Origin of the sequence: Streptomyces meridianus (assembly GCF_023703325.1) — a bacterium.
Classification (GTDB): domain Bacteria; phylum Actinomycetota; class Actinomycetes; order Streptomycetales; family Streptomycetaceae; genus Streptomyces; species Streptomyces meridianus.
The window spans coordinates 1-88,207 of sequence record NZ_JAMQGM010000024.1; the positions used below are offsets into that span (position 1 = coordinate 1).

Below are 88,207 nucleotides of genomic sequence, written 5' to 3' on the forward strand. Positions count from 1 at the left end.
GCCGCCCGCCGACCCCGGCACCGCCGACGAGGCGCAGGCGCCCGAGCCGGTCGCCCCGGCCGCCGAGATCCCGGCCCCGGCGACCGAGCCCGAGCCGGTCGCTGCTGCGGAGCCGGCCGCGACCGCTGAGCCCGAGCCCGTCGCCGCGGTCGGCACGTCCACCTCCGGCAGCACGGGCGTGCTCGCTCGGGTGGAGGCGCAGGCGCCCGCACTGCTGGACCTGGCCCGCACTGCCGAGGCCGGCCTGGCGAAGCAGGGCCTGACCGGCCGGCGTGCCACCGTCTACCTGGTGCTGGACCGCTCCGGCTCCATGCGCCGCTACTACAAGGACGGCACCGTCCAGCACTTCGCCGACCGGGTGCACGCGCTGGCGGCGAACCTCGACGACTCCGGCGTCCTGCCCGTGGTGTTCTTCTCCACGGACGTCGACGGCGTCGCCGACATCGCCCTCGACGACCACGCCGGGCGCGTGGAGGCGCTGCACAACGACCTCGGCCACATGGGCCGCACCAACTACCACCTGGCCGTCCAGGCGGTGGTGGAGCACTACGAGAAGTCGGGGTCGAAGGACCCGGCGATCGTCGTCTTCCAGGTCGACGGTGCGCCCACCAGCAAGCCGGCCGCCGAGAAGGCGCTGTGCCAGGCCGCGTCGCTGCCGATCTTCTGGCAGTTCACGGGCTTCGGCGACCCGGAGGCCAAGGGCTTGGACTTCCTGCGCAAACTGGACAACCTGACCGTCCCGGAGAAGCGGCCCGTCGACAACACGGGCTTCTTCCACGCCGGCCTCGAGCCGCGGGAACTCGCCGACGACGAGCTGTTCCAGCAGCTGCTGGTGGAGTTCCCCGAGTGGCTCGCCGAGGTGAAGGACGCGGACATCCTGCGCTGACCGCTGGATGGCGACAGAGCCCACGTCGCCCCCTTTTCCCCGGGATCTCGCCTGGTGGAAAAGGGGGCGCGGCCGCCTCCCGGGGGTCCAGTACGATGTTGACCGTCCGTAGCGTCGCCCCGATGCACTGCGACCTCACTCCGCGTAACGACCTGGGAGCAGCCGGCAATGGCTCGACATCTCATCACCAGCGCCCTTCCGTACATCAACGGGATCAAGCACCTGGGCAACATGGTGGGGTCCATGCTCCCGGCTGACGTGTACGCGCGCTATCTGCGCCAGCGCGGCAACGACGTCCTCTACATCTGCGCCACCGACGAGCACGGCACGCCGGCCGAACTGGCCGCCAAGGAGGCCGGCCTCCCGGTTGCCGAATTCTGCGCTCAGCAGCACGACGCCCAGAAGGCCATCTACGACGGCTTCGCCCTCGACTTCGACCACTTCGGCCGCAGTTCCTCGCCGCAGAACGTCGAGATCACCCAGACGATCGCCCGTGAGCTGAAGGCCAACGGGTTCATCGAGGAGCGGGCGATCCGCCAGGTCTTCTCGATCACCGACGACCGCTTTCTGCCGGACCGATACATCGTCGGCACCTGTCCGCACTGCGGATACGACAAGGCCCGCGGCGACCAGTGCGAGAACTGCACCCGCGTGCTGGACCCGACGGACCTCATCGACGCTCGCTCCGCGATCAGCGGCAGCAGCGATCTGGAGATCCGGGACACGAAGCACCTCTTCCTCCTCCAGTCCAAGCTGGCGGACGAAGTCGACGCCTGGGTGGCCGAGCACGGCAAGGACTGGCCGACGCTCGCCTCCTCCATCGCCCGCAAGTGGCTGACCGAGGGGCTCCAGGACCGGTCCATCACCCGGGACCTGGACTGGGGCGTTCCGGTTCCCGCCGACACGTGGCCGGACCTGGCGGCGGAGGGCAAGGTCTTCTACGTCTGGTTCGACGCGCCGATCGAGTACATCGCGGCGACGAAGGAGTGGGCGGACGCAGCCCCCGACGGCGAGACCCGGGACTGGAAGTCCTGGTGGTACGACGCCGACACCACTGTCCGCTACACGGAGTTCATGGCGAAGGACAACGTCCCGTTCCACACGGTGATGTTCCCGGCGACACTCCTGGGCACCCGCGACCGGTGGAAGAAGGTCGACTACGTCAAGGCCTTCAACTGGCTGAACTACTACGGCGGTAAGTTCTCGACGTCGCAGAAGCGCGGCATCTTCACGGACGCGGCCCTGGAGCTGCTGCCGTCCGACTACTGGCGCTATTTCCTGATGGCGAACGCGCCGGAGTCGGACGACACGTCCTTCTCCTGGGAACTGTTCTCCTCGGTGGTCAACAAGGACCTCGCGGACACCCTCGGCAACTTCGTCAACCGCGTCCTGTCCTTCTCCCGCAAGCGCTTCGGTGACGAGGTGCCGGCCGGTGCCGATGCAGGAGAGGCCGAGCACCGCCTGGGCGAGCAGATCGCGGAACTGCTCACCGAGTACGAGAGCCACATGGAAGCCCTGCAGTTCCGCAAGGCGGCGCACGCTCTGCGCACCCTGTGGAGCGCGGGTAACTCCTACCTGGAGGAGAAGGCCCCCTGGTTGGAGATCAAGACCGACCAGGACGCCGCTGCCTTGACCCTGCGGACCGCGATGAACCTCATCCACCTCTACTCGGTGGTCTCGGAGCCCTTCATCCCCTCGTCCGCGAAGGCGATGCGGTCCGCTTTCCAGCTCGAGTCGGACAACGCCCGCTGGGTCACCGCCGAGGAGGCGCGGGCACTCCGCTCCGTTCCTGCGGGCACCCCCTTCGCTGTCCCGCCGGTGCTCTTCGCCAAGATCACCGAGGAGGAGCTGGCGTCCTACCGCGAGCGCTTCGGCGGCGAAGAAGCGGCCGACACCGCCTGATCCGTCCCGTGCGGAGGCCCGGAACCGTTCGGTTCCGGGCCTCCGCACGTTTCCGGGAGCACTCCTCGCCCGGCCTCAGCGGATCAGCTCGATCGGGCACCGAGCGCCGTTGGCTCGGTGCAGCCGGGCGTCACCCGTGACCAGGGACGTGTGCAGATGCTCGGCGAGAGCCACGTAGGCGGCGTCGTACGGCGTGTAGTTGTGGCGCAGTTGCCAGACTCCGGGCAGCAGAGCGCCGTGCGGCACTCGCTCGATGGGAAGAACCGCCAGCGTTTCGATCGCTCGGCTCGCCTCCCTTCCCGTGATCTTCCGGCCGAGCAGCAGTCCGCGCAGAGCGTTGGCGGCTTCGAGATCGATCACGTCGGGTGCGACGAGCCGTTCTCCGGACAGCCGGGCAGCACAAGCCTTTCCGGTGGGCCCGCCGTCCACCAGGGCAGAGACGAGGACCGAGTTGTCGACAACGATCATTCGCCACGGTCCTCATGCTGCACGGCCACGATGGCGTCCATCGACACCTCGCCGCTCAGCTCCGAGCGAGCGGCCGCCAGCGCCTCGTCGAGCGTGGGCCGCGCCGCTTCTTCCTCCAGCCGGGTGCGCAGGTACTCCTGAAGAGAGCGCCCCGAGTCGGCCGCACGCCGGCGCAGTATGTCGTAGGCGCGGTCGTCCAGGTTTCTGATCTGCACAGTGGCCATGCATGCAAAATAGCGCATATTCAGCGCTGCCACTCAGCCACGTGGCCTCGCCTCCCGGAAACGGGCGCCGTCAGAACCGCCCGGCCGCGACGAACAGGCACGGGGCGAGGATCAGCAGGTTCACGGCGACGTTCCGCGCCTCCGCCGAGCCGCGCCCGGCGGCCCGGTCGGCACGCAGCAGCGAGGTGTGACTGGTGACGGCGCCCAGCATCACGAACGCCAGACCACACGCCGCGAGGGGGGTCAGCGCCGCCGCGATGCCGATGGCCCAGGGCAGGATCAGCCCCGCCACCGCGAACAGTTCACAGGTCGCGGTCGCCTTGATCACCGCGGGCGGGAATGGCGCCACTCCTGTCTGGCCGGACTCGATCAGGCGGTCCTTCGGCATGCTCACCTTGAGCACGCCGGACACCAGGAAAACGGCGGCCAGCAGGACCTACGCGATCCACAACGCGACGTTCACGACGAAGCTCCTTGCAGGGACGGGAATCTCTGCCGGCATAGGCGGCCCGCTACAACGTCCCCCCGCCCGAACGCGACAGCGGCCGTCCCGCAGAGCGGTACGTCGCACCCAAGGAGCACTGCATGTACTCTTGCATGCATGGTGGCTCTCCAGATCCGCGATGTTCCCGAAGACATCCGTGACCGCCTGGCGGCCATAGCGGCCGAGCGCGGGCAGTCACTCCAGACCTACCTCTTCGACCTGATCAATGACGAGGTGCGAAGGCGCGACAACCTCGCGGTCCTGGAGCAGTTCTCTGCCAAGCGGCACGGCACCCGGCTGACGACGGGCGACGTCGTGGGTGCCCTCGAGCACAGCAGAAGCGAGCGGGACAGGACTCTCGACTCACCCATCGGAGAAGCCGAGTGATCGTCGTCGACGCCTCCGTCTACGCCTTCTCGCTGCTAGACGAGGGCACGACCGGTGACCGTTGCCGGGCGGCGTTGGCAGCGGACAGCCGATGGGTCTCTCCCGAACACTGGACCGTCGAGGTGGCCTCGGTGATCCGCGGCAATCTGCTGGGCGGCAAGATCACCCCCGGCCAGGCCCAGGACGCGATGCTCGCCCTCGCCCGCCTCGACCCGGTGGTCCCGCTGACCCGGGTTCTCCTGCCGCGCATGTGGGAGCTCGCCGGCAACCTCACCACCTACGACGCGGCCTACGTGGCCGCAGCGGAGGCGTACGACTGCACTCTCGTCACTGCCGACGGGCGGATGGCACGCGCCTCAGGAGTTCGCTGTCCCGTCGAGATCATCAGCTGAGGTTTCCGCAGAACAACGTCCTCAAGGACGGCACCCCCTGCACCCGAAGGCTCCCGGCGCCCCTCTTCGAGGGGCCTCCGGGAGCCTTCGCTGTCGCGCGCCGGTCCGGGCGCTACTTCGCCGGCTTCGCCGCAGGCTTGCGGATGCTGAGGTGCAGCTCCTTGAGCCGGGCCTCGTCGACCTCGCTCGGCGCGCCCATCAGCAGGTCCTGCGCGTTGCCGTTGAGCGGGAACGCGATCGTCTCGCGGATGTTCGGCTCGTCGGCCAGCAGCATCACGATGCGGTCCACGCCCGGGGCGATGCCGCCGTGCGGCGGGGCACCGAACTTGAACGCGCGCAGCATCCCGCCGAACTCGTTCTCCACGTCCTCGTTGGAGTACCCGGCGATCTCGAACGCCTTGTACATCACGGCAGGCTCGTGGTTACGGATCGCGCCGGAGGACAGCTCGACGCCGTTGCAGACGATGTCATACTGCCAGGCGAGGATGTCCAGCGGGTCCTTGGTCTCCAGCGCCTCGAGGCCGCCCTGCGGCATCGAGAACGGGTTGTGGGAGAACTCGATCTGCCCGGTGTCCTCGTTCTTCTCGAACATCGGGAAGTCGACGATCCAGCAGAACCGGAAGACGTTCTCCTCGAAGTGGCCGGCGCGCCTGGCGGCCTCGACCCGCACCGCGCCCATGATCTTCGAGACCTCGTCGAACTCGCCGGCGCCGAAGAAGACGGAGGTGCCGGGCTTGCCGCCCAGCTCGGCGATGAGCTTCTCGACGTCCTGCTCGGTGAGGAACTTGGCGATCGGGCCGGTCAGCTCGTTGTTGTCGCCGATGCGCACCCAGGCCAGGCCCTTGGCGCCCTGCTCGACGGCGAACTCGCCCATGCCGTCGAAGAACTTCCGCGACTGGCCCGCGGTGTCCGGCACCGGCAGCGCCCGCACGTGCTTGCCGGCGAACGCCTTGAAGCCGGAGTCGGCGAAGATGTGCGAGACGTCGACCAGCTCGAGCTGCGCCCGCAGGTCCGGCTTGTCCGAGCCGTAGCGCAGCATCGCCTCGCGGTAGGGGATGCGCGGGAACGGCGAGGTGCACTCGCGGCCGTTGCCGAACTTGTTGAACAGGTCGGTCATCACCTTCTCGATGACCTGGAAGACATCCTCCTGCTCGACGAAGCTCATCTCGACGTCGAGCTGGTAGAACTCGCCCGGCGAGCGGTCGGCGCGGGCGTCCTCGTCTCGGAAGCACGGCGCGATCTGGAAGTAGCGGTCGAAGCCGGCGATCATCAGCAGCTGCTTGAACTGCTGCGGGGCCTGCGGCAGCGCGTAGAACCGTCCGGCGTGCAGGCGCGAGGGCACCAGGAAGTCGCGGGCGCCCTCGGGACTGGTCGCGGAGAGGATCGGCGTCGTCATCTCGTTGAAGCCGAGCGCGGTCATCTCCTCACGCAGCGTCGCGACGACGGCGGACCGCAGCATGATGTTGCGGTGCATGCGCTCGCGGCGCAGGTCGAGGAAGCGGTACTCGAGGCGCCGCTCCTCGTTCACGCCGTCCTCGGGGAAGACGGTGAAGGGCAGGTGCTCGGCCGCCCCCAGCACCTCGACGTCGGTGACCTCGACCTCGATCTCACCGGTGGGAAGCTCGGGGTTGACGTTGTCCGCGCCGCGCGCCAGCACCTTGCCGTCGACACGGACGACGGTCTCCTTGGTGAGGTGGCTCAGCTTCTCGTTGACGTCGGTGTCGGGCCGGACGACCAGCTGCACGAGACCGTGGTGGTCGCGCAGATCGATGAAGAGGATGCCGCCCAGATTGCGCCGGTTGTGAAGCCAGCCGCTCAGGCGTACGTCGGTGTCGACGTCAGCGGCACGGAGCTCGCCGCAGGTGTGGGACCGGTACCGATGCATCGTTCATCCAAGTCGTCGGATCGAGGTGGGGCGCCCTTGCCGGGCCTGGTGCGGGCCGCTCACGGGGCCGTGTGCAAGCGTACCGGTACCGGCCTCACCGGCGGCCGCTCGTCAAAAGGAGTTAAATCGCCATAAAGTGACAGCATGCGCATGGAGAACGTTCTGAGCGCGGTGGCCACCGGCGTCTGGAGCTGGGACAGCGCCTCCGGCACGACGACGTTCGATGCGGAGTCCGCCCGGTTGCTGGAGCTTCCGCCGATTCCCACGGTGATGGACGAGGCCAGCGTGCGTGCCCATTTCCATCCCGTCGACTGGGCCGAGATCAAGAACGTCGTCGATCTCGCCCTCGCCGAGGGCACCCTCGCCGAGGGCACGCTGCGCATCGTGAACCCGGAGAACGAGGTCGTGCGGGTGGTGCGCTCCCGCTCCCTGCCGCGCCTGCAGGGGGAGTCGCTGCTGCTGGTCGGCACGATGCAGGAGGTGCCCGATCCGCAGCCCGGAACGACCACGGGCCAGGTCCGGGGCGACTGGCGGCGCTCGCGGGAGGCGTTCCTGCTCGACGCCGGACGCGCCCTGGCCGAGGCCCGCTCCACCACCGAGATCCTCCGGGTGACGGCCGGCCTCTCGATGCCCGGCTTCACTCCCGACGGGCAGGCCGTCTTCGGGGTCGAGGGCGACCACCTGCGGATCATCGGCTACCACGGCTACGACGGCTACGACGAGCGCCCGTTCGCCGACATGCCGCTGGACGCCGACTACCCGGCCTGTGAGGTGGTGCGGACCGGCCGGGTCGTCTACCTCCCCTCCTCCGACGACTACCGGGCCCGCTTCCCCGCCGTGTGGCCGCTCGTCGAGAGCTACGGCCGGCTCTCGTGGGCGTATGTGCCGCTGGTCGCGGGCGGGAGGACCATCGGCGCGTGGATGGCCGCCTTCAGCGATCCGGTGCGGTTCACCCCCGACGAACGATCGATCCTGACCACGGTCGCCCGCATGCTCGCCCACGCCCTGTCGCGGACCGCGGCCCGCGAGTCCGAGCAGGAGCTCTCCCTCGGCCTGCAGCGCAGCATGATGCCCACCGTCGAGCCGGACATCGAGGGGATGCAGGTGGCTGCCCGGTACGTCCCCACCGGCGGCGGGCTGGAGATCGGGGGCGACTGGTACGACATGATCCCCCTGCCGTCGGGCCGGATCGCCCTGGTGATCGGCGACGTGCAGGGCCACGACGTACGGGCCGCCGGACTCATGGGACAGTTGCGGATCGCCCTGCGCGCCTACGCCTCCGAGGGCCACCACCCGGATGCGGTGCTCGCCAGGGCGTCCCGTTTTCTCGCCGGTCTCCTCCACCAGCAGGAGGATGCGGATCCGGCAGCCGACGTCGACCCGCGGTTCGCCACCTGCCTCTACATCGAGGTCGACCCGGCCACCGGGACCCTCGACATCGCGCGGGCCGGTCACCCGGATCCGGCGACCCGGCTGACCGACGGCACCCTGCTGGTGCGGCCCACCGCGGGCGGCCTGCCGCTGGGGATCGAGCCGGACACCGACTACCCGACGACCCGGCTGGTGCTGGAGCCCGGCGAGCTGATGCTGGTCTGCACGGACGGGCTGATCGAGACGGGCGGTCACGACCTGGACACCGGGTGGGCACGGCTGCACGCGACCATCGACGCACACTGCGGGGAGCAACTGGAGCAGCTGGCCGACGCGCTCGTCTCGGACGTCCACGGCCCGTCGTCGCACCACACGACGGGTCCGCTCTCCGATCGGCGCGAGGACGACATCGCTCTCCTGCTGCTCGGCCGGGACGCGGTCCCGGCCGGGTCGGAGCCGGAGCCCGTCAGGCAGCTGCACCCGGCCCGCCGCACGGTTCTGACGGTCCCGCAGGCCGAGCACACGCGCGTGTCGGTCGTCCGCGGGCAGCTGAGGCAGCTGATGCACGACTGGAGCGACGTCGAGCAGGTCGACGCGGCCGTGCTGTTGCTGTCCGAGATGGTCACGAACGTTCTGCTGCACACCGACGGGGACGCGATGCTCGTCGCGGAGATGATCGGAAGCCGGGGCGACCGCCGGCTTCGGGTGGACGTGGCGGATCCGAGCGACGAGCTGCCGCGCCGCCGTCAGCCGGGCGAGATGGCCTCGTCGGGGCGCGGGCTGATGATGCTGGAGTTGCTGGCGCACGCGTGGGGCGTGGATCCGCGGGGCGAGGGGAAGTGCATCTGGTTCGAGATCTACGAGGGCGTGTCGGAGCCCGGTTCCGCGGGGCCGGAGCCGGTCGTTCCGGCCATTGCCATGCCGTGATGGTGCAGTTCCCGGACGATCCCCAGAACCGCCGCGGTGAGCGGCACGGCGAGCAGCATGCCGAGGATTCCGGCGAGGCTCGCGCCCGCGGTGATGGCCACCAGGACCGTGGCCGGGTGCATGCGGACGGTCCGGCTCTGGATGACGGGCTGGAGCACGTGCCCCTCCAGCAGTTGCACGGCGAGCACGATGCCGACGGCCCACAGCGCGATGGCGAATCCCCGTTCGGCCAGCGCCACGAGCACCGAGAGCGCCCCTGAGATGAACGCGCCGAGGTAGGGGATGTAGGCGCCGACGAAGACGAGGGCGCCGAGCCCGACGGCCCCGGGGACCCGGAGGATCAGCAGCCCCGCGGCGATGAGGACGGCGTCGATGAGCGCGATGAGGGTGGTGCCGCGCATGAAGCCCTCGACGGCCTCGAACGACTGCCGGGCCATGGCTTCCAGCCTCCGCCCCGTGGCGCCGGGGGCGATCGAATGGAGCAGTCCGGGGAGCCGGTGGCCGTCGCGCAGGAAGAAGAAGGTGAGCAGCAGCGCCAGCACGGCGACGGCGATCAGCTGGCCGACCAGGCCGATGCCGGAGATGAGCCCGGAGGCCGCGGCCCCGCCGAACTTGCTGAAGAGGTCCTTGGCGTTGGACGCGATGTCCTCGAGTGAGGAGCCGGCGGGCCGGAAGCTGTCCTCGAGCTGGCGGGCGACGTGTTCGAGGGAGTCGAGGATCTGGTCGCCGGTATCGAGCAGGGCGTTGACGACGATGAACCCGGCTCCGCCGACGACGGCGACCAGGACGGTGCAGGTCAGGGCTGCGGCCAGGGACCGTTTCATCCTCAGGTGGATCAGTCGGCGGTTGAGCGGCCCGAGCAGGGCGGTCCCGAGGAGGGCGAGGAGCACCGGGGTGACGGCTGCGCGCAGTGTGACGCACAGCCAGACGACCAGGCCGGCCACCGCGGCGACCAGCAGCACCACGGCGCACCATGCCGCCGTGCGGCGTACTGTTCGGGGCAGCAGCGGCTGCGGTGGCCCGGGGTCGCTCGGCACCGTTTCAGCTCATCAGAGACCCGGCCGGTCCGCGCGGGTACGCGGTCCGGCCGGGTGACGGCTGCCGGTGACGGGCTCCCGGCCCGTGGCTACTGGCCGGCGGGGACGGAGCCGAGGCGTCCGGCCTTGAAGTCGTCGAAGGCCTGGGCGAGTTCGGCGCGGGTGTTCATGACGAACGGCCCGTACTGCATCATCGGTTCGCGGATCGGCTGCCCGCCGAGCAGCACCACCTCGAAGTTGGGGCTGCGGGACTCCTGGCTCTCGTCGGCCCGGACGGTGATCGAGTCGCCCTTGCCGAACACGACCGACTGCCCGGTGCGGAAGGCGCGGTCCCCGGCGGTGCCGCCTCCGGCCAGGCCGTAGGCGAGGGCGTTGAAGTCGGACCGCCAGGGCAGGGTGAGTTCGGCGCCGGGGTTCAGCGTCGCGTGGATCATCACGATCGGCGTGTGGGTGCGACCCGGCCCCTGGTGGCCGTCGACGTCGCCGGCGATCACGCGGAGCAGCGCGCCGCCGTCGTGCGAGGTCAGCAGGGTGACGTTGCCGCCGCCGATGTCCTGGTACTTCGGCGGCATCAACTTGTCCTTGCGCGGCAGGTTCACCCACAGTTGGAGGCCGTGGAACAGGCCGCCGCTCACGACGAGCGACTCCGGCGGCGCCTCGATGTGGAGCAGGCCGCTGCCGGCCGTCATCCACTGGGTGTCGCCGCCGTTGATGGTTCCGCCGCCACCGTGCGAGTCCTGGTGCACGAAGGTGCCGTCGATCAGGTAGGTGACGGTCTCGAAGCCGCGGTGCGGGTGCCAGGGCGTGCCCTTGGGCTCGCCGGGGGCGTACTCCACCTCACCCATCTGGTCCATCATGATGAACGGGTCGAGGTGCTGGTAGTCGATACCGGCGAACGCCCGGCGGACCGGGAAGCCCTCCCCCTCGAAGCCGCTGGGAGCGGTCGAGACGGCGAGTACGGGTCGCGGGGCGGCACCGTCGCCGGGCCGGGCGACGCGCGGCAGGGTCAACGGGTTCTCAACGGTCACTGCGGGCATGCGGGCCTCCTCGGCGTCGCCTCGAATTTAGTTGAATGGTGAACATCATGCAAGGGGCCGTTCATTCCCGGACCACCCGAGCCACCCCGGCGCGACCGGCCGGCGCCCCGGGAACGCGAACGGGCCCCACCCGCGTGGGTGAGGCCCGGAGGCACGACCGGTCGACCGCCCCGGCGACGAAACGGCTCAGCCGTACATGTGCCGCATGGCGAAGTCGACCATCTCCTCCACGGACCGGGCGTCGAAGACCATCCGGTGCTCGCCCTCCATGTCGAGGACGAAGCCGTAGCCCGTCGGCAGCAGGTCGAGGACCTCGGCGCCGGTGATGACGAAGTACTTGGACTCCTTGCCCGCGTACCGGCGCAGCTCCTTGAGCGAGGTGAACATCGGGATCACCGGCTGCTGGGTGTTGTGCAGGGCGAGGAAACCGGGCCCCTCCCCGCGGGGGCAGTAGACCTTCGACGTGGAGAAGACCTGCTGGAACTCCTCCGCCGAGGTCGAGCCGGTGGTGAAGGCCCGCACCGCGTCGGCGAGCGAGGGCGGCGACGGCTCCGGGTAGTGCGGCTGGCCCCCGTAACCTCCGGGCCCGGGCGGGGGCTGCGTGGCGCCGTAGTGCTGGTGGCCGGCGCTCGCGTTCTGGTCGTAGCCGTACATGCGCCAAAGAGTACTGAGTCACATCCGGGCGCGGAGGGGGGCCGCCGGTGCGGGTGCCGTTTCCCGCCACGGCCCACGCACCACGGATACCGGACGGGCCCGGCTAGAGCTCCGTCACAGTGACCGGGAAGGGGGTTGCTTCTTATTACCGACGGGTAGCATCATGGAGATTACCGATTGGTACGCACTACCGGACCCTGTCTTCCGAGTCTTACGGAGCCGTCGCCATGGGGCACTACAAGTCGAATCTCCGCGACATCGAGTTCAACCTCTTCGAGGTCCTCGGGCGCGACAAGCTGTACGGCACCGGCCCGTTCGCGGAGATGGACGTCGACACCGCGAAGAGCGTGCTCGAGGAGCTCGCCCGTCTCGCCGAGAACGACCTGGCCGCGTCCTACGCGGACGCCGACCGCAACCCGCCGGTCTTCGACCCCGAGACGAACACCGCGCCGATCCCGGCGAGCTTCAAGAAGAGCTTCCAGGCCTTCATGGACTCCGAGTACTGGCGTCTGGGCCTGCCGGAGGAGATCGGCGGCACCCCCGCGCCGTCCACCCTGATCTGGTCCTACGCGGAGCTGATCCTCGGCGCCAACCCGGCGATCTGGATGTACGCCTCCGGCCCGGCGTTCGCCGGCATCCTGCACACCGAGGGCAACGAGACGCAGAAGCACATCGCGCAGCTCGCGGTCGACAAGCAGTGGGGCTCGACCATGGTCCTCACCGAGCCGGACGCCGGTTCGGACGTCGGCGCCGGCCGCACCAAGGCCGTGCAGCAGGAGGACGGCTCCTGGCACATCGAGGGCGTGAAGCGCTTCATCACCTCGGGTGAGCACGACATGGCCGAGAACATCATCCACTACGTGCTGGCCCGCCCCGAGGGCGCCGGACCGGGCACCAAGGGCCTGTCGCTGTTCATGGTCCCGAAGTACGAGTTCGACTTCGAGACCGGCGAACTGGGCGAGCGCAACGGCGTGTACGCCACCAACGTCGAGCACAAGATGGGCCTCAAGGCGTCCAACACGTGCGAGATGACGTTCGGCGACCGCCACCCCGCCAAGGGCTGGCTGATCGGTGACAAGCACGACGGCATCCGCCAGATGTTCATGATCATCGAGTTCGCCCGGATGATGGTCGGCACGAAGGCCATCGCCACCCTCTCCACCGGCTATCTCAACGCCCTCGAGTACGCCACCGAGCGCGTGCAGGGCCCGGACCTGGCGCAGTTCATGGACAAGACCGCGCCGAAGGTCACCATCACGCACCACCCGGACGTGCGCCGCTCGCTGATGACGCAGAAGGCGTACGCCGAGGGCATGCGCTCCCTGGTCCTCTACACCGCCTCGATCCAGGACGCGATCGCGTTCAAGGAGGCCGGCGGCGAGGACACCAAGGAGCTGCACGCCCTCAACGACCTGCTCCTGCCGATCGTCAAGGGCTACGGCTCCGAGCGGTCCTACGAGCAGCTCGCCCAGTCCCTGCAGACCTTCGGCGGCTCCGGCTACCTGCAGGAGTACCCGATCGAGCAGTACATCCGGGACGCCAAGATCGACACCCTCTACGAGGGCACCACGGCGATCCAGGGCCAGGACTACTTCTTCCGCAAGATCGTCCGGAACCAGGGCCAGGCGCTGACCGGCCTGTCCGACGAGATCAAGAAGTTCCTGGCGGAGGCCCCGGGCGGCGAGGACCTCGCCCCGGCCCGCGACCAGCTGGCCAAGGCCGCGGTGGACCTCGAGGCGATCGTCGGCGCCATGCTGACCGACCTGGCCGGCACCGAGCAGGACGTGAAGTCGATCTACAAGGTCGGCCTCAACACCACGCGCCTGCTGATGTCCTCCGGTGACGTCGTCGTCGGCTACCTGCTGCTCAAGGGCGCCGCCGTGGCGGCCGAGAAGCTGCCGAGCGCGTCCGCCAAGGACAAGGCGTTCTACCAGGGCAAGATCGCTGCCGCGAAGTTCTTCGCGCAGAACATCCTGCCGGACGTCTCCGTGCAGCGCGGGATCGCCGAGACCGTCGACCAGTCCCTGATGGAGCTGGACGAGGCCGCGTTCTGATCCGCGACCGGTGAACCGGTGGGCGGCCCCGGCCGCCCACCGCCTCCCGACCGCCAGACCCCCGGACCGGGCTGCACCCCGGATCGGGGGTCTCGGCTTGTCCGGGGGTTCTGCGGCGCCGGTCAGCGGGGCGCGCGGGCGAGGTCCGCCGGGTCGAGGTCGAACGGGAACGGCCGCCCGATGCGGGTGGTGGCCCCCGCGAGGGCGGTGAGGCGGTCGGCGTACGTCCCCTGGTGCAGTTCGCTGACGATCAGCCGCGGCATGGGTACCAGGTCCAGACGCCAGTACGCGGCGATACCGGCCGCGGCGTAGAGCGCGGGCTTCGTCTTGAGATCCGTGATCCGGGTCGACGGCGACAGGATCTCGATGACCACGAGCACCTCGTGCGGATCGACGGTCACCTCGGCGTCCGCCGCGAAGTCGGCGTTCACGACGACGATGTCCGGGATCAGGAGCCCGTCCGGAACCGGCAGGTTGACCGCTTCCAGCACCTCCACGCCGGCGTCGCAGGCATCCGCCGCTCGTTGAAGAAGATCCCGCAACCGGTAGCTCACCCGCTGGTGGGGCACCCCGGGGTTGGGCGTCATGAGCAGCGCACCGCCCACCAACTCGATCCGGTGCCGGGGATCCTCGGGCAGGGCGAGGACGTCATCGACCGTCCAGGGTCCGCTGTGCGACTCGTACGCGACACTCATGTCCTCCGCCTCCTCCCGGTGGCCTCCAGTGTGACCCGGCCGGGGGACCGATGTCCTGCTGCGCCACCGGAATCACGCTCCGGGATGGTCAGGCATCGGCCCTGCGGGCCTCACGCCGGTCGGGGACGGGGCCACGCACCGCCGTCCGGCCGCTCCGCAGCCCGGCGCGGACCGTGGCTGCGTGGCGTCTGACGCGTTCGACCTCGGGGGCGTCGACCGGTGCCGGTGATCTTCCGGCGGCCTGCTCGCGGCAGTCGCGGCAGAGTCCGCCGGGGAGCGCCGACGGTGATCCCGGCGCGCGGCACACCGTGCACTCCATCGACAGCAGCGCGGCGCGGGCCGGCGCCTCGCCCGCTGCTGGGGCCGGCGACGGGAGCAGCGGTGGCATCTTCGCGGTCAGCCGGTTCTCGGCGAGCGCCCGCGGGCTGTGGACCCGCTCCGGCAGGCCCGCGGTCAGGGCCACGGTCATCTGTGCGCCGCTCGTCCCCCTGCGCAGCCACTCACGGGCCAGGGGGTCGAGGGCTGCGCAGTCGGCGGCGGAGAGCGTCATCCGGGGATCGGTCTCACCGAGGCGGGCCAGGACGGTGTACGCCCGGCCTGGATCGGCGCCCCGCACGAGCCCGGGGGTGGCGGTGTCGGTCGTTCCCGGCGGCTCGGTGGGGCGTTCGGGGGTCGGCCCGGCGTCGCCGGTCTGCGCGACGGGTGCGGGGGCGGTCGTCGGGACGGAGCTCCCGGCGGGCGTCACGGCGGTCTCCTGCCACCGCGTCATGTCGCAGCCCCGGTGGTAGGCCGCCCACCAGGCGTCGTCGTGCGGCTCGCGGGAGAAGTGGGTCCGGGTCACCCAGTGGCCGCCCGGCACCAGCTCCTTGAAGCGGCGCAAGTGCCCGGCCTCGGCCAGTCGCCTCAGGGCGGTTCCCAACGCGCAGGGGCCGTAATCGAGTTCGGTCGCGAGCGCCTTGATGCCGATCGCAGCGCCCTCGGGGAGCCGGTCGATCCAGGCGGCGATCGCCGCCTCACGCCTGGGCAGATGTGCGAAGTCATCCGCCCGACAAGGGCGTTCGGCGGGAACGGTCCGCTTTCCGAAGCCGGGCTTGGCCATCGCCGGGGCGGAGGAGGACGGGGAAACGCTAAAATCGGCAGAAGCCATCGGATCGCGCTTTCGATCTCGTTGGTCAGACCCCCGCAGGTGTTGTCAGCACCTGGCGGGGGTCGTTGCTTGTGGCGGCACGCTACAACGAAACTCCGATGTGTCGTCAAATCATCACTATTAGTCATACGAACTGGTCACGCCGCCCCACCGGGCACGCGCGGACGCCGCGCGAGGCACAAGGGGTGGGTGGGCGGGAACAAACCCCACCTCCCGTTCCTCACAGAAGAGTCCCGGATCCCGAGTCCGGTGCCCCGCGCCCCGGAACCCGGGGCGTTCCGGCCACGATCCGGCCGAACCGACCGGATCGCCCCCGGACCTGACCGGTTCACGTTCGCGGCAAGACCGCCGATCCGGCCAACTCGCCCTCCATAGACACTTTTTGGCCGATCGCTGATCGCCGAGCTGAGACACTGGCGTCCGTGCGTGTGTCGATGCTGGGGTCCTTCGAGATCCGGGACGGGAGCGGCCGGCCCGTCGCCCTCGGCGGCCGACGGGTCGCCATGCTGCTCGCACGGCTGGCCCTCTCGCCCGGGACGCTCGTCCCCACCGGAACGCTCATCGACGACCTGTGGGAGGACGACCCGCCCGGCGACGGCTCCGGCGCCCTCCACCGCCTGGTCTCCCGCGCCCGGCAGTCGCTGCGGCGGCACGGCGTCGAGGACCTGACCGTCGTCTCCCGATCCGGCGGCTACGAACTGACGGCCGATCCGGACCAGGTCGACACCCACCGCTTCGAGCACCTCGCCGCGCTGGGCCGGAGGCAGTTGCGCGCCGGGTCACCCACCGAGGCCGGCGGCACCCTGGCCGAGTGCCTGGACCTGTGGCGCGGCGCACCCCTCATGGACTTCGCCGCCAACGACTTCGCCTCCCGCGCCGCCCGCCGGCTCGAGGAACTCCACATCAACGCGGCCGAGGACAACGCCGAGGCCGAGCTCGCGCTCGGGCACGCGGCGCGGACGATCCTGGAACTGCGGACCCTGTGCGACGCGCACCCCTTGCGCGAGCGGCCCGTCGGCCTGCTGATCCGCGCCCTGTGCGCGACGGACCGGCAGGCCGAGGCCCTGCTCGCGTACGAACGCCTCCGGACCGCGCTGGACGAGACCCTCGGCGTGGTGCCCTCGGCATCACTGCGCGAACTGCACACCGACGTCCTGCGCGGCCGGGTCGGCCCCGCAGGCCGGGACACGGGCGTGCCCGCGGAACGCGGCACCGCACCCGGCGCCGCGACCGCCACCGGGCCCGCGTCCCCACCCCAGCCACAGCCGCGGCCGCAGCCCGGACTCCCGTCCCGGCTCACCCGGTTCGTCGGCCGGGAAGCCGAATCGGAGCGCCTCACCGCCGCCTTCGGCACCTCACGGCTGGCCACCCTCTACGGCCCCGGTGGCGCCGGGAAGACCCGGCTCGCCACCGAGTTCGCCGCCCGGAGCCAGGAGACGTCCCTCGGTTTCCACGGCTTCGTCGAGCTGGCGCCGGTCGGCAACGGGCAGGACCTCGCCGAGTACGTCACCGCGGCCCTCGGGCTGAACGGGCCGCGCCGCCCCGACCACTCCCCGGCGGGGCACAGCGCCTTCCACCAGCTGGCGGACGCGCTGTCGTCCCGGCCCGGCCTGCTCGTCCTCGACAACTGCGAGCACCTCATCGCCCAGACCGCCCGGTTCGCCGGGCAGCTCCTGGCCCGGTGCCGGGAGTTACGGATCCTCGCCACCAGCCGCGAACCACTGGTCATCACCGGCGAGGTGCTGTGCCGGGTGGGCCCGCTGGAGCTGCCCGGCTCCCCGGAGGAGGCGGAGCGGTCCACCGCCGTCCAGCTCTTCTGCGACCGGGCCCGCCTGGTCCGCCCGGACTTCGCCCTGCACGCGGACAACACCGCCCAGGTCGTCGAGATATGCCGCCAGTTGGACGGACTCCCGCTCGCCATCGAACTGGCCGCCGCCCGGCTGCGCTCGATGTCCGTCGAGCAGGTCGCCGGCCGCCTGGACGACCGCTTCCGCCTGCTCGCCGACGGCAGCCGGTCGTCCAGCGCACGCCATCGCACCCTGCGGGCCATGATGGACTGGAGCTGGGACCTGCTCAGCGGGCCCGAAAGGACCCTGGCACGGCGGATGTCGGCGGTCCCGGGCACCATGTCCGCGGAGACCGCGGTGGCAGTCTGCGCCGACCCGGATGTCCCCGAGGACGAGATCCTCTACCTGCTGTCCGCGCTCACCGACAAGTCCCTGGTGCAGGTGCGGGAGAGCCCCCGCGGCGCCATCCGCTACGGGATGCCGGAGACGGCCCGCGCGTACTGCCGGGAGCGGCTCCTGGAGGCCGGGGAGGCGGACCGGACCGAGGCCGCCTGCGCCCGGCACTTCCTGGACCTGGTGGAGCGCGCCGCCGCCGGCCTGCGCGGGACGGACCAGCCGGAGTGCATCGCCCGGCTGGACGCCGAGCACGACAACGCGCTGTCCGCCCTGCGCCGCGCGGTCGAGCGCGACGACGTGGAGGCGTCCGTCCGTTTCGGGCTGGCCCTGTGCTGGTACTGGGTGATGCGCGGCCGGTACACCGAGGCCGCAGGCTGGCTCGCGGAGCTGCTGCGTTTCGGCGACCGGATCCCGGAGCAGGCGGCGGCGTTGTTCTCCGCCGTGCGGCTGGTGCTCCCCGCCCCGGTCGGCGAGGACCGGCAGGCGGCGCTGCGCGAGGCCGCCGAGCGGGCCCGGGCCTGCCACGCCATGGAGGTCTATCCACTGCTGGCCCTCATCGAGCCCAAGTGCCGCCAGATGACGGGGGGTTACGAAGGGCTCGTCGAGGCTGCCGAGCGGGCCGTCCGGCACGACGACCCCTGGGCACGTGCCACCGGCGTCGCGGCGCTCGGCTTCGCCGCCGAGGCCGCCGGGGACGCAGCCGTCGCCGAGGAACACCTGGGCGCGGCGCTGGACCTGTTCCGGGAGCTCGGGGACCGGTGGTCCACCGGACAGCTCACCATGATGCTGTCGAAGTTCCGCTCGCTGCGCGGTGACAACGATGCCGCGCTCGCCTGCCTGCGGGAGGCACGGGACGCGGTGCAGCAGGTCGGCTCCGCGGAGGACCTGGTGCAGATACTGCTCCGGCTGGGCACCGAGCAGATCCGCGCCGGCGACCTCGACGCGGCCGGGGCAGCTTTCCGCGAGGCGCTGCACATGGTGCGCTACCCGATGCCCGAGTACGAGGTACTGGTGACCACCGGCCTCGGCGAGCTGGCCGTCGCCCGGGGCCGGCCGGACGCTGCGCGGGAGCACTTCGCGCAGGCCGTGGCGAAGCTCGGCGACGCCGTGTTCGACCAGGAGTTCCTGCGGATCGAGATCCTGCGGGGCCTGGGCGCGCTGGCGCTCGCCGAGGGCGACGTCGAGCAGGCGCGGGCGGCGGTCCGGGACGTGCTGCGGACGGCTGCTCCCTTCAACGACCTGAGTGTGCCGGCCCCGGCCGCCGAGCTGTGCGCGGCCACGGAGCTGCGCGAGGGGGACGCCGAGGCATCGGCCCGGCTGCTGGGCGCCGCCACCAGTCTGCGCGGGCGGCGGGACGACGGCAGCCCGCTGGTGCGCGAGCTGCTGCGCGAACTGACCGGCCTGCTCGGGCAGGAGGAGTTCGAGCGCCACTACGGGACCGGAACCTCGCTGACGCAGAAGGACGCCCTCGCGCTACTGCACGGGATGCTGGGCGAGGACATGTCCGGCCGATCACATGGCGACGTCGGCGACGGCGACGTCCGGGCCGAGTAGTGCAGTGGGAGGGCCCGGATACCTGTGCCCCGCCCACGACCGGCTCCAGGGCTGCGGCTGCTCCGAGGCGTGCCGGGACGCTGCTGATGGGCCGGACCGACCGGCCGTGCCCGGCCCGTACGGCGAGGGCCTCCGGGTCGAGCGACCCCTGGGGCCGGGTGTCGCCGCGGCGATATGCGCTGAGGCCGGCGGGTCGGTTCCTCACGGCGCTCTCGCACACGACGGTCAGGCGACGAGCAGGCGGAGGCCGAGCTCTGCCGCGTCGAGGGCGACGAGGTCGCGGTTGCGCTCGGCCCACCGGCCCGAGGAAAGGTCCTCGCGGAGTCCGTTCACGGCCCGCTGCTCGGCCTCGGGCCCGACCCTGGTCCATACCGACACCGCGCGGCGCACGTGTTCGTCCAGGTATGCCTCGGGCCGGCGCCAGTGGGCCTCGAAGAAACCGTCGGCGCAGTCCCACGGGATGAGCACCGGCTCCGCGCGGCCCCCGATCGCGCTGGTCAGGTCGGCCAGCGCAGGCCAGTCGACGAGGAGATCGGCGAATTCGGGCAGGTAGTCGCGGGTGAGCCAGAACCGCTGACGCCAGCCGGTGCCACTGGCGTCGTAGGTGAACACCACCACACGGCGGGCGACGCGCCGCATCTCACGCAGCCCGGCGATCGGGTCCTGCCAGTGGTGAACGGTGCTGAAGGCCATCGCGGCGTCGAAGGACCGGTCCTCGAACGGGAGGTTCTCCGCAGCGGCCGCCACGCACGGCGCCGCGCCCGCGGGGCGCTGCGCCCTCATGACCGCCGACGGTTCCACCGCGGTGACGTCGCGGTCGGGGGGCTCGTAGGAGCCGGTTCCGGCCCCGACGTTCAGTACCGTCCGTGCGTCCCCGAGCGCCTCCCAGATCCGGGCGGCGATCCGCGGCTCGGTGCGTCGCGTCGCCGGGTAGGCAGACCCGATGGCGTCGTACAACTGTGCGCCGAACACTTGCAGTTGCTCCTCCGGTGTCGTCCTGATCCCCATGGACCGTGCCTCCAGTTCCCTGTCGATGGCGGTCACCATGGCAGCGGCACGGTCGCGCTGTTCCAGCAGCAGGCCGCGCAGCCGGCGCAGGTGTGCGACCGCGTCGGTGGCCGGGTCGTCGACCAGCTCCGCGATCTCACGCAGCCCGAAGCCCAGCCGCCGGTAGGCAAGTACCTCCCGCAGTCGCTCCACGTCGCCCGCCGCGTAGGCCCGGTACCCGGCCGCGGTCCGCGCCGACGGGTGGACGAGGCCGATCTCGTCGTAGTGATGCAGCGTGCGGACGGTCACACCGGCCAGCTCCGCCACACGTCCCACGCTCAGGTGCTCCTCCACGCCGGCGACTATCCGGCATGACGCCGCGTGAGGGTCAACGCTTCGCTCCGATCCGAAGGCCGAACGGAAGCGGCTGCGGCCGCTTCTGCCGGCCGGCCGCGGGCATCCCGGCTGTTCGGCCTGCCGGTGGACACTCGGTGCCGGACCGGCCGCTCCGGGGATCGGGCGAGCACCACGACGTGGGGCGGCCGCTCACCCGTGCTGCCCTGCGGAGTCCGCGGCCCCGGACGCCCGGTCGCGACGCGAAGGCCGCTCAGCGATTGAGGAAGGCCAGCACCGCCAGCACCCGCCGGTGGCCCGAACCCGAGGGCGGCAGGCCGAACTTGGTGAAGATGTTGCCGATGTGCTTGCTCACCGTGGGCACCGACAGTTCGAGCCGGTCGCAGATCTCGGCGTTGTCCAGGCCCTCGGCCATCAGCCCGAGCACCGCCCGTTCCCGCTCGGTGAGCGCTTCCAGCGGGTCGAACACGGACTGCCGGCTCATCAGCTGGGTGATGACCTCCGGGTCGAGTGCGGTTCCGCCGGCGGCCACCCGGCGCAGCGCGGCGGTGAACTCGGAGACGTCCCCCACCCGGTCCTTGAGCAGGTAGCCGACGCCCCCGGCGCCCTGGCCGAGCAGTTCGGTGGCGTATCGGCTCTCCACGTGGGCGGACAGCACCAGGACCGGGAAACCGGGGCGTTTCCGGCGCAGTTCGACGGCGGCGCGCAACCCCTCGTCCCGGTGGGTGGGCGGCAGCCGCACGTCGACGACCGCGGCGTCCGGGGCGTGCTCCGTCACCAGGTCGGCCAGCCCCTCGGCGTGGTCGACGGCCGCGACGACCTCGATGCCCTCGGTGCGCAGCAGCAGGACGAGCCCCTCCCGGAGCAGAGCGTCGTCTTCGACTATCAGGACTCGCATGGCAGTTCCACCCGTATCGTCGTGGGACCGCCCGGCGGGCTGGTCACCTGGGTCGTTCCGTCGAAGGCCGCCACCCGGCGGCGGATGCCGGCCAGGCCGGTGCCGCCCCCGTGCTCGGTGGCGCCGCCGCGGCCGTCGTCGGCGACCTCCACCCGCAGCACCGCCCCCACGCGGCCGAGGTGGACGCTCACCAGCTTCGCCCCGCTGTGTTTGGCGGCATTGCTGAGGGATTCCGCGACGACGTGATAGGCGGCGACCTCCACCGCGGCCGGTGCGCGGGCCAGGTCGCCCAGGTGCAGGGTGCAGGGCACCGGGGAACGGGCGGCCAGTGAGGACACCGCGCCGGCCAGGCCCCGGTCGGCGAGGATTGGCGGGTAGATGCTGCGGACCACGTGGCGCAGTTCGGCCAGCGCCTCCTCGGCCGCGGTCTGGGCGACGGCGATCAGCTCCCGCGCCTTGGCCGGATCCGTGTCCATCAGCCGCTCGACGATGCCCAGATGCATGCGCACCGCCACCAGACGGTTCTGGGTGCTGTCGTGCAAATCCCGCTCGATGCGGCGCAGTTCCGCTGAGTGCGCCTCGAGGGCGCCGGTCCGAGAGGTGGTGACCTCCTCGAGCCGGGCGGCGAGCCGGGCCTTTCCGCCGGCCGTCAGCAGGTGCTGCGCGCAGCGGGCGTGCAGCAGCGCGGCCCGTGGGACGAGGAAGAGCAGCAGGGCCAGATAGACGGCGCCGAACGGGACGGCCGCGAGGGCTGCGGGCCAGGAATCGACGGGATAGCCGGCGGGGGTCACGGCCAGGCCGTCGGGCAGTGCCCACCACCACAGCGGGACCGTGGCGCAGACCAGGACGCCCGTGGACGGGATGAGGGTGACCATGCCGAGGAGCAGCCCGGCCGGCGCCTGGACGACGGCCCAGCCCGCCTGGCGGCGGATCATCGCGAGGTCCCGGCGGCCGTGCTGCGGGCCCGGGCCTCCGGTCGAGCCTCGCTTCCCGGCGAGAAGTGCGGCGCTCGCGGCGAGTTCCCGCTCCGAAATGCAGTGGAGCTTTTTCACGAGAAACGAGACCAGCGGCATTCCGGCGCCGGTGACGAACAGCGCGGATCCCAGCGCGAGGCCGATCACGAGAAACCAGGACACGAATGCCGAGGAAAGAGCGCGCAGCACATACCGGATATCGGCCCGCAGGGACCACAGCCTGCCCAGCAGCCTGTCCCGCTTTCTTTTCCCCGGAATGCTCCGCGCGCTTTTCCGCCCGGCATCGGGCCGTTCGCCCGCGCGGGCCCCCCGGGCCTCTGTCGCCATGCCCCGGACACTACCGCCGAACGGCGGTCGAACACCTGATCCGGGGGCATTTCCGGCCACTCTGAACTGCCTCCCGAGGGCGTCCGGAGCCGCGGTCGAACGCCTGGTGGAGAGCCTGCTCCACCGTTCCGGTGGAGCCAGGTATGCGTTGTGTCGTTCCCGAATCCGGTGATAACGTCCCGTCGACATCGGGCAAGAAATGCTTTTCCTCGGGGGCCGATCCGTGAAGAACCGTCTGACCTTTCCTTCCCGGACACCTGGGGGAACGGAATCACCGGCCGGCGGCAGCGGTGCTCTGGCACTGCACGAAGTGACCAAGCACTATGGGTCGGGCGAGAACAGGACTCAAGCGCTCAAGGGTATTTCCGTAGAACTGGCCAGGGGTTCGTTCACTGCGGTAATGGGGCCCTCGGGCTCGGGCAAGAGCACCTTCCTGCACTGCGCCGCCGGGCTCGACCGGCCCAGCAGCGGCGAGGTGTGGCTGGGCGGGACACCCCTGTCGGGGATGCGGGAGAGCCGGCTCACCCGGCTGCGCCGGGACCGGATCGGTTTCGTCTTCCAGGCCTACAACCTGCTCCAGGCCCTCGACGTGCGCGACAACATCACCATGCCGCTGCGGCTGACGGGCGAACGCGTCGATCCCGCCTGGTTCGACGAGGTGGTGGAGCGCGTCGGTCTCACGGGCCGGCTGCACCACCGTCCCGCTCAACTGTCCGGCGGCCAGCAGCAGCGGGTCGCGGTGGCCCGCGCCCTCATCACCCGTCCCGACGTGATCATGGCGGACGAGCCGACCGGGGCGCTCGACTCCCGCACCGGTGCGCAGGTGCTGACGCTGCTGCGCGACCTCGTGGAGGAGCTCGGCCAGACCGTGCTGATGGTCACCCACGACCCGCTCGCCGCCGCCCACGCCCAGGAGGTGCTGTTCCTCGCCGACGGCCTCGTCGTCGACCGGCTGATGGCGCCGACCGCGCACGCCGTGGCCGGGATCATGACCGAACTCGGGGACCGGTGACCCGTGTTCGCTCTCGCCTGGAAGACCCTGCGGGCCCGCAAGGCCTCCTTCGCCGGCGTGTTCGTCGCGCTGCTGTGCGGCTCCGCCGTCATGACCGCCTCCGGCGTGCTCGCCGAATCGGGGCTGCGCGTGTCCGTCCCCGCCGAGCGCTACGCCGGCGCCCGGCTGGTCGTGGGCGCGGACCGGACCCTGCGGATCCCCGGTGGTGACTTCACCGTCGCCGAACCGCTGCCCGAGCACCGCCCGTTGGCGGCCCGGACCGTTCACGACGTCGCCGCCGTCCCCGGGGTCCGCACCGCCGTCGGCGACTACGACGTCGAGGTCGCGGTCACGCCCGTCACGGACCGGTCGGGCGCCGCCCGCACCACCCCCTCGTCGGGCCACGCCTGGGACTCCGCGGCCCTCGCCCCGCTCCGCCTGACGGACGGCCACCCTCCCCGGTCACGGGACGAGATCGTCGTCGAGTCCGCTCTGGCCCGCGCCGCGGGACTGCGGACCGGGGACGAGGTGCGCGTCACGCGGGCGTCCGTGCCCGCCGTGTACCGGGTGAGCGGCATCGCCGCGTCGCCGGCCGGCGACGCGTGGAAGCGCACCCTGGCCGTCTACTTCACGCCCGCCGAGGCGGCACGGCTGTCCGGCCATCCCGGACGCCCCGACGCCGTCGGGGTCGTCTCCGACCGCGGCACCGACACCGCCGCGCTGGCCGCGGCCGTGCAACGCGCCGCGGGGAGCGGCACCGTCACCCACGGCGGGGACGACGCCGCCCGGATCGAGTTCCCCGACGTCGGCGCCTCCCGCGACCTGCTGTTCCTCGTCGCCGCCTCCTTCGGCGGTACGGCCGTCCTCATCGCGGTCTTCGTGGTGGCCGGCACCCTGGCCCTCTCCGTCGGCCGGCGCCGGCGGGAGTTCGCCGTGCTCCGCGCCATCGGCTCCACCCCGTCCCAGATCTACCGGATGGTCGTCGCGGAGTCGGTGCTGGTCGCGCTGATCGGCGGCGTGCTGGGCTGCCTGCCGGGCGTGCGGCTCGCCGAAGCGATGCGGGGGCTGTTCGCCCGCTTCGGTGCGGTGCCCGAGGACCTGCCGATCGTGATCGGCCCCGCCCCGTTGGCCGGCGCCGTCCTGCTGACCGTGCTGACCGCGGTGGTCGCCGCGCTCGCCGCCGCCCGCCGCCCGGCCCGGCTCAACCCGGTGGACGCCCTCGGCGAGGCCGCCGTCGAGCCCGCCACGCTGCCCGGCTGGCGGCGGACGCTGGGCCTGCTCTGCCTGGTGTGCGGCGCGGGCGCGGCGATGTCGCCGCTGTACGTGCGCAGCGAGGTGGGCGCCGCGGGCACCGGCAGCGCCGCGCTGCTGTGCGTCGTCGGCCTGGCCCTGCTGGGCCCTGCCGTGGTCCGGGTGTGGGTCGCCGTGACCGCGCCGCTGCTGCGCCGGCTGCCGGTCAGCGGGTTCCTGGTGGTGGCCAACACCAACGCCGGGCTGCGCCGGGCCGGTTCGGCAGCGATGCCGCTGGTCCTGGCCATCGGGTTCACGCTCACCATGGTCTACACGCAGACGACCCTGGCCGCGGCCTCCGAGCGGCAGGTCGACCAGGGCCTGACCGCGGACCTACTGCTCGCCGACAACGGCTCCGGCGGGATCGCCCCCGCGGTGGCGGACGAGGTCCGGCGCACGCCCGGAGTGGCCGCCGCGGTGACCGTCACCGACACCAAGGTGTTCGTGCCCTTCACCGTCTTCGAGGACAAGGACCTGGCGGGCTTCAGCGCCCGCGCCGTCGGCACGGACGGCCTGACGCGGACCATGGACCCGGGCGTCGTCGACGGCAGCCTGAAGGACCTGCGCGGCCCCGGCACGGTGGCCGTCGAGCACTCGCAGGCCGAACTCCTCGGCACCGGCGTGGGCGACCGGCTGGACGTCCGCCTCGGCGACGGCGCCCCGGCCCGGCTGCGGATCGTCGCCACCTACGAACGCGGCCTGGGATTCGGGGACATGACGCTGCCGCAGGAGGCCGTCGCCGGGCACACGACGGAGGCGCCCGGCCGGCTGCTGGTGCGCGCCGAGGAGGGCCGGGACCCGGCGGACGTCGCCGCGGCGCTGCGCTCGCTGGCCGCGGAGCATCCGAGCCTGTCGCTGCTCGACCGGAAACAGTTCGCGGACGGCGCCCGCGCGGAGTCCGTCCTCAACGCGTGGATCAACTTCACGGGCCTCGCCGTGATCCTCGGCTACCTCGCCGTCTCCGTGGTCAACACGCTGGTCGTCGCCACCTCCGCCCGCTCCCGGGAGTTCGCCCTGATGCGGCTGGTGGGGGCCACCCGGCGGCAGGTCATGCGCACGCTGCGGCTGGAGGCGGGCCTGGTCTGCGCCCTGGCCGTGGCGCTCGGCTCGCTGGTGGCCGCGGTACCGCTGGGCGCGCTCGGGACCGGGTTCCTCGGCAGCCCGGTGCCCGCCGGAACCCCGGCGGTGTACCTGGCCGTGGTAGCGGTCGCGGTCCTGCTGGGCCTGGGATCGGTCGCGGTGCCGGTCCGCCTCGCCCTGCGCATCGCCCCGGTGGAGGCCATCGGCGTCCGCGAATGAGCCGGCGCCGGCCGGACACCCCCGGCCGGCCGGCGCCACCTACCCCGGTTCTCCTCAAGCGGGTGCTGCAAGTTCGCATCCTGCCGGGACGCCGGCGCAAACGCCATTGGTCCGGGGCGGTTGGCATCAGGTTCTGACATCGACGGCAACGGTCAGCCCGGGCGGAGACGCCTCTTGAGCAGCTGACCCATGTGGCTGATCGCCCACGCTGTGTGTTCCACATGACGTGCGCATGAACGTCCTTCGCGGTGCTGGTCTCGGGGCGGATCTCGAGCACAGCGTCAGCCGGGGAGTTCGGCGCAGCGTAGCGAGCGGGCGCACAGCCCGGCGACAGCCCCGAGTGCAACGACCAGGGCGCTGGCGATGAAGATTGGGCGTGTTCCCCAGGCGGCGATGGCCGCACCGGTGAGGGGGTAGGTCAGGGGGGTGACGCCAAGTGAGAACAGGCTGGCGACGGCGGTGACTCGGCCGAGGTATGCCGAGTTGGCGGCGGTTTGCAGCAGCGCCGCGTACAGTGCCCCGCTGAGTCCGACGGTCAGCCCGATCGTGACGCCAACCCCAACAGCAGCGGACAGCGATGGTGCGAGGGCAAGCGCACTGATTCCCACCGCGCCGAGGCCAAGGCATCCCTGCTGAGTAAGCCCTGCGCGCGGGAGCCGACCGCGAGTGGCCAATAGGAGGGATGCGGCGGCGGCTCCGGCTCCGAAGCCGCCGACGATCCAGCCGAGCCCGGTGGCACCCCAGCCGCGTTCGTCAGCGAGCAGGGTCACTCCAATGTTCAACGGGCCCATGAAGCCCAGTTCGCTGATCGCCAGGACGACCATCAGCGACGTCAGAAGCTTGTCATGGCGGATGTGCCGCAGGCCGTCGGCCAAATCACACCAGACAGCGGCGCCACCGGTCCGGGTTGGCCGATCTTCGTCATCTGGGAGAGGTGCGACCCGTACGGCGATCAGCAGCGGCAGCGATACCGCAAACAGCATCCCGGCGACGACGAATGCGATCGAGGGGCCGCCCAGCGCCATGGCCAGGCCGCCGAGCGGCGAACCGCCGATGGTGGCCGCCCGGGTGGCCAACCCGCGCAGACCCTGTACCCGGGCCAATTGATCCGGCCTGGTGATACGTGGCGGCAGTGCGCCGACCGCCGGCAGGAACAGGGCGTCCACCGTGCCGAAGACCAGCCCGACCACCACCAACAGCCACAAACCGGGGGTTGTCACTGCCAGAACGCCGGCCGCAACAAGGACCACCACGCACCGCGTCAGATCGCTGCCGATCACCACCCTGCGCGGCCCGAACCGGTCGGCCACCACCCCGCCACCGAGCATCAGCACAGCCCTCGGAACCGATGCGGTGGCCAGCACCAACCCCGCCTGCGCCGGGCTGCCAACCCGGGTTGCCGCCCAGGACAGGGCGAGAAAATACACGTTGTCACCCAGCAACGAGAAGACGAGAGCGCCCAGCCAGCGCAGCACATTCGCATCCCGATGAGCGGGCGGCAAATCCGGCGGTGCGGATATCGCAGTCACGTGACGTCTCCTCACGGCCGGTACGGGAATCCGTAAAGATGCAGTGCGACATGCTCGCGGCCCTCGGTGTCGCCAGCCGCCTCGGCCGTTTGGCCGCGTTCCACCCAGCGTCGGACGAGCACGTGAATCTCCTCCCCCAGCTCGGCGAGTTCTGCCGCCGTCAGCCGTGGCAGGTACTCGGAGCTGAACGAGGCGTCCGACCACTCCTTCGGCCACGCCGCCTGCTGGTCGAGGTAGGTCCCGTACCCTTCGGCGCGCGTCGCGAGCAATTGCCTGGTCACCTGCCCGACCACCGCAGCGCCCTCGGGATCGCCCACGAAGTCCGAGTTGCGGAAGGTCCACCCCTTCTCCGAAGTCGGCTTCCACCACCGTTCGCGGCCGTCTGTGCTCAACTCCGGCGCCTCGACGATGAAGCCATGCGCCGCCATCTTGCGGAGGTGATAGCTGACGAGAGACACCGCCTCGTCCACCCGCTCCGCAAGCTTCGACGCGGTCGCGGAGCGAGCCATGTACAGCTCGCGGTACAGCGCGATCCGGAGGGGATGGGTGAACACCTTCAGCGCATCGAGATCAGTGATCGTCGGCGTCGGTTCCTTGGCCATGCGCCAAAGTTAGATAGAAAACAAAAGTTGCGCAATAAGATTTGTGCAACTGCTCGATCCACCGACTGGAACCCGCGGACACGGGACTGCTGCAGAATCGGGCGATCAGCCGTAGCGGACTGTGGTGAGGTCTGGCAGGCGAACAGCATCGCCTCGGGCTTCTCGTTCGCGGTTATTTGCGAGCGGACGGAGAGTCGATCTCCCGCATATCGCCCACGGATCAACACCGTCCGACACCAACTCGGAGCCTGACTTCGCCGCGCCGTCGGGCCCTGACTCCGCAGTGAAGGCAGCGCTCGCGCACCCCCGAGCTGCTGGGGACAGATTCTCCGGCCAGAGCGAGCCCCGCCACATCAACGTGGCATACTCAAAGTATGGCAACCCGGAAGATCACCATCACAGTGCCGGACGAACTGGTGGAATCGATCAAAGAGCGAGTCGACGCGCGCGGGGTGTCCGGCTATATCGCGGCCGCCGCCGCTCATCAGGACTCCATGGACCGACTGCGCGAGTTGGCCGAACGTCTCGAAGAAGAGCACGGCGCCGTGACGGACGACGAGCAGCAAGCGGCGCTGGACCGCATCGCCGCCATCGACGACTGGCATGACGAGCACCGATCTCGTTCGGACGAGGTCGCGTGAGCCGCACCGCTCGAGCGAAGCCGCACCGGCCGCGACAGCGCGTCCTCGTGTTCGATTCCGAGGCTCTCTCCAAGGCGGTCCAGGGCGATCGGGAGATGGCGGCGCTGATCAAGACGGCCCCGCGGCTCGACATCCCCATCGTGACCTCGTCGCTCACGACCTTGGAAGCGTGGGACCCCCGCGAAACATCGAGACAGGCACTGTGGAACTGGACACTGTCCCGGATCCGCGTCATGCACACGGACGACCAGGTGATCACCATGGCGCGCGACATGCTGAAGGCAGCAGGTCTGCACGGTCACAAGTACGCCATCGACGCCGTCCTGGCGGCTGTGGCTGGGCGGGAGGCCGCGCAAGGAGCTCAGGCAACCGTCTTCACGTCGGACGTCGACGACATGAATCAACTCCTCACGGGATACTCCGTGCGAGTCGAGAAGGTCTGACGGAACGCTGCCCCACCTCACGGGCGGCGGGCCACAACAGTCCGGCCCCCACCGTGCGGTGGGGGCCGGACTTCGTGTGCGGGGGGAACCCGACCGGTTACTCGCCCATGGCCTCGACGAGGCTCTTCGGGCGCATGTCGGTCCAGTGGGTGTTGACGTACTCCAAGGCGTCGGCGCGCGACGACTCCGTCAGCGCCACGTCCCAGCCGTCCGGCACCTCGGCGAACGCCGGCCACACCGAGTACTGGCCCTCGGCGTTGACCAGGACCAGGAAGGTGCCGTTCTCGTCCTCGAAGGGGTTGCTGCTCATGGGAGTTGTCCTTTCGTCTGCTGTTGCTTCAGCGGTTGCGGTTGCGGTTGCGATGTCGGTGCCCCGGTGGCCCGGGGTGGTGGTGCGGTGATGCGGAACGGAACGGCGGTCACTTCCGGGCGCTCGCGGACGCCTCCGCGATCTCCCGGAGGTTCGCCGCGAACAGCCCGGCGACCTCCTCGACCGTCTCCGGCCGGTGCAGGTTCGCCGAGTACGTCCAGGTGAACTCCATGCGGTCGCCGGCGACGCTGCCGGTGACGTCCAGCACGTTGGTGCGCAGTTCGCCGGCCGCGTGGTCGCCGCCGGGGCTCGGCAGGAAGGCGTGGTAGAAGCCGTCGCCCTCCTCGGCGCCGCCGAACTGGCCCAGGTAGTTGAAGCTGACCGGCGCCGGCGGCAGGGCGCGCAGCGGGCCCGCCTGCCGCTCGTCGCCGAGGTGGCGCAGCGCGCCGAAGCCGATGCCCCGGTTGGGGATCCGCCGCAGCTGCCGCTTGACCGCGCCGACGGCCCGCTTGCACGGGTCGCCCGCGCTCACGTCCAGCACCACGGGGTGGACCGTGGTGAACCAGCCGGCCGTCCGGGACAGGTCGATGTCGTCGAACAGCTCCTCCCGGCCGTGCCCCTCCAGCTCGACCAGCACCCGGGAGGAGCCGGCCCAGCTGTCGAACGCTCGGCCCAGGGCGGCCAGCAGGACGTCGTCGATCCGGCTGCGGAAGGCGGCGGGCGCCTCCTGGACGAGCAGCCGGGTGTGCTCCGGCGACAGCGCGACGGTGACGGCGGCCTGTGAGGCGACCGTGTTGGCCCCGCCGGGGTGGTCCACCGGCACCTCGGCCAGAGCCCCCTCCGCAACCGCGGCCCAGTGGGCGGCCTCGGCGTCGAACCCGCCGTCCGCCACGTGCCCGGCGAGCCGGGCGGCCCACTGCTGGAACGACGACGACTTGGCGCCGAGGTCCACCGGCTTGCCGGCCTCGAGCTGCGCGTGCGCGACCGCGAGGTCCTCCAACAGCAGCCGCCAGGTCACGCCGTCCACCACCATGTGGTGCGCGGTGAGCAGCAGCCGGGAGCGGCGGGTGCCGTCCCCGTCGAAGAGCACGGCCTCGAACAGCGGCCCGGTGGCGAGCCGTTCGGCATCCCGGGACCGGCCTGCCTCACGGGCGACGAGCTGTTCCATCTGTGCGTCCGTGGTGCCGGCCGCGTCGACGCGACGCAGGAGCGGTCCGGTCTCCGCCACCGGGACGATCCGCTGGGACCAGTGGCCGTCCTCGCGCTCCACGCGCAGCCGCAGCATGTCGTGGTGCTCGGCGAGGGCGGTGAGTGCCTGTTCCAGCAGGTCGGGGCCGACGCCGTCGGCCGTCTCGACGAGCAGCGACATGTCGAAGTGCTCGGGCGCCTGCGGGTGGCTCTCGAGGAACCAGCGCTGCACGGGGGTGAGTTCGACCTCGCCGGTGACGGCGCTCTGCTGCGCCGCGGGCACAAGACCGGCACCCCCCCCGGCCCCGGACCCGGCCTCGTCGATCGCGGCGGCGAGCGCGGTGACGGTCTGCCGCATGAACACGTCCTTCGACGTGAACACCAGTCCGACCTTGCGGGCCCGGGAGACCAGCTGGATGCTGAGGATGGAGTCGCCGCCCAGCTCGAAGAAGTTGTCCTCCGCGCCGACCCGTTCCAGCCCGAGGAGCGCGGCCCAGACCTCGGCGAGCTTCCGCTCGGTCGGGGTCCTGGGGGCGACGTGCTCGCCGGTCGTGAACGCCTCCAGGGACGGGGCGGGCAGCGCCTTGCGGTCCAGCTTGCCGTTGGCGGTCAGCGGCAGGGCGTCGAGAAGGACGATCGCGGACGGGACCATGTAGTCGGGCAGGACGGCTGCCAGCCCGGCCCGCAGGGCGTCGGCGCTCAGGTGCTCCCCGGCCGCGTAGCCGACCAGCCGCTTCGGGCCGGCGTTCTCCTCCCGGACGACGACGGCCGCCTGGGCGACCCCCGGCAGGGCGGCCAGCGCCGCCTCGATCTCGCCGAGTTCGATGCGGAAACCGCGCACCTTCACCTGGGAGTCGGCGCGGCCGATGAACTCGAGCTCGTGGTCGGGGGTCCAGCGGACGATGTCGCCGGTGCGGTAGAGCCGTTCGCCGGAGCCCCCGGGGTCGGCGACGAAGCGTTCCGCCGTCAGGTCGGGGCGTCCGGAGTAGCCCTGCGCGACGCTGCCACCGCCCAGGTACAGCTCACCGTGCACCCCCACCGGGACCGGCCGCAGCCACGCGTCGAGCACCAGGGCGCGCACTCCCGGCATGGGGCGGCCGATCAGTGGCCGCTCGGCGGGGCGGACCGGCCACTGGACGCTGTTCACCGTGTTCTCGGTGGGCCCGTAGAAGTTGTGGCAGACCTCCACACCCGAGTCGAACAGCCGGGCCGCGAGCGCCGCGTCGAGCGCCTCGGCGCCGACCGTGACGGCCGTCCTGCGGTACCGGCCCGCGTCGAGCAGGCCGGCGTCGACGAGCTGGGTGAGATACGACGGGGTGGTGTCGAAGTAGTCGATCCGGTGGGTGTCCAGGTAGGCGCACAACCCCTGGGCGTCCAGCCGGGTCTCCTCGTCGATCACGTGCAGGTGGTGGCCCTCCAGCAGCCACACCAGCGGGTCCCAGGAGGCGTCGAAGGTCCAGGCCGCCAGGTGCGCGGCGGTCAACTGCCCCTTACCGGACAGTTTTCCGAGGACGGTGGCACGGTAGCCGCCGACCGCGTTGGCCAGGTTGCCGTGCGAGACGACGACGCCCTTGGGAGTGCCGGTGGACCCGGAGGTGTACAGGGCGTACGCGGGGTGGTCCGGCGCCAGCGGCGCGGTGCGGTCCCGGTCGGCGACGGGTGAGGCGTCCAGGGCGTCGAGCACGGCCGCGGTCCGCTCGTCGTCCACGACGGTCATCGGCAGACCGGGGTCGACGGAGCGCAGCACCGGCACGGTGGCCGCGGTCGCCAGCAGGTGGGCGGGAGCGGCCTGGCCGAGGATCGTGCGGATGCGCTCGGCCGGGTAGCCCGGGTCCACGGGGACGTATGCGCCGCCCGCCCGCAGCACGGCGAAGATCGCCACGACGGCGTCGGGGGTGCGCGGCAGGCACACCGCGACCGTCCGGCCCGGACCGATGCCGGCGCCGATGAGGTGCCGGGCCAGCCGGTTGACCCGCTCCTCCAACTCGCCGAACGACAGCGTGGTGGTGCCACCGGTGAGCGCCGGCCGGCCGGGGTGGGTTGTCGCGGCGGCGGTGAGCCCGTCCAGTGCGTGGCCCTCGCCCGCGGCGAGGTCCGGGCCGTCGGCGGCGGCCGTCAGCGCGGCGTGCTCCGCCCCGGGGAGCGAGGCGATCCGGTGCAGCGGGCCGTCGGGCTGTCCGGCGAGCTGCGCCAGGAGGGTGCCCAGCTGCTCGGCGAAGCGGGCGACGGTGGCCGCCTCGAACAGGTCGGTGCTGTACTCGACGGAGCCGAGCAGCCGCCCGTCCGCCTCGCCGAAGTCCACGCTGAGTTCGAACAGCGAGTGGACGCGGGTCAGCGGGTACTCGCCGATCTCCACACCGTCCAGAGCGGCGGCCCCGCCCGGGGCGTTCTGGAGGGCCACCACGGCTTGGACGAGTGTCGGCCGGGAGGGGTCGCGCTCCGGGGCCACCGCCTCGACGACCCGGTCGAACGGCACCTCACCGTGCTCGAAGGCCTCCAGCACGGTCTCGCGCACCGCGGCGAGCAGCCCGGCGACGGTGCCGGACTCGTCCACCTGCGTGCGCAGGGCGAGGGTGTTGACGAAGAAGCCGACCACGGACTCCAGTTCGGCGCGGTCGCGACCCGAGGTGACGGTGCCGACGGTGATGTCCCGCTGCCCGGTCCAGCGGGCCAGCAGCAGCTGCACGGCGGCGGTCAGCGTCATGAACAGGGTGGTGTCGTGGGCGCGGCCGAGCCGGTGCAGTCCGGCGAGCACGTGCTCCGGCGCCTCGAAGGTGTGCACCGCGCCGGCGGTCCCGCGGACCTGCGGCCGCTCGTGGTCGACCGGAAGGTCCAGCGGCACGGCCCCGTCGAGCCGACGCTGCCAGTACTCGAGGGAGGCCTCGGGCTGCTCGCCGGTCGGCCGGCCCTGCTGCCACACCGCGAAGTCGGCGTATTGAACGGCCAGTTCGGGCAGGCCGGCCGCGGTGGCGAGGTCCGCGGTGGGCAGCCCGGGAGAGCCGAGGGCGGCGTGGTAGAGCCGTCCCAGTTCCCGGGTGATGAGCGAGGTGGACCAGGCGTCGGTGACGATGTGGTGGATCGCGAGCAGCAGCACGTGCTCCTCGGGCCCCAGGGCGACGAGCAGCAGCCGCAGCAGGGGACCCTCGTCGAGCGCGAACGGCTGCTGCACACCCTCGGTGAGCAGCCGCTCCAGCTCGGCGTCGCGCTCGTCCGGGCGCATCGCGCGGAGGTCGGCGACGGGCAGCCGGACGGGGTGCGGCGGCCGGATCACCTGGACGGGCTCGCCGCCGCGCGAGGCGAACACGGTGCGCAGCGACTCGTGCCGGTGCACGAGGGCGTCGAGCGCGGCGCGCAGCGCCGTGACGTCCAGCGGTCCGCTGAGGCGCAGCGCGCCGCCGGAGTTGTACTCGGAGCCGCCGGGGTCGAACTCGTTGAGGAACCACAGGCGGCGCTGGGCGTAGGAGAGCGGCAGGTCGCCGTCGCGCGGCGCGGGTGCGATCCGGTCCGCGGCGGAGGTGCCCGCGGCGGTCGCGGCGTCGAGGGCGGCGCCGAAGGCGGCGATGGTCGGGTGGTCGAACAGGGCGCGGGCGGGCATCCGGACGCCGGTCGCGTCCGCGATGCGGGAGATGAGCCGGATGCCGCTGATGGAGTCGCCGCCGACCCGGAAGAAGTTGTCGTGCACGCCGACGCGTTCGAGTCCGAGCAGCTCGGCCCACACGCCCGCCAGGGTCTCCTCGGTGGCGGTGCGGGGTGCGGTGTAGCCGGCCCCCGACTGGCCGGACCAGTCGACGTCGGGCAGCGCCTTGCGGTCGATCTTGCCGTTGGCGGTCAGCGGCAGTTCGTCGAGGAGGACGAAGGCGGACGGGACCATGTAGTCGGGCAGGACGTCGGCGACTGCGGTGCGCAGCCCGTCCGGGCCGAGGTCCGTCCCGGACGCGTCCGGCACCACGTGGGCGACCAGCCGGTTCTCGCCGCCCGGGCGCCGCAGCACGACGGCGGCCTGGGCGACGCCCGGCAGGGCCGTCAACGCGCTCTCGACCTCGCCGAGTTCGATGCGGTGGCCGCGGACCTTGACCTGGTCGTCGACGCGGCCGAGGAACTCCAGCTCGCCGTCCGCGCGCCGGCGGGCCACGTCGCCGCTGCGGTACATGCGGCTCCCGGGCGGGCCGAAGGGGTCGGCGACGAACCGCTCGGCGGTCAGTCCGGGCCGGTCGAAGTAGCCGCGGGCCAGGCCGTCGCCGGAGATGTACAACTCGCCCGGCACACCGGGGGCGACGGGACGCAGCCACGGGTCGAGCAGGTGGACGCGGGCGCCGGCCACCGGCGTGCCGATCGGCGGGGTCCCGCCGCCGGACAGCGGGCCGCTCATGGTGGCGGCGACGGTGGACTCGGTCGGCCCGTAGCCGTTGACCATCCGGCGGTCGGCGCAGAAGCGCGCCACGACCTCCCCGGGGGTGGCCTCGCCGGCCACCAGCAGCACCCGCACCGGCCCCAGGTCGTCCGGGTTGAGGCTGGGCAGCAGGGCGGGCGGCAGCGTCACCTGGGTGACGCCGTACCTGTGCAGCGCCCGGGGCAGGCCCTCGCCGGTCAGTTCCTCGCGCGGCAGCACGATCGCGGCGGCGCCGTTGAGCAGGGCGACGACCAGTTCGGCGATCGCCGCGTCGAAGCTGGGCGAGGCGAACTGGAGGATGCGGTCCCGCGGTCCGATGCCGAGCCGCTCCCGCTGCGTGGCGGCGAGCGCGGCGATGCCGTGGTGGGTGACGACGACGCCCTTGGGGCGGCCGGTGGATCCTGAGGTGTAGATGACGTACGCGGCGTCGTGCACGCCGATGCCGCTGCTCGCCGGGGCCGGGTCGGCGGCTGCGATCTCCTCGGCCGCCTCGTCGAGCAGGAGCAACTCGACGGAGCCGGGCAGACCCGCCGCGAGCCCGGTGCAGGTGACGACGGTGCGCACGCCCGAGTCCTCGGCCATGTACGCGAGCCGCTCGGCCGGGTAGCCCGGGTCCAGCGGCAGGTACACGCCTCCGGCGCGCATGATGCCGAGCATGGCCGTCACCAGGTCGGGGCCGCGCTCCAGGCACACGCCGACGAACTCGCCCCGGCCGAGGCCGCGTTCCAGCAGGTGGGACGCGAACCGGCCCGCCCTCTCGTCCAGTCCGGCGTAGCTGACCTCGCCGCCGTCGAAGAGCAGCGCGGTGGCGTCGGGCGTCGCTGCGACGTGCTCGGCGAACAGTGCGGGCAGCGTGCGCGGGGCCGGGGCGGGCAGGTCGGAGACGGCGGGCAGCCTGCCGCCGCCGAGGTCGGCCTCGCGCAGCGGGCGTTCGTCGCAGGCACCCGCCAGCGCCTCGGCGAGCTGGCCGGCGAGCAGCGCGACGGTGGCGCCGTCGAAGATCTCGCTGTTGTACTCCAGCGAGCAGTCGATGCCGTCGGCGCCCGGGAGGAACTCGAAGGTCAGGTCGAACACCGAGTGCTCGCGGTGCAGCGGGAACTCCTCGACCTCGAGCCCGCCGAGGGCGGCGCCGCGGCCGCCGTCGAGGTTCTGCAGGACCACGGCGGCCTGCACGAGCGGCGGGGTCGAGCTGTCCCGCTCGTCGAGCACCGCGTCCACCACGGCGTCGAACGGGATGTCGGCGTGGTCGAGGTCGGCCAGGACGTCGTCCTTGACCGTCTCCAGGAGCCGGCCGAACGACTGCTGCTCGTCGACCCGGCCGCGCAGCGCCACGGTGTTGACGAAGAAGCCCACCACATCGCTCAGTTGCGGGTTGTCGCGGCCGGCCACCACGGTGCCGACGACCACGTCCTCGGAGCGCGTCCAGCGGGCGAGGACCAGCTGCACGCCCGCGGTCAGCACCTGGAACAGGTTCGCCCCGCACTGCTCGGCGGCGCGGGCCATCGCTTCGGCGGTGGCGGCGGGCAGCCGGAAGCGGTGCGCGTCGCCGCTGGTGCCGCGCACCGGCGGGCGGGGCCGGTCGGTGGGCAGCTGGAGCGGGCCGGCGCCGTCGAGCCGGCGCTTCCAGTGCTCGAGCGAGGAGGCGTAGCGGGGACCGGTGAGGCGCTCGCGCTGCCAGACCGCGTAGTCCGCGTACTGGAGCACGGGTTCGGCCAGACCGGCCGCGGCCGCGAGGGCGGCGGGACCGGGCGCGGCGTCGTCGCACGCGGCCCGGTAGAGCACGTCGAGCTCCTTGCGGAGCACGCCCATCGACCAGCCGTCGATGACGATGTGGTGCATCACCACGAGCAGCACGTGGCGCTGCTCGGAGACCCGGAACAGGTGCACCCGCAGCAGCGGTCCGCGCTCCAGGTCGAACGGGGCGGCGAAGTGCTCCTGGACCAGGCGCTTCACCGTCTCGGGGTCCTCCGGCGCGTCCGTCACCTCGATCCGCAGGGCGCGGGCGGCGGCGTCCGCCTCGTGCACCACCTGCACGCCCTCGCCGTCCGCCTCGGCGAACGTCGTGCGCAGCGACTCGTGCCGGTGGACGAGAGCCGCGAACGCCCGGCCCAGCGCCTCGGCGGACAGCTCTCCGCGCAGGTCGAGGCAGAACGCGGAGTTGTAGTCCGCCCGGCCGCTCTCCAGCCGGTCCAGGAACCACAGCCGCTGCTGGGCGAACGACAGCGGCAGCCGTCCCTCCCGAGCGGCACGCCCGATCTCGTGGGACCGGTCCTTCTTCGCGGCGAGCCGGCGGCGCATCTCCTCGCGCAGTCTCGCCTTGCGGTCGGCAGTCATCGGACGGTCCTCCAGGGTGATTCGGGTCTGCGGCTTGCGCTCGGCCGCGGTCGCAGCCGGTTCGGTCGGGGGTCGCTCGGGAAGCGGTCGACGGATCGCACCGGTCAGTCGTCCATCTCGGCGAGCACCGCTTCCTCGACGGCCTCGGCGAAGGCCCGCAGGGTCTGGTTCTCGAACAGCGTCCGGGTGGGGACGCGGACGGCGAACGCCTCCTCGACCCCGCCGGTGATCTGGATGCTGCGCACCGAGTCGCCGCCGATCTCGAAGAAGTTGTCGTGCACGCCGACCCGTTCGAGGTTCAGCACGTCGGCCCAGATCTCCGCGACGACCTCCTCGGTGAGCGTCTCCGGGGCGACGTAGCGGGACTCGGTCAGCTGCGACCAGTCGGGGTCGGGCAGCGCCCGGCGGTCGACCTTGCCGTTGGGGGTCAGCGGCAGATCGTCGATGGTGAGCAGCACGGACGGCACCATGTAGCCGGGCAGGGCTGCGGCCAGTGCGCCGCGGACCTCCTCGGCTTCCGGTGCCGCGCCGTCCTCGGGCAGCAGGTAGCCGACGAGCTGCTTGGCTCCGGACGGCGAGCCGGCGACCGTGACGGCCGCGCGCGCCACCCCCGGCTGCTCGGCAAGGGCGTTCTCCACCTCGCCCAGTTCGACCCGGAAGCCGCGGATCTTGATCTGGCCGTCGGCGCGGCCGATGAACTCGATCCGCCCGTCGGCCTGCCATCGCACCACGTCACCGGTGCGGTAGAGGCGGCCGCCGGAGCCGAACGGGTCGGCCACGAACCGCTCGGCGGTGAGCGCGGGACGGTTCTCGTAGCCGTGCGCCAGGCCGTCGCCGGCGAGGTAGAGCTCGCCCGGCACGCCGGGCGGCACCGGACGCAGCAGCGCGTCCAGGACGTGGGCGCGGGTGTTGTCCATCGGGCCGCCGATGGGGGTCACCGCCGCCCGCGCCTGGTCGCCGGTCAGCGGTGTGCAGGTGGCGAAGGTGGTGGTCTCGGTCGGGCCGTAGACGTGCACCACCTCGGTCTCCGGGCAGGCGTCCAGGACCCGCACGAACGACGCCGGGTTGGCGGCCTCGCCGCCGGTCCACACGGTGCGCAAGTCCGCGAAGCACGCCGGGTCGGACTGGGCGAACAGGTTGAACAGGGCGGTGGTGAGGAACATGGCGGTGACGCCGTGCTTCTCGGTGTGCTCCCGGATCAGTTCGGCGGTCAGGTCCCCGGCCGGGGGCACCACCACGGTGCCGCCGGCGAGCAGCGGCGCCCACACCTCGTAGGTGGCGGCGTCGAAGGCGTGCGGGGAGTGGAACAGGACCCGCTCGTGGCCCTCGCTCCACCGGTGGTCGCGGGTCAGCGCCACGATGTTGCGGTGGCTGACCGTGACGCCCTTGGGGGTTCCGGTGGAGCCCGAGGTGAACATGACGTACGCGCTGCCGTCCGGCGAGGCGGGGCGGCTCGCGCGTCCCGCCGGCCGGCGGGGCGGGGCGGACGCCGGGCCGTGCGGCACCGGGGTGCCGTCCGTGGCGAGGGTGATCACCGGGACGCCGGGGTCGGTGAGCCGGTCCAGCATGGACGGGTCGACGATGACGGCCGCTGCCCGGGTGTCCTCCAGCAGCCAGGAGACACGCTCGGCGGGGAACGCCGCGTGCACCGGCACGTACGCGCCGCCGGCCTTGAGCACGCCCAGCATGGCGACCGGCACCTGCACCGAGCGCGGCATCAGCATCAGGACCCGGTCCTCGGCGCCGACCCCGTGGTCCCGCAGGCACTGGGCCAACTCCTCGGCGCGGGTGTCGAGTCCGGCGTAGGTCAGCTGCTCCCGTTCGCCGACGAGCGCGACGGCGTCCGGGCGGGCGGCGGCCCGCTCGGCGAACAGCTCGGTGACCGTGCGCTCGGGCAGTACGGCGCTGCCGCCGTCGGTGAACTCCCGGATGTGCTCGGCCGAGGCGCCCGGGAGCCGGCCGAGGAGCCGTGCCGGATCGGCGACGAGTTCTCCGACGAGGACCGCGAGGTCGTCGAGCAGCCCGCGGACCGTCTCCTCCTCGAACTGCCCCGGCTCGTAGCCGAGGAGCACACGGATGCGCTCGCCGGCGTAGGCGCTCAGGGTGAGCGGGTAGTTGGTGGTCTCGTTGGCGGTGATCTCCTCGACGGTCAGGCCGTGGGCGCGGGCGCTGTCCTCGTCCACGGGATAGTTCTCGAAGACGACCAGGCTGTCGAACAGCTGGGTGTCTGCGGCCAGTTGGGCCTGGGCCTGGATGCGGGCCAGCGACAGGTAGTCGTGCGAGCGCGACTCCAGCTGCGCGCCCTGGAGCCCGGTCAGCCAGTCGGCGACCGTGACGCCCGGCTCGATCCGCACCCGCACCGGCAGCGTGTTGATGAAGATGCCGATCGCGTTCTCGACGCCGGGCAGTTCGGTGGGACGCCCGGAGGTCGTCGCGCCGAACACCACGTCGTCGCGGCCCGAGAGCGCCGAGAGCAGCAGCGCCCACGCGCCCTGCACCACGGTGTTCACGGTCAGCCGGTTGGCCTGGGCGAACGCGTTGACCGCGTCGGACAGCACGGAGGGCAGGTCCCAGCCCATGCGCCGGGAGGACCGGGAGGTGCGGACGTCGTCGGGTGCGTGGTCGTAGGGCAGTGCGACCGGGGTGTCGAACCCGGCCAGCAGCTCACGCCAGTACCCGTACGACGCCTCCTCGTCCTGCCGGGAGATCCACTCCAGGTAGTCCCGGAACTGCGGACGCACCGCCGGCTCGGCACCGCGGAAAGCGGTGAACAGGTCGGCCATCACCAGCGGCAGGCTCCAGCCGTCCAGCAGGATGTGGTGGAACGTCCACACCACCTGCACCCGGCTCTCCGACAGCCGCAGCAGGCCCACCCGGGACAGCGGCGCGGACCGCAGGTCCACACCCCGCGCCTCGTCCTCGGCCAGGAACCGCTCCAGCGCCGCCCGCTGCTCCGCCTCCGGGAGATCACGCCAGTCCTCGACGGTGACGGGCAGCGCGACGTCGGTGTGCACGATCTGCACCGGCGTCCCGACGCCCTCCCAGGCGATCGAGGTGCGCAGCACCGGGGTGCGGTCGGCGACCTGCTGCCAGGCGCGGGCGAGCGCGTCCGTGCCGTCCGGGTCTGTCACCCCGTCCAGGACGACGAGCAGCTGCTCGAAGTAGGAGGCGGAGTCCGGTTCGTGGAGGGCGTGGAAGAGCATGCCCTGCTGCATGGGGGTGAGCGGCAGGATGTCGGCGACGTCACGGCCGTCGCCGGCCAGCCGGTCCACCTCGGCCTGCGTCAGCTCCACCAGCGGGAAGTCCGAGGGGCTCGCCCCGCCCACCCCGTCGGTGAGGCAGAAGCCGATCAGCTCGTCGAGTTCGGCGAGGAAGGCGCGGGCCAGCCCGGCCACGGTCTCCTCGTCGTGCACACCCTGGGCATAGGCCCAGTCGAAGACGAGGCGGCCATCGGTCACCCGGCCCACGACGTCGAGCAGATGGGCCCGCTGCTCCTGCGGCGCGTACTCGCCGGAGGTGCCGAGCGCGGCGGAGGTGAACACGCCCTCCTCGGCCGCCGAACCGTCGAACTGACCGAGGTAGTTGAAGCTCACCCGCGGCTGGGGGACGGCGGCGAGCGCGCCCCGCCGGTCGTCCGAGCCCAGATGGCGCAGCGCGCCGAAGCCCAGGCCCCGGTGCGGCATCGCCCGCAGCGACTCCTTGACGGTGGTGATCCGGGTCGCGGGGTCGCCCGCGCCCGGCACGGCCACCGGGAAGATGGTGGTGAACCAGCCGACGGTGCGGGACAGGTCGACGTCCTCGAACAGCTCCTCGCGGCCGTGGCCCTCGACGTCCACGAGCGTCCGCTCGTGGCCCGCCCACCGGCCGAGGACGGGACCCAGCGCGGCGAGCAGCAGGTCGTTGACCTGGGTGCGGAAGGCGGCCGGAACGTCCTGGAGCAGCTGGCGGGTCCGCTCGGCCGGCAGCGCCACCGACACGGTGCGCTGCGCGCCCATGAGGTTCGGCGCGTCGCCGTCCACCGGAACCTCGGCGCCCGCGCCCTCGGCCAGCGCCGTCCAGTACGGGAGTTCGGCGTCGAACCGGCCCTCGGCCACGGCCGCGTTCAGCCGCTCCGCCCACCGGGCGAAGGAGGCCGACTTCGGCCCCAGGTCCGGGAGTTCACCGGAGGCGGCCCCGCGGCACAGGGCCGCGAAGTCCTCGAGCAGCACCCGCCAGGACACGCCGTCGACCACCAGGTGGTGCGCGGCGATCAGCAGCCGGGACGCCTGCCCCTCACCGGTGAACAGCACCGCCTTCACCAGCGGACCGGCCGCCAGGTCCAGCGACGCCTGCACCCGCTCGGAGATCCGGGCGACCTCGGCGTCCGCATCGGCGGCCCCCGAGAGGTCCGCCGACTCCAGCACCGCGTCGACGGGCTGGTCGGCCACCGTGTGCAGGGCCCAGGTGCCGTCGGCGCTCTGTTCGGCGCGCAGCCGGAGCATGTCGTGCCGCTCCAGCAGCCCCGCCAGAGCCGGCCGCACGACCGAGGTGTCCAACCCGCCGGCAAGATCCAGCAGCACCGACATGTTGAAGTGCCCCGGCGCCACCGGATGCGTGGCGAAGAACCAGTCCACCACCGGCGTCACCGCCACCGGACCCGACACCACACCCTGATCCGCAGCCACAGCCGCATCCCCGGCAGCACCATCGGCATGCGACACCACGCCCGCCAGCGCCGCCACCGTCTGCCGCACGAACACGTCCTTCGACGTCAGCACCAGACCCGCACGACGGCACCGCGACACCACCTGGATGCTGAGAATCGAATCCCCGCCCAGATCGAAGAAGTTGTCGTGCACCCCCACCCGGTCCACGCCCAGCACACCCGCGAACACCTCCACCAGCACCCGCTCCACCGCACTGCGCGGAGCCGTGTACGCCGCGTCGTCGGCGACCGCGTCCCACGCGGGGGCGGGCAGCGCCCGCTGATCGACCTTGCCGTTGACGGACAGCGGGATCCGGTCGAGCTCGACCACCGCCGCCGGCACCATGTGCGACGGCAGGGTCTCCCCGACACCGGTGCGCAGCCCGTTCGGGTCGAGGTCCGCGTCCGGCGCCGCGACCACGTAGGCCACCAGCCGGCGCACGCCGGGGCTGTCCTCGCGCACGGTGACGACGGCCTGCCGGACTCCGGGCCGGGCCAGCAGCACCGACTCGATCTCACCGAGTTCGATCCGGAAGCCGCGGATCTTCACCTGGGCGTCCGCACGGCCCATGAACTCCAGTTGCCCGTCGGCCGTCCAGCGCACCAGGTCGCCCGACCGGTACATCCGCGCACCCGCCGGCCCGAACGGATCGGCGACGAAACGCTCCGCCGTCAGACCCGGCCGGTCCCAGTACCCCCGCGCCAGACCGGCACCCGCCAGGTACAGCTCACCCGTGACACCGGCCGGAACCGGACGCAGCGCACCGTCCAGCACGTACAGCCGCGTGCCGTCGACCGGGGAGCCGATCGGCGGGGCGCCGCCGCCCGACAGCGGGGCGCTGAAGGTGGCGGCGACGGTGCTCTCCGTCGGGCCGTACGCGTTGTACATCGTCCGGCCCCGGGACCAGACGTCGACGAGTTCGCCCGGGCACGCCTCGCCGCCGACGGTGAGCGCCCGCAGGTCGGGCAGTTCGTCCGCGTTCAGCGTGGGCAGCACGGCGGGTGGCAGGATGACGTGGCTGATGCGGTGCTCGCGCAGCGCCTCGGCCAGGTCGTCGCCGATGAGCCGGTCCTGCGAGAGCGCCACCAGCGCGGCGCCGTTCAGCAGGGCCATGAACAGGTCGTAGACGGAGGCGTCGAAGCTGGGCGAGGCGAACTGCAGGATGCGGGAGTCGGGAGTGACGTCCATCCGCGTCCGCTGGGCGCGGGCGAGGTCGGCGATGCCCCGGTGGGTGACCACCACGCCCTTGGGCCGGCCCGTGGAGCCGGACGTGTAGATGACGTAGGCGGCGTCCTCGGGAGCGAGCGGGACGTCCGCGCGCGGGCCCAAGCCGTCCGGAAGCGCGGCGTCGTCGTCGAGCAGGAGGGGGCGGGCGGCCGGCGGGATCCGGTCGGCGACCGACCGCTGCGTGACGATCACCTCGACGCCGGAGTCCTCCACCATGTACCGCAGCCGTTCCGCCGGGTACTTCGGGTCCAGCGGAAGGTAGGCGGCGCCCGCCTTCACCACGCCCAGGAACGCGGCGATCAGACCGGGACCGCGCTCCAGGGACACCCCGACGAACATGCCGCGGGTGACACCGGCCGCTCGCAGCCGGGCGGCCACGAGCTCGGCGCGGGCGTCGAGGCCGGCGTAGGTCAGCTCCTCCCGCTCGCCGATCAGCGCGACGGCGTCCGGGCGGGCGGCGACCTGCTCGGCGAACAGGGCCGGAAGCGTGCTGGGGACGGCCCCGGCGGGGCCGGTGCCCCAGGTCTCCAGCGTGCGGCGCTCTTCGTCCGGCAGCAGCGGCAGCTCGGCAAGCCGGCGCTCGGGACGGGTCACCAGGGCGTCCAGCAGATGCAGCAGGCGCGCCATCAGATCGCCGGCGGTCGCCTCGGTGAAGCAGCGCGGGTCGTAGCGCAGGTGGAAGCCGATCCGTTCGCCGTCGTAGGCGGCGAGCATCAGCGGGTAGCTGGTGGCCTCGTTGGCGGTGATCTCCTCGACGGTCAGGCCGTGGGCGCGGGCGCTGTCCTCGTCCACGGGATAGTTCTCGAAGACGACCAGGCTGTCGAACAGCTGTGTTTCGGCGGGCAGTTGGGCCTGGGCCTGGATGCGGGCCAGCGACAGGTGGTCGTGGGAGCGGGACTCGAGCTGCGCGGCCTGCAGGCCGGTCAGCCAGTCGGCGACCGTGACGCCCGGCTCGATCCGCACCCGCACGGGCAGGGTGTTGATGAAGATGCCGACCGTCGCCTCGACGCCGGGCAGTTCGGTGGGACGCCCGGATGTCGTCGCGCCGAACACCACGTCGTCCCGGCCCGAGTACGCCGACAGCATCAGCGCCCACGCGCCCTGGACGACCGCGTTGGAGGTGAGCCGGTGCGCCTGGGCGAAGTCGTGCACCGCCGCCGAGAGGGCTTCGGGCAGGTTCTCGACGAGCGCGGCCGTCGATCTGGCGGCGCGCACGTCGTCGGGGGTGTGGTCGTAGGGCAGTGCGACCGGGGTGTCGAACCCGGCCAGCAGCTCACGCCAGTACCCGTAGGAGGCCTCCTCGTCCTGCCGGGAGATCCACTCCAGGTACTCCCGGAACTCCGGCCGCACCGCCGGCTCGGTGCCCCGGAAGGCGGCGAACAGGTCCGCCATCACCAGCGGCAGGCTCCAGCCGTCCAGCAGGATGTGGTGGAACGTCCACACCACCTGCACCCGGCTCTCCGACAGCCGCAGCAGACCCACCCGGGACAGCGGCGCACGCCACAGGTCCACACCCCGCGCCTCGTCCTCGGCCAGGAACCGCTCCAGCGCGGCCCGCCGCTCCGCCTCCGGCAGGTCGCGCAGATCACGGATCTCCACGCCGAACCGGGCTTCCCGGTGGACCAGTTGGACGGGCCGGTCGAGTTCCTCCCAGGCGAACGACGTGCGCAGCACCGGGGTGCGGTCGGCGACCTGCTGCCAGGCGCGGGCGAGCGCGTCCACGTCCGTCACGCCGTCGAGCACGAACATGACCTGCTCGAAGTACGACAGGGAGCCGGGTTCCAGCAGCGAGTGGAAGAGCATGCCCTGCTGCATCGGGGTGAGCGGCAGGATGTCGGCGACGTCGCGGCTGTCGCCGGCCAGCCGGTCGACCTCGTCCTGCGTCAGCTGCACCAGCGGGAAGTCCGAGGGGGTCGCCCCGCCCACGCCGTCGGTGAGGCAGAAGCCGATCAGCTCGTCGAGCGCGGCCAGCAGCCCGTCGGCCAGGGAGCGAACCGTTTCCTCGTCGTGCACACCCTGGGCGTAGGCCCAGTCGAAGACGAGGCGGCCGTCGACGACCCGGCCGATCACGTCCAGCAGGTGCGCGCGTTCCTCCTGCGGCGCGTACTCGCCGCCGACGTTGAGGGTGAGCGCGTCGATGACGCCGCTCTCACCGGCCGAACCGTCGAACTGACCGAGGTAGTTGAAGCTCACCTGCGGCACCGGCAGCGCGGCCAGGGCCGTCCGCTGCTCGTCGGAGCCGAGGTGGCGCAGCGCGCCGAAGCCGAGGCCCCGGTGCGGTGTCGCCCGCAGCGACTCCTTCACGCACTTCAGCTGGACGTCCCAGCCGTCCGCCGATCCGAGCGCGACCGGGAAGATGGTGGTGAACCAGCCGACGGTGCGGGAGAGGTCGACGTCGTCGAACAGTTCCTCGCGGCCGTGGCCCTCCAGGTCGACGAGCATCCTCTCCTGCCCGGACCAGGCGCACAGCACCCGGCCGAGGGCGGCGAGCAGCAGGTCGTTGACCTGGGTGCGGAAGGCGGCCGGAACGTCCTGGAGCAGCTGCCGGGTGCGCTCGGCGGGCAGCGACACCGACACGGTGCGCTGCGCACCCATGAGGTTCGGCGCGTCGCCGTCCACCGGCACCTCGGCGCCGGCGCCCTCGGCCAGCGCCGTCCAGTACGGCAGTTCGGCGTCGAAGCGGCCCTCGGCCACCGCCGCGTTCAGCCGCCCCGCCCACCGGGCGAACGAGGCCGTCTTGCGCACCGGATCGGCCGTCGCGCCCTCGGCGAGGCGACGGCACTCCGCCGCGAAGTCCTCGAGCAGCACCCGCCAGGACACCCCGTCGACCACCAGGTGGTGCGCGGCGATCAGCAGCCGGGACGCGTGCCCCTCACCGGCGAACAGCACCGCCTTCACCAGCGGACCGGCCGCCAGGTCCAGCGACGCCTGCACCCGCTCGCAGACCTCGGTGATCACGGCGCCCACGTCCGCCGCAGCGGTCCCCGCAAGGTCCACCGTCTCCAGCACCGCGTCGACCGGCTCCTCGGCCACCGTCCGCAGCGACCAGGCACCATCGGCCCGATCGGCGCGCAGCCGCAGCATGTCGTGCCGCTCCAGCAGCACCGACAACGCGGGAGCGACCAGAGCCGGGTCCAACCCGTCGGTCAGATCCAGCAGCACCGACATGTTGAAGTGCCCCGGCGCCACCGGATGCGTACCGAAGAACCAGTCCACCACCGGCGTCACCGCCACCGGACCCGACACCACACCCTGATCCGCAGCCACAGCCGCATCCCCGGCAACACCATCGGCATGCGACACCACGCCCGCCAGCGCCGCCACCGTCTGCCGCACGAACACGTCCTTCGACGTCAGCACCAGACCCGCACGACGGCACCGCGACACCACCTGGATGCTCAGGATCGAATCCCCACCCAGATCGAAGAAGTTGTCGTGCACCCCCACCCGCTCGACACCCAGCACACCCGCGAACACCTCCGCCAGCACACACTCCACCGCAGACCGCGGAGCCACGTACCCGGCATCGTCCGTCAGGTGCGCCTCGGGGGCGGGCAGCGCGCGACGGTCCAGCTTCCCGCTGTTGTTCAGCGGCAGCGCTTCGAGCGGCACGATCGCCGCCGGCACCATGTACTCGGGCAGCTCCGCGGCCAGGGCGTCGCGCAGCGCCGCGCCGTCCACGCCCCCGGTGTGCTCACCGGCGGCGACGACGTACGCGAGGAGCCGCTTCGCGCCCGAGTCCGACGCGCGGACGACGACCACGGCCTGGCCGACCTCCGGCCGGCGCAGCAACGCGGCCTCGATCTCGCCGAGTTCGATCCGGAAGCCGCGGATCTTCACCTGCTCGTCGGCCCGCCCGACGAAGTCCACCTCGCCGTCGGCCGTCCAGCGCACCAGGTCACCGGAGCGGTACATCCGGGCGCCCGGCGACCCGAACGGGTCGGCGACGAAACGCTCCGCCGTCAGACCCGGACGGTCCCAGTACCCCCGCGCCAGACCGGCACCCGCCAGGTACAGCTCCCCCGTGACCCCGGCCGGAACCGGGCGCAGCGCACTGTCCAGCACGTACAGCCGCGTGCCGTCGAGGGCGCGGCCGATGGGCGGGACCCTGTCCCGGTCCGCGTCCACGACCTCGTGCGTGGTCACGAACGTGGTGGTCTCGGTGGGGCCGTAGGCGTTGACGATCCGGACGGCGGGGCAGGCATCGGCGACCCGGCGCACGGCCTGCGGACTCGCGGCCTCGCCACCGGTCAGCACCTCGCGCATGCCGGAGAAACAGTCGGGTCTGTGGTGGGCGAAGAGGTTGAACAGCGAGGCGGTGACGAAGGTCGCCTCGACGCCGTGCGCGTCGACGAGGGCGCCGAACGCCTCCGCGTCGAGCTGCTCCGGCGGGGCGACGACGACGCTGCCGCCGTTCAGCAGCGGAACCCAGATCTCGTAGGTGGCGGCGTCGAAGGCGTGCGAGGAGTGGAACAGCGTGCGGTGGTGGCGACCGCTCTGCCATCGGCTGTCGGCAGCGAGCCGGACGATGTCGGCGTGGGTGTTGGTCACGCCCTTCGGCACGCCGGTGGAGCCGGAGGTGAACATCACGTAGGCGAGCTGCTCCGGGTGGGCCACCGCCTCGCGCAGCGCCGCAGTGGTCGTGCTCGGCGACTGCGCGTCCCCGGTGATCCGCCCGGCGGTGTCGAGCACCAGGACGGGCTGCCGGACGCCGCCCGGAACGCGGTCCGCCGCCTCCGTGTCGGTGATCACGCACACCGCGCCGGTGTCCTCGATGAGCCGGCGCACCCGCTCCTGCGGATAGCCGGAGTGCGCGGGGACGTAGGCGCCGCCGGCGCGGAGCACGGCCAGCATGGCCACGATCACCTGGACGCCTCGCTCGGCGACCAGCACGACGGGCGACTCGGCCCCGACTCCCGCGGACTGCAGCTCGAGCGCCAGCTTCTCAGCGCGGGAGTCGAGTTCGGCATAGCTCAGCTGCTCGTCCGGCCCGATGACGGCGACGGCGTCCGGCCGGTCGGCGGCCTGCCGCGCGAACACGGCGGGCACGGTTTCGCACTCCCCGGCCGGCTCGTCGCCGTTCCACTGCTCGACGGCCCGCCGCTCGTCCCCGGACAGCAGGTCGAGGGCGGCCAGCGGCAGGGCCGGCCGGGCGCCGGCCAGCGCGGCGAGGCGCCGCAGCCGGCCGGTGAGGCGGTGGACCGTGGCCTCGTCGTACAGGTCGGTGTTGTACTCGACGCGCACGCGCAGGGCCCCGTCGCGCTCCTCGAACTCGACGACGAGGTCGAACAGGGAGGCGGTGCGCGGCAGCCGGACCTCGTCGACGCGCAGGCCGGGCAGTTCGACCCGCTGCGGCAGCGCGTTCTGCAGCACCATGATCGCCTGGAACAGCGGGGTGCGGCTCGGGTCGCGTTCGGTGACGAGTTCCTCGACCAGCCGGTCGAAGGGGAGTTCGTGCGCGAAGGCGTCCAGGACGGTGTCGCGCACGTCGGCGACGAACGACTCGACGGTGCCGGCGCGGTCCGGCCGGGAGCGGATGACCAGCGGGTTCACGAAGAAGCCCACGAGGTCGTCGGTGCCGCGCGCCTCGCGGCCGGAGGAGGCGACGCCCAGGGCGACGTCGTCGGCCCCGGAGGCTGTGGAGAGCAGCAGCTGGGTGACGGCCGTCAGCGTCATGAAGAGGGTGGCGCCCCGGCGGCGTCCGAGCGCCTTCAGCGCGGCCGTGTCCTCGGGGGTGAGGGTGAGCCGGACCTCGGCGCCGGCGGTGGTGCGGACCTCGGGACGGGGCCGGTCGGTGGGCAGTTCCAGGGGGCGCACACCGTCGAGGCGGCTGCGCCAGTGGTCGATGCGTCCGGTGGTGGCGTCGCCGTGGTTCCGGCCGGCCTGCTCCCAGGCGGCGTAGTCGGCGTACTGCACGGCGAGGGCCGGGAGTTCCGCTCCGCCGTCCGGACTCCCGCAGGCCGCGCGGTAGAGGGCGGTCAGGTCGCGGGTCAGTACGCCGAGGGACCAGCCGTCGCTGACGATGTGGTGGGAGCTGAGCACGAACAGGTGCTCGTCGGCGTCCAGCCGGATCAGCGTCGCACGGAACAGCGGGCCGTTCTCCAGGTCGAAGGGCTGCTCGACCTCGGCGGCCAGCAGGGCGGCCGTGCGCTCGTCCCGCTCCCGGCCCGTGGAAGCGGACAGGTCGTGCTCGGCGAGCGCCACCGGGCTGCTCGCGGCGTCGTGCACGCGCTGCACGGGCTGCCCGTCCAGCTCGTGGAACGTGGTGCGCAGCGACTCGTGGCGTTCGGTCAGGCTGTTCAGGGCGGTGCGCAGGGCCTGCCGGTCCAGCGGTCCGTGCAGGCGGTAGCCGGTGCCGGTGTAGTACTCGGCGCTGCCGTTCTCGTACTGGTGCAGGAACCACAGCCGGCGCTGGGCGGACGACAGCGGCAGCGGCCTGCTGCGGTCCGCCGGGGGTATCTCGTCGGTGGGGGCGCCGAGTCCGTGGGCGGCGAGCAGGGCCGCCGTGCGGTGGGTGAACAGGGCCCGGCGGTCGGCACCGGTGCCGAGGGCCGCCTCGATCCGGGAGAGGGCGCGGACGGCGAGGATCGAGTCGCCGCCGAGGTCGAAGAAGTCGTCGTGGACGCCGACCCGTTCGAGGCCCAGCAGCTCGGCGAAGACCTCGGTGACGGCCCGCTCGGCGTCGTTCGTCGGTGCGGTGTACGCGGCGGCGCCGGAGGCGGCGGGGGCGGGCAGCGCGGCCCGGTCGATCTTGCCGTTGGCGGTCAGCGGCAGGGCGTCGAGCAGGACGACGGCGGACGGCACCAGGTGCTCGGGCAACCGGGCGGCCAGGGCGTCGCGCAGGACGGCCGCGTCGGTGCTCCCGCCGGCGGCGGGCACGGCGTAGCCGACGAGCCTCCGGTGGCCGGGGGTGTCCTCGCGGACCGTGGCGGCGGCGTGCACGACGCCGGGCAGGCGGCCGAGCGCGTCCTCGATCTCGCCGAGTTCGATGCGGAAGCCGCGCAGTTTGACCTGGCCGTCGGCGCGGCCGGCGAACTCCAGTTCTCCGCCGGCGGTGCGGTGCACCAGGTCGCCGGAACGGTACATCCGTGCGCCGGGCCCGCCGAAGGGGTCCGCGACGAAGCGTTCGGCGGTGAGTCCCGGCCGGTCGAAGTAGCCGCGGGCCAGTCCCTCGCCGGCGATGTACAGCTCGCCGGTGCCGCCGGGCGGGACGGGCCGCAGCATCGCGTCGAGGACGTGGACGCGGGTGCCGTCGACGGCGTCGCCGAGCGGGGGTGTGCCGTCACCGGACAGGGGGGCGCTCATGGTGGCGCACACGGTCGTCTCGGTCGGGCCGTAGCCGTTGTACATGCGGCGGCCCCGGGACCAGGCGGCCAGCAGGTCGACGGGGCAGGCCTCGCCGGCGACCATCAGGGCTTCGAGGCCGTCGAGCCCGGCCGGGGACATCGCGGGCAGTACGGCGGGCGGCAGGGTGACGTGCGTGATGCCGTACTCCCGGAGGGAGCGGGTGAGTTCGTCGCCGAACAGCCGGTCCTGGGGGAGCGTGACGAAGGCGGCGCCGCCGGCGAGCGCCATGCACAGTTCGAAGACCGAGGCGTCGAAGCTGGGTGAGGCGAACTGCAGGACGCGCGACGTGGGCGTCACCTCCATCCGCGTGCGCTGGGTGCGGGCGAGGTCGGCGATGCCGCGGTGGGTGACCACCACGCCCTTGGGACGTCCCGTGGAGCCGGAGGTGTAGATGACGTACGCGGCGTCGTCCGGGGTGAGGTCGGCATCCGGGGTGCGCCCGGCGTCGGGCGCCGGCTCGCCGCCCCGCAGGTCCTCCAGCAGCAGGAGCCCGGGACCCGTGGGCACCACGTGCCGCAGCGACTCCTGGGTCAGCACCAGCGGAACCTGTGCGTCCTGCGTCATGTACCGCAGGCGCTCCGCCGGGTACGCGGGGTCCAGCGGCAGGTGCACGCCGCCCGCACGCATCACGGCGAGCAGGGACACGACAAGTCCGGCGCCGCGTTCGAGGCAGACGCCCACGAACATGCCCCGGCGGACGCCGTGTTCGCGCAGCCGGACCGCGAGACGGGACACCCGGGCGTCGAGCTCCGCGTAGCCGATCGTGCCCGACTCGGTCACGAGGGCGGTGGCATCCGGCCGTCGGACGGCCTGTTCGGCCAGCAGCCCGGGCAGCGACCGGAAGGATGCCGCCCCGCTCTCGCCCGTCGCTTCCGGGCGGACGGCGCGGACCGTGTTCTGCGCACTGGACACGATGGGTGACTCCTCTGAGGACGCAAGAGAGCAGCCCGGGCGCGCGCAGGCGAGCGGCCGGGAGACACCCGGGCGTGACCGGGCGGCGGCTGGACATTCGGGAGCACACCGCTTGCCGGGGGTCCGGCAGGCGGTGTGCCGAGGGAAGGCCGGGGGGATGGAGCGGAGGTCAGGCGGCGACCGGCGCCGCGACGGCCACGCGTCTGAGCGTGCGGCCGTTGTACTGCATGAGATCGGCCGCACCGGTCCGGGGACAGCGCAGGAACCGGCCGCTGAACAGCACGTTCCCGTGTTCCTCGGCCATCACCCCGAAGGTCAGGTCGCTGGTGACCTCGACGGTGCCGGTCAGGCCGTTGCACGCGTCGAAGCCGAGGCTTCCGTCCTCCGTGGCGCGGATGTTGATGCCGAGTTCGCCGTTGGTGTACTCGCCGGTGAACTCGTGGGCGGTGGTCAGCGGCAGGCCCGCCGGCGCGGGCTGCCGGTAGTGGCCGACGCTCATCCGGTCGCGGCCGGCCAGGCCGCCGGCGAGCGCGGTGACGAGGTCGTGCCAGGCGGCCAGGCCCGTCGTGGAGTTGGTGGTGAGCGCCAGCACGGTGCCGCCCTCGGGGTCGACCCGGACGTTGCACGTGCCGCCGTCCAGGGTGCCGTCGTGGCCGAGCCACAGGGCCCCGTCGTCGGCGCGGAACAGGCCCCAGCCGGAGCCCCAGCCGTCGGCCAGCCCGAACGGGTCGGCGGCCGGCACGTGCCGGACCATCTCGGCCAGCACGTCGGGGTCGGCGATGCGCACCGGGTGCGCGGTGTCGGCGTGCGTCAGCAGGGCACGTCCCATGTCCACGAGGGCCGTCGCGCTCCCGGCGATGCCGCCCGCGGCGGCGAGGGTCGACTCCACCAGGAACTCGACCGGTTCGGCCCGGCCGGTGAGCGCGTTCACGGCGTGTCCGCTGACCACCGGGGCCGTCGGGGAGAGGGAGTTGGTGTCGCGGACCAGCGCGAGGTCCAGTCCGGCCGGTCCGGCGAGGTGGGTCCGCAGGGCGTCCTGCCAGTGGCGTCCGGTGAGGACCTCGACCAGGTAGGCGGCGACGGCGTACCCGGTGTTCGAGTAGGAGAACGCGGTTCCGGGGGCGTTGACGTGTCCGGTGCGCAGGACGGAGGCGAAGTAGCGCCGCAGGGACGGGGTGCGCAGCGGCTCGCCCTCGTGGTCGGAGACCAGACCGGCCGTGTGGCTCAGCAGCTGGCGCAGGGTCACGGCGTTCATGGGGTGGCCGTGCGGGATGCTGCCGTACTCCAGCAGGTCGGCGATCGGCTCGTCGAGATCTGCTTCGCCCTCGTCGACGAGCTGGGCGATGAGGGCGGCGGTGAATATCTTGCTGACGGATCCGTAGGCGAAGCGGGACCCGGGGCCCACCGGGGTGTTCCCGCCCAGTCGCTCGACACCGTGGACGAGTTCGCGCAGTTCGCCGTCGCGGTAGACGGCGAGCTGGGCGCCGGGTATGTGGTGCCGGCGCATGATGCTGTCGAACAAACCGGCCAGGCTCTGCACGGTCATGCTCCCCCGTTTCGGTCGCGCTGCTCGGCCGGTTGCGGATTCCGCCGGCCCCACACAGAGAACGCCCTACCGGGCCGGTAGAGCGCGTTCACATGATGACCACATATTTGTCTCTACCTTCACGGTTCGCAAAGAGAGCCGCCCGAGACCGGAAGACGCAGGTCGGAGCCGGTTTTCCAGCCGATCGCCCAGCGTGTGGCTCAGGCCATGGGTGGGTTTTCAGACCCCGACGGACTGCAACGCGGACTCCATCACCCCGGACGGGGAACGGTCGGCGCACGCCCGGCACGGAACGCCGGAATCGTCCGCCGTGGAGTCGAGCATCAGCTTCCCCAGCGCAGTGATCTCGTGCCGGACCGTGTTGCTGGCCCGCGTCGTCGTGATGAGCCCCGTGCTGCGCAGCACCGAGGTGTGCTCGCTGACCGTGGTCGCGGAGATCTGCAGCTTCTCGCTGAGCCCACCGGTCGACTGCGGCCGCACCAGCTGCGCCAGCACCGCCGCCCGGGTACGGCCCAGCAGCTTCGGCAGCGAACGCATCGCCTCCGACTCCTTGCTCAGCGCCTGGACCGCCGCACCGTGCGGGCAGACCGGGAAGACCAGGACGGAGACGGAATGCGCGTACGTCCGGCTGCGCCAGGAGAACACCTGCGGCCGGGCCAGAAACACCGACGGGACGAGAACCAGCCCGCTCCCGTCGAGACGGAGCGCGTGGTCGTCGTCCCCGCATTCCAGTGTCAGCTTCCCCGAGGACCAGCGCACACCCTCGCCCATGCCCTCCAGCGTGGCGGCGAGCCCGTGGTCCGCAAGCATCCGGCCGTACCGGCGGCGTGCGCCGGCCAGCAACCGCCGGACACTGTCCTCGTAGGGGGCGACCGCCAGCGCGCGGAACTCGCGCAGCGCGGCGATCGCATGGGGTAAGGACTCCGACTCGCGTTCCGCACGGGTCGACGGCACCCCTTCGCACAGCACCGGAATCAGCTTCTCGCCCGCGGCGAGAGCCCGCGCAAGGGCGAACCGCAGCGGTGGGTGCGCGGCCAGCCTGGCCCGCGCGTGACGCGTCCATTCCCCCGGCCTGGCCCCCTGCCGGCCGCCCGCCAGCAGCGCGGCACCGAACACCGCCTCGACCAGGGGCCGGGTGTGCGGTGAGAGGCGGGTCCGCGCGATGTCCTCGGGGGTGAAATGAATGGTGGACACATCTGTCCCTTCGCTCGTCTGCCCTTGCCTGTTCACCACGAGGTGCCGTTCGCGCGGGTTGCGCGAACGGCACCTGCGGGACGCCGGAGCGCCCCCTCGGATCTGTCCGGGACAGACCCTCGTACATCAGCTCCTTGCCCGCCGCGCGTAGGCCCGGACGGCCAGCGGGAACAGCACGGCGAGGATGACGGCCATGGAACCGAGGCTCCACAGCACCGGGCCCGCCACCTCCCCGCCGAGCATCAGCCCGCGCGCCGCATCGACGAAGTGCGACACCGGGTTGACCTCGATCCATGCTTGCAGCCAGCCCGGCATCGTGTCCGGCGAGGCGAAGATGTTGCTGCCGAACGTGAGCGGAAGCACGAGCGACATGGCGATCCCCGGCACCGCCTGCGGGCTCTCGGCGACCATGCCGATCAGCACCGACAGCCAGCACAGCGTCAGCCCGAACCCGATCACGAGCAGCACGGCGAACAGCACCGACAGCACATCGGTCTGCACCCGGAAGCCGAACGCGAACGCCAGCCCCAGCAGCACCGTCAGTGCCAGCGCGTACCGCACCACGTCGCCGAGCACCGCGCCCACCAGCGGCGCCGAGCGGGCGATCGGCAGACTGCGGAACCGGTCGAACACCCCCTTGGCGATGTCGGTGTTGAGGGCGAGGCCCGTCCCGACACTCGCGTACAGGGTGATCTGCACCATCAGGCCCGGCACCAGGGTCTGGAGGTAGGTGTGCCAGTCACCCGCCACCTCACCGCCGAACAGGAACACGAACACCACCAGGAACAGCACCGGCTGGATGATCGTGTCCACCAGCGTCGCGGGCGACCGGACGATGTAGCGGATGTTCCGCCCCGCCAGGGTCAGGCTGTGCCCGACCGCCTTGCCCAGCCCGACCTGGCGCATGGCGGGCGCCGATGCGGCCGGGTTCGCCACCGGGTTCGCTGCCGTCGCCGCACTCACGCCGCACTCCGCTCATTCATGGGGGACCGGGCGTCCCCGTCCGTCCCGTCCGTCCCGTCGGCGGAGCGGCCGTCCGCCGCCCGCTCGGCCGGGCTGCCCGTCAGCGCCAGGAACACGTCGTCCAGGCTGGGCAGCCGCAGGGCCAGTTCGTCGGCGGTGATGCCGTCCTCGTCCAGGCGCCGGACGAGCGCGGACATCAGCACCGGGTCGTCGACCGGAGCCGTGACGACCCCGGCGTCCTCGTCGACCGTGGGCTCGCCGCCGATGAGCGCCGCCAGGATCCGGCTGACACGCGGGACGTCCCGGGCATCACCGGGCCGGACCAGCAGGGTCTGCGAACCGGTGCGCCGCTTCAGGTCGTCGGCCTGGCCCTCGGCCACCACCCGCCCCTGGTCGATCACGGTGATCCGGTCGGCGAGCTGGTCGGCCTCCTCCAGGTACTGGGTGGTGAGCAGAACCGAGGTGCCCTCCTTGGACAGCTCCCGCACGATGCTCCACACCTGGTTGCGGCTGCGCGGGTCCAGGCCCGTGGTGGGCTCGTCGAGGAACAGCACCTGCGGCCGGTTGACCAGGCTCGCGGCCAGGTCGACGCGGCGGCGCATACCGCCCGAGTACGTCTTCACCGCCCGCGCGCCGGGCTCGGTCAGACCGAACTGCTCCAGCAGCTCCGCCGCCCGCGCCCTCGCCTCCCGGCGCGGCATCTCCAGCAGCCGGCCGATCAGCACGAGGTTCTCGAACCCCGTCAACTCCTCGTCGAGCGAGGCGTACTGGCCGGTCAGCCCGATGGCGCGGCGTACCGCCACCGGCTGGCGCACCACGTCGTGGCCGGCCACGACGGCCGAGCCCGCGTCGGGGCTCAGCAGTGTCGACAGCACACGGACGGTGGTCGTCTTGCCCGCGCCGTTCGGCCCGAGCACGCCGAGTATGGAACCGGCCGGGACCGTGAGGTCGACTCCGGCCAGCGCTCTCGTCGACCCGTAGGTCTTCACCAGGCCCTCGGCCCGGATTGCGTCAGTCATGGGTCCTCCTGAATACGGACCCACTCTCCGCACCCCGGCGAACACGTCCGCCACACCGGACCGACACGACTGACAGGCCGCGGACAGCCGGCTGACAGAGGGCTGCGGCGCCGGGCCCCGCGCCGCGCACCGGGCCGCCCCGAACCTGCGTCCCCGGGGAGTCGGCTCACCCCGCGTCCGGCAGGGCGGCCCGACAGCGCTCACCGCGCACGGAACTGCCGGCGCCCGGCAGGGCTCTCCTGCAGTTCGGCGGCGCACCGTCTCTATGCTGGCCCCCATGAGCAGCCCCGCCCGCTTCGACCGCGGCCACACCGACGACCTGATCGCCTTCCTCGCCGGCGCGCCCTCCCCGTACCACGCCGTGGCGAGCGCCGCCGAGCGGCTCGAGAAGGCCGGGTTCCGCCAGGTCGCCGAGACCGCGGCGTGGGACGGGACCCACGGCGGCAAGTACGTGCTGCGCGGCGGTGCGATCATCGCCTGGTACGTGCCCGAGGGCGCCGAGCCGTCCACCCCGTTCCGGATCGTCGGCGCGCACACCGACTCCCCCAACCTGCGGGTCAAGCCCACCCCGGACACCGGGAGCCAGGGCTGGCGGCAGATCGCCGTCGAGATCTACGGCGGCACGCTGCTCAACACCTGGCTCGACCGCGACCTCGGCCTGAGCGGACGCCTCACCCTGCGCGGCGGTGCCCACCGGCTCGTCTCCGTCGACCGGCCGCTGCTGCGCGTCCCCCAGCTCGCGGTGCACCTCGACCGCAGCGTCAACGCCGACGGCCTCAAGCTCGACAAGCAGCGCCACATGACCCCCGTCTGGGGCCTGGGCGACGTGGACGAGGGCGACCTGATCCGCTTCGTCGCCGACGAGGCCGGGGTGGACGCCGACGACGTCACCGGCTGGGACCTCATGGTCCACAGCGTGGAGGCACCCGCCTACCTGGGCCGGGACCGCGAACTGCTGGCCGGCCCGCGGATGGACAACCTGCTGTCCGTGCACGCCGGGACGGCCGCCCTCGCCGCGGTCGCCGGCAACGAGCGGCTGCCGTACATCCCGGTGCTCGCCGCGTTCGACCACGAGGAGAACGGCAGCCAGTCCGACACCGGCGCCGAGGGCCCGCTGCTGGGCAACGTGCTGGAGCGGTCGGTGTTCGCCCGCGGCGGCGGTTACGAGGACAAGGCGCGGGCCTTCGCCGGAACCGTCTGCCTCTCCTCGGACACCGGCCACGCCGTGCACCCCAACTACGCGGAGCGGCACGAGCCGGGCCACCACCCGATGCCCAACGGCGGTCCGATCCTCAAGGTCAACGTCAACCAGCGCTATGCGACGGACGGCAGCGGTCGGGCCGTGTTCGCCGACGCCTGCGAACGCGCGGACGTGCCCTGGCAGTCGTTCGTGTCCAACAACTCGATGCCCTGCGGCACCACGATCGGGCCGATCACCGCGGCCCGGCACGGCATCGCGACCGTCGACATCGGCGTGGCCATCCTGTCGATGCACTCCGCCCGTGAACTGTGCGGCGCCGACGACCCGTTCCTGCTCGCCAACGTGCTGGCCGCGTTCCTCGAGGGCTGACGACCACCCGGGCGGGCGGGGGCGTGAGGCGTTCAACGTCCCTCCGCCGTGGCCAGGTCGGCGATGTCCTGTCACAGTTCTGTGGAACGGGCGCTGGATGATGTCCAGCGCCACCGGGGCCCGTCCGTGCCGCACGCAGTGCGGACGGTCCCGCCGAGAACAGCACTGGGGGAACTCCTATGCCGGCCACACGCCTCGCCCGCGCCACCGCGCTCGCCCTCGTCGCGCTCACCGCGCTGTCCCTGACGGGATGCCAGCCCGGGAGCGGCAGGAACGGCAAGAAGCGCCACAAGTCCTCGTCGTCCGGGTACAAGAGCAGCCACCGGAGTGACGGTTTCGGCTCCGGCTCGTCGTCGCACCGCCGCACTTCCCACAAGCACCGGAGCACGGCCGTCCGCGACTGCACGGCGAACGACCTGCGACTGACGGCCGAGCCCGTCTCGCGTCCCGCCCACCGCTTCCTGGTGCGGGCCCAGAACACCTCCGGCCGCACCTGCGAGCTGGAGGGATACCCGCGCGTCCGTTTCGACGGGGCGCGGCAGGCCCCCGACGTGGTGAACCGCAACCGGCCGGTGTCCGACCTGAAGTTGAGCCCGGGCCGGTCCGCCTATGCGGCGGTGCAGACCGCAGCCGCGTCCGGATCGGGCGGCACCACGGTGAAGGACGTCGAGGTCGCCCTGCTGGCGGAGAACAAGCTCGACGTGCTCGGGAACCCGGTGCGGCTCGGCCTCCCGCGCGGGACCACCGTCGGTGAGACGGCGGTCGGTTACTGGTGGACCACCACGTCGGGGGCCCTGAAGTGGTAGCCCGCCACCCACGTACATGAGGCGTCCTTCTCCGGGTACGCGAACCCCGACAGGCTTCGCGAAGCGAGCAGAACGGAGGAGGACACCATGGGTATCGGCGGATGCATCGGTCTGATCGCGGTCGGGGCGATCCTCACCTTCGCGGTCGACTGGGAGCTCTCCGGCGTCAACCTTGACCTGGTGGGCCTCATCATGATGGGCGTCGGCGCTCTTGGCCTCGCCGCTTACGTCAGCATCCTCAAGCGCCGCCGGATCGCAGCGGCCCCGGTCGTGGGGGTCGAGGAGGACCGGCACATGTAGCCACGGCCTGCACGGGTCATGACGGCGGACGGGCCGTCGGAAAGGCGAACCGCGCATTTCCGACGGCCCGTTGCCGTCCGGTTCCCCGGCGGATCACGGGGCGTGCGCGTCCCGTCCACCGCCTGCCCGCAGCCGCTACTCCGGCCGCCGCACCCAGGGCGCGAAGCGCCGGCCGGGAGCCGCGTCGTCACGCCAGTAGCGCAGGACGATGCCCTGGACGATGTCCACGCTGTGTGCGGCGATGAGACAGGGGAGGGGATCCGGCCCGTCGGACTCGGCGTCGAAGGCGACGACAACAGGCGCGTGGCCGCAGTAGCGGTCGACCGTCCGCAGCTCGTCGGGGGTCGGAGCGCGGAAGCGGGGTTCCTGGAAGGAGTCGGGACAGCTGACGAAGAGGACGTCGCCGAAGACCAGTTCCAGACCGTGATGGTAGGTGAGGTCGTACCCGGCCCCCAGCCGGAGCCGCCCGCGTTCCCAGGCGACCACATCCCAGTCCCACCACGGCCCCTCGGGCAGGGTGATGACCGCCTGCACGTGTTCCACGTCCGGGCTCCCCTCGTCGCGCGGGTGGCCGGCACCTCGGTGCGGCCCCGGACCGCGCGTCGGACCACTGCACCGACTCACGCTGCCTGCAGGGTAGTTCGCCTCGCATGGACCCCAGGGCTCATGCGCACACGCCTCCGGCAGCACCCCGAAGGCCCCTTCTCCTGCCGAGCGTCACGCGTCCATGCCGGCCAGCACCAGCGGCAGCCGGGACGTTCCCGCGTCGGTGACCTGGACCGGGACGCCCCAGTCCTGCTGGTGCACATGGCAGGCCGGGTACTCGTTGTCCGGGTCGTCGTCGCAGGACGCGGCCATCGCCGAGACGTGCAGCACGCCCTCGGTGACGCCGTCCGCGAGCACCAGTTCCCGGCTCAGGTCGGTGCCGGTCCCGGCGCCCTCCGCCAGCAGCTCCGGCGGCGACGAGCTGACGATCAGCCGCGTCGAGGGACCGTAGCGCTCGTCCAGCTTCTGCCCGGCGGGCGCCTGGAAGACGACGTCCAGCCGCAGCCGGCCCTGGGCGACCTCGGTCGCCGCCCGCCGGGTCCGGTGCGCGACGGACTCCACGCGCACGGCCTCCTCCGGCAGCCGCAGCCGGGTGAGCCGGTGGCGGGCGGACTCGACGACGACGATGTCCTCGCCGACGAGCACCGCGTCCGACGGCTCGCGCAGGTCGGTGGCGAGCGTGCTGACCTCGCCGGCGCCCCCTTCCGAACCGGGCGTGTAGCGGCGCAGGGCGTGGTTGTAGGTGTCGCTGACGGCCACCGAGCCGTCGGGCAACGCGGTCACGCCCAACGGGTGCTGGAGCAGGGCCTGTTCGGCCTGCCCGTCGCGGTGACCGAAGTCGAACAGGCCGGTGCCGACGGCCGTGCGGATCACGAAGCCGCCGGCGCTGTCGGTGCCCCCTGCGTCCTCGGCGGACCGCTCCACCCAGCGCACCGCCGAGGTCTCGGAGTCGGCGATCCACAGCCGGTCCTCCGTTGCCGCGAGCCCGGAGGGCTGCGCGAACCAGGCCTCGGCCGCTGGGCCGTCGACCAGGCCCTCGTTGGTGGTTCCGGCCGCGACCTCGACGGTCCCGGTGTCCGGGTCGTACGTCCACAGCTGGTGGACGCCCGCCATGGCGATCCACAGCCGGCCCGCGAACCAGGCGATGTCCCACGGCGACGACAGGTCGACCTCGCGGGCCGGGCCGGACGTCGGGGCGCCCTGCCACCACTGGCCGCCCGTGCCGGCGAGCGTCGTCACCGCGCCGGTCTCGAGGTCCAGGGCGCGCAGCGCGTGGTTCACGGTGTCGGCGACGGCGACCCGGCCGTCGGGCAGCAGCGCCAGCCCCTGAGGCTCGCTGAACCGCGCCGTGTCCGCGTCGCCGTCGGCGAAGCCGCGCTCGCCGGCGCCGATGCGCCGGACGACGCTCTCGCCGTCGGCCGCAAGCTCCACCAGCTGGTGGCGCGTGGTGTCGGAGACCAGGAAGGTGCCTGCGGGCAGGGCGAGGATCTTGCCGGGGAAGCGCAGCTCGGTCGGCTCGGGTTCGGGCGCCACGTACGGTCCCTCGCCGCGGTGCAGGGTGCCCTTGGCCGCGTGCTCGGCCTCCAGCTCCTCGACGAGCGTCTCGATGGCGTGGGCGTGGCCCTCGCCCGCGTGCTGGGCGACGACGTAGCCCTCGGGGTCGATGACGACGAGCGTGGGCCAGGCGCGGACCGCGTACTGCTTCCAGGTGGCCAGCTCCGGGTCGTCGAGCACCGGGTGGTGCACCTCGTACCGCTCGACGGCGTCCACGACGGCCCGGTGGTCGGCCTCGTGCACGAACTTCGGCGAGTGGACGCCGATGATCACCACGGTGTCGCGGTGCTTCTCCTCGAGCTCACGCAGCTCGTCCAGGACGTGCAGGCAGTTCACACAGCAGAAGGTCCAAAAATCCAGGATCACCGTCTTGCCGCGCAGTTCGGCGAGAGTGATGTCCTTGCCGCCCGTGTTGAGCCAGGAACGTCCTTGCAGCTCAGGGGCGCGTACGCGGGGGCGCTTCGTCATACCGACAGGCTACGCGTGGGACCGGAGGCGCCGGCTCACGCCTTCCGGTCGCGGACGGCCGCCACCACCGTCGGCACGACACCGGCCACGATCGGCGCGATCGTCGCGACGAGGAACCACGGGGAGACGTCCGGGTCGGGCGTCGAACGCCAGAGGACCCCGCAGCCCACGAGGAACGACAGGCCGACGCACGCGTTGAGCACCAGTACCGCGCGGGCGATCCGGCGGGCCGAGGCGCGGCTGGCGGGCCGGTTGACCAGGGACATGCGGGCGCGGGCGAACGGCTCCGCCCGCTCCTGGGGCAGTGCGTCGCGCGGCGTCATGCGCAGCGTCAGCTCCGCGGAGACGACGGTCAGCACCGTCACCGCGGCATAGACGAAGACCAGGACGAAAGCGCTGCCGATCGACCGGTCGGCCCAGGCGTCCACGCCACCGGTGCCGATGTGCTGCGGTATCCGCTCGGGGAGGCGGGGGTAGCGGACCGCACCCCAGACGGGCAGCGCGAGCAGCAGGGCGACGTTGGACAGCAGCCAGGGGCGGAGCGGGGCGGAGAAGACCATGGGAACGATCGTCCGGCGGGAGCGCGGGCCGGGGAAGGGGCGGAGCGTCAGACGTTGTCGCCGGAATCGGCGACGAACGTGCCGCGCTGCGGAACCGTGAAGACGACACCCTCCGCGGCCAGCAGGGCGATGGCGCGGCGGACGGTCGAGCGAGCCAAGCCGTACTCCTGCACCAGGTCGCTCTCGCTGGCCATGCGTCGGCCCGGTCGCCAGTCACCACGGGCGATACGCGCGCGCAGGATCTCGGCGAGCTGCCGGTAGGGAGTCACCGGCCCGTCGTGGTCGATCGCGTCATCCGCGCTGAAATCCATGATCCGACGCTAGACGCGGGTGTACGGATCGACATTTTGAGATACGTCTGGATACGTAGCGATACAAGTAAGCTACTAAGCGAGATACAAAACCCCCGCGCCGGGGGCAACCGGCCGGGGGCATGGCCCACCTGAGAGAGCAGGCAGACATGAGCGAGACTACGGCACACCCCACCCAGTGCTACCGCTGTCCGGCCGTGGACGACTTCCCCGTGTACTCCCACTCCATCGAGACGGGCAGCGGTGCCGGGGCGATCCTCTACCTGTGCCGCCCCTGCGCCCGCCAGGAGCACTCCGACCACCTGCGACAGTGCCGGGTGTGCCGAACGGGCATCAACTGCGAGACGGCCGAGTCGCAGCACGAACTGCTGCTTGCCGTCCGCCAGGCGATGGTGGACCGAGTGCGCGCGGCGGACGTCCGGCGATCGCTCATGCACCGCAGCGCACCAGAAGCCTGGCCGGCCACCTGACGCCCCATGCGCCGGCGCGCGCCCCGGGGCGCGCGCTGGGTCCGGCCGCCGTCGGTCGCCACACAACGAGCGTTGCCACCCTGGGCAGCCAGCATGGAGAGCATGAGCGGCAGCAGGAGGTACTCAGTCAGCCTTCCCGAAGACCTCGCCGAAGCCGTGGGCACCCACGTGGGTCCGGGCGGCTTCTCCGCCTACGTGGCCGAGGCGCGGGGGCCACCGGTCCCGAAGCCGAGAATGTCCGGCACCGCTTCGCGCAGACTCCCGAAGTGGCGGTGCACGCCGTCCACTGCGGACGGCGCGTTGACGCCCCACACCGTCATCCCGGCGCGCAGCGCGGACCGAACTCCGGACGGCGCGTCCTCGACGACCAGGCAGTCCCCCGGGTCGGCCCCGAGCCGCCGGGCGGCGAGCAGATACGGCACGGGCGACGGCTTGCCCTCCGCGACGGCAGCGGCGTCCACGATCAGCTCCGGGACGGGCAGCCCGGTCCGGGCGAAGCGACCGCGCACGCGGTGCTCGTAGTTCGAGGTCACCAGCGCCCAGGACCCCGGCGCCAGGCCGTGCAGCAGGTCCGAGGCGCCGTCGAAGGCCGTGTAGACGCCGGACCGGACGTCCTCGTCCTCGAGTTCGTGCAGCGCCGCCAGGCACTCCAGCGGATCGCGGTCCGGGGCGACGCGCGCGAAGGTCTCCATCGGCATCGTCCGCAGCGCCACCCGGTGGACCTCGTCGGGGTCGAGCGCGTAGCGCCCGGCCCATGTCCTCCAGACCCTGCGCTGGTTGTCCACGGCGTCGATCAGCGTGCCGTCGACGTCGAACAGCACGCATCGCCTGCGGCCGGCCGGGGCGGAATCACCTGTCACACCGTGATCCTGCCGTCCGGCCCGGGCCGGCAAACGGGTACCTCCTGCGGCTGACCGTGGTTCAGCGGCGCCGGTGCAACGTGAACGCGGCTCCGAGAATGCCGAGGCCCCAGGCGATCAGCAGGGCGCCCCACAGCGGCATCGTCACCTCTGGGACGAGAAGGCGGATCTTGACGCTCGTGGTGTTCTCGAAGACGAAGACCAAGGCGATCGCGGTGACCAGCACGAACCCGGCCAGGCGACGGACCCCCGGACGGGACAGGAAGGGCGTGCGCGACTGCTGGTGCTTGCCGGTGCGAGCCATGGGGTGCCTCCCTCGCATGGACCCCTGCGTCCAGCATCCCTCCGCCCTCACCCGACCGGCCACCGAGGTCCGCGCGCCCCCCGGGGGCGGCTCAGCGGTATCCGGTCACGTCGGCGGGCCTGCCCGCGTCCTGGACCTCCACCATGTAGCGCCAGGCGTCCGGCCGGCTGCCGTCCACGTCGGTGAACCCGTAGACCTGCGCGAGCCCGCCGCTGGACAGCGACTGCCCGTTCCAGCGGCTCACCTCGGGGTCGGCGGCCAGTGCCGCGACCGCCCGGCCGACGTAGCGCGGCGTCTCCGAGATGGCGAAGTGCGGCTGTGCCTCCAGCGCGTCGCGCCACGTCTCCTCGGTCACGCCGAAGGCCCCGAGCATGATCTCCGAGCGCATCCACCCCGGCGTCAGCGCCACCGCCGTGGCGCCGCGCGGCCCCAGCTCACGGCCCAGCGCGAAGGCCATCCGCAGCACCGAGGACTTGGCGAGGTCGTAGAAGAACGAGACCCGGTAGTTGTCCCGGTTGTAGTCGGCGGTGCCGTCGGTCATCTCGACCACCAGCCCGCCCTCGCCGCGCAGCAGGAGCGGCAGGGCGTGGTGGCTGGTGATCGCGTGGGTCTCCACCGCCAGCCGGAGCAGCCGCAGCCCCTGGTCGAGGTCGTGCTCCCACACGGGGGTGTCCCACGCGAACAGGTGCTCGCCGCCCCAGATGTCGTTGACGAGGACGTCCAGTCGTCCCTGTTCGGCGTCGATGCGCTCCACCAGATCGCGCACCTGGGACGGGACCAGGTGGTCGGTGGGCACGGCGATGCCGCGTCCTCCCGCCTCCGTCACCAGGTCGGCGGTGTCCTCGATGGTCTCGGGCCGGTCGTACTCCGAGCGCCGCTGCCGGGTGCTCCGCCCGGTGACGTAGACGGTCGCGCCGGCCGCGCCCAGCTCGACCGCGATGCCCCGGCCCGCTCCGCGCGTGGCTCCGGCGACGAGGGCGACCTGTCCGTCCAAGGGTCCCGTCATGCCTGTCCCACCTGTCCCTTCCGCATCCGAGCGGGCCCACCGTGCCGGGTACGGGCGCACGGCGACGGACCGTCAGCAACCGGCCTGCGCCACATCACCCGCCCGCGCGCGCATTCCTCGGCCCCGGGCGGGAACCAACCTCCCATGAAATTCCTGGTGCGGGACCGGATCTTCGGGATCGGCGACGACTACTGGATCGAGGACGAGCAGGGGCAGCGCGTCTTCCTCGTCGACGGCAAGGCGCTGCGGCTCCGCGAGACGTTCGAGCTGAAGGACGCGGACGGGCAGGTGCTCGTCACCATCAAGAAGAAGTGGCTGAGCCTGCGGGACACGATGGAGATCGAGCGGGACGGCGACGTCCTCGCCACCGTGCGCAAGAAGCGGCTGTCGGTGCTGCGCGACCACTACCGGGTGCAGATGGCCGACGGGACCGAGCTGGACGTCAGCGGTGACGTGCTCGACAAGGAGTACGGCGTCGAGTACGGCGACGAGCTGCTGGCGCACGTCTCCCGCAAGTGGTTCACCGTGCGCGAGACGTACGCGGTGAACGTGGTGCGGGAGGACGCCGATGCGCCGCTCCTGATCGCCGTCGCGGTGTGCGTGGACCGGCTCTCCGACCGGGCGCAGGGGGACGACGAGTAGGGGGCGCCCCGCTTTCCGGCCGGAGCGCCGGGTATCCGGACGTGACGGGGTGGCCCTCGCCCTCGCCGCACGAGCAGTGACCGGAATGGTCGCTTCCAGATTTTCGGGGGCAGCACGGTGCAAACGGAAGGGTTCGCACCGGTTGCACCGGCGATCCCCGCTGCGTAGTGTCCCCGTGGCATTTCGGTCCACCGTTCGGGTCACCCTCGATCGGACTCCGCGTCCGCACCCGGCGGTACGGCGCAACGGACCGTTCCCCGGCCCCGTGCGTCGCCGATGCGGCGGGGACCAGCGAGCAGGGAGACAGATGCAGCCGACGTTCGTGCTGGTTCACGGGGCCTTCGCCAACTCCTTCTCCTTCGCGCCGCTCCAGGCCGAACTCGGCCTTCTCGGGCACCGTTCCGTCGCCGTCGACCTGCCCGGCCACGGGTTCGGCGCCGACTACCCGCGCGCCTACCAGGCCCCGCAGGATCTCGAAGGTCTCGCCACCGTCCCCGGCTCGATCAAGGGCGTCACGCTCGCCGACAACGTCACGCACTGACCTGACCGGGGTCCTGGAACGGGCCAGGGAGAACGGGCCGGCGATCCTCGTCTCGCACAGTCGTGGCGGCATCACGGCCACAGCCGCGGCCAACGCACGGCCGGACCTGATCGACCGCATCGTCTACGTCGCGGCCTGGTGCCCGGTCGACCTCGACGTCAGCGACTACTACGCCGAGCCGGAGATGGCCACGGTCGACGTCGGTTCGCTGGGTACGGCGGCGGCCGGGAACCCTGCCGAACTCGGCCTGCTGCGCGTCAACTTCCGCACCGCCGACCCGAACGCCCTCGCGGCGCTCAAGGCGGCCTTCCTCGCCGACGGCACCGACGAGGAGTTCCTGACCTTCCTGAACACCTTCCAGCCCGACGAGAACCTCGATGTCGGCACCTCGGCCGACCGGGCGCAGGCTGCGACCTGGGGCCGCGTCCCGAAGACCTATGTGCGTCTGACCGACGACGCGAGCCTGCCCATCGCCCTGCAGGACCGGCTGATCCGCGAGGGCAACGCGCTGACGCCCGGCAACCCGTTCGACGTCCGGACCCTCGGGGGCAGCCACCTGAAGTGGCTGGTCGACCCGGCACCGGCGGCCCGGGTCCTGGGAGAGCTCGCCGCGCTCACCTGCCGCTGACCCTCGTCGCGGCGGACCGCTTGCTGACCGTGGCCGGGTGCCGTCGGGGACGGGCCTACGATCGTCACACGAAAGCACTGCCGGGGCGCCCGCGGGGAGCGTAACTTTACGACTGCATCCTGCCGCGCGCACCCAGACCGCGTACGAGTCGTCCGAGGGGTTCCGTGACCGTCCATCCCAGTCTCCAGCCCTACATCGATGCCTGGACCCACTCCGTCGAAGCGATATCCGAGCTGGTGACGCCGCTCGTCGAGGGCGAGTGGAACCACCGCACCGCATGCCCCGGATGGTCCGTGCGCGACCTCGTCTCCCACGTCATCGGCGTCGAGACCGAGATGCTGGGCGACCCGCGACCGATCCACAGCCTGCCCCGCGACCTGTTCCACGTGAAGGACGACCTCTCCCGCTACCTCGAGGTCCAGGTCGACGTACGGCGTTGCCACACCGCGCCCGAGATGACGTCGGAACTCGAGTACACGATCATCCGCCGCTCGCGGCAGCTGCGGAACGAGACCCGGCAGCCGGACACCCCGGTCCGCGGGCCGCTGATGGGCCGGGAGATGACGCTGGAGCACGCGCTGCGGATGCGCGCCTTCGACGTGTGGGTGCACGAACAGGATCTGCGGCGGGCCCTCGGCCGGCCGGGCAACCTGGACTCGCCCGGCGCGCACGTCGCCCGGGACGTGCTCCTCGAGGGGCTGCCGAAGACCGTGGCCCGGGACGCCGGTGCCCCGGCCGGCTCGGCGGTGGTCTTCGACGTGCACGGGCCGCTGGAGTTCCTGCGCACCGTCCGGGTGGACGACCAGGGCCGGGGGACGATCGACGGCAGCCCGTCGCTCGGACCGGCGGTCGCGTTCACCCTGGACTGGGAGACGTACGTGCTGCTGGCCTGCGGCCGGGTGAGACCGGGCGCCGTCGCCGACCGGATCAAGACCGAGGGCGACGAGCAGCTGGCCGACTCGATCCTCCGGGTGTTCTCGCTGACCCCCTGAACCGCCGCGTGCTCCGTCCGCGTGATGCGGACGGAGCACGGACGCCCCCCGTTCCCCCACTGGCCCGACGGGTCAGCGGGCTCCCTTCGGCGGTGCGGTCGCCCCGCCCTCGCGGCCCTGGCCCGGCGGCGGGCGCGACATGTCCTCGTCGAACGGGGGCGGTTCGTCCGTCCAGCGCATCGCGGTGTAGGTCATGAAGCCGGTCGGACGCCCCCCGGTCCGGCTCTCGGAACCGATCGGCATTCCGGTGTCCGGGTCGAAGAAGAGCCGGCGCTCACCCGGACCGCCCCGCCGGTCGCGGATGGCCACCGCATCGACGGCGCGCCCCTCGTGGTCGGTGACCCGGCCGATGTCCCGGACGCCGGGCTCGGACGCCATCAACCGGTAGGCCGCGGCGCGCAGTTCCGGTGACGCGGGCAGCTCGGTCGCGAGATCCACGGCAGCGCTCATGACCATCCGTTCGAGCTCGTGCCGGGGGGCGTTGTAGTCCTCGTCGATGAGCTCGAGAAGCCGGGTCCGGAGCGCACTCGGTTTCACGGGCAACGTCGACACCTCCGCGGGGCTGATCTCCACCAGGGGGACGATGTTGCCCTTTCCGTCGGGGACGTCCCGCTGGATCACGCCTCCGCCCTTGTACAGGAGGGTCTCCGTGCGCGGCGTCATCGGACCGGTCAGGCGCCACGACCGTGGCGCCCCGTCGGCGCGCCACGCCTCCCGATCGGCGGGAGTCGCGGGCCGTGCGCCGGTGTCGACGAGCTCGGACCAGCGCTTGGTCGTCCCGGCGGCGACCCACACCCGGTGGACGTGACTCCGACGGAGCGTGTAGTCCTTCCCCGGAACCTTGTGCAGCTGCGTCGTCCGCTTCGCCACGTACCAGTAGGCACCCGACGTAATCGGCGTCTTCTCCACGGTCGAGGCCGCCGCGAGGAGGATCCCGGACTCGCCTCCCGGACCGCCCTGGCCTCCGGGCCCCGCCGGACGAGTCCCGTCTCCCGGCTCCGTACCGATGGCCAGGGCCACGACGGTCGCCGCCGCCGTTGCCCCGGCGACCAGGGCCGTCGCCCACGCGGGACGGGTCCCGGGCAGACGCCTTCGCCGCGGGGCCTCGGTCGCCCGGCCCGCTTCCTCGTCCCGCCGCATCGCCGTGCCCAGTTCGCTCTCCCGGACCGCTGGGTCGACCGCCCCCACCGGGTCCAGGTGTTCGGGACGTGCCGCGGTCAGCCGCCGCATCAGATCCTGCTTCATCACGCTTCCTCTCCGGCGAGCCGCACCCGGGAACCGGCGTGCGGGCGGCTTGCGGCGGCGGTGTTCTCGACGGCGGCTGCCAGACGCCTGCGCGCACGGTGCAGCCGGACCCGCATGGTGGCGGCGGTGCAGCCGACGACCCTGGCGGCGTCGCGCGGGCCGAGGCCCTGCCAGGCGGCCAGAATCAGCACCTCCCGGTCGTCCTCGCCGAGCGTCCCGAGCGCCCGGCGCAGCGCCAGCCGGTCGGCCACCTCGTCGGCGATGTCGCCCTCGGTCACCGCCCCGGGATCGACCCAGTCGTGCAGCTCGGCGGAGAAGGAGGCCCGCCGGATCTCGGCCCGCACGGTGTCCCGCAGGACGTTGCGGGCGACGCCGAGCAGCCACGGCAGAGGCGGCTCGGGAATGTCGCCGAATCGCCGCCAGGCCACGGTGAAGGTCTCGCTCACCTCGTCGGCCACCTGCCGTCCCGCGCGGGCGGCCGCATAGGCCCACACGCGCCGGCGACAGGTGTCGTACATCACGGTGAAGCGTTCCGCGTCGTCGGTCACCGCCCGCACCTCCGTCCCTCGGATGTCCCACTCGGCCCGTCACCCGTCATGAGGAAGTGGGGGGAAACGGCGGAACGTTACCGACAGGCGCGCACTTTTCCGGAAGTGGTCCTCAGACCGGTACGTGAACGGCCTCCACCCGGCTGGCCACGATCCGATCCCGCTCCCGGGCGGCGGCGCGGCGGCGCAGCCGGAACATCTGCGCGACGCCGAGCGCCTGGAGGACGAACACGGAGGCGAACGCGATGCGGTAGTTGTCGCCCGTCAGGTCGAGCAGGGCGCCGACGGCGAGCAGCGTCGTCATCGAGGCGGTGAAGCCGCCCATGTTGACGATGCCGGAGCCGGTGCCCTGCCGCTCCGGCGGGTTGGCCGGGCGGGCGAAGTCGAAGCCGATCATCGACGCCGGGCCGCAGGCGCCCAGCACCGCGCACAGCGCGATCAGCAGCCACATCGGGGCCCTGCCGGGCCAGGCGATCGCCGCCGCCCACACCAGCGCCGTGACGGCGACCGTGCCCAGTGCCAGCGGTAGCCGGGCGCGGTGGTGCCGGGCGATGAGCTGCCCGTAGGCCAGACCCACGACCATGTTCGCCAGCACGACCAGGGTGAGGAGTTCGCCGGCGACCGCCCGGGACAGGCCCTGGGCCTCCACCAGGAACGGCAGCCCCCACAACAGGATGAAGATCATCCCCGGGAACTGGGTGGTGAAGTGCACCCACATGCCGAGCCGGGTCCCGGGCTCCCGCCAGGCGTCGGCGATCTGCCGCCGGACGAAACCCGCGCCGCGGTGGTGGCGCACCGGCTCGGGTGCGTGGCCCTCCGGGTGGTCCTTGAGGAACAGCAGCACCAGGACGAGGACGACACCACCGCCGATCGCGCTGCCCGCGAACGCCGGGGTCCAGCCGAGCGTGCTCAGCAGCCGGGCCAGCACCAGCGTGGAGATCAGGTTGCCGGCGATGCCGATGAGCCCGGCGACCTGCGCGACCAGGGGCCCGCGGCGGGCCGGGAACCAGCGGTTGCCCAGCCGCAGCACGCTGATGAACGTCATCGCGTCGCCGCAGCCGAGCAGGACCCGGGATGCGAGCGCGGCGCCGTAGGAGTGCGAGAGGGCGAAGCCCATCTGGCCGGCGGTGAACAGCAGGATCCCGAGGGTCAGGACCCGCTTGGTGCCCAGCCGGTCCACCAGCAGGCCCACCGGGATCTGCATCCCGGCGTAGACGAGCAGCTGGACGATCGAGAACGTGGACAGCGCCGAGGCGTTGATGTGGAACCGCTCGGCGGCGTCGAGTCCGGCCACGCCCAGGCTGGTGCGGTAGGTGATGGCGACGAAGTAGACGGAGACACCGACACCCCAGACGGCGACGGCGCGGGCTCCGCCGGGCGGGTCACCGGGCAGGCGCGGGACGGCGGCGGACGCGCCGCCGCTCACCGGGATTCCCCGCTCACGAGGTTGCGCACCCAGCCGACGTGCTGGTGCACGGCCGCCGCGGCCGCCTCCGCGTCCCCGGTCCGCAACGCCTCGAGGATCTCGGCGTGTTCGGCGACGTTCTTGGCGATCCGGTCCGGGTGGGCGTGCATCACCGCGACGCCCATGCGGAGCTGACGGTCGCGCAGCTGGTCGTAGAGGCGCTCCAGGATGCGGTTGCCGGCGCTGCGCACGATCTCGGCGTGGAAGCACCGGTCGCTGACGGAGACGGCGGCCAGGTCCCCGGCGGCCGCGTGCCGGCGCTGCTCGTCGAGGAGTTCCTCCAGGCGCGCGATCAGCTGCGGCGGGGCGGGGGCGAGCTTGCGGGCGGCGTGCTCCTCGACGAGGAGGCGGGTCTCCACCACGTCGCCGATCTCCTGGGCGGAGACGGGCAGCACCAGCGCGCCCTTCTTCGGGTAGAGCTGGAGCAGCCCTTCGGCCTCGAGGCGGAGCAGTGCCTCGCGGACCGGGGTGCGGGAGACACCTACGGCCTCCGCGAGATCTCCCTCGGTCAGCAGGGTGCCGCCCTCGTACCGGCGCTCCAGGACGGCCTGCTTGACGTGGGTGTAGACCCGCTCGGCGGCGGGGAGTCGTCTGGCGGGGTCAGCGGCGGTGGGCATGGACGCATGTTAGATACAACAGGTATGCGTCTGCTGTTCCGTCCGTCATGCGGACGCGGACCGTGCATCATGACGGACGGTCCGCCGGCGGACCGTCCCGGCCGTCCCTGCCCCTCCGGCGCGGCCCGGCTCCGCCTATCCGGGCGTACGCGAGAGACCAGCGAAGGGACCGGGCCATGCCGGAGCTGTACCCGCCGACCGAGCCGTACGAGACGGGGATGCTCGACGTCGGCGACGGCAACCTCGTGTACTGGGAGCTCTGCGGCAATCCCGACGGCAAACCCGCCGTCGTGGTCCACGGCGGGCCCGGCTCGGGATGCAGGGCCACCGCCCGCCAGTGGTTCGACCCCGACCGCTACCGCGTCGTCCTGTTCGACCAGCGCGGCTGCGGTCGCAGCACCCCGCACGCGAGCGACCCCGCGACGGGCCTGCGGCACAACACCACCTGGCACCTGGTCGCCGACATGGAGCGGCTGCGGGAACATCTCGGCATCGACCGCTGGCTGCTGTACGGCTACTCCTGGGGCTCGACGCTGGGCCTCGCGTACGCCGAGCAGCACCCGGAACGCGTGTCGGAGATGGTCATCTCCGGTGTGACGACCAGCCGGCGCTCGGAGATCGACTGGCTCTACCGGGGTGCCCGGCGCTTCTTCCCCGAGGAGTGGGAACGCTTCCTCGCGGGAGCCCCCGGGACGCCGCGCGACGGCGACGTCGTCGGCGCCTACGCCCGCCTGACCGGGCATCCGGATCCCGTGGTGCGGGCGAGGGCGGCGGCCGACTGGTGCGCCTGGGAGGACGCGGTCCTGTCCGGGGAGACGAAGGGTGCGTCCAGCCCGTACGGCGACCGGCCGTCGGCGGCGCGGATGGCCCTGGTGCGCATCTGCGCGCACTACTTCTCCCACGGGGCGTGGCTGGAGGAGGGGGCGCTGCTGCGCGACGCGGGCCGGCTGGCGGGCATCCCGGGCGTCCTGGTGCACGGCCGGCTCGACGTCAGCGCGCCGCTCGGCACCGCGTGGGACCTCGCCCGCGCCTGGCCGGACGCCCGTCTGGTCGTCGTCGACGACGCGGGTCACGTGGACACCGGGGCGACGCGCGGCCATGTGCTGGAATCCCTGGACCGCTTCGCGCGCCGGTGACGGCCTCCGCACGACGACGGCGGGGCCCGCGCTCACCGAGGTGTGCGCGGGCCCCGCCGGGGGTCAACGGAGGTCAGCCCCAGGTGAACAGCCTCTTCGGGTTCTCCAGGATCGCGGCGACGTCCGCGAGCACCTTCGAGCCGAGCTCGCCGTCGATCAGCCGGTGGTCGAAGGAGAGCGCGAGCGTGGTCACCTGACGCGGCTTCACCTTGCCCTTGTGGACCCACGGCTGGAGCTTGACCGCACCGAACGCGAGGATCGCCGACTCGCCCGGAGGAATGATCGGCGTGCCGGTGTCCACGCCGAACACGCCGACGTTGGTGATGGTCACCGTGCCGCCCTGCATGTCCGCCGGCGAGGTCTTCCCCTCGCGCGCCGTCGCGACCAGCTCGCCGAGCGCGGCGGCCAGCTGCGGCAACGTCCTGTCCTGCGCGTCCTTGACGTTCGGGACGATGAGGCCGCGCGGCGTGGCCGCCGCGATGCCCAGGTTCACGTACGCCTTCTGCACGATCTCCTGGTTGGCCTCGTCCCAGGACGCGTTGATCTCCGGGTGGCGCCTGATGGCCACCAGCAGGGCCTTCGCGACGAGCAGCAGCGGGTTGACCCGCAGCCCCGCCATCTCCGGGTCCTGCTTCAGCTCCTGGACGAGCTTCATCGTCCGCGTGACGTCCACCGTGACGAACTCGGTGACGTGCGGGGCGGTGAAGGCACTGTCCACCATCGCCTGCGCGGTGGCCTTGCGCACGCCCTTGACCGGGATGCGCGTCTCGCGCTCCCCGGCCGCCGCGGCGGCCACGGGCTGAGCCACGGCGGCCTCTTCGGTGGCGGCCGGTGCTGCGGCGGCAGCGGTGGCCTCGGCCGCCGCGTGGACGTCCTCGCGGGTGATGATCCCGTCCGGTCCCGTCGGGGCGACGGTCGCCAGGTCGATGCCGAGGTCCTTGGCGAGCTTGCGGACCGGCGGCTTGGCGAGCGGGCGCCCGGCCACCGGAACGGCGGACGGCGCCGGTTCCGCGACGGCCGCGTGGCCGTTGCGTCCCGGCTCGGCCGGCAGCGGCTGCGCGGGCACGCCCTGCCCCTTGCGCGCGCGGCGCTTGGTGGAGGTGGCGGCCACGCCGTAGCCGACGAGCACCGGCTGGCGCTCCTCCTTCTCCTCGCTCTCCGCGGGCGCGGCGGGCTCCGGTGCGGCCTCGGGCGCCTGGTCCTCACCGGCCCCCGGCATCGTGTCCACCGTGATGAACACGGCGCCCACGTCGACGGTCGCGCCCTCGTCGTAGTGCAGCTCCTTCACCACACCGTCGAAGGGGATGGGGAGTTCGACGGCCGCCTTCGCGGTCTCGACCTCACAGATCGACTGGCCGTCGGCCACGGTGTCGCCCGCCTGGACGTACCACTTGAGGATCTCCGCCTCCGTGAGCCCCTCGCCCACGTCCGGCATCTTGAACTCGCGGAAGCGCTGAGCAGTCCCGGTCATTGTCACGACTCTCCTTGCCCGATCTCTCAGTACGCCAGCGCGCGGTCGACGGCGTCCAGCACCCGGTCCAGGCCGGGGAGGTACTCCTCCTCGAGCCGGGCCGGCGGGTACGGGGCGTGGAATCCGCCGACCCGCAGCACCGGGGCCTCCAGGTGGTAGAAGCACCGCTCGGTGATCCGGGCGGCGATCTCGGCGCCGGAGCCGAAGAACACCGGGGCCTCGTGCACGACCACGAGCCGCCGGGTCCGCTCGACCGACTTCTGGATGCCGTCGAAGTCCAGCGGGGAGACCGACCGCAGGTCCAGCACCTCGACCGACTTGCCCTCCTCGGCCGCCGCGGCGGCCGCCTCGAGGCAGGTCTTCACCATCGGACCGTAGGCGGCGAGGGTGAGGTCGGTGCCGCCGCGGACGACCCGCGCCTGGTGCAGCGGGCCCGGGATGGCGGAGGTGTCGACCTCGCCCTTGTCCCAGTAGCGGCGCTTCGGCTCGAAGAAGATCACCGGGTCGTCGCACTCGATGGCCTGCTGGAGCATCCAGTAGGCGTCGGAGGCGTTCGACGGCGAGACGATCTTCAGGCCCGCGACGTGCGCGAACAGCGACTCGGGGGACTCGCTGTGGTGCTCGACCGCGCCGATGCCGCCGCCGTAGGGGATCCGGATGACGACGGGCATCTTCACGGTGCCCAGCGCACGGGCGTGCATCTTGGCGAGCTGCGTGACGATCTGGTCGTACGCGGGGAACACGAACCCGTCGAACTGGATCTCCACGACGGGGCGGTAGCCGCGCAGCGCCATTCCGATCGCGGTGCCGACGATGCCGGACTCGGCGAGCGGGGTGTCGATCACCCGGTCCTCGCCGAAGTCCTTCTGCAGGCCGTCGGTGACGCGGAAGACGCCGCCGAGCTTGCCGACGTCCTCGCCCATGATGACGACCTTGGGGTCGTTCTCGAGGGCCGTGCGCAGGGAGACGTTGAGCGCCTTGGAGAGCGTCATCTTCTCGATGGACGACATGGTCAGTTCCCCTCCTCGGCGAAGGACGCCTGGTAAGCCGCGAACTGCGCGCGCTCCTCGTCGACCAGGGCGTGGCCGTCCGCGTAGACGTTCTCGAAGATCGCCATGGTGTCCGGGTCGGGCATGGTGCGGACCGCGTCGCGCACCCGCTTGCCGAGCTGCTCGGCCTCGGCCTCGACCGCGTCCAGGTAGTCCTGGTCGGCGATGCCCTCGTTGCTCAGGTAGGTCCGGAACCGCTCGATGGGGTCCTTGCTCTTCCACGACTCGTACTCGTCCTCGTTGCGGTACTTCGAGGGGTCGTCGTTCGTGGTGTGGGCCGCCATGCGGTAGGTGAACGCCTCGACGAGGGTGGGGCCCTCGCCGCGGCGGGCGCGCTCGACGGCCGCCTTGGTCACGGCGAGGCAGGCCAGCACGTCGTTGCCGTCCACCCGGACGCCCGGGAAGCCGAAGCCCTGGGCGCGCTGGTAGAGGGGCACCCGGGTCTGGCGCTCGGTGGGCTCGGAGATCGCCCACTGGTTGTTCTGGCAGAAGAACACGACCGGGGCGTTGTAGACCGCCGAGAAGGTGAACGCCTCGTTGACGTCGCCCTGGCTGGAGGCCCCGTCGCCGAAGTAGGCGATGACCGCGGAGTCGGCGCCGTCCTTGGCCACGCCCATCGCGTAGCCGGTGGCGTGCAGGGTCTGCGAGCCGATGACGATCGTGTAGAGGTGGAAGTTGTTGCTGTTGGGGTCCCAGCCGCCGTTGTTCACGCCCCGGAACATGCCGAGCAGGTTGGTCGGGTCGACCCCGCGGCACCAGGCCACGCCGTGCTCCCGGTAGGTCGGGAAGACGTAGTCGTCGTCGCGCAGTGCGCGGGCGGAGCCGATCTGCGCGGCCTCCTGGCCGAGCAGCGACGCCCACAGGCCCAGTTCGCCCTGCCGTTGCAGCGTGGTGGCCTCCGCGTCGAAACACCGGGTCATGACCATGTCCCGGTAGAGGCCCCGCAGCTCGTCGTGGCTCAGGTCGATCGAGTACTCGCTGTGCTCGACCCGCTCCCCCTCCGGCGTGAGCAGCTGAACGAGCTCGGTCTGTTCTGCCGGTGGCTTCTTGGCGCTGACGCGCTTGCTGCTGCGGCGCGGCTTGCGCGCGGCAGTGCTCTCCACGGTCACGATGTGCTCCTCCGTCGGTCCGGCCCCCGGGGTCGCCGGCGGGCCTGTGTGCCCCCGCGCCCTCGGCTGGGAGGCTCACCCGGTTCGACACGGCGCACGGGGTGTGTGCGGCCGGCCGAGCGGGCGTGACAAGTGCCCGGCGGGCCTTTCGCAACAGGCACGTTACCCAGTGCGACGCATGTCTGGGAAACCCCACTTGACCTGCAATTTTGCTTGGATGTCCAAGTAAACCGGGAAAGTCGGGAACCTGCACTGGTCACAGCCTTGCGGGCTGCCGGAACAATCGCACGTTATCCCGGGGCACAAGAGCACGGGAAGACTTTGTATGTGAGACTTGGGTGCGTGCACGAAGAGGGAAAAATTGCCGTATTCCTCCTTGATGACCATGAAGTGGTCCGCCGTGGCGTGCACGAACTGCTGTCGGCGGAGACCGACATCGAGGTCGTGGGGGAGGCCGGTACGGCTGCCGACGCCCTCGCGCGCATTCCGGCCGCCGCCCCTGACGTCGCCGTTCTCGACGTCCGACTGCCGGACGGCAGCGGCGTGGAGGTGTGCCGCGAGATCCGGTCGGCCGACGAGCGCATCAAATGCCTGATGCTCACCTCCTACGCCGACGACGAGGCCCTCTTCGACGCGATCATGGCGGGTGCCGCCGGCTACGTCCTCAAGGCCATCCGCGGCAGCGAACTGCTGTCGGCCGTGCGGGACGTGGCGGCCGGCAGGTCGCTGCTCGACCCGGCGGCCACGGCCCGGGTCCTGGAACGGCTGCGTGACGGCGGCGACAGCGGCCGGGAGGACGGACCGCTGGCCGGACTCACCGAGCAGGAGCGCCGCATACTCGACCTGATCGGCGAGGGCCTCACCAACCGCGCCATCGGCGCCCGGCTGCACCTCGCCGAGAAAACGATCAAAAACTACGTCTCCGGTCTGCTCGCCAAACTCGGCATGGAGCGGCGGTCGCAGGCCGCGGCGTACGTGGCCCGGCTCCAGGCCGAAAAGGGTCGTTCGACCGCCCGATGAGCGGTCTGTCCGGGATCGGGACCCAAGACCCGGGCAGGTGAGGGCGGCGGCCTCTGGCCCGAGCCCCGTCCGGCCCCCGAGGCTGCTGGGCATGCACCCCGAACCCACCGGCGCCGTCGAGGAACGCGCCCTGGAACTGCTCAGCGCCACCTCGCACGGACGGCTGTCGATGAGCCTGCGCGCCCTGCCGTTCTCGGCGCTCGCGCGGCACGCCGTGTCCGGCGACGGCGTCCTGCTGAGACTCCACCGGGGACACGGCTACCACCACGCCTGCGACGGCAACGTGGTCGCCTACGGGGCCGACGCCGTCACCCTCGACGGCCACGGCTGGGCCGTCCAGTTCGTCGGCACGGCCCGGCTCACGCACCCGGCCGGCCACGAGCTCGAACTGCTCGGCCGGGCCCCGGTCCTCGCGGACGGCGCCCACTACGAGCCGGCGTACCTGCGCGTCGAACCGCGCTTCGCCACCGTGCACACGCTGGGCGGCGGCCTCCCCGCACAGCGCGACGGGTCCCGGCCGGACGCGTAGAACTCCCGATGGCCGGGTTCGTTACGGGGTGCTGCCCTCGTTGCCCTGGAGCGTGGCACCGTCGGTCACGCCGCCGCTCTCCTCCCGGCCCGGCCGGCTCGGAGCCCTGCTGTGTCAGTCGCCTCAGCCACTGGGGAGCAGGGTGGCTCCGGCGCTGCTCGCGTCACCGCTCGGCGTCGGCTCAGCGCTGCCACTGCTGCCGCCGTCGCTGCTGCCGCCGCTGTCGGAGGGGGTGGGTTCGTCGGTCGTCGGTTCCTGCGTCGTCGGCTCCTCGGACGGGCTCGAGCTGTCCGACGCCGACGGCGAGTCGGACGGAGTGGCGGACTCTTCCTGCCCACCGCCGCTGTTGCCCGGCAGCGTGCCCTCGGTCGTCTGCTCGTCGGCGGTCTCCGAGGGCTTGTCCGTCTCCTTCGGAGCCGTGGTCGAGGTGTTGTCGTCCGGCTTCGCGGGGTCGTCCGGGAGGGAGGACAGGGCGAACGCCACGCCCATCACGACCGCGATCAGGGCCAGCGCCAGGAAGGCCCACTTCTTGCCCCGGCCCGGGCGGTCGCCGTTGCCGGGGTCCCCGGTGAACCCGCCGTCGTCGTCCCGCGGTCCGCGCAGCAGCGAGCCGCCGGCGCCGCCGCCGAGCGACTGCGGAGCGGTGCCCGAGTCGGGGTGCTGCATGGCTGCGGCCGCCCCGGCCATTCCCACGCCCATGGCCGGGGTCGTCGCGGCGGTGTGCGCGGCCGGGCCGGTGTCCCAGACGCCGGTGTGCCCGCCGACCTCGGCGAGCCGCTGCACCGCGTACTGGACCATCCCGCGCATCTCCTCCGCGGTCTGGAACCGGTCGTCCGGGTCCTTCGCGAGAGAGCGCATGACGAGCCCGTCCAGCTCCGGCGGCACTGCGTCGTGGACCTGCGACGGCGGCACCGGGGTGTCCTGCACGTGCTGGTACACGACCGAGAGCGGGGTCTCGCCGGTGAACGGCGGGCGCATGGCCAGCAGCTCGTAGAGCAGGCAGCCGGTCGCGTAGAGGTCGGAGCGGGTGTCGACGGTCTTGCCGAGCGCCTGCTCGGGGGAGAGGTACTGCGGCGTGCCCATGACCATGCCGGTCTGCGTCATGGTGCTCGCCGCGCCGTGCAGCGCCCGGGCGATGCCGAAGTCCATGACCTTGACCGCGCCCGTGTTCGTGATGATCACGTTGGCCGGTTTGATGTCGCGGTGCACGATGCCGTGGTGGTGGCTGTACGCCAGCGCCTCCAGCACACCGGAGACGATGATCAGTGCCTGGTCCGGCGGCGGGGCGTCCGCGTTGATCAGCAGGTCGCGGATCGTGCGGCCCTCGACCAGCTCCATGACGATGTACGGGACGGTGTGCCCGCCCACGACGTCCTCACCGGAGTCGTAGACCGCGACGACGGCGTGGTGGTTGAGCCCGGCGACCGACTGCGCCTCGCGCGTGAAGCGCGCCTTCGAGACGGGGTCCTCGGCGAGATCCGCGCGGAGCAGCTTCACCGCAACGGTGCGGCCGAGACGGACGTCCTCGGCCGAGAAGACCTCGGCCATGCCACCCCGGCCGAGACGGCCCGTGAGGCGGTAGCGGCCGTCGCCGACCAGGCCGCCGTTGCCCCACTGCTCCGGCGTATCGGCCATGCCGCCGCCTGAGGAGGATTCGGACGGGCCCTGGGCGCGCTGCGTCTGTGCCATCAGTCCTCGCCGTCGTGTCTGTCCGCTTGCACGGTGTCGTTACCCGTGGAGCTGCTTCCGGTAGGGCACGCTACAGGGTTTCCCGGCACACGCCTTCCCCCGATGGAACCGGTCATCCAATCGTGCAGCAGACATCGGCGCAAATCGGATGGCTGCCCATAACGCTTGACGAACTCTTCTTGCGCATCCGGTCACGGAACGGGCACCCGGCTTGACGTCTCGTAGTGCTCGGGCAGACTTGGCCTGAATCACGCCTGATTGATCGAAAATCGCTGGCCCGCTTCGCCCGGGGCCGCGCGCCGAGGGGGAAGTCAGAGATGAGCCACGACGGCGCACGGGGCCGCTATGCGGGAGGGTCGCTGGCCGGCGGCCGCTACCAACTGCGCGATCTTCTCGGCGAGGGTGGCATGGCGTCCGTGCACCTGGCCTACGACAGCGTGCTGGACCGCCAGGTGGCGATCAAGACCCTGCACACGGAGCTCGGACGCGAACAGTCCTTCCGTGAGCGCTTCCGCCGCGAGGCCCAGTCGGTCGCCAAGCTCACGCACACGAACATCGTCTCCGTCTTCGACACCGGCGAGGACGTGCTGGCGGGAGTCACCGGCGCCGGCGAGGGCGCTCCGATGCCGTACATCGTCATGGAGTACGTCGAGGGAAGGCCGCTGCGCGCAGTGCTGGACGCGGACATCGCCGAGCACGGAGCGATGCCCACCGACAAGGCGTTGAAGATCACGGGCGATGTGCTGGCGGCCCTCGAGATCAGCCACGAGATGGGCCTGGTCCACCGCGACATCAAGCCCGGCAACGTGATGATGACCAAGCGGAACGTGGTCAAGGTGATGGACTTCGGCATCGCGCGGGCGATGCAGTCGGGCGTCACCTCGATGACCCAGACCGGAATGGTCGTCGGCACCCCGCAGTACCTGTCCCCGGAGCAGGCCCTGGGGCGCGCGGTGGACGCGCGGTCCGACCTCTACTCCGTGGGCATCATGCTCTTCGAACTGCTCACGGGGCAGCTGCCGTTCGACGCGGACTCGCCGCTGGCGATCGCGTACGCGCACGTCCAGCAGGAGCCCGTCGCCCCGTCCACGATCAACCGGTCGGTGCCCCCGGGCGTCGACGCGCTGGTCGCACGGGCCCTGAAGAAGAACCCCAACGAGCGCTTCCCCACCGCCGAGGCGATGCGCGACGAGTGTGCGCGGGTCGGCGGGACCGACCGGTCCGCGGCCTCTCCGATCATCATCAGCGGCGGACCTGCGGCACGCAGCGGCAGCGGCTCCGCGGTCGGCGCCACCGTCTTCCCCCCGGTCGACCAGCAGCCCCCGATGCCGCACGGCGTTCAGGCTCCGTACCAACCGCAGTCCCACTCCGGACAGGTGGGAGGTTACGCGGCTTCCACCCCACCGCCGCCCTCGCAGCAGATGGGGCAGGGCGGGTTCGCGCCCTCCGGCCCGGTCGTCATCGGGCCGACGCCTCCCCCGTACGGCAGCAACCCCGGTTCCGGCGGCAGGAGCAACACCCCGCTCATCGTGGGCGCGGTCCTCGCCGTGCTGGTGGTGCTGATCGTCGTCATCGCGGCGGTGAGCAGCTCGAAGGGCTCGGAGGACGACCCGATCGCCGGCGAAACCGGCACCCCGGCGCCGACCGCGACGGCCGACGACGAGCCGGCCGACCCGCCCTCCGCCCCGACGGCGACCAACAGTGACGGCAGCACGAAGGCCCTCATCCCGCCGGACCGGTCCCGGACGATCGAGAAGCGCGTGTGCACCGAGGCCAGGCCGCACTACGACGACAAGTCCAAGATCAGACTGCCCGACTTCCAGTTCAAGGACATCGAGTCGGTGAAGTCCTGCATCAAGGCTGCGGGCTGGAAGTACCGGACGACGTCGAAGAACGACGGCATCTGGGGCCAGGGCACCGTCCTCGGGCAGAACTTCGACGACTACGACGAGCCGTTCGACCCCGAGAAGGACACCATCAAGCTGACCGTGGCCAGCGGCTACGCCGACTGAGGCGGCCGGCGGACGCACCGGGCCGGGTGGACGACTTCTCGTCCACCCGGCCCGTTCGTGCCGGACGGGTGCGCTGCCCGGATGTCCTCAGAGGTACGGACCGGAACGGGCACCGCCGCCCAGGTGCACCTCGCCGTCGTCGTCGCCGAGACCGGCGCCGGGCGGCAGCGCACGCCGCATCTGCTCCAGCTGGGCCCGCGCGGCCATCTGCTGCGCGAACAGCGCCGTCTGGATGCCGTGGAAGAGGCCTTCCAGCCAGCCGACCAACTGGGCCTGGGCGATGCGCAGTTCGGCTTCGGTGGGAATCGCGTCGTCGGTGAACGGCAGGGACAGCCGCTCCAGCTCCTCGACCAGCTCCGGCGCGAGGCCGTCCTCCAGCTCCTTCACCGAGCCGGTGTGGATCTCCTTCAGCCGGACGCGACTGGCCTCGTCGAGAGGCGCCGCCCGGACCTCCTCCAGGAGCTGCTTGATCATGCTGCCGATGCGCATGACCTTCGCGGGCTGTTCGACCATGTCTGTCACCGGCACCTCACGCGACTCGTCGTCGCCCTCCCCGCCCCCGGGGCTGGCACTGCCGAGAGCCATTCCGTCCGGACCCACGACCAGAACGTGGGGGCTCTCCTGCGACCGTTCCTTGCTCGGCTTCTCCATGCCCTCATTGTCTCGTACGAGGACTCGCCCGGAATTGTGCCCCCGGAAATCGATGATCCACCCTGCTCGGGCGGCGTCGTCCGCGGGGTGCGGTCACCGGCGGCGCAGGCGCAGGCCGATGAATCCGAGGCCGAGGCCCATGAGCACGAAGCCGGTTCCCAGCGGAAGGACCCGCAGCATCCGCCCGGTGGGCGCCTCGGCGGTGCCCCGTCCGGCGGACGCGGACGGGGAGGCCTCGGCAGGGGTGGACGCGGGGGCCGAGGGAACCGCCGGGCCGGACGGCGTGCCCTCCGCCTCCGGGTTCGCCGGGCTCTCGGGCCGCATGAGCGAGGGCGGCGGCAGCGCGACGTCCGGGCGGCCGCTCGGCACCGGCGGCACCTCGCCCCCGGGGGGCCGCTCCGCATCCGGGAGGGGCGGCGCCTGGGACACGGGAACGGAGCCGGGGGGCGGGACGGACCGCCCGGGCCGTTCCCGGCCCACTCCGGCGCTCCGGCCGGCCAGCCGGCCGGGATGTTCGCGCTGTTCGCGGCCGGGCGACGTGTGGTCGCGGCTCTCGGACACCGCGGGGGCGCTGCGGCGTGCCGTACCGGGCTCCGAGGCGGCCGTCACGGGCGCCAGCACCAGCATCGTCGCGGTGGCGAGCCCCATCAGCCCGCAGACGCCGCCGGCACCGACCACACCCCGGGCGCGGGCCCGGGGTGGAAGCGGTGCCCGTGACGAACGGAGTGAACGCAACGCCGGAGCAACCAACACAGTCCCCTCCCGCGCCGAGCCGTCGAGTGACCGCTCCCAGCGTCACACGCCCGCCCGCGCGCGGCATCTCGGACCCTGCGCCGGCACCACCGGCCGCCGGCTCAGCAACGACCGTCGCCCGCGGTCGTGAGCAGCACCTTCCCGACGTGCGTGCTCTCCTCCAGCACCCGGTGCGCCTGCGCCGCCTCCGGCATCGGCAGGACCCGGTCCACGACCGGCCGGACCCGTCCCGAGGCCACCAGCGGCCAGACGTGTTCCCGGACGGCTGCCACGATGGCCGCCTTCTCCGCCGGGGGCCGGCCCCGGAGGGAGGTGGCGGTGACCGCCCCGCGCTTGCGCAGCAGCGCTCCCAGGTTCAGTTCGGCCTTGAGCCCGCCCTGCAGTCCGATGACAGCGAGCCGGCCGTTCTCGGCGAGAGCCTGCACGTTCCGGTCGAGGTACTTCGCTCCGACGATGTCGAGGATGACGTCGGCTCCCGCGCCCCCGGTGGCCTCCGCCAGCTCGGCCACGAAGTCCTGCTCGCGGTAGTCGATGAGGATGTCCGCACCCAGTTCACGGCAGCGCTCGAGCTTCTCCGCGCTGCCCGCCGTCACCGCGACGCGGGCACCGACGGCCTTCGCCAGCTGCACCGCCATCGTGCCGATGCCGCTCGCGCCACCGTGCACCAGCAGCGTCTCGCCCGGCCGCAACTGGGCGATCATGAAGACGTTCGACCACACGGTGCAGGCGACCTCGGGGAGCCCGGCCGCCGTCACCAGGTCGACGCCCTCCGGAACCGGCAGCAGCTGTCCGGCCGGCACGGCGACCTTCTCCGCATAACCGCCGCCGCCCAGCAGGGCGCACACCTCGTCGCCGACGGACCACCCGCTCACGCCGGAGCCGACGGCGGCGATCCGGCCCGAGCACTCCAGCCCGGGATAGGGGGACGTGCCCGGCGGCGGGTCGTAGAAGCCCTGGCGTTGCAGCAGGTCGGCGCGGTTGACGGCGCTGGCGGCGACGTCGACCAGCACCTCGCCGTCACCGGGAACGGGGTCCGGGACCCGGTCCCACACGAGCGCGTCGGGGCCGCCGGGTTCGGGAATCGTGATCGCATGCATGGACATGGCGGTGAGGCTACATCCGCCCGCGGGTCACAACCCGTTGGAGCCCTCGGTCCCCGGGGGCTTCGCGCGGACGATCGTGATCAGACGGTCCGTCGCCTGGAGCGGGCCGGCCTTGGGGTCGTCGTAGCCGAGCAGCCGGTGGCCCCGCAGCACGGAGACCACGAGGTCGTCGGTCTCCCGGACGGACCGGCCCACCTCCGCCTTCACCACCGGGCGCTCGACGAGGTCGAGGCCGCTGCCCTGCTGGATCAGGTCCTCCATGACGGTGCCGGCGCTGGGGCTGAGCATCGACAGGCCGAGCAGACGGCCCGCCGCGCTCGCACTGGTGATCACGGCGTCCGCGCCGGACTGGCGCAGCAGCGGAGCGTTCTCCTCCTCGCGCACCGCGGCGACAATCTTGGCTCCGCGGTTGAGCTGACGCGCGGTCAGGGTGACGAGGACCGCGGTGTCGTCCCGCTGGGCGGCGATGACGACCTGGCGGGCGCGCTGGGCCTCGGCGCGCAGGAGCACGTCGCTGCGGGTGGCGTCGCCGACCACGCCGACGTAGCCCTCGGCGTTGGCCGCGTCGATCACCTTCTGGCTGGGGTCGACGATGACCAGGCGGTCCCGGCTCAGGCCCTTGGCGATCAGGGTCAGGGCCGCCGAACGGCCCTTGGTGCCGAATCCGACGATGACGGTGTGGTCACGCAAGTTGGTCCTCCAGCGGGTCTCGCGCCACTGCTCGCGGGTCCGTTCGGTGAGGACCTCGAGGGTGGTGCCGACCAGGATGATCAGGAAGAGCACCCGGAGCGGTGTGATGAGCAGGATGTTCAGCAGCCGGGCCGAGTCGCTGTACGGGACGATGTCGCCGTAGCCGGTGGTCGACAGGGTGACCGTGGCGTAGTAGACGGCGTCGAGGAAGTCGACCTTCTCGTCGGAATTGTCGTGGTAGCCGTCCCGGTCGAGGTACACGATCAGCACGGTGGCGACCAGCACCATGAGCGCCATCAGCAGGCGACGGGCCACCTGCTGGAGCGGTGCGCGGGCCGAGGCCCGGGGCAGTTGGACACGGTGGCCCGAGGCCGCCGGGTCCGCGCGGCCGGCGGTGGCGTCCTGGCTGGGCAGCTTCACCCGGGCTGTCTCCCTGATCGCGTCGGAGGTCGCGCCCACCCTGCCGCGCAGGTCTGCGCCCGCGACCCGTCCTGCCCCGAGGCGCGGGAGACCGGAGATCCCGTTTCGTGCCAGGGGAGTTCGAGGATCTCCACCTCGTCACCGGCCTCGGTGCCGCCGGGTGGGACGACGGCGAGGCCGTCGGCGATGGCGACGCCGCGGAGCATAGCCGGTCCGGCGAAGCGCAACGGCACCACCTCCTCCTCGCGGAAGGCGACCGGGACCAGCCGGGTGTCGGAGGGGTGGCCGTCCAGCCGGAGTGCGGCGGGAGCGACGAGGGGAGCGCAGGGGGCACGGCCGGCCAGCGTGCGCAGCAGCGGCGCGGCGAGCGTGAGCAGCGCGGACACCGCGGCCAGCGGGTTGCCGGGCAGGCCCGCCAGATAGCGGGCGGGTGCCGTCCGGGCGAGCAGCATCGGGTGACCGGGGCGGACGGCGACCCCGTCCACCAGCAGTTCGGCTCCCATCCGGTGGAGCACCGGGTGGAGATGGTCGACCGGACCGGAGGCGGTGCCTCCGGTGGTCACGACCAGATCGGCGGTGGAGCCGGCGACCGCGTCGTGCAGCACGCCGGGACGGTCGCCGAGGTGGCGGGTTCCGGTGACCTCGGCGCCCAGGGCCCGCAGCCAGGGGTCGAGCATCGGGCCGAGGGCGTCGCGGATGCGCCCGTCGCGGGGGAGCCCGGAGGCGAGCAGCTCGTCGCCGAGGACCAGAACCTCGACGCGGGGCGGACGGACCGTGGGCAGTTCGTCGTAGCCGGCGGCGGCCGCGAGTCCGAGCACGGCAGGAGTCACCGGCGTGCCGGCGGGCAGCAGCGGGTCACCGCTGCGGCACTCCTGGCCGCGCGGCCGGATGTCCTGCCCGGGGGCGGTGCAGCGGCTGCCGGCGTTCGCGTAGAGCCAGGGGACCGGCTCACCGCCGGGGTCGCGCTCCAGGCCCCTGCCGCGCACTTCGCCGTGTTCGCGGCGCAGCACCGCGGTCGTTCCGGCCGGGACCCGCGCACCCGTGGCGATGGGTACCGCGTGACCGTCGGGGAGCGGCGGCGGCGCAGCCCGGCCGGCCAGGATGCCCGGGCTGCCTCCGGGGTCGAGACGCCAGGGTCCCGGGCCGGAGAGCGCCCAGCCGTCCATGGCGGAGGTGTCGAAGGACGGCAGGTCGGTCAGCGCCTCCAGCGGTGTGGCGAGGACCGTGCCCAGGGAGTCCGCCAGCGGGCGTACGACCTGCGTCCCGGCGCCCTTCGCGGCGGCCGCCGCGATCCCGCGGGCGTCCTGCCATGCGCAGGGGGAGGGCGCGGTTCCGGGCGCGGGGTCCGGCTGGTGCGCCGTCATCCCGCGGTCTTCTCCGGGCCGTCGGGTGAACCGCTGCCGGGTTCCCCGGGCGGGTGGCCGGCGGATTCCCCGGGTGGTTCCTCCGCCGTCCACCGGGCGGCGAGCGCGGCCGCTCTGCGGGTGGCCTCGGCCACCGCCTCCGGGCCGCCACCGGCCTGGGCCGCGGCGTATCCCACCAGGAACGTGGTGAGCGGCGCGGCGGGCCGGGTCACGCCGTGCGCGGCGTCGCGGGCCAGGTCGAGGAGCGCGCCGGTGGCGACGTCCAGCTCGATGCCCAATTCGTCCTTGACTGCGGCAATCCATTCGTCCAGCACGCTTCCATGCTCCCTGATGCGCAGGCGGGCGGCCGTCATGTCCTCCCAGGTGTCGCAGTCGAAGGCGGCCACCGGGTCCCGGTGCCGGAGCAGCGCGAGTTCGCGGGTCAGCGCCCGGACCGGGAGGTTCGCCACGGAACCGTACTCCGTGGCGAGCAGGGCGAGTTCGCGGCGCAGCGGTTCGGTCCGGTAGACGCCCGCCAGCGGCTGGTCCCGGCCGTCGGCGTCGGTCAGGACGACACCATCCGGGGCCCCGCCGTCCGGTGACGGGCCGTCGAGGGCACCGGTGACGGCCCGAACCGTTCCGGGGGTCAGGAAGGGGAGGTCGGCGGAGAGCACCAGGACGGCCGGCGCCGTCACCTCCCGCAGGCCCGCGTCGAGAGCGGCCAGCGGGCCACCGCCGGGCGGCTGCTCCCGGGCCCAGCGCACGGGCCGTGCAGTCGGCCTACGGGGGCCGACGACCACGGTGCGGGATGCCTCGGCGCACGCATGCAGCACCCGGTCGAGCAGTGGACGCGCCCCGACGTGCACGGCCGGCTTGTCCGTGCCGCCGAGGCGGGTCGCGGCTCCGCCTGCGAGCACCACGGCGTCGTACCAGAACCCAGTCATGATCCGATTATCGCCGGACACCGGATCGTCCCGGCAGCCGCCGGGGCATGGTGCGGCCCGGCGGGGAATGCCGAGCGGCCGCGGTTCCCGGGAACCCCGTTCCCGGGAACCGCGGCCG

Annotated in this window: 63 protein-coding genes and 1 pseudogene; 22 read left to right on the forward strand and 42 right to left on the reverse strand. The window is 72.4% G+C overall.

All coding sequences use genetic code 11. The features are described from left to right. Both M1E25_RS11535 and metG read left to right on the forward strand, forming a co-directional pair. On the forward strand, positions 1–886 hold an 886-nt coding region (locus M1E25_RS11535; RefSeq protein WP_308290415.1), incomplete at its 5' end, for a VWA domain-containing protein. Positions 887–1,054: 168 nt separating this feature from the next. Beyond that, on the forward strand, positions 1,055–2,788 hold the full coding sequence (metG, locus tag M1E25_RS11540) for a methionine--tRNA ligase (RefSeq protein ID WP_251413671.1): 1,734 nt from the start codon (positions 1,055–1,057) through the stop codon (positions 2,786–2,788). 75 nt (positions 2,789–2,863) lie between these two features. On the opposite strand, the gene M1E25_RS11545 is transcribed toward metG, so the two are convergent. The 3 genes from M1E25_RS11545 to M1E25_RS11555 form a co-directional block, all read right to left on the reverse strand. Next, the gene (locus M1E25_RS11545; protein ID WP_251413674.1) at positions 2,864–3,256 is read right to left on the reverse strand and encodes a type II toxin-antitoxin system VapC family toxin; all 393 of its coding nucleotides are present in this window, start codon (positions 3,254–3,256) and stop codon (positions 2,864–2,866) included. Then, positions 3,253–3,480 (reverse strand): FitA-like ribbon-helix-helix domain-containing protein, encoded by a 228-nt coding sequence (locus tag M1E25_RS11550; RefSeq protein ID WP_251413677.1) that lies wholly within the window; start codon positions 3,478–3,480, stop codon positions 3,253–3,255. Before M1E25_RS11550 ends, M1E25_RS11545 begins: the two co-directional genes overlap by 4 nt. Before the next feature lie 70 nt (positions 3,481–3,550). Next, positions 3,551–3,913 carry a DoxX family protein gene (locus M1E25_RS11555; protein WP_308290417.1) on the reverse strand — a complete coding sequence of 121 codons (363 nt, stop codon included), beginning with the start codon at positions 3,911–3,913 and terminating at the stop codon, positions 3,551–3,553. Between the two features lie 168 nt (positions 3,914–4,081). Here M1E25_RS11555 and M1E25_RS11560 point away from each other — a divergent pair, with 168 nt between their 5' ends. Continuing rightward, entirely contained in the window at positions 4,082–4,351 is a 270-nt protein-coding gene (locus tag M1E25_RS11560) for a hypothetical protein (RefSeq protein WP_251413681.1), read from the forward strand. Beyond that, complete coding sequence (locus M1E25_RS11565) at positions 4,348–4,743, forward strand: type II toxin-antitoxin system VapC family toxin (protein WP_251413684.1); 396 nt, start codon at positions 4,348–4,350, stop codon at positions 4,741–4,743. The genes M1E25_RS11560 and M1E25_RS11565 overlap by 4 nt, the downstream gene beginning before the upstream one ends. A 112-nt stretch (positions 4,744–4,855) precedes the next feature. Here M1E25_RS11565 and aspS read toward each other — a convergent pair whose 3' ends face one another. Then, entirely contained in the window at positions 4,856–6,628 is a 1,773-nt protein-coding gene (gene aspS / locus M1E25_RS11570; protein ID WP_251413686.1) for an aspartate--tRNA ligase, read from the reverse strand. A 144-nt stretch (positions 6,629–6,772) separates the two neighbouring features. Here aspS and M1E25_RS11575 point away from each other — a divergent pair, with 144 nt between their 5' ends. After that, positions 6,773–8,926 (forward strand): ATP-binding SpoIIE family protein phosphatase, encoded by a 2,154-nt coding sequence (locus M1E25_RS11575; RefSeq protein WP_251413688.1) that lies wholly within the window; start codon positions 6,773–6,775, stop codon positions 8,924–8,926. On the opposite strand, the gene M1E25_RS11580 is transcribed toward M1E25_RS11575, so the two are convergent. From M1E25_RS11580 to M1E25_RS11590, 3 genes are all read right to left on the reverse strand, one after another. Then, on the reverse strand, positions 8,857–9,963 hold the full coding sequence (locus M1E25_RS11580) for an AI-2E family transporter (RefSeq protein ID WP_251413690.1): 1,107 nt from the start codon (positions 9,961–9,963) through the stop codon (positions 8,857–8,859). The genes M1E25_RS11575 and M1E25_RS11580 overlap by 70 nt on opposite strands. Positions 9,964–10,052: 89 nt before the next feature. Next, positions 10,053–11,000, reverse strand: a complete 948-nt coding sequence (locus M1E25_RS11585) for a pirin family protein (protein WP_251413693.1) — start codon at positions 10,998–11,000, stop codon at positions 10,053–10,055. Positions 11,001–11,186: 186 nt separating this feature from the next. Continuing rightward, the gene (locus M1E25_RS11590) at positions 11,187–11,654 is read right to left on the reverse strand and encodes an SseB family protein (protein WP_251413696.1); all 468 of its coding nucleotides are present in this window, start codon (positions 11,652–11,654) and stop codon (positions 11,187–11,189) included. 227 nt (positions 11,655–11,881) lie between these two features. Here M1E25_RS11590 and M1E25_RS11595 point away from each other — a divergent pair, with 227 nt between their 5' ends. Next, positions 11,882–13,708 (forward strand): acyl-CoA dehydrogenase, encoded by a 1,827-nt coding sequence (locus M1E25_RS11595; protein ID WP_251413699.1) that lies wholly within the window; start codon positions 11,882–11,884, stop codon positions 13,706–13,708. A gap of 122 nt (positions 13,709–13,830) precedes the next feature. Here M1E25_RS11595 and M1E25_RS11600 read toward each other — a convergent pair whose 3' ends face one another. Both M1E25_RS11600 and M1E25_RS11605 read right to left on the reverse strand, forming a co-directional pair. Then, complete coding sequence (locus M1E25_RS11600; protein WP_251413701.1) at positions 13,831–14,403, reverse strand: Uma2 family endonuclease; 573 nt, start codon at positions 14,401–14,403, stop codon at positions 13,831–13,833. Between the two features lie 88 nt (positions 14,404–14,491). Further along, positions 14,492–15,502 (reverse strand): hypothetical protein, encoded by a 1,011-nt coding sequence (locus M1E25_RS11605; protein WP_251413703.1) that lies wholly within the window; start codon positions 15,500–15,502, stop codon positions 14,492–14,494. Positions 15,503–15,972: 470 nt separating this feature from the next. On the opposite strand from M1E25_RS11605, the gene M1E25_RS11610 reads away from it, so the two are divergent. Continuing rightward, positions 15,973–19,287 (forward strand): AfsR/SARP family transcriptional regulator, encoded by a 3,315-nt coding sequence (locus M1E25_RS11610; RefSeq protein WP_251413713.1) that lies wholly within the window; start codon positions 15,973–15,975, stop codon positions 19,285–19,287. Positions 19,288–19,512: 225 nt separating this feature from the next. Here M1E25_RS11610 and M1E25_RS11615 read toward each other — a convergent pair whose 3' ends face one another. From M1E25_RS11615 to M1E25_RS11625, 3 genes are all read right to left on the reverse strand, one after another. Further along, complete coding sequence (locus M1E25_RS11615; RefSeq protein ID WP_251413849.1) at positions 19,513–20,601, reverse strand: MerR family transcriptional regulator; 1,089 nt, start codon at positions 20,599–20,601, stop codon at positions 19,513–19,515. Between the two features lie 280 nt (positions 20,602–20,881). Further along, complete coding sequence (locus M1E25_RS11620; protein WP_251413716.1) at positions 20,882–21,526, reverse strand: response regulator; 645 nt, start codon at positions 21,524–21,526, stop codon at positions 20,882–20,884. Next, positions 21,514–23,016 carry a sensor histidine kinase gene (locus M1E25_RS11625; RefSeq protein WP_308290416.1) on the reverse strand — a complete coding sequence of 501 codons (1,503 nt, stop codon included), beginning with the start codon at positions 23,014–23,016 and terminating at the stop codon, positions 21,514–21,516. Before M1E25_RS11625 ends, M1E25_RS11620 begins: the two co-directional genes overlap by 13 nt. 10 nt (positions 23,017–23,026) lie before the next feature. Here M1E25_RS11625 and M1E25_RS11630 point away from each other — a divergent pair, with 10 nt between their 5' ends. Beyond that, on the forward strand, positions 23,027–23,839 hold the full coding sequence (locus tag M1E25_RS11630) for an ABC transporter ATP-binding protein (protein WP_251413722.1): 813 nt from the start codon (positions 23,027–23,029) through the stop codon (positions 23,837–23,839). A 3-nt stretch (positions 23,840–23,842) separates the two neighbouring features. Next, positions 23,843–26,407, forward strand: coding sequence for an FtsX-like permease family protein (locus M1E25_RS11635; RefSeq protein WP_251413724.1), 2,565 nt, complete (start codon positions 23,843–23,845; stop codon positions 26,405–26,407). Between the two features lie 281 nt (positions 26,408–26,688). On the opposite strand, the gene M1E25_RS11640 is transcribed toward M1E25_RS11635, so the two are convergent. Together M1E25_RS11640 and M1E25_RS11645 are read right to left on the reverse strand one after the other, a co-directional pair. Then, complete coding sequence (locus tag M1E25_RS11640) at positions 26,689–27,936, reverse strand: MFS transporter (protein WP_251413727.1); 1,248 nt, start codon at positions 27,934–27,936, stop codon at positions 26,689–26,691. Positions 27,937–27,947: 11 nt separating this feature from the next. Then, positions 27,948–28,538, reverse strand: a complete 591-nt coding sequence (locus tag M1E25_RS11645; RefSeq protein WP_251413730.1) for a winged helix-turn-helix domain-containing protein — start codon at positions 28,536–28,538, stop codon at positions 27,948–27,950. Between the two features lie 374 nt (positions 28,539–28,912). On the opposite strand from M1E25_RS11645, the gene M1E25_RS11650 reads away from it, so the two are divergent. Both M1E25_RS11650 and M1E25_RS11655 read left to right on the forward strand, forming a co-directional pair. Further along, a complete protein-coding gene (locus M1E25_RS11650) occupies positions 28,913–29,179 on the forward strand; it encodes a hypothetical protein (RefSeq protein ID WP_251413733.1) in 267 nt (88 codons plus the stop codon). Next, on the forward strand, positions 29,176–29,622 hold the full coding sequence (locus M1E25_RS11655; RefSeq protein ID WP_251413736.1) for a hypothetical protein: 447 nt from the start codon (positions 29,176–29,178) through the stop codon (positions 29,620–29,622). The genes M1E25_RS11650 and M1E25_RS11655 overlap by 4 nt, the downstream gene beginning before the upstream one ends. Before the next feature lie 97 nt (positions 29,623–29,719). Here the strand turns inward: M1E25_RS11655 and M1E25_RS11660 are convergent, their stop codons facing one another. From M1E25_RS11660 to M1E25_RS11690, 7 genes are all read right to left on the reverse strand, one after another. Further along, the gene (locus tag M1E25_RS11660) at positions 29,720–29,932 is read right to left on the reverse strand and encodes an MbtH family protein (protein WP_251413750.1); all 213 of its coding nucleotides are present in this window, start codon (positions 29,930–29,932) and stop codon (positions 29,720–29,722) included. Positions 29,933–30,041: 109 nt separating this feature from the next. Then, positions 30,042–37,844, reverse strand: a complete 7,803-nt coding sequence (locus M1E25_RS11665) for a non-ribosomal peptide synthetase (protein ID WP_251413752.1) — start codon at positions 37,842–37,844, stop codon at positions 30,042–30,044. Positions 37,845–37,948: 104 nt separating this feature from the next. After that, the gene (locus M1E25_RS11670; protein WP_251413754.1) at positions 37,949–52,015 is read right to left on the reverse strand and encodes a non-ribosomal peptide synthetase; all 14,067 of its coding nucleotides are present in this window, start codon (positions 52,013–52,015) and stop codon (positions 37,949–37,951) included. Positions 52,016–52,184: 169 nt separating this feature from the next. Continuing rightward, complete coding sequence (locus tag M1E25_RS11675) at positions 52,185–53,561, reverse strand: serine hydrolase domain-containing protein (protein ID WP_251413757.1); 1,377 nt, start codon at positions 53,559–53,561, stop codon at positions 52,185–52,187. Between the two features lie 219 nt (positions 53,562–53,780). After that, entirely contained in the window at positions 53,781–54,755 is a 975-nt protein-coding gene (locus M1E25_RS25755; RefSeq protein ID WP_251413760.1) for a winged helix-turn-helix domain-containing protein, read from the reverse strand. 126 nt (positions 54,756–54,881) lie between these two features. Further along, entirely contained in the window at positions 54,882–55,718 is an 837-nt protein-coding gene (locus tag M1E25_RS11685; protein ID WP_251413763.1) for an ABC transporter permease, read from the reverse strand. Beyond that, on the reverse strand, positions 55,715–56,737 hold the full coding sequence (locus M1E25_RS11690) for an ATP-binding cassette domain-containing protein (RefSeq protein ID WP_251413765.1): 1,023 nt from the start codon (positions 56,735–56,737) through the stop codon (positions 55,715–55,717). Before M1E25_RS11690 ends, M1E25_RS11685 begins: the two co-directional genes overlap by 4 nt. 277 nt (positions 56,738–57,014) lie before the next feature. On the opposite strand from M1E25_RS11690, the gene M1E25_RS11695 reads away from it, so the two are divergent. The 3 genes from M1E25_RS11695 (at position 57,015) to M1E25_RS11705 (ending at position 59,413) form a co-directional block, all read left to right on the forward strand. Next, positions 57,015–58,307, forward strand: a complete 1,293-nt coding sequence (locus M1E25_RS11695) for a M18 family aminopeptidase (RefSeq protein WP_251413768.1) — start codon at positions 57,015–57,017, stop codon at positions 58,305–58,307. A 179-nt stretch (positions 58,308–58,486) separates the two neighbouring features. Next, positions 58,487–59,113 carry a DUF4232 domain-containing protein gene (locus M1E25_RS11700; protein WP_251413773.1) on the forward strand — a complete coding sequence of 209 codons (627 nt, stop codon included), beginning with the start codon at positions 58,487–58,489 and terminating at the stop codon, positions 59,111–59,113. Positions 59,114–59,200: 87 nt separating this feature from the next. Continuing rightward, a complete protein-coding gene (locus M1E25_RS11705; RefSeq protein ID WP_251413776.1) occupies positions 59,201–59,413 on the forward strand; it encodes a DUF6458 family protein in 213 nt (70 codons plus the stop codon). Between the two features lie 135 nt (positions 59,414–59,548). Here the strand turns inward: M1E25_RS11705 and M1E25_RS11710 are convergent, their stop codons facing one another. From M1E25_RS11710 to M1E25_RS11735, 4 genes are all read right to left on the reverse strand, one after another. Further along, entirely contained in the window at positions 59,549–59,956 is a 408-nt protein-coding gene (locus M1E25_RS11710) for a hypothetical protein (RefSeq protein ID WP_251413778.1), read from the reverse strand. Positions 59,957–60,130: 174 nt separating this feature from the next. Next, entirely contained in the window at positions 60,131–61,981 is a 1,851-nt protein-coding gene (locus M1E25_RS25630) for an NHL domain-containing thioredoxin family protein (RefSeq protein WP_285830662.1), read from the reverse strand. Positions 61,982–62,016: 35 nt separating this feature from the next. Further along, positions 62,017–62,541, reverse strand: a complete 525-nt coding sequence (locus M1E25_RS11730) for a DUF1648 domain-containing protein (RefSeq protein WP_251413780.1) — start codon at positions 62,539–62,541, stop codon at positions 62,017–62,019. A 47-nt stretch (positions 62,542–62,588) separates the two neighbouring features. Then, positions 62,589–62,852: a winged helix-turn-helix domain-containing protein gene (locus M1E25_RS11735; protein ID WP_251413782.1), complete on the reverse strand. Its 264-nt coding sequence runs from the start codon at positions 62,850–62,852 to the stop codon at positions 62,589–62,591. A 149-nt stretch (positions 62,853–63,001) separates the two neighbouring features. On the opposite strand from M1E25_RS11735, the gene M1E25_RS11740 reads away from it, so the two are divergent. Beyond that, entirely contained in the window at positions 63,002–63,322 is a 321-nt protein-coding gene (locus M1E25_RS11740) for a hypothetical protein (protein WP_251413791.1), read from the forward strand. A gap of 191 nt (positions 63,323–63,513) precedes the next feature. Here the strand turns inward: M1E25_RS11740 and M1E25_RS11745 are convergent, their stop codons facing one another. The 3 genes from M1E25_RS11745 to M1E25_RS11755 form a co-directional block, all read right to left on the reverse strand. Next, positions 63,514–64,182, reverse strand: a complete 669-nt coding sequence (locus M1E25_RS11745; RefSeq protein ID WP_251413794.1) for an HAD family hydrolase — start codon at positions 64,180–64,182, stop codon at positions 63,514–63,516. Between the two features lie 61 nt (positions 64,183–64,243). After that, a complete protein-coding gene (locus tag M1E25_RS11750; RefSeq protein ID WP_251413796.1) occupies positions 64,244–64,486 on the reverse strand; it encodes a hypothetical protein in 243 nt (80 codons plus the stop codon). A gap of 91 nt (positions 64,487–64,577) precedes the next feature. Further along, positions 64,578–65,492, reverse strand: coding sequence for an SDR family oxidoreductase (locus tag M1E25_RS11755; protein WP_251413798.1), 915 nt, complete (start codon positions 65,490–65,492; stop codon positions 64,578–64,580). 144 nt (positions 65,493–65,636) lie between these two features. Between M1E25_RS11755 and M1E25_RS11760 the strand changes: the two genes are divergently transcribed. The 3 genes and pseudogenes from M1E25_RS11760 to M1E25_RS11770 all read left to right on the forward strand — a co-directional run bounded on the left by M1E25_RS11760 (position 65,637) and on the right by M1E25_RS11770 (position 68,295). After that, on the forward strand, positions 65,637–66,134 hold the full coding sequence (locus tag M1E25_RS11760) for an LURP-one-related/scramblase family protein (RefSeq protein ID WP_251413800.1): 498 nt from the start codon (positions 65,637–65,639) through the stop codon (positions 66,132–66,134). A 307-nt stretch (positions 66,135–66,441) separates the two neighbouring features. After that, positions 66,442–67,303, forward strand: a pseudogene (locus M1E25_RS11765) (alpha/beta hydrolase). A gap of 164 nt (positions 67,304–67,467) precedes the next feature. Next, positions 67,468–68,295, forward strand: coding sequence for a maleylpyruvate isomerase family mycothiol-dependent enzyme (locus tag M1E25_RS11770; protein WP_251413802.1), 828 nt, complete (start codon positions 67,468–67,470; stop codon positions 68,293–68,295). A gap of 72 nt (positions 68,296–68,367) precedes the next feature. On the opposite strand, the gene M1E25_RS11775 is transcribed toward M1E25_RS11770, so the two are convergent. The 4 genes from M1E25_RS11775 to M1E25_RS11790 form a co-directional block, all read right to left on the reverse strand. Beyond that, positions 68,368–69,540, reverse strand: a complete 1,173-nt coding sequence (locus M1E25_RS11775) for a CU044_5270 family protein (RefSeq protein WP_251413804.1) — start codon at positions 69,538–69,540, stop codon at positions 68,368–68,370. Then, positions 69,540–70,088 (reverse strand): RNA polymerase sigma factor, encoded by a 549-nt coding sequence (locus M1E25_RS11780; RefSeq protein WP_251413806.1) that lies wholly within the window; start codon positions 70,086–70,088, stop codon positions 69,540–69,542. The genes M1E25_RS11775 and M1E25_RS11780 overlap by 1 nt, the downstream gene beginning before the upstream one ends. A 112-nt stretch (positions 70,089–70,200) precedes the next feature. After that, positions 70,201–71,514 carry an MFS transporter gene (locus tag M1E25_RS11785; protein ID WP_251413808.1) on the reverse strand — a complete coding sequence of 438 codons (1,314 nt, stop codon included), beginning with the start codon at positions 71,512–71,514 and terminating at the stop codon, positions 70,201–70,203. After that, a complete protein-coding gene (locus M1E25_RS11790) occupies positions 71,511–72,170 on the reverse strand; it encodes a GntR family transcriptional regulator (RefSeq protein ID WP_251413810.1) in 660 nt (219 codons plus the stop codon). Before M1E25_RS11790 ends, M1E25_RS11785 begins: the two co-directional genes overlap by 4 nt. 176 nt (positions 72,171–72,346) lie before the next feature. Here M1E25_RS11790 and pip point away from each other — a divergent pair, with 176 nt between their 5' ends. Beyond that, complete coding sequence (gene pip / locus M1E25_RS11795) at positions 72,347–73,306, forward strand: prolyl aminopeptidase (RefSeq protein ID WP_251413814.1); 960 nt, start codon at positions 72,347–72,349, stop codon at positions 73,304–73,306. A gap of 73 nt (positions 73,307–73,379) precedes the next feature. Here pip and M1E25_RS11800 read toward each other — a convergent pair whose 3' ends face one another. From M1E25_RS11800 to pdhA, 3 genes are read right to left on the reverse strand one after another with little or no spacing between them, the layout of a single operon-like run. Continuing rightward, complete coding sequence (locus M1E25_RS11800) at positions 73,380–74,777, reverse strand: dihydrolipoamide acetyltransferase family protein (RefSeq protein WP_251413816.1); 1,398 nt, start codon at positions 74,775–74,777, stop codon at positions 73,380–73,382. Between the two features lie 26 nt (positions 74,778–74,803). Then, entirely contained in the window at positions 74,804–75,787 is a 984-nt protein-coding gene (locus M1E25_RS11805) for an alpha-ketoacid dehydrogenase subunit beta (protein ID WP_251413819.1), read from the reverse strand. A 2-nt stretch (positions 75,788–75,789) separates the two neighbouring features. Next, entirely contained in the window at positions 75,790–76,935 is a 1,146-nt protein-coding gene (pdhA, locus tag M1E25_RS11810; protein ID WP_251413822.1) for a pyruvate dehydrogenase (acetyl-transferring) E1 component subunit alpha, read from the reverse strand. 342 nt (positions 76,936–77,277) lie between these two features. Here pdhA and M1E25_RS11815 point away from each other — a divergent pair, with 342 nt between their 5' ends. Together M1E25_RS11815 and M1E25_RS11820 are read left to right on the forward strand one after the other, a co-directional pair. Then, on the forward strand, positions 77,278–77,955 hold the full coding sequence (locus tag M1E25_RS11815; protein WP_251413825.1) for a response regulator: 678 nt from the start codon (positions 77,278–77,280) through the stop codon (positions 77,953–77,955). Between the two features lie 91 nt (positions 77,956–78,046). Continuing rightward, positions 78,047–78,484: a pyridoxamine 5'-phosphate oxidase family protein gene (locus M1E25_RS11820; protein WP_251413827.1), complete on the forward strand. Its 438-nt coding sequence runs from the start codon at positions 78,047–78,049 to the stop codon at positions 78,482–78,484. Between the two features lie 123 nt (positions 78,485–78,607). Here M1E25_RS11820 and M1E25_RS11825 read toward each other — a convergent pair whose 3' ends face one another. Further along, positions 78,608–80,173, reverse strand: coding sequence for a protein kinase domain-containing protein (locus M1E25_RS11825; protein WP_251413829.1), 1,566 nt, complete (start codon positions 80,171–80,173; stop codon positions 78,608–78,610). 317 nt (positions 80,174–80,490) lie between these two features. Between M1E25_RS11825 and M1E25_RS11830 the strand changes: the two genes are divergently transcribed. Beyond that, a complete protein-coding gene (locus tag M1E25_RS11830; protein WP_251413831.1) occupies positions 80,491–82,185 on the forward strand; it encodes a protein kinase domain-containing protein in 1,695 nt (564 codons plus the stop codon). An 87-nt stretch (positions 82,186–82,272) separates the two neighbouring features. Here M1E25_RS11830 and M1E25_RS11835 read toward each other — a convergent pair whose 3' ends face one another. From M1E25_RS11835 to M1E25_RS11860, 6 genes are all read right to left on the reverse strand, one after another. Continuing rightward, on the reverse strand, positions 82,273–82,836 hold the full coding sequence (locus M1E25_RS11835) for a bacterial proteasome activator family protein (RefSeq protein ID WP_285830664.1): 564 nt from the start codon (positions 82,834–82,836) through the stop codon (positions 82,273–82,275). A 93-nt stretch (positions 82,837–82,929) separates the two neighbouring features. Beyond that, positions 82,930–83,514, reverse strand: a complete 585-nt coding sequence (locus M1E25_RS11840) for a hypothetical protein (RefSeq protein ID WP_251413834.1) — start codon at positions 83,512–83,514, stop codon at positions 82,930–82,932. A gap of 176 nt (positions 83,515–83,690) precedes the next feature. Beyond that, positions 83,691–84,686, reverse strand: a complete 996-nt coding sequence (locus M1E25_RS11845; RefSeq protein ID WP_251413859.1) for an NAD(P)H-quinone oxidoreductase — start codon at positions 84,684–84,686, stop codon at positions 83,691–83,693. Positions 84,687–84,719: 33 nt separating this feature from the next. Continuing rightward, complete coding sequence (locus M1E25_RS11850; protein WP_251413837.1) at positions 84,720–85,802, reverse strand: potassium channel family protein; 1,083 nt, start codon at positions 85,800–85,802, stop codon at positions 84,720–84,722. Continuing rightward, positions 85,799–87,166 (reverse strand): molybdopterin molybdotransferase MoeA, encoded by a 1,368-nt coding sequence (locus M1E25_RS11855; protein WP_285830665.1) that lies wholly within the window; start codon positions 87,164–87,166, stop codon positions 85,799–85,801. The genes M1E25_RS11850 and M1E25_RS11855 overlap by 4 nt, the downstream gene beginning before the upstream one ends. Further along, positions 87,163–88,089 (reverse strand): NTP transferase domain-containing protein, encoded by a 927-nt coding sequence (locus M1E25_RS11860; RefSeq protein WP_251413843.1) that lies wholly within the window; start codon positions 88,087–88,089, stop codon positions 87,163–87,165. Before M1E25_RS11860 ends, M1E25_RS11855 begins: the two co-directional genes overlap by 4 nt. Positions 88,090–88,207: the final 118 nt, after the last annotated feature.

Bases quoted from the DNA above. Each gene is read 5' to 3' on its own strand.
- metG (WP_251413671.1), top strand. From the start codon at position 1,055: ATGGCTCGACATCTCATCACCAGCGCCCTTCCGTACATCAACGGGATC.
- M1E25_RS11545 (WP_251413674.1), bottom strand. From the start codon at position 3,256: ATGATCGTTGTCGACAACTCGGTCCTCGTCTCTGCCCTGGTGGACGGC.
- M1E25_RS11550 (WP_251413677.1), bottom strand. From the start codon at position 3,480: ATGGCCACTGTGCAGATCAGAAACCTGGACGACCGCGCCTACGACATA.
- M1E25_RS11560 (WP_251413681.1), top strand. From the start codon at position 4,082: ATGGTGGCTCTCCAGATCCGCGATGTTCCCGAAGACATCCGTGACCGC.
- aspS (WP_251413686.1), bottom strand. From the start codon at position 6,628: ATGCATCGGTACCGGTCCCACACCTGCGGCGAGCTCCGTGCCGCTGAC.
- M1E25_RS11575 (WP_251413688.1), top strand. From the start codon at position 6,773: ATGCGCATGGAGAACGTTCTGAGCGCGGTGGCCACCGGCGTCTGGAGC.
- M1E25_RS11585 (WP_251413693.1), bottom strand. From the start codon at position 11,000: ATGCCCGCAGTGACCGTTGAGAACCCGTTGACCCTGCCGCGCGTCGCC.
- M1E25_RS11590 (WP_251413696.1), bottom strand. From the start codon at position 11,654: ATGTACGGCTACGACCAGAACGCGAGCGCCGGCCACCAGCACTACGGC.
- M1E25_RS11595 (WP_251413699.1), top strand. From the start codon at position 11,882: ATGGGGCACTACAAGTCGAATCTCCGCGACATCGAGTTCAACCTCTTC.
- M1E25_RS11600 (WP_251413701.1), bottom strand. From the start codon at position 14,403: ATGAGTGTCGCGTACGAGTCGCACAGCGGACCCTGGACGGTCGATGAC.
- M1E25_RS11605 (WP_251413703.1), bottom strand. From the start codon at position 15,502: ATGGCCAAGCCCGGCTTCGGAAAGCGGACCGTTCCCGCCGAACGCCCT.
- M1E25_RS11620 (WP_251413716.1), bottom strand. From the start codon at position 21,526: ATGCGAGTCCTGATAGTCGAAGACGACGCTCTGCTCCGGGAGGGGCTC.
- M1E25_RS11625 (WP_308290416.1), bottom strand. From the start codon at position 23,016: ATGTCGACGGGACGTTATCACCGGATTCGGGAACGACACAACGCATAC.
- M1E25_RS11630 (WP_251413722.1), top strand. From the start codon at position 23,027: ATGCTTTTCCTCGGGGGCCGATCCGTGAAGAACCGTCTGACCTTTCCT.
- M1E25_RS11645 (WP_251413730.1), bottom strand. From the start codon at position 28,538: ATGGCCAAGGAACCGACGCCGACGATCACTGATCTCGATGCGCTGAAG.
- M1E25_RS11650 (WP_251413733.1), top strand. From the start codon at position 28,913: ATGGCAACCCGGAAGATCACCATCACAGTGCCGGACGAACTGGTGGAA.
- M1E25_RS11660 (WP_251413750.1), bottom strand. From the start codon at position 29,932: ATGAGCAGCAACCCCTTCGAGGACGAGAACGGCACCTTCCTGGTCCTG.
- M1E25_RS11665 (WP_251413752.1), bottom strand. From the start codon at position 37,844: ATGACTGCCGACCGCAAGGCGAGACTGCGCGAGGAGATGCGCCGCCGG.
- M1E25_RS11675 (WP_251413757.1), bottom strand. From the start codon at position 53,561: ATGACCGTGCAGAGCCTGGCCGGTTTGTTCGACAGCATCATGCGCCGG.
- M1E25_RS11690 (WP_251413765.1), bottom strand. From the start codon at position 56,737: ATGACTGACGCAATCCGGGCCGAGGGCCTGGTGAAGACCTACGGGTCG.
- M1E25_RS11695 (WP_251413768.1), top strand. From the start codon at position 57,015: ATGAGCAGCCCCGCCCGCTTCGACCGCGGCCACACCGACGACCTGATC.
- M1E25_RS11700 (WP_251413773.1), top strand. From the start codon at position 58,487: ATGCCGGCCACACGCCTCGCCCGCGCCACCGCGCTCGCCCTCGTCGCG.
- M1E25_RS11705 (WP_251413776.1), top strand. From the start codon at position 59,201: ATGGGTATCGGCGGATGCATCGGTCTGATCGCGGTCGGGGCGATCCTC.
- M1E25_RS25630 (WP_285830662.1), bottom strand. From the start codon at position 61,981: ATGACGAAGCGCCCCCGCGTACGCGCCCCTGAGCTGCAAGGACGTTCC.
- M1E25_RS11730 (WP_251413780.1), bottom strand. From the start codon at position 62,541: ATGGTCTTCTCCGCCCCGCTCCGCCCCTGGCTGCTGTCCAACGTCGCC.
- M1E25_RS11735 (WP_251413782.1), bottom strand. From the start codon at position 62,852: ATGGATTTCAGCGCGGATGACGCGATCGACCACGACGGGCCGGTGACT.
- M1E25_RS11740 (WP_251413791.1), top strand. From the start codon at position 63,002: ATGAGCGAGACTACGGCACACCCCACCCAGTGCTACCGCTGTCCGGCC.
- M1E25_RS11750 (WP_251413796.1), bottom strand. From the start codon at position 64,486: ATGGCTCGCACCGGCAAGCACCAGCAGTCGCGCACGCCCTTCCTGTCC.
- M1E25_RS11755 (WP_251413798.1), bottom strand. From the start codon at position 65,492: ATGACGGGACCCTTGGACGGACAGGTCGCCCTCGTCGCCGGAGCCACG.
- M1E25_RS11760 (WP_251413800.1), top strand. From the start codon at position 65,637: ATGAAATTCCTGGTGCGGGACCGGATCTTCGGGATCGGCGACGACTAC.
- M1E25_RS11775 (WP_251413804.1), bottom strand. From the start codon at position 69,540: ATGAAGCAGGATCTGATGCGGCGGCTGACCGCGGCACGTCCCGAACAC.
- M1E25_RS11790 (WP_251413810.1), bottom strand. From the start codon at position 72,170: ATGCCCACCGCCGCTGACCCCGCCAGACGACTCCCCGCCGCCGAGCGG.
- pip (WP_251413814.1), top strand. From the start codon at position 72,347: ATGCCGGAGCTGTACCCGCCGACCGAGCCGTACGAGACGGGGATGCTC.
- M1E25_RS11800 (WP_251413816.1), bottom strand. From the start codon at position 74,777: ATGACCGGGACTGCTCAGCGCTTCCGCGAGTTCAAGATGCCGGACGTG.
- M1E25_RS11805 (WP_251413819.1), bottom strand. From the start codon at position 75,787: ATGTCGTCCATCGAGAAGATGACGCTCTCCAAGGCGCTCAACGTCTCC.
- M1E25_RS11820 (WP_251413827.1), top strand. From the start codon at position 78,047: ATGCACCCCGAACCCACCGGCGCCGTCGAGGAACGCGCCCTGGAACTG.
- M1E25_RS11825 (WP_251413829.1), bottom strand. From the start codon at position 80,173: ATGGCACAGACGCAGCGCGCCCAGGGCCCGTCCGAATCCTCCTCAGGC.
- M1E25_RS11830 (WP_251413831.1), top strand. From the start codon at position 80,491: ATGAGCCACGACGGCGCACGGGGCCGCTATGCGGGAGGGTCGCTGGCC.
- M1E25_RS11835 (WP_285830664.1), bottom strand. From the start codon at position 82,836: ATGGAGAAGCCGAGCAAGGAACGGTCGCAGGAGAGCCCCCACGTTCTG.
- M1E25_RS11845 (WP_251413859.1), bottom strand. From the start codon at position 84,686: ATGCATGCGATCACGATTCCCGAACCCGGCGGCCCCGACGCGCTCGTG.
- M1E25_RS11855 (WP_285830665.1), bottom strand. From the start codon at position 87,166: ATGACGGCGCACCAGCCGGACCCCGCGCCCGGAACCGCGCCCTCCCCC.
- M1E25_RS11860 (WP_251413843.1), bottom strand. From the start codon at position 88,089: ATGACTGGGTTCTGGTACGACGCCGTGGTGCTCGCAGGCGGAGCCGCG.